Source organism: Occallatibacter savannae (genome assembly GCF_003131205.1).
GTDB lineage: Bacteria > Acidobacteriota > Terriglobia > Terriglobales > Acidobacteriaceae > Telmatobacter > Telmatobacter savannae.
On the sequence record NZ_QFFY01000008.1, the window covers coordinates 57672 to 173014 of the forward strand.

Annotated in this window: 105 protein-coding genes, 1 tRNA gene and 1 other RNA gene (1 of these 107 only partly in view); 56 read left to right on the forward strand and 51 right to left on the reverse strand. The window is 60.1% G+C overall.

Annotated features, from left to right (window positions below; all coding sequences use genetic code 11):
• The 4 genes from DHV10_RS23950 to DHV10_RS23965 all read left to right on the forward strand — a co-directional run.
• A protein-coding gene (locus tag DHV10_RS23950) for a cytochrome P450 (protein WP_239462013.1) crosses the window boundary here: on the forward strand, positions 1–450 show its final stretch. Its footprint begins 987 nt before the window's first position; only the last 450 of its 1437 coding nucleotides appear in the window; the start codon falls outside the window, past its left edge; its stop codon occupies positions 448–450.
• Positions 451–546: 96 nt separating this feature from the next.
• Positions 547–1068: a hypothetical protein gene (locus tag DHV10_RS23955; protein ID WP_109488956.1), complete on the forward strand. Its 522-nt coding sequence runs from the start codon at positions 547–549 to the stop codon at positions 1066–1068.
• Positions 1069–1246: 178 nt separating this feature from the next.
• A complete protein-coding gene (locus DHV10_RS23960) occupies positions 1247–2347 on the forward strand; it encodes a DNA polymerase III subunit (protein ID WP_109488957.1) in 1101 nt (366 codons plus the stop codon).
• A gap of 308 nt (positions 2348–2655) precedes the next feature.
• Positions 2656–3000: an RNA chaperone Hfq gene (locus DHV10_RS23965; protein ID WP_109488958.1), complete on the forward strand. Its 345-nt coding sequence runs from the start codon at positions 2656–2658 to the stop codon at positions 2998–3000.
• 109 nt (positions 3001–3109) lie between these two features.
• Here the strand turns inward: DHV10_RS23965 and DHV10_RS23970 are convergent, their stop codons facing one another.
• Positions 3110–4225: an L-threonylcarbamoyladenylate synthase gene (locus tag DHV10_RS23970; RefSeq protein ID WP_239462014.1), complete on the reverse strand. Its 1116-nt coding sequence runs from the start codon at positions 4223–4225 to the stop codon at positions 3110–3112.
• Between the two features lie 23 nt (positions 4226–4248).
• Here DHV10_RS23970 and DHV10_RS23975 point away from each other — a divergent pair, with 23 nt between their 5' ends.
• Positions 4249–4824 carry a class IV adenylate cyclase gene (locus tag DHV10_RS23975; protein ID WP_109488960.1) on the forward strand — a complete coding sequence of 192 codons (576 nt, stop codon included), beginning with the start codon at positions 4249–4251 and terminating at the stop codon, positions 4822–4824.
• Between the two features lie 15 nt (positions 4825–4839).
• Here the strand turns inward: DHV10_RS23975 and DHV10_RS23980 are convergent, their stop codons facing one another.
• Positions 4840–5220: a DUF1622 domain-containing protein gene (locus tag DHV10_RS23980; RefSeq protein ID WP_109488961.1), complete on the reverse strand. Its 381-nt coding sequence runs from the start codon at positions 5218–5220 to the stop codon at positions 4840–4842.
• Between the two features lie 360 nt (positions 5221–5580).
• Between DHV10_RS23980 and DHV10_RS23985 the strand changes: the two genes are divergently transcribed.
• Positions 5581–5802, forward strand: coding sequence for a hypothetical protein (locus tag DHV10_RS23985; RefSeq protein ID WP_109488962.1), 222 nt, complete (start codon positions 5581–5583; stop codon positions 5800–5802).
• Between the two features lie 123 nt (positions 5803–5925).
• Here DHV10_RS23985 and DHV10_RS23990 read toward each other — a convergent pair whose 3' ends face one another.
• Positions 5926–6135, reverse strand: coding sequence for a hypothetical protein (locus DHV10_RS23990; protein ID WP_109488963.1), 210 nt, complete (start codon positions 6133–6135; stop codon positions 5926–5928).
• A 376-nt stretch (positions 6136–6511) separates the two neighbouring features.
• Between DHV10_RS23990 and DHV10_RS23995 the strand changes: the two genes are divergently transcribed.
• The gene (locus DHV10_RS23995) at positions 6512–8017 is read left to right on the forward strand and encodes a CRTAC1 family protein (protein WP_204101517.1); all 1506 of its coding nucleotides are present in this window, start codon (positions 6512–6514) and stop codon (positions 8015–8017) included.
• 132 nt (positions 8018–8149) lie between these two features.
• On the opposite strand, the gene secA is transcribed toward DHV10_RS23995, so the two are convergent.
• Together secA and DHV10_RS24005 are read right to left on the reverse strand one after the other, a co-directional pair.
• Positions 8150–11182, reverse strand: a complete 3033-nt coding sequence (gene secA, locus DHV10_RS24000; protein ID WP_109488965.1) for a preprotein translocase subunit SecA — start codon at positions 11180–11182, stop codon at positions 8150–8152.
• Positions 11183–11269: 87 nt separating this feature from the next.
• Positions 11270–11668: a hypothetical protein gene (locus DHV10_RS24005; protein ID WP_109488966.1), complete on the reverse strand. Its 399-nt coding sequence runs from the start codon at positions 11666–11668 to the stop codon at positions 11270–11272.
• 130 nt (positions 11669–11798) lie between these two features.
• On the opposite strand from DHV10_RS24005, the gene DHV10_RS24010 reads away from it, so the two are divergent.
• Complete coding sequence (locus DHV10_RS24010) at positions 11799–12281, forward strand: DinB family protein (RefSeq protein ID WP_109488967.1); 483 nt, start codon at positions 11799–11801, stop codon at positions 12279–12281.
• Positions 12282–12360: 79 nt separating this feature from the next.
• On the opposite strand, the gene DHV10_RS24015 is transcribed toward DHV10_RS24010, so the two are convergent.
• The 4 genes from DHV10_RS24015 to DHV10_RS24030 all read right to left on the reverse strand — a co-directional run bounded on the left by DHV10_RS24015 (position 12361) and on the right by DHV10_RS24030 (position 16303).
• Positions 12361–13269 carry a sugar phosphate isomerase/epimerase family protein gene (locus tag DHV10_RS24015; protein ID WP_109488968.1) on the reverse strand — a complete coding sequence of 303 codons (909 nt, stop codon included), beginning with the start codon at positions 13267–13269 and terminating at the stop codon, positions 12361–12363.
• A gap of 33 nt (positions 13270–13302) precedes the next feature.
• Entirely contained in the window at positions 13303–14103 is an 801-nt protein-coding gene (locus DHV10_RS24020) for an XAC2610-related protein (protein WP_162601857.1), read from the reverse strand.
• 73 nt (positions 14104–14176) lie between these two features.
• A complete protein-coding gene (locus tag DHV10_RS24025; RefSeq protein ID WP_109488970.1) occupies positions 14177–14902 on the reverse strand; it encodes a hypothetical protein in 726 nt (241 codons plus the stop codon).
• A 150-nt stretch (positions 14903–15052) separates the two neighbouring features.
• Positions 15053–16303: an alkaline phosphatase family protein gene (locus DHV10_RS24030; RefSeq protein WP_109488971.1), complete on the reverse strand. Its 1251-nt coding sequence runs from the start codon at positions 16301–16303 to the stop codon at positions 15053–15055.
• Positions 16304–16716: 413 nt separating this feature from the next.
• On the opposite strand from DHV10_RS24030, the gene DHV10_RS24035 reads away from it, so the two are divergent.
• Complete coding sequence (locus tag DHV10_RS24035) at positions 16717–19674, forward strand: endo-1,4-beta-xylanase (protein WP_109488972.1); 2958 nt, start codon at positions 16717–16719, stop codon at positions 19672–19674.
• A gap of 127 nt (positions 19675–19801) precedes the next feature.
• Here the strand turns inward: DHV10_RS24035 and tmk are convergent, their stop codons facing one another.
• The gene (gene tmk / locus DHV10_RS24040; protein WP_109488973.1) at positions 19802–20470 is read right to left on the reverse strand and encodes a dTMP kinase; all 669 of its coding nucleotides are present in this window, start codon (positions 20468–20470) and stop codon (positions 19802–19804) included.
• Between the two features lie 217 nt (positions 20471–20687).
• On the opposite strand from tmk, the gene DHV10_RS24045 reads away from it, so the two are divergent.
• Both DHV10_RS24045 and DHV10_RS24050 read left to right on the forward strand, forming a co-directional pair.
• Positions 20688–21656, forward strand: coding sequence for a DUF3034 family protein (locus DHV10_RS24045; protein ID WP_109488974.1), 969 nt, complete (start codon positions 20688–20690; stop codon positions 21654–21656).
• 211 nt (positions 21657–21867) lie between these two features.
• Complete coding sequence (locus DHV10_RS24050) at positions 21868–22938, forward strand: YXWGXW repeat-containing protein (RefSeq protein WP_109488975.1); 1071 nt, start codon at positions 21868–21870, stop codon at positions 22936–22938.
• A 13-nt stretch (positions 22939–22951) separates the two neighbouring features.
• On the opposite strand, the gene recJ is transcribed toward DHV10_RS24050, so the two are convergent.
• Both recJ and DHV10_RS24060 read right to left on the reverse strand, forming a co-directional pair.
• A complete protein-coding gene (gene recJ / locus DHV10_RS24055; protein WP_239462015.1) occupies positions 22952–24811 on the reverse strand; it encodes a single-stranded-DNA-specific exonuclease RecJ in 1860 nt (619 codons plus the stop codon).
• A gap of 5 nt (positions 24812–24816) precedes the next feature.
• Positions 24817–25293: a hypothetical protein gene (locus DHV10_RS24060; RefSeq protein WP_109488977.1), complete on the reverse strand. Its 477-nt coding sequence runs from the start codon at positions 25291–25293 to the stop codon at positions 24817–24819.
• A 125-nt stretch (positions 25294–25418) separates the two neighbouring features.
• Here DHV10_RS24060 and DHV10_RS24065 point away from each other — a divergent pair, with 125 nt between their 5' ends.
• The 4 genes from DHV10_RS24065 to DHV10_RS24080 all read left to right on the forward strand — a co-directional run bounded on the left by DHV10_RS24065 (position 25419) and on the right by DHV10_RS24080 (position 26699).
• On the forward strand, positions 25419–25769 hold the full coding sequence (locus DHV10_RS24065) for a (2Fe-2S) ferredoxin domain-containing protein (RefSeq protein WP_109488978.1): 351 nt from the start codon (positions 25419–25421) through the stop codon (positions 25767–25769).
• 145 nt (positions 25770–25914) lie between these two features.
• Positions 25915–26193, forward strand: a complete 279-nt coding sequence (locus DHV10_RS28075) for a DUF507 family protein (protein ID WP_109488979.1) — start codon at positions 25915–25917, stop codon at positions 26191–26193.
• On the forward strand, positions 26190–26465 hold the full coding sequence (locus tag DHV10_RS28080; protein ID WP_109488980.1) for a DUF507 family protein: 276 nt from the start codon (positions 26190–26192) through the stop codon (positions 26463–26465). The genes DHV10_RS28075 and DHV10_RS28080 overlap by 4 nt, the downstream gene beginning before the upstream one ends.
• 159 nt (positions 26466–26624) lie before the next feature.
• Positions 26625–26699, forward strand: a tRNA-Glu gene (locus tag DHV10_RS24080).
• Between the two features lie 60 nt (positions 26700–26759).
• On the opposite strand, the gene DHV10_RS24085 is transcribed toward DHV10_RS24080, so the two are convergent.
• From DHV10_RS24085 to DHV10_RS24095, 3 genes are all read right to left on the reverse strand, one after another.
• Positions 26760–27272, reverse strand: coding sequence for a class I SAM-dependent methyltransferase (locus DHV10_RS24085; RefSeq protein WP_109488981.1), 513 nt, complete (start codon positions 27270–27272; stop codon positions 26760–26762).
• Positions 27273–27644: 372 nt separating this feature from the next.
• Positions 27645–28196, reverse strand: a complete 552-nt coding sequence (locus tag DHV10_RS24090) for a hypothetical protein (RefSeq protein WP_162601838.1) — start codon at positions 28194–28196, stop codon at positions 27645–27647.
• A gap of 145 nt (positions 28197–28341) precedes the next feature.
• A complete protein-coding gene (locus tag DHV10_RS24095) occupies positions 28342–30180 on the reverse strand; it encodes a lytic transglycosylase domain-containing protein (protein WP_239462016.1) in 1839 nt (612 codons plus the stop codon).
• A gap of 123 nt (positions 30181–30303) precedes the next feature.
• Here DHV10_RS24095 and lepA point away from each other — a divergent pair, with 123 nt between their 5' ends.
• Positions 30304–32115, forward strand: coding sequence for a translation elongation factor 4 (lepA, locus tag DHV10_RS24100; RefSeq protein ID WP_109488983.1), 1812 nt, complete (start codon positions 30304–30306; stop codon positions 32113–32115).
• Between the two features lie 361 nt (positions 32116–32476).
• Here lepA and DHV10_RS24105 read toward each other — a convergent pair whose 3' ends face one another.
• The 6 genes from DHV10_RS24105 to bamA form a co-directional block, all read right to left on the reverse strand.
• Positions 32477–33127, reverse strand: coding sequence for an OmpH/Skp family outer membrane protein (locus DHV10_RS24105; protein WP_109488984.1), 651 nt, complete (start codon positions 33125–33127; stop codon positions 32477–32479).
• A gap of 293 nt (positions 33128–33420) precedes the next feature.
• Entirely contained in the window at positions 33421–33768 is a 348-nt protein-coding gene (locus DHV10_RS24110; RefSeq protein ID WP_239462017.1) for a type II toxin-antitoxin system PemK/MazF family toxin, read from the reverse strand.
• The gene (locus DHV10_RS24115) at positions 33765–34013 is read right to left on the reverse strand and encodes an AbrB/MazE/SpoVT family DNA-binding domain-containing protein (protein WP_109488986.1); all 249 of its coding nucleotides are present in this window, start codon (positions 34011–34013) and stop codon (positions 33765–33767) included. Before DHV10_RS24115 ends, DHV10_RS24110 begins: the two co-directional genes overlap by 4 nt.
• A gap of 185 nt (positions 34014–34198) precedes the next feature.
• Entirely contained in the window at positions 34199–34879 is a 681-nt protein-coding gene (locus tag DHV10_RS24120; protein ID WP_162601858.1) for an OmpH/Skp family outer membrane protein, read from the reverse strand.
• Positions 34880–35117: 238 nt separating this feature from the next.
• Complete coding sequence (locus DHV10_RS24125; RefSeq protein WP_109488988.1) at positions 35118–35924, reverse strand: class I SAM-dependent methyltransferase; 807 nt, start codon at positions 35922–35924, stop codon at positions 35118–35120.
• A 144-nt stretch (positions 35925–36068) separates the two neighbouring features.
• Positions 36069–39044, reverse strand: a complete 2976-nt coding sequence (bamA, locus tag DHV10_RS24130) for an outer membrane protein assembly factor BamA (protein ID WP_239462018.1) — start codon at positions 39042–39044, stop codon at positions 36069–36071.
• Positions 39045–39464: 420 nt separating this feature from the next.
• On the opposite strand from bamA, the gene DHV10_RS24135 reads away from it, so the two are divergent.
• Genes DHV10_RS24135 through chrA form a run of 3 tightly spaced genes read left to right on the forward strand, consistent with a single transcriptional unit; the run spans position 39465 to position 41558 of the window.
• Entirely contained in the window at positions 39465–39977 is a 513-nt protein-coding gene (locus DHV10_RS24135; RefSeq protein WP_239462019.1) for a glutathione peroxidase, read from the forward strand.
• 3 nt (positions 39978–39980) lie between these two features.
• A complete protein-coding gene (locus DHV10_RS24140) occupies positions 39981–40412 on the forward strand; it encodes a DoxX family protein (protein ID WP_109488990.1) in 432 nt (143 codons plus the stop codon).
• 6 nt (positions 40413–40418) lie between these two features.
• Positions 40419–41558, forward strand: a complete 1140-nt coding sequence (gene chrA, locus DHV10_RS24145; protein WP_109488991.1) for a chromate efflux transporter — start codon at positions 40419–40421, stop codon at positions 41556–41558.
• Positions 41559–41682: 124 nt separating this feature from the next.
• On the opposite strand, the gene DHV10_RS27395 is transcribed toward chrA, so the two are convergent.
• From DHV10_RS27395 to trpD, 5 genes are all read right to left on the reverse strand, one after another.
• Positions 41683–41976 (reverse strand): hypothetical protein, encoded by a 294-nt coding sequence (locus DHV10_RS27395; protein WP_162601859.1) that lies wholly within the window; start codon positions 41974–41976, stop codon positions 41683–41685.
• A gap of 341 nt (positions 41977–42317) precedes the next feature.
• The gene (locus DHV10_RS24155; RefSeq protein WP_109488993.1) at positions 42318–42920 is read right to left on the reverse strand and encodes a hypothetical protein; all 603 of its coding nucleotides are present in this window, start codon (positions 42918–42920) and stop codon (positions 42318–42320) included.
• Positions 42921–42998: 78 nt separating this feature from the next.
• Positions 42999–43808 (reverse strand): DODA-type extradiol aromatic ring-opening family dioxygenase, encoded by an 810-nt coding sequence (locus DHV10_RS24160; protein WP_109488994.1) that lies wholly within the window; start codon positions 43806–43808, stop codon positions 42999–43001.
• A 111-nt stretch (positions 43809–43919) separates the two neighbouring features.
• Positions 43920–44630, reverse strand: a complete 711-nt coding sequence (locus tag DHV10_RS24165) for an SIMPL domain-containing protein (RefSeq protein ID WP_162601860.1) — start codon at positions 44628–44630, stop codon at positions 43920–43922.
• 62 nt (positions 44631–44692) lie between these two features.
• Complete coding sequence (gene trpD, locus DHV10_RS24170; RefSeq protein WP_239462020.1) at positions 44693–45730, reverse strand: anthranilate phosphoribosyltransferase; 1038 nt, start codon at positions 45728–45730, stop codon at positions 44693–44695.
• A gap of 110 nt (positions 45731–45840) precedes the next feature.
• Here trpD and DHV10_RS24175 point away from each other — a divergent pair, with 110 nt between their 5' ends.
• The 5 genes from DHV10_RS24175 to DHV10_RS24195 all read left to right on the forward strand — a co-directional run bounded on the left by DHV10_RS24175 (position 45841) and on the right by DHV10_RS24195 (position 50171).
• Positions 45841–46284, forward strand: a complete 444-nt coding sequence (locus tag DHV10_RS24175) for a DUF5990 family protein (RefSeq protein WP_109488997.1) — start codon at positions 45841–45843, stop codon at positions 46282–46284.
• A 173-nt stretch (positions 46285–46457) separates the two neighbouring features.
• Positions 46458–47630 (forward strand): ADP-forming succinate--CoA ligase subunit beta, encoded by a 1173-nt coding sequence (gene sucC / locus DHV10_RS24180; protein WP_109488998.1) that lies wholly within the window; start codon positions 46458–46460, stop codon positions 47628–47630.
• 71 nt (positions 47631–47701) lie between these two features.
• Complete coding sequence (locus tag DHV10_RS24185; protein WP_109488999.1) at positions 47702–48088, forward strand: four helix bundle protein; 387 nt, start codon at positions 47702–47704, stop codon at positions 48086–48088.
• A gap of 17 nt (positions 48089–48105) precedes the next feature.
• On the forward strand, positions 48106–48978 hold the full coding sequence (gene sucD / locus DHV10_RS24190) for a succinate--CoA ligase subunit alpha (RefSeq protein WP_109489000.1): 873 nt from the start codon (positions 48106–48108) through the stop codon (positions 48976–48978).
• Between the two features lie 113 nt (positions 48979–49091).
• Positions 49092–50171 carry an NAD(P)H-dependent flavin oxidoreductase gene (locus DHV10_RS24195; RefSeq protein ID WP_109489001.1) on the forward strand — a complete coding sequence of 360 codons (1080 nt, stop codon included), beginning with the start codon at positions 49092–49094 and terminating at the stop codon, positions 50169–50171.
• Positions 50172–50248: 77 nt separating this feature from the next.
• On the opposite strand, the gene DHV10_RS24200 is transcribed toward DHV10_RS24195, so the two are convergent.
• Positions 50249–52321 (reverse strand): M13 family metallopeptidase, encoded by a 2073-nt coding sequence (locus DHV10_RS24200; protein ID WP_162601861.1) that lies wholly within the window; start codon positions 52319–52321, stop codon positions 50249–50251.
• 90 nt (positions 52322–52411) lie between these two features.
• Between DHV10_RS24200 and ndk the strand changes: the two genes are divergently transcribed.
• Complete coding sequence (gene ndk / locus DHV10_RS24205) at positions 52412–52828, forward strand: nucleoside-diphosphate kinase (RefSeq protein ID WP_109489003.1); 417 nt, start codon at positions 52412–52414, stop codon at positions 52826–52828.
• A gap of 59 nt (positions 52829–52887) precedes the next feature.
• On the opposite strand, the gene DHV10_RS24210 is transcribed toward ndk, so the two are convergent.
• From DHV10_RS24210 to DHV10_RS24225, 4 genes are read right to left on the reverse strand one after another with little or no spacing between them, the layout of a single operon-like run.
• Positions 52888–53553: a YceH family protein gene (locus tag DHV10_RS24210; RefSeq protein ID WP_109489004.1), complete on the reverse strand. Its 666-nt coding sequence runs from the start codon at positions 53551–53553 to the stop codon at positions 52888–52890.
• 50 nt (positions 53554–53603) lie between these two features.
• Positions 53604–56717 carry an efflux RND transporter permease subunit gene (locus tag DHV10_RS24215; protein WP_109489005.1) on the reverse strand — a complete coding sequence of 1038 codons (3114 nt, stop codon included), beginning with the start codon at positions 56715–56717 and terminating at the stop codon, positions 53604–53606.
• Positions 56717–58018 (reverse strand): efflux RND transporter periplasmic adaptor subunit, encoded by a 1302-nt coding sequence (locus DHV10_RS24220; RefSeq protein ID WP_109489006.1) that lies wholly within the window; start codon positions 58016–58018, stop codon positions 56717–56719. Before DHV10_RS24220 ends, DHV10_RS24215 begins: the two co-directional genes overlap by 1 nt.
• Before the next feature lie 4 nt (positions 58019–58022).
• On the reverse strand, positions 58023–59345 hold the full coding sequence (locus tag DHV10_RS24225) for a TolC family protein (protein ID WP_239462021.1): 1323 nt from the start codon (positions 59343–59345) through the stop codon (positions 58023–58025).
• 177 nt (positions 59346–59522) lie between these two features.
• Between DHV10_RS24225 and DHV10_RS24230 the strand changes: the two genes are divergently transcribed.
• The 5 genes from DHV10_RS24230 to DHV10_RS24250 all read left to right on the forward strand — a co-directional run bounded on the left by DHV10_RS24230 (position 59523) and on the right by DHV10_RS24250 (position 63866).
• The gene (locus tag DHV10_RS24230; RefSeq protein WP_109489008.1) at positions 59523–60509 is read left to right on the forward strand and encodes an aldo/keto reductase; all 987 of its coding nucleotides are present in this window, start codon (positions 59523–59525) and stop codon (positions 60507–60509) included.
• A gap of 107 nt (positions 60510–60616) precedes the next feature.
• A complete protein-coding gene (locus DHV10_RS24235; RefSeq protein WP_109489009.1) occupies positions 60617–61183 on the forward strand; it encodes a Jag family protein in 567 nt (188 codons plus the stop codon).
• 38 nt (positions 61184–61221) lie between these two features.
• Complete coding sequence (locus DHV10_RS24240) at positions 61222–62316, forward strand: nucleoside hydrolase (protein WP_109489010.1); 1095 nt, start codon at positions 61222–61224, stop codon at positions 62314–62316.
• A 158-nt stretch (positions 62317–62474) separates the two neighbouring features.
• Complete coding sequence (locus tag DHV10_RS24245; protein ID WP_239462022.1) at positions 62475–63386, forward strand: hypothetical protein; 912 nt, start codon at positions 62475–62477, stop codon at positions 63384–63386.
• 84 nt (positions 63387–63470) lie between these two features.
• A complete protein-coding gene (locus DHV10_RS24250) occupies positions 63471–63866 on the forward strand; it encodes a VOC family protein (RefSeq protein ID WP_239462023.1) in 396 nt (131 codons plus the stop codon).
• A 135-nt stretch (positions 63867–64001) separates the two neighbouring features.
• On the opposite strand, the gene dnaA is transcribed toward DHV10_RS24250, so the two are convergent.
• On the reverse strand, positions 64002–65399 hold the full coding sequence (gene dnaA / locus DHV10_RS24255; protein WP_109489011.1) for a chromosomal replication initiator protein DnaA: 1398 nt from the start codon (positions 65397–65399) through the stop codon (positions 64002–64004).
• A 695-nt stretch (positions 65400–66094) separates the two neighbouring features.
• Here dnaA and rpmH point away from each other — a divergent pair.
• The 4 genes from rpmH to yidC all read left to right on the forward strand — a co-directional run bounded on the left by rpmH (position 66095) and on the right by yidC (position 69035).
• Positions 66095–66250 carry a 50S ribosomal protein L34 gene (rpmH, locus tag DHV10_RS24260; RefSeq protein WP_109489012.1) on the forward strand — a complete coding sequence of 52 codons (156 nt, stop codon included), beginning with the start codon at positions 66095–66097 and terminating at the stop codon, positions 66248–66250.
• 77 nt (positions 66251–66327) lie between these two features.
• Positions 66328–66786 (forward strand): ribonuclease P protein component, encoded by a 459-nt coding sequence (gene rnpA, locus DHV10_RS24265; protein WP_239462024.1) that lies wholly within the window; start codon positions 66328–66330, stop codon positions 66784–66786.
• Positions 66783–67073, forward strand: coding sequence for a membrane protein insertion efficiency factor YidD (yidD, locus tag DHV10_RS24270; RefSeq protein WP_204101519.1), 291 nt, complete (start codon positions 66783–66785; stop codon positions 67071–67073). The genes rnpA and yidD overlap by 4 nt, the downstream gene beginning before the upstream one ends.
• Before the next feature lie 90 nt (positions 67074–67163).
• Complete coding sequence (gene yidC / locus DHV10_RS24275) at positions 67164–69035, forward strand: membrane protein insertase YidC (protein WP_109489015.1); 1872 nt, start codon at positions 67164–67166, stop codon at positions 69033–69035.
• Positions 69036–69102: 67 nt separating this feature from the next.
• On the opposite strand, the gene DHV10_RS24280 is transcribed toward yidC, so the two are convergent.
• A complete protein-coding gene (locus DHV10_RS24280) occupies positions 69103–70023 on the reverse strand; it encodes a TIGR01777 family oxidoreductase (protein ID WP_109489016.1) in 921 nt (306 codons plus the stop codon).
• A gap of 131 nt (positions 70024–70154) precedes the next feature.
• Between DHV10_RS24280 and DHV10_RS24285 the strand changes: the two genes are divergently transcribed.
• Positions 70155–70904, forward strand: a complete 750-nt coding sequence (locus DHV10_RS24285) for a helix-turn-helix domain-containing protein (protein WP_109489017.1) — start codon at positions 70155–70157, stop codon at positions 70902–70904.
• A gap of 234 nt (positions 70905–71138) precedes the next feature.
• Positions 71139–74651 (forward strand): TonB-dependent receptor, encoded by a 3513-nt coding sequence (locus tag DHV10_RS24290; RefSeq protein WP_109489018.1) that lies wholly within the window; start codon positions 71139–71141, stop codon positions 74649–74651.
• Positions 74652–74717: 66 nt separating this feature from the next.
• Here the strand turns inward: DHV10_RS24290 and DHV10_RS24295 are convergent, their stop codons facing one another.
• Positions 74718–75437, reverse strand: a complete 720-nt coding sequence (locus DHV10_RS24295) for a hypothetical protein (protein WP_109489019.1) — start codon at positions 75435–75437, stop codon at positions 74718–74720.
• Positions 75438–75691: 254 nt separating this feature from the next.
• Here DHV10_RS24295 and DHV10_RS24300 point away from each other — a divergent pair, with 254 nt between their 5' ends.
• Positions 75692–76468 (forward strand): hypothetical protein, encoded by a 777-nt coding sequence (locus DHV10_RS24300; protein WP_239462025.1) that lies wholly within the window; start codon positions 75692–75694, stop codon positions 76466–76468.
• Between the two features lie 15 nt (positions 76469–76483).
• On the opposite strand, the gene DHV10_RS24305 is transcribed toward DHV10_RS24300, so the two are convergent.
• On the reverse strand, positions 76484–77038 hold the full coding sequence (locus DHV10_RS24305) for a 5' nucleotidase, NT5C type (protein WP_239462026.1): 555 nt from the start codon (positions 77036–77038) through the stop codon (positions 76484–76486).
• Positions 77039–77065: 27 nt separating this feature from the next.
• Positions 77066–77854 (reverse strand): zinc ribbon domain-containing protein, encoded by a 789-nt coding sequence (locus tag DHV10_RS27400; RefSeq protein ID WP_239462034.1) that lies wholly within the window; start codon positions 77852–77854, stop codon positions 77066–77068.
• A 105-nt stretch (positions 77855–77959) separates the two neighbouring features.
• Here DHV10_RS27400 and DHV10_RS24315 point away from each other — a divergent pair, with 105 nt between their 5' ends.
• The 5 genes from DHV10_RS24315 to DHV10_RS24335 all read left to right on the forward strand — a co-directional run bounded on the left by DHV10_RS24315 (position 77960) and on the right by DHV10_RS24335 (position 85552).
• Positions 77960–79615: an AsmA-like C-terminal region-containing protein gene (locus DHV10_RS24315; protein WP_162601863.1), complete on the forward strand. Its 1656-nt coding sequence runs from the start codon at positions 77960–77962 to the stop codon at positions 79613–79615.
• A 116-nt stretch (positions 79616–79731) separates the two neighbouring features.
• The gene (locus DHV10_RS24320) at positions 79732–80649 is read left to right on the forward strand and encodes an SPFH domain-containing protein (RefSeq protein ID WP_109489022.1); all 918 of its coding nucleotides are present in this window, start codon (positions 79732–79734) and stop codon (positions 80647–80649) included.
• Positions 80650–80770: 121 nt separating this feature from the next.
• Positions 80771–82534, forward strand: coding sequence for an alpha-glucosidase (locus tag DHV10_RS24325; RefSeq protein ID WP_109489023.1), 1764 nt, complete (start codon positions 80771–80773; stop codon positions 82532–82534).
• A 408-nt stretch (positions 82535–82942) separates the two neighbouring features.
• Positions 82943–84730, forward strand: a complete 1788-nt coding sequence (locus tag DHV10_RS24330) for a glycoside hydrolase family 13 protein (RefSeq protein WP_109489024.1) — start codon at positions 82943–82945, stop codon at positions 84728–84730.
• Between the two features lie 171 nt (positions 84731–84901).
• Entirely contained in the window at positions 84902–85552 is a 651-nt protein-coding gene (locus DHV10_RS24335) for a D-sedoheptulose 7-phosphate isomerase (protein WP_109489025.1), read from the forward strand.
• Here the strand turns inward: DHV10_RS24335 and DHV10_RS24340 are convergent.
• Entirely contained in the window at positions 85521–85766 is a 246-nt protein-coding gene (locus DHV10_RS24340) for a hypothetical protein (protein WP_109489026.1), read from the reverse strand. The genes DHV10_RS24335 and DHV10_RS24340 overlap by 32 nt on opposite strands.
• 482 nt (positions 85767–86248) lie before the next feature.
• Here DHV10_RS24340 and DHV10_RS27895 point away from each other — a divergent pair, with 482 nt between their 5' ends.
• From DHV10_RS27895 to DHV10_RS24365, 4 genes are all read left to right on the forward strand, one after another.
• On the forward strand, positions 86249–87643 hold the full coding sequence (locus tag DHV10_RS27895; RefSeq protein WP_239462027.1) for a PCYCGC domain-containing protein: 1395 nt from the start codon (positions 86249–86251) through the stop codon (positions 87641–87643).
• A gap of 42 nt (positions 87644–87685) precedes the next feature.
• Positions 87686–87988: a hypothetical protein gene (locus DHV10_RS24350; protein ID WP_109489027.1), complete on the forward strand. Its 303-nt coding sequence runs from the start codon at positions 87686–87688 to the stop codon at positions 87986–87988.
• Between the two features lie 100 nt (positions 87989–88088).
• Positions 88089–88442, forward strand: a transfer-messenger RNA (tmRNA) gene (ssrA, locus tag DHV10_RS24355).
• Positions 88443–89402: 960 nt separating this feature from the next.
• Positions 89403–90779 (forward strand): class I SAM-dependent methyltransferase, encoded by a 1377-nt coding sequence (locus DHV10_RS24365; protein WP_162601864.1) that lies wholly within the window; start codon positions 89403–89405, stop codon positions 90777–90779.
• A 5-nt stretch (positions 90780–90784) separates the two neighbouring features.
• Here the strand turns inward: DHV10_RS24365 and DHV10_RS24370 are convergent, their stop codons facing one another.
• Positions 90785–91429, reverse strand: coding sequence for a response regulator (locus DHV10_RS24370; RefSeq protein ID WP_109489029.1), 645 nt, complete (start codon positions 91427–91429; stop codon positions 90785–90787).
• Complete coding sequence (locus tag DHV10_RS24375; RefSeq protein WP_162601865.1) at positions 91422–95261, reverse strand: CheR family methyltransferase; 3840 nt, start codon at positions 95259–95261, stop codon at positions 91422–91424. The genes DHV10_RS24370 and DHV10_RS24375 overlap by 8 nt, the downstream gene beginning before the upstream one ends.
• Positions 95262–95368: 107 nt before the next feature.
• Here DHV10_RS24375 and DHV10_RS24380 point away from each other — a divergent pair, with 107 nt between their 5' ends.
• From DHV10_RS24380 to DHV10_RS24400, 5 genes are all read left to right on the forward strand, one after another.
• Entirely contained in the window at positions 95369–95665 is a 297-nt protein-coding gene (locus DHV10_RS24380; protein WP_109489031.1) for a hypothetical protein, read from the forward strand.
• A 45-nt stretch (positions 95666–95710) separates the two neighbouring features.
• Complete coding sequence (locus tag DHV10_RS24385) at positions 95711–96649, forward strand: chemotaxis protein CheB (RefSeq protein ID WP_109489032.1); 939 nt, start codon at positions 95711–95713, stop codon at positions 96647–96649.
• Positions 96650–96824: 175 nt separating this feature from the next.
• Entirely contained in the window at positions 96825–97049 is a 225-nt protein-coding gene (locus DHV10_RS24390; RefSeq protein WP_109489033.1) for a hypothetical protein, read from the forward strand.
• A gap of 191 nt (positions 97050–97240) precedes the next feature.
• Positions 97241–97441, forward strand: a complete 201-nt coding sequence (locus DHV10_RS24395) for a cold-shock protein (RefSeq protein WP_109489034.1) — start codon at positions 97241–97243, stop codon at positions 97439–97441.
• A 75-nt stretch (positions 97442–97516) separates the two neighbouring features.
• Positions 97517–97798, forward strand: a complete 282-nt coding sequence (locus tag DHV10_RS24400) for a hypothetical protein (RefSeq protein ID WP_109489035.1) — start codon at positions 97517–97519, stop codon at positions 97796–97798.
• A 15-nt stretch (positions 97799–97813) separates the two neighbouring features.
• Here DHV10_RS24400 and DHV10_RS24405 read toward each other — a convergent pair whose 3' ends face one another.
• The 4 genes from DHV10_RS24405 to DHV10_RS24420 all read right to left on the reverse strand — a co-directional run bounded on the left by DHV10_RS24405 (position 97814) and on the right by DHV10_RS24420 (position 103888).
• Positions 97814–99085, reverse strand: coding sequence for an HD domain-containing phosphohydrolase (locus DHV10_RS24405; protein WP_109489036.1), 1272 nt, complete (start codon positions 99083–99085; stop codon positions 97814–97816).
• 347 nt (positions 99086–99432) lie between these two features.
• Entirely contained in the window at positions 99433–100851 is a 1419-nt protein-coding gene (gene glmU, locus DHV10_RS24410) for a bifunctional UDP-N-acetylglucosamine diphosphorylase/glucosamine-1-phosphate N-acetyltransferase GlmU (RefSeq protein WP_338042637.1), read from the reverse strand.
• Positions 100848–102359, reverse strand: coding sequence for a M16 family metallopeptidase (locus DHV10_RS24415; protein WP_109489037.1), 1512 nt, complete (start codon positions 102357–102359; stop codon positions 100848–100850). The genes glmU and DHV10_RS24415 overlap by 4 nt, the downstream gene beginning before the upstream one ends.
• Positions 102356–103888: a M16 family metallopeptidase gene (locus DHV10_RS24420; RefSeq protein WP_109489115.1), complete on the reverse strand. Its 1533-nt coding sequence runs from the start codon at positions 103886–103888 to the stop codon at positions 102356–102358. The genes DHV10_RS24415 and DHV10_RS24420 overlap by 4 nt, the downstream gene beginning before the upstream one ends.
• A gap of 276 nt (positions 103889–104164) precedes the next feature.
• Here DHV10_RS24420 and DHV10_RS24425 point away from each other — a divergent pair, with 276 nt between their 5' ends.
• From DHV10_RS24425 to hslU, 3 genes are all read left to right on the forward strand, one after another.
• The gene (locus tag DHV10_RS24425; protein WP_109489038.1) at positions 104165–105442 is read left to right on the forward strand and encodes an amidohydrolase family protein; all 1278 of its coding nucleotides are present in this window, start codon (positions 104165–104167) and stop codon (positions 105440–105442) included.
• Between the two features lie 155 nt (positions 105443–105597).
• Positions 105598–106170 carry an ATP-dependent protease subunit HslV gene (gene hslV, locus DHV10_RS24430; protein ID WP_109489039.1) on the forward strand — a complete coding sequence of 191 codons (573 nt, stop codon included), beginning with the start codon at positions 105598–105600 and terminating at the stop codon, positions 106168–106170.
• Between the two features lie 8 nt (positions 106171–106178).
• Complete coding sequence (hslU, locus tag DHV10_RS24435; RefSeq protein WP_109489040.1) at positions 106179–107681, forward strand: ATP-dependent protease ATPase subunit HslU; 1503 nt, start codon at positions 106179–106181, stop codon at positions 107679–107681.
• Here hslU and DHV10_RS24440 read toward each other — a convergent pair.
• The 3 genes from DHV10_RS24440 to DHV10_RS24450 all read right to left on the reverse strand — a co-directional run bounded on the left by DHV10_RS24440 (position 107678) and on the right by DHV10_RS24450 (position 108871).
• Positions 107678–107941, reverse strand: a complete 264-nt coding sequence (locus DHV10_RS24440) for a toxin-antitoxin system HicB family antitoxin (protein WP_109489041.1) — start codon at positions 107939–107941, stop codon at positions 107678–107680. The genes hslU and DHV10_RS24440 overlap by 4 nt on opposite strands.
• Positions 107938–108360 (reverse strand): putative toxin-antitoxin system toxin component, PIN family, encoded by a 423-nt coding sequence (locus tag DHV10_RS24445; RefSeq protein WP_109489042.1) that lies wholly within the window; start codon positions 108358–108360, stop codon positions 107938–107940. The genes DHV10_RS24440 and DHV10_RS24445 overlap by 4 nt, the downstream gene beginning before the upstream one ends.
• A 157-nt stretch (positions 108361–108517) precedes the next feature.
• Positions 108518–108871, reverse strand: a complete 354-nt coding sequence (locus tag DHV10_RS24450) for a hypothetical protein (protein WP_109489043.1) — start codon at positions 108869–108871, stop codon at positions 108518–108520.
• Between the two features lie 203 nt (positions 108872–109074).
• Between DHV10_RS24450 and DHV10_RS24455 the strand changes: the two genes are divergently transcribed.
• Both DHV10_RS24455 and DHV10_RS24460 read left to right on the forward strand, forming a co-directional pair.
• Positions 109075–109734, forward strand: coding sequence for a hypothetical protein (locus DHV10_RS24455; RefSeq protein ID WP_162601866.1), 660 nt, complete (start codon positions 109075–109077; stop codon positions 109732–109734).
• A 263-nt stretch (positions 109735–109997) separates the two neighbouring features.
• A complete protein-coding gene (locus DHV10_RS24460) occupies positions 109998–110363 on the forward strand; it encodes a VOC family protein (RefSeq protein ID WP_109489045.1) in 366 nt (121 codons plus the stop codon).
• Between the two features lie 92 nt (positions 110364–110455).
• Here the strand turns inward: DHV10_RS24460 and DHV10_RS24465 are convergent, their stop codons facing one another.
• The 5 genes from DHV10_RS24465 to DHV10_RS24485 all read right to left on the reverse strand — a co-directional run bounded on the left by DHV10_RS24465 (position 110456) and on the right by DHV10_RS24485 (position 115283).
• Positions 110456–111010, reverse strand: a complete 555-nt coding sequence (locus tag DHV10_RS24465) for a hypothetical protein (protein WP_109489046.1) — start codon at positions 111008–111010, stop codon at positions 110456–110458.
• Positions 111011–111312: 302 nt separating this feature from the next.
• Complete coding sequence (locus tag DHV10_RS24470) at positions 111313–111849, reverse strand: hypothetical protein (RefSeq protein ID WP_109489047.1); 537 nt, start codon at positions 111847–111849, stop codon at positions 111313–111315.
• 241 nt (positions 111850–112090) lie between these two features.
• On the reverse strand, positions 112091–113092 hold the full coding sequence (locus DHV10_RS24475; RefSeq protein WP_109489048.1) for a transaldolase: 1002 nt from the start codon (positions 113090–113092) through the stop codon (positions 112091–112093).
• Between the two features lie 95 nt (positions 113093–113187).
• Entirely contained in the window at positions 113188–114012 is an 825-nt protein-coding gene (locus tag DHV10_RS24480; RefSeq protein ID WP_109489049.1) for a fumarylacetoacetate hydrolase family protein, read from the reverse strand.
• 179 nt (positions 114013–114191) lie between these two features.
• Entirely contained in the window at positions 114192–115283 is a 1092-nt protein-coding gene (locus DHV10_RS24485) for a fibronectin type III domain-containing protein (protein WP_162601867.1), read from the reverse strand.
• Positions 115284–115343 lie beyond the last annotated feature (60 nt).

Genomic DNA, 115343 nt, shown 5'->3' on the forward strand with positions numbered 1-115343 from the left:
CTGGAAGACATGCCGCGGCTTGAGTACACGGCGATGGTGCTGTCGGAGTCGATGCGGATGTATCCGCCGGCGTGGGCCATGGGGCGCGAGGTGCTGGAGGATGTATCGATCGGGCCTTACCGTCTGCGGAAAGGCACGATGGTGTTCTTCAGCCAGTACATTGTGCAGCGCGATCCCAGGTGGTTTCCCGAGCCGGAGCGGTTTCGTCCGGAGCGGTTCACGCCTTACGCGAAGGCGGGCAGGCCGCGGTTTGCGTATTTTCCGTTTGGCGGCGGGGGGCGGCAGTGCATCGGCGAGTCGTTTGCGTGGATGGAGGCGACGTTGACGCTGGTGACGCTGGCACAGCGGTGGCGGGTGGAGCTGGTGGAGGGGCAGAAGATAGAGTTGCAACCGAAGATTACGCTGCGGCCGAAGAATGGGGTGATGGTGAGGATGGTGGGGCGGGACTGATGATCCCCGACGAACTGCCAGGAACACGTTGCGAACTGCCGGTGTCTAATAGACTAGCCCTACTTAGCTGGCAATGCTGAATCACAGGAGCGCACGTTGCAAGAAGAGCAGACGGTGTCCTTTGAAGCAGTCGGCTTCGAGGTCCACGTTCCGTGGTTCGTAAACCTATTTCTTCTCTATCTCCTGTATGTGCTGCTTAGGACAATAGCTCAGGCGGTCTGGCTCGTCTGGGACCTTCGAAAGACTGCTCGGGCTCAGAAGCGAGAAGCCTTCATCGAATCGGATGCCGAGACTCTATGGGAGACTTGCCGTGCGCGGATTCGATCAATCAGAAACTTCTCCCACCTGACATTCCTGCTTGCGTTGCTTGTGCTCTCCTGGAATGCGACTGACGTACTAGCAGGTATCTCAACTGCTAAGGCGGCGAGTTTGCCGTCTATGGCTGAACGGCTGGCACAAGCGCTAGTACCCTTCACGATGGGTATCGTTTTTTCTTCCGGTCAGTTCTGCTGTGCGATGCTTCTGGAAAGTTTCGTTCGCCGGCGAAAGCAGTTGCTGGCACGGAAGAGCGGACAGACAATAACTGTCGATCCGAAAGCTAAGTCCTTTTGGGGCTAAGGTCCGGACTATTTTGCGCCTCCTTTCGGCACGATTGAAAGCCGTGCCCTGAGACACGAGGCCTTTTCCCCGGTGCCCAAATGCGAGGCACGAGAGGCACCCGGATCGGGAAGTTCTATGATGCGGCCCCGATCGGTGTGGTGGATTTCGCAATCGTCACGGACGGTAAACTCTAGACGTGGGATTTGAGAGCTTTCATGGCAATGCGGCGACGGTAAGGCGGCTGCGGGAGTGCGCTCGAAGCGGGCATTTTCCGCAGGGGCTGATACTGGCGGGCCCCAAGGGCGCAGGAAAGTACGCGCTGGCCCTGATGCTGGCGCAGGCCGTGAATTGCCTGGAGAATGCCGAGTCGGACGGGCTGCCGGACTTCTGCGGACACTGCGCCAACTGCACGCGGATCGCTGAGGCTCGGAACCTGGAAGAGCGCTTGGCCGAAGCCGTGGCGGCGCGGGATGACATGCGCGATGCTGACAAGCGCGAGACGCGCATCCTGATCCAGACGCATCCCGATGTGTTGATTATTCCGCCCGACCCTCCGCAGCTGATGATCAAGCTGGGGCAGGTGCGCGAGGTGATTCATGCGGCGTTCTACCGGCCTCCGGTCGAGGCGCGGCGGGCGTTCTTTATCTTCACCTGTTCGGCGTTCATGAAAGAGGCAGCGAACAGCCTCCTCAAAATCCTGGAAGAACCGCCGCGGGGTACGTCGCTGGTCTTGCTGACAGAGAATCCGCATGAGCTGCTGCCGACGATTCGCTCGCGGGCGATGCTCTATAGGCTGGGAGCGCTGCCGGCGGCGGAGATTGAGAAGCTGCTGGCGGAGCGGCGGCCGGAGCTCAAGGCCCCGCAGCGCGCTCTGGCGGCGCGCCTGGCAGAGGGTGCGGTGGGACGGGCGCTGAACCTCGATCTGGAGGCGTACCTCGCGAGCCGGAAGGATGCACTGCTGGTGCTGAAGACGACTCTGCGCGACCCCGACTACTCGGAGCTGTTTCGGGCAACGGAGACGTATCGCGGCGGGGCCGACGGGCAGGAGAAGACGATCAACCTGCTGCGGGCGCTGGGGAGTTTGCTCGAAGATCTGCTGCTGGTGGTGGCGGGAACTCCGGACCTGATTCGCAATCTCGATCTAAGGGCGGAACTGGAACGCATGGGCCAGGGGCTCACCGTCGACTGGATCGAAGCGGCATCCCGCGCCGTGGTGCAGGTGGAGCAGGGAATGCGACGCAATCTGCTGCGCTCGCTTTCGCTGGACGCGATGGCCGTGAGCCTGCCGGAGCGCTGATGCGCATTCCACTCTCGTGCGGTGAAGAAAAGCAACTTCCGCCTTGTCCCGGGCATCTTTTGGGTTAGAATCAGAGCACTTTCAGCAAAGACAGTTCAGCGAGTCTGTTTTCCCCTGCTGTGCGTTGGATTCAGGGCTCCACGGGCTAAGGAACAGTCCGGAAGAGTGTGCTTTTGATTCAAGCAAAGCTCCGGGGATGTTCTGCATCTCTCAAATCACACGTTTCCGTTTTCGGGCCATACGTTGTCGCAGGGCACAGGATTCCATCGTCGCGCACGCGCTTCCGTTGCCGAGGAGGTTGATCGCTTATGAATAGTCAGACTACTTTGCCGGGTGTCGAAGGCCAGCAGCGCCGCCCGGGTTCTTATCTCAGCCAGTATCGGCAGCAGCACTCGGTACCTACACCTTCGTTCCGGTTCACAAATCACGACGTGGAAGAAGCCGCGAGTCATCGCCAGGCGGAGCTGTTTTATCTGCAGAAGCAGATTCAATCGCAGACGCCGATGGTGATTGTGCTGGAAGACGGAGAGAAGCTGCAGGGGCAAATCGAGTGGTACGACCGCGGCGTGCTGAAGATTCGCGGACGGAATAAGGTGCTCATCTATAAGTCGGCGATCAAGTACATGTACAAGCAGGGCGAGGCGGGACAGTAAGCAGCTTCTAACTCCTAGCCTTTAGCTTCTAGCTTTTCTCGCCTATGGGATCAGCTATAGGGTTCAGTTGTCAGCCATCAGCTGTTAGCTATCAGCTTTCAGCCGTCAGCTAGATAGAGTAGGCAGCCTTGCGGAGCCGATCGCGGATGGCGTCGTTGATGCCGCCCGGTTCGGGCATAGGACACAGGATCACGTCACAACCTTGAGCGTCGAGGGCGCGCAGACCGGCGTAGAGGGTTTCCGCCAGTTCGTAGGGGACGGTCCAGCGGCCCCATGCGTAGTTCGCGGCGGCGCGGAGCGGCGCGCCAAGATCAGTGTTGGCGAGCTCTGCCGGGAGCATGACGCCCAGGCGTTCGCGCTCGTGCGGCTGCGCAGCGGCGCTGAGGCGGGCCGCCAGTTCAGAGAGAGCTCCTTCAACGAGGATCAAACAGGCGCGTGGAGCGTAGTGACGAAGGCCGACGCCCGGTGAGGGCAGAGCCTGCCTTGGTGCTGCATCGGGCAGAATGCTTTCCTTGATGGTTTTGACAGGACCAGCGACCACCCGCGCGATCTGCGGAGCGGTGACGGCTCCAGGGCGGTAGATCATCATCGGATTCTGGTTGGGATCGAGGACGGTGGACTCGACTCCGTGCTGGGTGGGGCCCGCGTCGAGAACGGCGTCGATCTTTCCATCGAGGTCTTCGAGGACGTGTTCAGCGGTGGTGGGGCTGATGTGGCCGAAGACGTTGGCGCTGGGGGCTGCGATCGGGATGCCCGCGTGGCGGATCAGCTCGAACGCAACCGGATGCGCGGGCATGCGGATGCCGACCAGCGCGCGGCCGGCGGTAACAACGTCAGGAACGGCGGAGCTGCGGGGCAGGAGCAGCGTGAGGGGTCCGGGCCAGAAACTGCGCATGAGGGCCTCGGCCGTCGACGGCGCGTTGACGACTAATTGCTCGAGCATTGAATTCCCTTCAACCGGTCCGGCGATGTGGACGATGATGGGATCCCAGGAGGGGCGCTGCTTGGCGGTGAAGATGCGTGTGACCGCTTCGGCGTCGAGGGCATTGGCGCCGAGGCCGTAGACGGTTTCGGTGGGCAAGGCAACGAGTCCACCCGCACGGAGAATCTGAGCCGCCTGGGCGATAGCTGACTTCGCTTCTTGGCTATCGAGTTGCGCGGGATCGACCTTGAGGCGGAGCGTCTTCACATTGCGATTCTCGCTGGTTTGAATGGGCCGCCGCAACACTCGTATACTCGCTGCTTGATATGTCTATCGAGACCGAGATCAAATTCAGGGTTGATGATGCAAACGGGCTGGCTGCGCGGCTGCGCGAGGCGGGATTTCGCGAGGAGACTCCGCGGACGTTTGAGAGCAACGTGCTGTTCGACACCGCGGACCGCAAGATGCGGACGCGAACGGAGATTCTGCGCATTCGCAACTACGGCGGCCGGTGGGTGATCACGCATAAGCGGCTGCCGGATGGGATCCCCGGCGAAGACGTGCACAAGCATCGGATCGAGACGGAGACGCAGGTCGGCGATGGAGAGGTGCTGGCGCAGGTCTTTCGGTCGATTGGGCTGGTGGAGGCGTTCCGGTATGAAAAGTGGCGCAGCGAGTGGTCCGATGGTCAGGGCCACTGCGTCATCGACGAGACGCCGATCGGCGTGTTTGCGGAACTTGAGGGTGAGGCCGAATGGATCGATCGAACCGCTGGGAAGCTGGGAGTCGAACGATCTCAGTACATCACCTTGAGCTACGGCCGGCTGTTTGAGCAGTGGTGCGCGGAGCACAACTGCGCGGTGAAGGATCTGACGTTTGACGCGATAGGGAACTCCCGCTGATCGCAAAACTTTCGCCTAGCCTTGCTGTTGGAGCTGATCGAGTTTCTGGCCTGGATGCTGCCTTGCTTCGCGGTCGATTTCCTGCTGCAGGAAGTAGTTGAGCGCTGTGCGGAGGCCGACGATGGCGGCGAGCTTGCCGATTTCTGTCCATGAGGGCGCGATAGCGGTGCGCAGGATATCGGCGGCAACTTCGAATTCCAGAGCCAGGGCGAGCCAACGGCCAAGGCGAAGCCGGATAGCTTCCTTCTCGTCGGGTGAGAACGACGTCGCGCGACGAAAGAACAAGGCGTACGCGCGAACAATTGCCTCTGCCGCAGCGATTCCGATGACGACCGCAGATGCAGCCTCGATGCCTGAGGCAAGATAGAGAGTCCACACCTTGACTACAGCGTCCATGTTTGAAAGGATGCGTGACGACGCTGGATAGGTTTCGTGACCTACGGAAGAAGAGGAGACTTACGAGAGCTACTTTGCCGAGTGCCGGTCTGCCTTGAAGAAGCGTCAGAGTGTCTGATCGCGGTGATTCGAGAATGGCCGCGATCGAAAGCCGCGTGATCAGAATGCGATGAGTTGCCGGCGCTATTCGCACTAACGCGTTTCCCGCGCAGGCGCTGTTGCAGCGCTGCTTCTCGCTCCGCCTCGGCCAGCAGATAGATCGTGTGCCTGATTACGTTTTGAAAAAGCATGTCCCTGATCTTGTCCCCAGACCTGTTTGATGCATGTACAAAGGAACGCGACGACGGGCAGATGTGATCTATGCCGCTATTTCTTCGGCGCGAAGCCCATGGTCAATTTACGGCCATCGTCTTCGGCCACCGTTTGGTGGACGTCTTCCACGTGCTTGCGGAAGGCTCGGCTCAGGGAAGGCTTCACGTCGAGAGGAAATGGATGATTGCAGGCAGAACAGCGCTTAATCACGCCTTGAGCGACAAGGTGCGGTGGCAGGCTAAGCCGGGCCATGGCGTCTCCAAAAAGTGATTCAGTTTGTCGGAACGCAGCGGTCGCGCTATCGGCGGTACGCTGCAGGGGGTTGCTTACAACCTAAGATGCGGGGCCCGGTGTGGACTTTAATGACGAATGTAAATTTCTTGGAGCGAGTTTTTATGCGACGGAACGAAGTCTGCTGATCTGTCGATATTTGTCGACCATTTCGAGCAGGCGAGGATCGCACTTGTGCGCCAGCTCGGCCGTGTCCAGGTCGGCGCGCGATGCGGAGTCGGCGACGGTGGCAAAGCAGCGTGAACAATAAGAGTGAAGTGTGCCGTCCTCGTTGGTGCGATGCGTGAACTCGGGATTGAACGTTTTGCCCATGGGTTCTACCTTTCGCTGATCTGGAATTCCAACGCCCTACATCTAATTTGATGCGAATCGGCGAAAGATTGATGGCTTACGGGTTTGGAATCACAAGCTTGTATCCATGCAACAAGTGCTGCGCAAAAAGTGCTCGCTTTGAGTGCGCTTGAACCTCTAGAATTCCGCCCGGTTCCCCAGACCCACCTGCAAGCATATGGACGGAGTTCGTACCTTACTCTTCGCGCTGGTTTGCGCTTTGCTCTCTGCTCGAGACGTCAACGCCTTTCAGGCGCAGGAATCAGCTTCCCCAAATTCGCCTATTCGGTTCGACCTGAAACATCTACCCTTCCGGCTTTTTTCTGACGAAAGCCCGGCGCGTAACGCCCCGGAGAGCATGGCCGGAGGTATCGCGGTCTTCGATTACAACGGGGACGGCCGCCCCGATATTTTCTTTGCCAATGGTTGTGATCTGTCTTCCATCGGAAAGAAAGATGCGAAGCATTCTGATCGCCTTTTCCGCAACAATGGCGACGGCACATTCACCGATGTGACCGAACATGCGGGGCTCGCAGGAAGAGGATTCGATGTTGGCGTGGCTGTTGGTGACTACGATAATGACGGCCATCCCGATCTCTTCATCGCTGGCGTCCACGGCAATGCGCTTTATCGCAACAACGGGGATGGAACCTTTACCGACGTCACGGCGAGTGCCGGGCTGGGCAGTGCTCTGGATCCGGAATATGGACCAAGGTGGTCAGTTGCAGCCGCGTGGGTAGATGTGAACAACGATGGTTTACTCGACCTGTTTGTCGTGAACTACCTCCAGTGGCACTACGAATCGGAATCACGCTGCGTGGTCGATGGAGCGCCCCAATACTGTCATCCTCGTTATTACAAAGGAATGCCAAACCAGCTCTTTCTGAACCAGGGCAACGGCAAATTCAAGGACGTCTCGAAGGAATGGGGAATTCGTGAAAATGTCGGAAAAGGCATGGGCGTTGGCGTGGCCGACTTCGATCTGGATGGCAAGCAGGATTTATTCGTGACCAACGACGGCGAGTTCGAATTCCTCTTTCATAATCTAGGCACAAGCTTTGAACAGATTTCCTTTCAGACCAACACCGCGGTCCCTGAAGATGGCGTGCTGATTTCCGGTATGGGGCTCGATTTTCGCGAACTAAGCGGTGATGGCTATCCCGACATTCTCTACGTCGCACTGAACAAGGAGACGTTCCCGTTTCTTGAGAACACCGGCAAAGGAACCTTCAGCGATATCACAGGGTCAAGCGGTATGACTCGCCACAGCATGAAGATGGCCGGGTTCGGAGCGGCTCTCTATGACTTCGACAACGATGGCCGCAAGGACCTGTTCGTCTCGCGCGGTCATGTCGCAGTCATACAGCCTCCGGGTGAAGCTGTCCGACAGCCGAACACAGTCTTTCGGGGCCTGCCGAATAAACAATGGCAGCCGCTCACCCAGGAAGCCGGCTTCACCGACGATACGGCCGCTCGTCACCGGGGTTGCGCTTTTGGAGACTTCAATGGTAACGGCCTGATCGACGTTGTTGTGACCTCGATGGATCAGCAGGCGGAACTCTGGATGAATCACAGCTCAAACGCGGGTCATTGGCTCGACTTCGCCTTGCACGGCGTGAAGAGCAACCGCGACGGCATTGGCGCAAGGATCAAGGTTGTGACGAAGTCCCGCACACAGTACAACCACCAAACATCCAGCGTTTGCTATGCCTCATCCAGCCTTGGCCCGGTGCATTTCGGTCTTGGACCGGAGACGTTGGCCACTGAGGTAGTGATCGTCTGGCCCAGTGGCACAGTGCAGCAGCTGCACAACGTGAAGGGGGACCAGGTGATAGCCGTCACCGAGCCACTTGAGGCACAGTGAATCGTCGCTGTCCTGCCCTCAGAGCAAATCCGTTTGGCTGAGACTGCTTGATAACGGAACCCTTGAATCGGCGGGGGCTGAGAAAAGAGCCGCTATCGCAGTAGCGGCTCCTGGTGAAGAACGGTGTGGGGTCTAGGCTTCGACGCCGTGGCACTTCTTGTATTTCTTGCCGGAGCCGCAGGGGCAGGGGTCGTTGCGGCCTACCTTGTCGCCGGTGCGGCGCTGGGTGGGCTGGCTGCCATTTCCGCCACCGGCGCGCTGGGCTGCTTCGAGCTCGCGCTGCTTCTTTTTGGCGAACTCTTTTTCGAGCTGGTCGATGGTGGTTTGCGGGGCGCGGGTGTGGATAGGAACCTCGCGCTGAGGCGGGGCTTCGCGCATGGGCTGGCCCTGGCCGAAGCCGTTTCCGTCGCTGTGTCCGGGCAGAACGTGCTGTTCGGCGCTGGCGACCGGAGGCGCGGCGGGCACTTCGCGGCGAGGCTGCGGCGGCGGAACGTTGATGGGGCGGCCATCGGGTCCGAGGATCTGCATCCGAAAGAGGAAGCGGACGGTGTCTTCCTGGAACTTCTGCATCATCGCTTCGAACATGTCGAAGGATTCTTTCTTGTAGGCGACAAGCGGATCCTGCTGCGCGTAACCGCGAAGGCCGATGCCCTCCTTCAGGTGGTCCATGGAGAGAAGGTGATCTTTCCAGAGGCCGTCGATGACGCTGAGCATGACCATGCGTTCGTGGTAGCGCATTTGCGGCGCGGAGAGGATCTCTTCTTTCTGTTCGTAGTGACGCTTGAGGCCTTCGAAGATCTGGTCGCCGAGTTCGTGGCGGGCGAGTTCCTTGGGCTCGATGCCGGCCTGGGACATGCTGAAGCCGAACTGGCTGTTGAGCTGCTCGTCCATGCCCTTGATGTTCCACTCGTCGGGATGCTTGTCTTCAGGGGCGAACTGATCGAGGATGCCGGAGAGGATTCCGCCGACGTAGTCGTCGAGGATGAGCTCGCGCTGGTCGACGCCTTCGAGAAGCTGGCGGCGAAGGCCGTAGACGGCTTCGCGCTGCTTGTTCATGACGTCGTCGTACTCGAGGAGGTGTTTGCGCGATTCGAAGTTCTGCGATTCGACGGCTTTCTGCGCGGCTTCAATCCGATTCGAAATCATCTTCGACTCGATGGGGACGCCTTCTTCCATGCCGAGCTTTTCAAGCAGGGTGCTGACCCATTGCTTGGCGAAGATTCGCATGAGGTCGTCTTCAAGCGAGAGATAGAAGCGCGATGCGCCGGGATCGCCCTGGCGGCCTGCGCGTCCGCGAAGCTGGTTGTCGATGCGGCGTGACTCGTGACGCTCAGTGCCGAGGATGAAGAGGCCGCCTTTGTTGATGACTTCGTCGTGCTCTTTTTTGGCGGCTGCTTCGTGGACAGCGAAGGTTTCGCTCCAGTCGGCGTCGGAGATTTCGAATTCCTGGCCCTGGTAGTAGAAGCGCTGGAATCCGGCGGGCGCCATGGGGTTGATTGCGCCTTCAGCGGTGCTGAGCGCGCGGGCGCGGCCCTGTCGGACAAGCTCCTGGCGGGCGAGGAATTCGGCGTTGCCGCCGAGGAGAATGTCGGTACCGCGGCCTGCCATGTTGGTGGCGATGGTGACCATGCCGACGCGTCCGGCCTGGGCGACGAATTCGGCTTCGCGCTCGTGCTGCTTGGCGTTGAGCACGACGTGGCGGATGCCTTTGCGCTGGAGGATGGCGGAGAGGCGCTCGGACTTTTCAATCGAGACGGTGCCGACGAGAACGGGCTGGCCGGTCTGGTGGAGATCGGCGATGTTGTCAGCGGCGGCCTTGAACTTTTCTTTCTCAGTGCGGTAGACGACGTCGGGGTTCTCGATGCGGAGCAGGGGCTTGTTTGTGGGGATGACGACGATTTCGAGCTTGTAGATCTTCTCGAATTCGGCGGCCTCGGTTTCGGCGGTGCCGGTCATGCCGCTGAGTTTTTTGTAGAGGCGGAAGTAGTTCTGGAAGGTGATGGTGGCAAGGGTCTGGTCTTCCTTGCGGATCTTGACGCCTTCCTTGGCTTCGATGGACTGGTGGAGCCCATCGGACCAGCGGCGGCCGGGCATGAGGCGGCCGGTGAAGGTGTCGACGATGATGACTTCTTTGCCGTCGGCGCCGTCCTTGACGACGTAGTCGACGTCCTTTTTGTAGAGTGCGTGGGCCTTGATGGCGGTTTCCACGTAGTGCTTGAGTTCCCAGTTTTCGGCACTGGCGATGTTGTCGATACCGAGCTTTTCTTCAATGGTGACCCAACCCTCGTCGGTGACGCCGATGCTGCGGTGCTTCTCGTCGACGACGTAGTCGCCGGTGAAGGTTTTACCTTCGAGCGATTCGGTCTCTTCGCCGCGCTCGAGCGAGGGGACGATTTTGCGGACGCGCTCGTATTTGTCTGTCGTCTGGTCGGTGGGTCCGGAGATGATGAGCGGAGTGCGGGCTTCGTCGATGAGGATGGAGTCGACTTCGTCGACGATGGCGAAGTAGTGGCCGCGCTGCACGCAATCCTTGATATCGAACTTCATGTTGTCGCGCAGGTAATCGAAGCCGAACTCGTTATTGGTGCCGTAGGTGATGTCGGCTCCGTAGGCGGCACGGCGCTCGTCGTCGGAGAGGTCGTGGACGATGACGCCGACGGTGAGGCCGAGGAACTCGTAAATTTTGCCCATCCATTCGGCGTCGCGCTTGGCGAGGTAGTCGTTAACGGTCACGACGTGAACGCCGTTTCCGGCGAGGGCATTGAGGTAGCAGGCGAGAGTGGCGACAAGGGTTTTGCCTTCGCCGGTCTTCATTTCGCTGATCTTGCCGTGATGAAGGACCATGCCGCCGATGAGCTGCACGTCGAAGTGGCGCATGTGCACTGCACGCCAGCCGGCTTCGCGGACTACGGCAAAGGCTTCGGGGAGGATTTCGTCGAGAGCTTCCCTCTCGGCCTTGTACTTCTCATCGGCATCGGTGATGTTGGCGACGCGGGCGGCGATGCGGGCGCGAAACTCTGCGGTCTTGCCGCGAAGCTGTTCGTCGGTGAGCTTTTCAATCTCGGGCTCGAGGGCGCCTATCTGCTGCACGATGGGCAGCAGCTTCTTAATGACCCGCTCGTTGGCGGTTCCAAAGATTTTGGTGAGAACTTTATCGTAAAACACGGAGAACTCCGATCTTGCAGTAGGTGTGTCCTGGATTGCGGCGATTGCGCGGGGAATAAAAATGCGATCGCGGCGCGGCGCTGGGAATCAGGCCAGGGCGGGAGGAGGGCGCTGGAAGAGCGCGGAAAGCAGAGGTGTTGCGGGGGCGCGGCCAAGGGGGTCCGCGGATGGGGCCGACAGGGGACGGAGCGGCGAAACCAGCCCGATAAAGAGCACGGGTAGGAATGCGATCAGCGGACCGGCCGCATTGCCTCGGAAAATGGAGCTTGCCTGCCGATGCGAACCTGAGTTCGTGAACCGCGAGGGAGCCGAGTGGGCAGCGGAGCTCTGGCTGTGGCTGCGCACCAGAAACTCGAAGACCGGGTGGGCATAGCCTCTGGAGGTCTGCCGGCCGGTCTCAGCCGTGGCGACAGAGGTGAAGGTGACGGCGGCAATCGCCAGCCACATCCAGGCTGCTCTGTTGCGGGTTCGGCGGTTCCAGGACATAGGTCTACATCTCATATTTTGCCACAAAGAGACAGTGATCAGGGATCAGTGGTCAGGGCAGGTTGCCGGCAAGGTGTGGATTTTCGGCATCTTCGCAGGATGGCCGGAATCTTAGGCTGAGGAGGAACTGATGGCGGACAGGAATGATGGGGCGCTGCGGGAGCATCTGGTGAAGCTTTTGACGGAGGCCCAGGCGCATGCGACGTTCGACGATGCGGTAAAGGGGCTGGTTCCGGCGCTTTACGGAAAGGTGCCGGCGGGAGCCGAGCACAGCCCCTGGCAACTGCTGGAGCATCTGCGGATTGCGCAGTGGGACATCGTCGAGTTCTCGCGGAGTGAGAAGCATGAGTCGCCCAAGTGGCCGGAAGGGTATTGGCCGAAGGAGAAGGCGCCGGCAGACGAGAAGGCCTGGGAGAAGAGCGTGCGCGCGTTCAAGCACGATCTGAAAGAAATGGTGGAGCTGATCCGCGACCCGAAGACCGACCTGTACGCGAAGATTCCCGGCGGGGATGGGCAGACGGTTCTGCGTGAGGCGCTATTGATCGCCGACCACAATGCGTATCACGTTGGGCAGCTGGTGATGGTGAGGAGGCTGCTGGGGGCGTGGGGGTGAGGAGAGCTTTCGGCTCTCAGCCTTCAGCTCTCAGCTTTCAGCTATGCATTGGAACTATGAGCTTACCTTTTGGAATGTCTTAGCAGGTGAGGCCGAAGGCGGTGCGGATCTTCGCGAGGAAGGCTTTGATCCTGGGGCGGGCGTCGCCGGTGCTTAGCGCTTCGAAGGGAACGTATCCCCGATAACCGTGGTTGTCGATGAGAGATTTTATGCGGGCGAGGTCTACCGGCTCGGGTTGATTGTTGCGGAAGACCTCCTCCTTGATCTGCCAGGAGACCGCGTAGGGGAGAAGTTTCTCGATCTCGGCGTAGGGTTCGCCCGACCGCAGGCTGCCGATGTCGAGGATGCTGCCGAACCACTCGGAATCGACAGCTTCGATAACGCGGATCGTTTCTGCGGCGGTCTTCAGGAAGTCGTTGTGCTGCTGAAGGCCGACGACGACTCCGTGCTCCTTGCCGAATGCGGCGCAATCTTTCAAGTCGGCGACCATCCAGTCGAGCGCCTCATCGAACGCGTGTCCCACAGGCCGCTCGGGGCCGGAGAAAACGCGGATCACGGGGGCGCCGAGTTTGCTCGCGACAACGATCCAATCCTTCACCATCTGCACATCGCGTTCGCGCGCGGACTTGTCCGCCGTGGCGAAGTTGTTGCGAACGCCGGTGCCGCTGATGCCGACGCCGTTGACGAAGGCTGTGCGCTTGAGGGCGTAGATGTAATCGTCCGTTGGAACCTTCGGATAGCCGGGGAAGTAGTAGCCCGTGGCGTCGAGCGCGTCAACGCCATTCTCTGCGCAGAAGGCGACTGCATCGGCGAGTGTCATCGTGCCAGATTGGAGCGGGCCGTTGAAGGAATAAGCGTTGAGGCCGAGCTTCAGCTTCACGCCCGGCTTTCTGGAGATCGCGTCGGAAGGAGCCAATGTGGAGCCATGAAGACCGGCCGCACCCACCACTCCAGCGGAACTTGCAAGAAATCTACGTCGATTGATCATGCGCTTTCGAGCTCTGCAGCATTCTATGCGCTCTCATCTGGATTTCTGTAGTTTTGGCGGTCTTGGCTTGGGCCGCACGGGCGCAACCGGGCAGGCGGGGAGATTGCCCATTTCATCACCCGAGCAAACCGGCTTGGAAAGCGTCAAAGCCAACTTGCCTCCGACCAACCTGCTACACGTGTATGTGTAGCCGCACTTGTCGCTCGTCTGCAAACTCCAATCTCCAAGGAGGCTCGACTCCTCGATCACTTCAAGCCTGTTCCCCGTCCAGCGGTAGGTATCGTCTTGCCAGGGGCCGCCGAACCAGCTTTCATGCGAGGTCACGGTCTTGCTTTCAGGATGTGCTTCGAGATTGGCTCCGATATCCGAAAGCTGCTTTGAGAGCGCGAAGCTTCCGCGTTTCTGATCCCACAGATAGATGCAGGAGATCCTCTTATCCAGATGCGGTATGTAGGCGATCAACAATTCCAGATCTTCGAAGCCGTCGAAGTTGAAATCGGCATGAGCAACGAGCTTTGAAAGCTCATAATCCTCCCAGACTTCTGTTATCTGCTCCAAAGGCTGCGAACAGCTTGCGAGTCTCTGGATGGGTTCCTGTCCGCCGTTCCTGTATATGGAGACGCCGGTGACCGATCCGGCCTTATCCAACTCCACAGCGAATCTGAGCGGCGCCGCGCCTGGCTGGATTGGAAAGCTAAAGACCAGCCGGGGGTCTTCCTGACTCAGAGGCTTGGGCTCCTGCTGGGGTAACGCGCTGGAAGCAGTGAGAGCCAGCGGCAAGAGGACTGCGACATATTGAGCGTTCCGGTGGAACATGGCGGCAATTGTAGGCACACCCTTTCAAAAACGTAGGTGATGGCGCGCAGGGTTGCGGACCATACGAACGAGGGCGGCGACCCCTGCGGTTCTAATCCATCTTCATGCCGGGCATGGCGTCGTGGGTCATGTTGTCGTGGCCGTCGTGATCGTCGGTAGACCAGATCTTCGCTGGGTCGGTTTCGTTGGGATAGACGTGCACCATCCAGCCAAAGATGTGCGGGTGGAAGATGCCGCCGGCGGCCTCGCACTCGTCGCGCGTGTGGATGGAGCCGAGGAGGCCGAACCTTGCGTTGGGTCCGAAGTAGGCGGCTTTCTGATCGGGGGGTGCTTTGCAGAAATTGGTGTGCTGGTGCCAGCGCGCGATGCTCAACGGGATCCGTTGGTTGATCTCGTCTTCATTGGCATCGACACGGTCGGTATACATGACGCCGACGAGCTTGTAGCCGCCGTCAGCCGTCTTGCGATAGAGCAGCGAGGTCGGATTGAGAGGATCAAAGTGTTTGTGCGCGGCTAGCCCGTTCGCCATGTTGGTGAAGTGGTAGAGCGGTTGCGGAACGTTGGGCAGGAAGATGCGGAAGCCGTCGGCCAGAGCAGCGTGGTAGTCCTCGTAGGGCCTCATGGCCTGTTTCGCTGCGGCGACGATGGCACCGGCTTTGGCGCGATCGCCGGGCTGCTCGGTGCGCAGGGAGGTCATGTACATGTGTCCGGCCATATGTGCCATGCCGGGCATGTCGGGTTCGTCCTCCGACTGTGCATGCGCCACGGGTGCGATTGCGATGGCGAGTATCGCGCAACTGAGAAGTCGAGAGTGCATGGGGACCTCCGGGGGAGTGCTGAGGGCTTGTACGTTAGGACGGAGAATGTGGTTCCAGAGTTTACGGCGACCTATTCGGGTCGAAAGGGAAGCGGGGCAGAGTGGGTTGACTCTGCGCCGCGAGTGGTGCTGGGGGAGGGAAGTTCGACCTCAGTGGAGTGAAGGGATCACTCCGGGAGCGAAGAGGTCGGAGAGGTCGTTAGCATTGGCTGCATCGCCGAGAAACGGTGAGTTACCGCCCTCGGCGCGAACGTGGAAGATCTCCTGCATGGTGCGCAGGTCGGAGGAGTGGGTGAGATCGACCTGGCTGGCGTAAGGCAGGCCAGCCTCGTTGGGATGCGCGAGGTTGGAAATGACGATCTCAGGGATGGTGTGATTGAAGTCGTCGGCGTTGTCGCCTGACTCTCCATCGGCTTCGGACTCATCCCACCAGAGAATGATGGCGCCGCCGTCTTTGTAGGCCTTTGACGCCATGATCATGGGCACGAGCTTTGCCAGCGCGTTGTCGCCGGTCTTGAGCTGCGAGGCGTCGCCGGTGAGGCCGGCGAATCCGGTGGCAAGCGCGCTGTGCTGGTCGTTGTACTGGTTGGGGGTGATCCAGTTGTAGTCTGCCACGGTGTTGTTGGCGAGGTCGACTTCGAGCTGCTGCAGCGGCGCGTAGTTCTTTGCGAAAGGATTGGCGGGAGTGCTGTCATTGCCTCCGTTGGTGTCGGTAAAGAAGACCTGCGGGTTGTGCTTGGCGGCGTAGTTGTACTGGAGCGTGTCGTTGTAGGCGTTGAGCAGGCTGTTCGCGTCGAACAAGCCGCTGTGGCTGGTGAGCGGAACGGTCCACTGACTCTGCGGCAGGGGAACGTTGGTGAGCTTGCCGTTGACGCTGGCGAGATCGATGTCCTCCTGATAGGACTTCCACGTGCGGCCCTGCTTCTGGAGAAGTGCAGACAAATGCTGAGTCGTGTTCTGCACGTTGGAAGGATAGGGATCGGCGTCGTTCGCGATGCCGAAGTTGGTGCCGGCTTCGGCCCAGATGTAGTTGGGCTCAGAGGGATGGATGTGCGGGTTGTTGCCGCTCTGCGTAGCGAGCACGTTGTGATAAGACACGGCGTACGCAGTGTGCTCGCTGATGTTCACGGGCTTGCCGTTGATCCACGCCACGGCTGTTCCATTGATAAGGCTATTCGTGAAGGGATTGGCGGGGTTCTGGTAGATCGGCTGAATTTTGCCAGGCACCTGCGCCGGCTGGGTGAAGTTGTGGTTCTCCATGGCGATGACGAAAACGTGCTTGATCTGACGGCTGTCGCGATCGCCCTGGTCGTCGTCGTTCTGAGCGACGGCACTGGCGGATGCGAGCGCAGCAATCATGGCGAGCCCTGCGACAGGGCGGAGTCGAGCGATATTCAGCATTCGGGTTCCTCGAGGAGTGGGGAAATTGCGAGGAGCGGGCGAGAATTCTGTCGCGGGTCTTTTCGCGGCAGATCCCGGCCTTCAACTCTCCGCTTCGGAGATTCGTAGCAGGGAAATGTTGCGGTCAGATGAGCACAGCGTTAAACAGGAGAGATCATTCCAGATTGTGGTGGATCGAAGAATCGTAGCCGCAGATTCGCGCGAACTAAAGGAGTTTGCCGGTCACAAATGTTCATGCGAAATAGATTCTTGACAGCTCTGAAAAGGCGTGACTATACTCGGCGCCGTGTTTGAGTAAATCGCATTACTGAGGCCAGTGATCGGTTTCACTCTTCCCCAAGCACGATCCTCCGCGGCGCAAGAGCGCGGAGCCTTCTGGGTCGACACGAAGAAGAAAAGAGGAGAACCGCCCCATGCTTCGTCTACGCGACGTCATCAGGAAATCCCTGCGTCAAAATCAGATTGCAGTTCGGCTCTGTGCGGTTCTTGCCTGCGCGATGTTCTGCGCGGCGCCTCTTTCCGCACAGGTGGTTGCGACGTATGACTTTGAAGACGGGACGGCGCAAGGGTGGAGTTCGTTCAATGGGGCGACGACTCCGGCGGCAACGACGGCGCAGGCGTACTCCGGCACGCATAGTTTGCTCACGACGACGGGCTCGGGCGGACAAGGCGGGCCCTCGATCGATGTGGGCACCGTAGTTCAGGCGGGCGCGAAATACACGATCACGGGCTACGTGAAGCTGACCACCGGAGAGACTGCGACGAATGCGAATCTCACCATCCGGCGGAGTGATGCCAGCTGCTCGGGTGGAACCTGCTACGACACGATCGGCGCCTATCAGACTCCCGTGAATGATTCGGGGTGGGTGGCGATCGGCGGATCGTATACGGCGACGACGACAGAGACGGGATTGACAATGTATGCGCAGCTGGTGGGCGCGACGACGGCGCAGTCGTTTTACCTGGATGATGTGGTGATTACGCAGACGGCTCCGCCGCCGGGTGGAACGACGGTCGCGAAGTACACATGGTCGGATGGAGGGCTGGATGGGTGGTTCCCGTTCGGGTCGGCGACGCTGACGAACGCGATGCCTCCAGTGCAGGATCCGGCAGGAAACACGACCGCTCTGCTGACTACGAACAGAACGGCGAGCTACATGGGGCCCGCGCTGAATCTGCTGAACCTGAATCTGTCGGCCGGCGCAACGTACCAGGTGACGGCGTACGTTCTGCTTGCGGCGGCAGACAGTTCGAATCCGACGGTGACGCTGTCGACGAAGACGGCGGACTGCGCGACGAGCGGAGCGTATGCGAATCTCGCGACCTCGGGTGCGCTGTCGTCGACAACATGGACGAAGGTGCAGGGCACGTTCAGCTTCAGCAATCTGCCGGGGCCCCCGACGTCATTGACGCTGTATGCGCAATCGAGCAGCGCAACGGACTCGTTCTACATCAGCAACGTGACGATCAGTGAAGTGGCTCCGCCGCCGCCCGATCCGAGCCAGCAGGACAACAGCGGCATCAGCAGCACGTTTGAAGATAGCGGGCTGGATGGATGGGGTTCGCGGTCGGGACAGTCGACGGTAACGAACGTGAGCGGCGTTGCGCACAGCGGAAACAACAGCCTGCTGACGACGGGACGCATCGCGAACTGGGATGGGCCGCAGATCAGCGTGAGCAACAAGATGTATCCGGGCTCGGTGTACAACGTGAGCGGCTGGGTGCGGCTGCAGCCGACGGACGGATCGAATCACGTGATCAACGTGAGCCTGCAGACAACGCTGAATGGAAATACGAGCTATCCGGGGGTGAGCGGATATCCGGGCATCACGGTTCCGGCCGATGGCGCTTGGCACCAAATCAGCGTGATGGGCTATAACATGTCGAGCGCGTACGATCAGGGCGCAGCGAACCTGTATTTCCAGACGGTGCCGTCATCGGGAGATGACCTCGTGTCGTTCTACATCGACGATTTCCAGGTGTCGTATGTGAACCCGCCGCAGATCCAGAAAGACATTCCGTCGATCTACCAGACGCTGTCGCAGTTCTTCCCCATCGGCGCTGCGGTAGATATGACGGACATCTCGGGGCCGCATGCGCAGCTGCTGACGATGCACTACAACAGCATCACTTCAGGCAATGACATGAAGTGGAGCTCGGTGGAGAGCACAAAAGGTAGCTTCAACTATGCGAATGCCGATGCACAGGTAGGGTTGGCGCAGTGCGCGGGTATGCGCGTGCGCGGACACAACCTGGTGTGGGCGAATGGATCGCAGGTTCCGGCGTACGCTGCCGGAGACGGCACGAACTCACCGGCGAACCAGGCGCTCGTGATCGACAACATTCGCGAGCACATTCAGAATGAAGTGCAGCATTTCGGCAGCAAAGTCTATGCATGGGATGTGGTGAACGAGCCGCTCGATCCGAACCAGACAGATTGCCTGGTGCACGGGCCGTTCTACAAAGTGCTGGGCGCGAGCTACCTGGATGTGGCACTGAAAGCGGCGCGCGACTTCGCTCCGGCAGGGACGAAGCTGTTCATCAACGATTACTCGACGACGGATGCGAACCGGCTTGCCTGCCTGGTGCAGGTGGCCGGCGATCTGAAGGCGAAGGGCCTGCTCGACGGCGTCGGTCACGAGATGCACAACGCGATCAACTACCCGTCGGTTCCGGCGATGGTGAATGCGATCGAGACGGTCGCGAATCAGGTGCCGGGGATCGACCAGCAGGTTACCGAACTCGACGTCAGCGTCTACAACGCGGGCGACACGAAGTCGAATTACGGCAGCAATGTGTCGCCGGCGGTGCTCGCCGAACAAGGCTGGCTCTACAAAGCGTACTTCGATGCGTTCCGCGAGCTGAAGGACAAGCTGAGCTCGGTGACGATGTGGGGCATGGCGGATGACGATACTTGGCTCGACAGTTTCCCGGTTACGCGCACGGATTATCCGCTGCCCTTTGACATGGGTCTGCAGGCCAAGCCGGCGTACTGGGGCATCGTGGATCCGTCGAAGCTGCCGGGATATGGGTTGAAGTTCGCCGCTACGCAGAAGGCGGGCACGGCGAATACGCGAACGATCACCGTGACGGCAACGAACGGGAACGTGGGGCCGGCGTATGCAACCACACTGAATGGATTCACGCTTACGCAAACGTCGGGGCCCGCGTGCACGCCGAAGATCATCTCCGGCAGCACTCCATCTCTGCTGGGAGACATCGCAACGGGCGGAACAGCGAGTGCGTCGTTCACGGTGAGCATCGTGGGATGCAATCCGCTGGCGCAGTTCAAGCTCAGCGTGCCATGGAGTTCGGCGGTCTACGATACGGGAACGTTCACGACCAACCTGAACTTCAATCGAGCACAGTGACGCAAAAGAAAAGCGTCCTTACCCTTTCCGCGAAAGGCGAGGGAAGGATGGGGCACCAGGGTTCCGGCTTATGGTTACCTTGCATTGTGGCTTCCCACATCTCAGAAGCGAGATGTGGGCAGCCCAATCAGGCTGCGCCGTGCAGTGCGACGAGGCGCTCGGAGACGGCCTCGACAATCTGTTCGTGCACTTCGTCGATGCTGAGATTGCCTTCGATGACGACCACGCGGCCAGGATCGCGCCGGGCGATCTCGCGGTACTTCTCCCAGACGCGGCGGAAGAACTCACCCTGTTCCTGCTCGAAGCGGTTTTCATCCTGGCCGGTTTTCGCGGCGTGTTTCTCGTTGCGTCGGCGGGCGCGTGCGAGGCTCGCTTCCAGCGACGGAAGCAGAAGCAAGGTCAGGTCGGGCTGAAGATCGCCGCAGATGAGGCGATGCAGCTCGAGTACGCGCTCTGATCCAAGCTGACGGCCTCCACCCTGATATGCCTCGGTGGAGTCGGTGAAGCGATCGCAAAGGACGATACGTCCCGCAGCGAGCGCGGGCTCGATGATCTCGGCGATGGCCTGCGCGCGGTCTGCGAACATCAGGGCCATCTCGGTCATCGAGGCGAGCGGCGCGGAGCCGGAGTCAAGCAGCAGGGCGCGGATGCGATCACCGGTCGCGGTGCCTCCCGGCTGCCGCGTGACGACCGTCTGGAGATTGCGCTTATCCATCCAGGCGGCAAGGCGCTTGATCTGCGTTGTCTTTCCGGAGCCGTCGAGGCCCTCCAGCGTAATGAACAGTCCGCGCGGCATGGGGTGAGTCTAGGTTGTGACCCCGAACAACTGCAAGGACTTAGCGCCGGTGGTTCGCTCGTGTGCTTAGTAACCGTGACCACGGTGCTTCGGCTGTGTTACAACAATTCGATTTTAGAAATAGGCGAGACGAAGTGGTTTTCCCCGGGGGTCGGCGTGCCGCTAACCACGCTGACACGTTTCGACCGTAAAAGTCACTACTGCATTGGAGTACCTGATGTTCAAGCTTTCTGCACTGAAGCTGTTCACTGCTGCTGTAGCTCTCGCGGTCGCGCTCTCGGGCGCCGCACGCATTCACGCGCAAAACCTGACGCTGGAAGGCCAGACGGGGGGCTTTATCACTCCCACGGCATATGTAGTTCTCAGCGAGAAGGGACACACGTGGTCGCATCCGGCGATCGGGTATCACTTCGTGAATGCATCGAACGTGATCGGGTACGTGCACACGTTTTCGATCGAAGAGGGCATCGCGAACCGGGTGGAGTTTGGCTACACGCGGAGCGTGCATGCAAAGGGAAATAGCCCGGCATTCAGCAAGCTTTGGGACTTCTCCGGAATGAATGTCTTCAACGGCAAGGTTGTCGCGATCAAAGACGGGCAGTTCGGTGCGTGGACTCCGGGAATCGGCGCCGGCTTCGTCGTGCGGACAAACGACAAATTCGTCAGCGGCTACCTGAACCAGTTTGTGACCGGCTCGCAGAAGTCCTACACGAATGGCGACATCTATGTTGCCGCGACGAAGACCTGGCTTCATCCTCCGATTCCGTTCTTGCTGAATCTCGGATGGAAGGCGACGAATGCGTCGATCTACGGGCTCGGTGGACAGTCGACGCGCCTGAGCGGACGCTTGTTCGGCGGGCTCGGCATCCCGCTGCCGCTGGGGCACAATCTTGCGGCTGTTCCGGCTGTTGGGTTCACCCAGGAGCCACCGCAGGTGGTGAATCTTGGCGTGGTTCTGTTTCCTCCGGGGAGCAAAGCGCACATACCTACGACGATGGACTACGCTGTCCGCGTGACGCAGAAGGAGAATCCTCACTTTGCGTTCGATATCGGAGTGGGACATGTGGCGGGCGTAATCGGAAGAACGGCCGTTGCGACCGGAGTACCCAATCCGCCATTCATTGTGGTCCCGATCGATCTGAAAGCGAATGCGGTGGTGGGAACCGGATTGAGCTTCCGTTATTGACGTTCTAGGTTTGATGGTTTCCTTGCCGAGGGCATGCGTTAAGTCGTGTGCCCTCTGCTGTCTGGCCTGAAGTCCAAAACTAAAGTGACTGAGAAGGCTGCAACTTTCCCTTCTACTCAGGGTCTGAGCCTGCATAGTCTGAATAGTGCGGCGCCGTCCCCCGGCGGCTTAAGAGTCCGAAAAAAGACTAGATATTTCGAGGAGGGTTCCCATGCAATTACTCCGAAAAACGCGCTGGATGCTTCTGGCGTTTTTGTTATCTGTTGTTCCCGCTTCCTCTTTTGCGGGCGTTCTGATCAGCGTGAATATCGCACCGCCAATACTGCCTGTATACGAGCAGCCGCCTTGCCCTGAGCCGGGCTGGATGTGGACGCCGGGTTACTGGGCGTACGGTCCCGAGGGCTACTACTGGGTGCCGGGCGCATGGGTGCCTGCTCCTTATGAAGGCGCGCTTTGGACTCCGCCGTTCTGGGGCTGGTCGGGCGGCCTGTATGTCTTTCACCCCGGCTATTGGGGTCCGCATGTCGGCTACTACGGCGGCATCAACTACGGGTTCGGCTACATGGGCGTGGGCTTCGTCGGCGGGTATTGGCACGGTCGCGACTTCCTCTACAACACCGCCGTGGTGCACGTCGACAATGTCCACATCCGCAACGTGTATGTCGACCGCACCATTGTCGAGCGCAACACAATCGTGAATGAACGCCGTGTTTCGTTCAATGGCGGGCACGACGGAATCCGGTACGAACCCCGTCCGGAAGAGCGCCGCGCCATGAGCGAGCGCCACATGGGCGAGACGCCGATGCAGATGCACCACATGGAAGCGGCGCGCAGCGATCGCAACTTCTATGCGCGCAACAATGGCGGCCGTCCGCAGATGATGGCGGCCGAGCGGCCCATGGGCTTTCATGGGAACGACGGCGGCAACCGTCCGCAAAGCTTCCAGAACAACCGCGGACCGCAGGCGAGACCCGATTTCCAGCGCGGACAGCAGCCTGGCCGCAATCAGCAGTTCGATCAGCAGCCGCGTGGCAACGATCGGGGTGCGTTCGCGAATCAGGGCCGGCAGCAAGCGCCGCAACAGCGTGGATTTGAGCAACGGCCTCAGCCGCAGCAGCGTGGATTCGAGCAGCGGCCTTCACAGCCGCAGCAGCGAGGATTTGAACAGCAGCCGCGCGGCAACGCGCAGCCGCGGTTTGAATCGCGTCCCGGCCCGGCGCCCCAGGAGCATGGTGGCGGCGGAGGCGGACGTCCGCAGCACGAAGATCACCCGCACCACTAAACATGGATTTGCTTTACGGAAGGCTCACGGTTTCGCCGTGGGCCTTTCTGTTTGAGATGAGAGCGGAGGGCTGATAGCTGAGAGCTGACTGCTCAAGTCCGGCGCGACGAATGCCGGCCAGTTCGACTTCGAGGCCGCCGAAATCGGGATGGAGATTCTCGCGAATCCGATAGGCAACATCGACCCGCGCGCCCTGGCCCAGTTCCAGTTCGCATTGCTTATCGGCCATCTGCCAGCCGATCGCGCGCGTCGCGCCGGTTCCGTCATGCGCGAGCTCGAGACGAAGGTGGCGCTCCTTCATGATGCGCGGGGCGGACGTTAGCTGGGCATTGCGCGCCATGAAGATGGGCTCGGGATTGCCGTGTCCGAGCGGCTCGAGCTTGCGCAGCCATCCGGCGAGAACGGCCGTGACCTGGTCGAGAGGAAGCTCAGCGTGGATGTGCAGATCGCGTTCGGGCTCGCGATGGGCCAGGCGCTCTGCGGCGCACTCGGCGAGGCGGCGCTTGAGCTCTGGCAGAGACTCTGCCGGAAGTGCGAAGCCTACGGCAAAGGCGTGGCCGCCAAAACGCGTGAAGAGATCGGAGCAGGTTTCGATTGCGGAGAGCAGGTGAAACTGATCGACGGAACGGCCTGAGCCGTGTGCGATGTCATCTTCCACGCTGATGACAAGGGCGGGCTTTGCAGTTCGTTCGACGACGCGCGAGGCAAGAATGCCGATGACGCCGCGGTGCCAGCCGTCCCCGTCGACTACGACCAGGCGCGAGGCAGCAAATTCAGGGTCGGTCGCAAGCCGTTCTTCGATGGCCGCCAGGGCGCGAGCTTCCGTCTCGCGACGGTCGCGGTTAAGCCGGTCGAGCTTGTTGGCGAGTTCTGTGGCTCGGGCCTGATCGCGCGTGCAGAAGAGCTCGATGATGTCGGAGGCGACGTCCATGCGTCCGGCGGCGTTGATGCGCGGCGCGAGTCGGAAGGCAATGTCGAACCCGGTGAGAGGCTTCGATGCGGGATCGAGCTGAGCTGCGGCAAAAAGCGCGCGCAGGCCCGCGCCAACAGGACGGCGCAGCTCGCGAAGTCCGAGCGCCGCTATGACGCGGTTCTCGCCTTTCAGCGGGACAGCGTCGGCGATGGTGGCGATGGCCGCGATCTTCAGGAAGCTGGGCAGAAGCTTGTCGCGGGTCCGCGTCGCATCGTGGCGCTCGAGCAGCGCCTGTGCAAGCTTGAGCGCGATGGCGGCACCGCAAAGCGACTTCTCCGGATAACGGCAGCCATGCTGGTTGGGATTGAGGATGGCGAGCGCGGCGGGAAGGGCATCATCGCTGCGCGAAAGGTGATGGTCGGTGATGATGAGATCGAGGCCTAGGTCGCGTGCAGCCTCTGCTTCGTTGAAGGCGCGCATGCCGGTATCGACGGTGACGACGAGGCGAACGCCGTCTGCGTACGCGGACTGAAGCACGGCAGTCTGAAGGCCGTAGCCTTCACGAATGCGATGTGGGACGTGGAAGCGCACGCTGCCGCCGAGCATCTCGATCGCGGTCTTCAGCAGGACGACAGCGGTGGTTCCGTCAACGTCGTAGTCGCCATAGAGCAGGATGGGCTCTTTGCGCGCGATTGCAGCCTCGATGCGCTCGACTGCGGGCTGCATGCCGCGCATCTGGAGCGGATCGTTGAGGTGCGCGACTTCGGGATTGAGAAAGGCGAAGGCCTCGGCTGATTGGGTAATGCCGCGCGCCACGAGAAGTTCGGCGAGCACCAGCGGAATCCTCGCCGAGGATGCCAGTTGTTCAGCTTCTGCGGGATGGGGTTCAGCCAGGATCCAGCGTTGACGGGGAGCGCTGAGGGTTGCGGGCGAGTTCTGCATTGCGCCGGCGGCGCTCACCTTGCTTACTCGTCCTCTTCGTCGTGTTCGGTATCGTCGATGACGATGTCGTGAAAGCTGTCGACATCTTCGAGCAGCGACTGGAAGCGTTCGTACCACTCCGTGGTGGTTTCATGCAGGATCACAATCCCCTGGTGGATGAAGCCAAGCTGAATGTAGCCCACCATTCCTGCGTACTTGCGGAGCCACTGCGCTTCGACAAGCTCTGTAGCTTCTTCGTCGGGGAAGTTCATCTCGCCTGCTTCTTCCACGAGGCGGTCGAGTTCTTCGCGCTCGAGGCGCATCTCGCTGAACGTGACGAACGGCGCGCCCACGCGCTTCGCCATCTCGACGAAGTCTTTCCACGAGTCGGGATTGTCTGCGCCCTCCCACACGATGGAGGGGATGTCTTCGGTGACGTAGCCCGGAAGACGGACGAGCCCGTGGCCCTCAATGAAAGCCACCATATCGTCCTTGAGCGACAGTAGATTGTCCGTACCCATAGTCAAGCAACCATTCTCTCAGATGGGGCCCTGCCGCAAGCGGCGGGATGTGGAAAGTTCCTCCGCGGCTGGCGCTGGGGCGATGCAGCGAAGCGGGCCTGTAAGCTGGACACTGGAGGTCAAGTTTGCCAGTTTTCAAACATCACGTTTTTGTTTGCCATAATGTCCGTCCCGAAGGGGCGCCGCGGCCCTCGTGCACTGCAGATGGCAAGAGCGAACTGCACACGCAGCTTCAGCAGATCTCGAAGGCGGCGGGCCTGGGGAATACGGTCCGCATCAACAAGTCCGGCTGCCTCGATCAGTGCGAGCACGGCCCGACGGTCGTTGTCTATCCCGAGGCGGTCTGGTACGGACATGTAAAGCCGGAAGACGCCGCGGAGATTGTGCAGGAGCACCTGATCAACGGCCGCCCCGTGGAACGGCTCCGGCTCGCAGATGAGTGCATCAATACGAAGACTTGCCCGCATCGGGCGTAGAAGTTGGCAGTTCTTAGTTCGTAGTTCACGGTTGTTTGGCCTAGGCGCAGTGGATGGACCGTGAACTATGAAATACGAACTGGAACCTGTGAACTGCCGCAATATACACCTGCGGGGCCGATGCGTTATCTTTATTACTTAGCCCATGATCTTCTCTCGCGAATACATTGGGTATCTCGCCCGCCGCACGGTCAAGCATCTCATCGACGCCAAAATGATCACCACCAGTGATTTGAAGGCCACGGAGGCGCGCGTGACCGACGGCCTCACCGACGAGCTTTCGCTCGAAGACCGCATCAACGAAGAGGTGCGGGTCATCCTCGAAGCCTACTCCGAAGAGATGCGCAAGTCCGGCGCGCAATACCAGGAGATGTTCAAGAAGGTGAAGACCGAGCTTGCGAAGAAGTACAAGGCGGTGCTATGAGGATCAGCCGCGACAAGCTCAACAAGCTTGCTCACACCGTTGCCGATACTCTGGCCGATATCAACGAAGTTGGCTTCATGGAGGATCGCAATACCATCCGGCAGGAGGCTCGGAAGGCGCTCGAGAATCTGCTGATGGAAGAGGCGCGCATCGACACCGCCGCGCGCCAGAAGATTGCCTCACAGCGCAAGATCATCCTCGAAGGCTCGCAGGAGTGGGAGATCCTCTACCGCAAGTACTACAACGAGGAAGTGCGGAAACTGGGCATCTAACCCCCTCCAATCGAAATTCGCAAACAGGTATCCAGGCACGTTTGCAGGCGTTTGGCGAGTCGAGAGCCGGAGGCGTTAAACCAGGCCCTCAGGTTTTGCATCCAGTTGATTGTTTGATAGATTAAGAGAGCGGCCCAAGCGGCTGCCCCCTCCAGGTGTGGCGCTATCGTCTAGGGGTTAGGACGTGAGATTCTCAATCTTAAAACCCGGGTTCGATTCCCGGTAGCGCTACCAAAAAAGATCTGAAAAAGCCCGCGAGTGTGCGGGCCTTTTCTTTCCGGTGAGAACTTAAGTCTATCGATTCTCGCTCAACGGTCCAAACACCATGATCCGGCCGGGGGAGGCCATCGACGGGATGCGATCGATTTCTGCGATGAACTCTGAAACAAGAAGTTTCCGACCCGAGAATGCATCTGCGTAGAACTCCGGGAACCTGTCGTGCGTGTGTTGCTCATCCTTCTGCGGGTTTGCTGCGTTGAGCGTAGCCTCGCACAAAATCAGGAGCGACTTTGGCTTCGCTACTCGCTTGATCTCCTCCAGCGCCTTACCGATAAGAGCATTCGGTACATGCTGAAGGACGGTCCAGGTGATCACGGCGTCAAAGGTGCTTTCAGGGAAGGGAAGCTCCGTTGCGCTGGCCGATGAGAACGACACCTGGGGATAGAACCGGGTAGCTTCGGCAAGAGCCCACTGATTGATATCTACTGCCGTGTGTTGCAGGAAATGCTCCGCGATGTAAGGTGACAGCCGACCAAAGCCACAGCCGACTTCTAGCGATCGGCCGGGCTCGACTCCGAGTCCTGCCATCAATCCCAGGCAGGCCCGTAGGTGCCTCAGCTCATAGTAGGTCGGAACATGAGTTCAGCCGGATTGTCGGCTGCAGCGAAGCCCTGCGGTTTGAAGGTGATGAACTCCCCCTGTCGAATCACGCTACCGCCAGGGTGGAAAACCCTACGAACTGCACGATCTAACAGGGAACCGCGGGAAGAAGCCATGATGATACCTCCGTTTTCACCCTAATCATATAAGACAGGTTGGTCGCGCTCTCAACACATGTCACCTACATGGAAGGGGTCAGATCAAAAGCTATTGCCTGTCTCGCCTCAAACCTTCGAGACGCAAAAAAGCCCGGCGGGATGCCGGGCTTTTTTGCTTGCCTTGGGTACTGCTACAAGAAAACTACTTCTTCTTAGCGGTCTTCTTGGTTGCCTTTTTTGCTGCGGTCTTCTTGGCTGCCTTCTTTGCAGGAGCCTTCTTTGCTGCCTTCTTTGCTGCTTTCTTAACGGCCAATTTTTTTCCTCTTGTATTGGTTTTACCAGCGCGCTTCGCTGCGGATTTCTTCGCAGCCTTTCCGCCTTTGGCGCCAGCGGTTTTCTTGGCGGACTTCTTAGCGGCCTTGTTGGCAGGAGCCTTCTTCGCTGCTTTTTTCGCAGGAGCTTTCTTCGCTGCCTTCTTGGCCGGAGCTTTCTTCGCGGCAGCCTTCTTCGCGGGAGCCTTGGCTGCTTTCTTGGCGGGGGCCTTTTTCGGGGCCGGCGCGGAGTCTGGAATAATCTCAGCGATAATCACGCCCTCTTCCACCTCGATCTCGTCATCGTCGTCTGAGGAGGTGATTACATTCGAGCTGTCGAGGTCGTCGTCTTCTTCCATTTCATCGTGATCGGCGTTCAACTCAGCGGGCTCCAATTCGGAATCACCGTCATTCATTGCGTACATCTTGATCACTTCGTCCATCCGATTGCCTCCAGCGGTCTACCGCTGCCCACATTGGGTATGCATCTTTGCGTTGCTGCGAATTAGCTCCGCATGCGGAGCAATTCTAACAACACATTGCACGAAATACTATCAAAGAAACGCGAAGGGAATTCCGTTACCAACGTTATTTTTGCGCACGCGTGGATGTTTTGGGATGAGTGGAGCGCTTCGTCGATGTGCTCTTGTGCGTTGTCTTCGACGAAGAGGACTTCGCAGCGTGGCTCGACGTTCGGGAGGAGGGGGTCTTCGCGTGCGAGCCACGGCGGGTGCGGGTGGCGCTGGCGCGGACTACGGTGGGTTCGGCCACATGAAGGCGCCGGCCTGCATCAACGCGAATGCCGGAAGCTGGAAGCTTGTTCCAGCGGCGAAGCTGGGAGAGCGAGATGCCGAATCGGTCGGCGATAGAGACCAGGGTGTCGCCGCGTCGGGTCGTGTAGTAAACCGTATGCGACGATGGGACGGCCCGAGCCGGAACCGGAACCACCAGGGCTTCTACCCCGTCGAGCTTTGAGGTCGTGTCGAGCTGATTGGCATCCGCCAGAGCTGAAACCGATACGCTGTACGTTCGCGCAACCGAGGCAAGCGTGTCGTCTGGCGTGACCTTGTGATAGCGCCACGAGTCGCGCTTGCTGACGGGAATGGCTGCGATCTTCTCCTGGAAGAGGGCGGCGGTGCCGGCAGGCAGGTGCAGGTCGAACTCAGTATCGGGCGGAGTGACCATGCGCAGCAGACTTGGATTCAGCGCGATCAGCTCGTCTATGGGCGCACCCACGATGTCGGAGACGAGGCGCAGATCCGCGGAGTAGTTGATGGTCACCGTATCGGTCAGCACAGGCGGATCGAGCGTGATGTCGTCAAAGCCGTACTGGGTAGGATGATTGGCGATGATGATGGCAGCGAGGATTTCCGGAACGTAGTTCTTGGTCTCGCCGGGCAGGTTGTTGCGCTTGTAGAGCTCCCAAAAATCGGCATAGCCGGTCTTCTGCACGGCACGCTGTACATTGCCGGTACCCCAGTCGTATCCGGCCATCGAGAGATACCAGTCGCCGAGCTGCTCGTAGATGTACTTCATGTAGCGGGCGTAGGCGCGGGTCGATTTTTCGGGGTCGAAGCGCTCGTCGACGTAGATATTGCGCGTGAGCCCGTAGCTGCCGTAAGGCATGAACTGCCACATACCGCCGGCGCGCGACTTGCGGTTTACGGCGCGGGGCTGGAATCCGGACTCGGCCACAGCCAGATAGATGAGGTCATGGGGCACGCCCTCTTCGCTCATCACCCGCTCGATCATCTGGCGGTAGCGGCCGGCGCGCTGAAAGGCGTGGAGCAGCGTATTGTGGCCCTTGGTCGTGTTCGCGAAGAAGTTGATGTAGGCGGCGACGTAGTCGTTGACGACGAGCGGAAGATCGGACTTGGTGGTGGCGAGATCGGCGTTCGCCTTGGCCACGATGTTGGGATCGACAACGAAGGTGACTTCCTCGGCAGCTTCGGCCGGGGTGTCTTCGGTCTTGGGAGTGAAGCCGTTGCCCTGGCGCAGCGCTTCCATCTCGAGCCCGTTGATCTGGTCCACGATCCGGTCGAATTCGTCCTGAAGCTCGGGCGTGGACTTGATGTCGAGGCCGCTGGTCAGCATCAGGTCGACCGCATGGTCGAAGTCGCGGCGCGCCGCAGGAAGATCACCTTTTTTGTAGTCGGCCTGGCCGGCAGCATATGCCGCATCCACTTGCTGGATGAGGTTCCTGATGCGCTGCTGCTGAGCGGGCGATTGCGGCGGCGAGACCGGAGCCGCTTGCGGTTGCATTGCCTGAGCTTGAGCCGGCTGCGTCGCAACAGCGGGAGCAAGTGCCTGACGAGGGGGAGTAGCAGCCTTCGAAGGAGCCTGAGACGGGCCGCATCCCGACGCCGAGAGTACCAGCGCAAGGGCTGGAATCGACCAAGCCAGGCTACCGGAACGAATCGAAATCATGCGTATCAACTGACGCTGTGACAACACTACCCCAAAGCGCGGAAGGCACTATGCCGATGATAAGCTAAGCCATGGAGATATCGCTCATTTCCTAGTGTTGCCCGCAGTGATAACCCCTCTCTAATGGACGTAAAATACCTTCGAAATTTCGCAATTATCGCCCATATCGACCATGGGAAGTCGACCCTCAGCGACCGCCTGCTGGAGCTCACCGGCGCGGTGGCGCAGCGCGAGATGCAGGCCCAGATCCTCGACGCAATGGATCTGGAGCGGGAGCGCGGCATTACCATCAAGGCCCACGCCGTACGCATGATGTACAAGGCGCGCGACGGGCAGACCTATCAGCTCAACTTGATCGATACGCCGGGTCACGTTGATTTCAGCTATGAGGTCTCGCGCTCTTTGGCTTCGTGCGAAGGCGCGCTGCTGGTCGTGGACGCGAGCCAGGGCGTCGAAGCTCAGACCCTGGCGAATGCTTATCTGGCCATCAACCACGGCCTCGAAATCATTCCTGTAATTAACAAAATCGACCTGCCGTCGGCGGACATTGTGCGTACGCAGGAGGCGATCGAGATGGCCGTGGGCCTGGATGCGACCGACGCCATCCCGGTCAGCGCAAAGACCGGGCAGGGCGTGGACGATGTGCTGGAGGCGATCGTCAAGCGGCTGCCGCCGCCGACAGGTGATCCCGATGCACCTCTGCAGGCTCTGATTTTCGACTCGTGGTTCGAGGCTTATCGCGGCGTCATCGTGCTGGTGCGCGTGATGCAGGGAACGATGCGCAAGGGGCAGCGCATTCGGCTGATGTCGAACGGCAAGGCGTTTGAAGTCGATTCGATGGGCGTGCTGATGCCGAAGCCCGTGGAGATTGGCGAGTTGTCCGCAGGCGAGGTCGGCTTCTTCGCCGCCACCATCAAAACGGTGAGCGACACGCGCATCGGCGACACGGTGACGGAAGAGGAGCGGCCCGCGTCCGCGCCATTGCCGGGCTTCGAAGACATCAAGCCGATGGTCTTCGCCGGTCTATACACCGTCGATTCGCACGAGCATACGCTGCTGCGCGATGCCCTGGAAAAGCTCCGGCTGAACGACTCCTCGTTCTTCTTCGAGCCGGAGAGCTCGGCGGCGCTGGGCTTCGGATTCCGTTGCGGCTTCCTCGGCCTGCTGCACATGGAGATCATCCAGGAGCGGCTGGAGCGCGAGTACGAGCTGGACCTGATCACGACGGCTCCGGGTGTCCGCTACCACGTCACCCTGACCGACGGGACGGTGCTCGAGGTAGATAATCCTTCGCGCTGGCCTGATCCAACCAACATCGAGGAGATCCGCGAGCCGGTGATCCAGGCGAAGATCCTGACCAACGAGGAGTACGTCGGCGGAATGTTCAAGCTGGTGGAAGAGAAGCGCGGCAAGCAGATCAACTTCGAATACGTAACGCCCACGCGTGTTCTGCTGACTTACGAACTGCCTCTGAACGAAATCGTCCTCGACTTCTACGACCGGCTGAAGTCGGTATCGCGCGGCTATGCCTCGCTCGACTACTCGCTTGCCGGCGAGTGGGTATCGCCCATGGTCAAGCTGGATATGCTGGTCTCGGGCGAGCCTGTGGACGCACTCTCGATCATCGTGCATAAGGACCACGCATACGAACGGGGCAGGGCGCTGGTGTCGAAGATGCGGGAGCTGATTCCACGCCAGCAGTTCGAGGTCGCCATCCAGGCAGCGATCGGGTCGAAGGTGGTCGCCCGCGAGACCGTCAGCGCGCTACGGAAGAACGTTCTCGCCAAGTGCTACGGCGGCGACATCAGCCGCAAACGCAAGCTCCTGGAGAAGCAAAAAGAGGGCAAGAAGCGCATGAAACGCATCGGCAAGGTGGACATTCCCCAGGAGGCGTTTCTGGCGGTTCTGCGCGTGGGCGAGGATCAGCAGAAGTAACCTGATTCCGGTGACTTGCCTCACATCCTGTTCATTAAGCGTTCACAGCAAATTGTGGAAAGCTGCCTTTGGGCGGGCTGGCCGGGGAGGAGCAGCGGCGGGTGCGCGCGGACCCGCCTCAGGCTGCGCTTCTCCTAGATAAATAAGGGGCTTCCAGCCGCTAGCAGACGAGGTGCCGATTGGCAAGAGGTAAAAGGACCGCGAAATGGCAGAGCCTCCAGCGCGTTTTTCACAGAAATTTCCACAAGGCTCCGGAGGTGCTCTCCGCGCCTTTTCTCAATTGGGAAGATGGCTGAAATCAAGGCAGATCCAGAAGGAAAGGGGCCCTCGCGATGAGGGCCCTTTCGCAATAACTTCAGGACTACTGGGCCGGAGGCTTGCTGCCTGCGGGCCTCGGTGCTGAAGGCACCGTGGAAGGAGCGCCGGCGGCGGGTGCCGGGGGTGCCGGAACGCCCGACTTCGTATTGTAGGCGTCGATCACTTGCTTGGTGATGTTGGTGGAGTCGCTTGCGAACAGAACGGGGTTCTGCTGCTGGGCGATGTCGAGCACCAGCGTGTAGCCGTGCTGCTTGGCATAGTCGTTCAGAACGTCGTAGACCTTCTGCGCGAGCGCGCCGTACAGCTCATTCATTTCGTTCTGGAAGTCGTTTTGTGCGTCTTCCGCGCTGCGCTCGAGCTGCTTCTTTTTGTCGTCGATGGTCTTGGCGCGCGCGGCACGCTCGGCGTCGCTCAGCTTGTCGCCCTGCGCCTGCAGGTCCTTGGTCAGCTTATCGATCTCATCGCTGAGGGATTTGAGCTGGGTCTGCTTCGGGGTGTACTTCTTCTGCAGATCGGCGAATGCGCGCTGTCCCTCATTGGTCTGCGCGACGGCCGGCTGGAAAGCGATAATCGCGATTTTTGCAGGACCGGCAGCAGCCGTTGTAGTGGTGGCAGCGGGAGTGGACGTTTGAGCGGCGGCATGCAGGGCAAGGCCCGAGGCCAGCGTAAGAACGAGTGCAACAGAGTGCTTCATTCGACTTGAAAGCTCCTTAGAAGTTCCTGGAACGGTCGGCGCATACGGACTGGAGACCACACCGGGACACGCGCGCTCCCCCCTGAAAACCTCACGACGATTTCTCTCGACGGCTGTTAGACGTAAGCCAGAACGAGAAAAGGAGCGGACGGAGACGTCAGCAGGAACTAGAAGGATTATAGGGGTGAGGATGGAGAGGGTCAATAAAGGCAGGGAACAGGAATCAGGGAACAGGGATCAGCATTTCCGGGCGGCCGTTTTCTCGCTCGGTCGGGTCATGTGAGGACGCATATTTACGCATGGGGAATTGCCAGCAGGACCGCGATGTAACGGCGGACCGTCGCGAGCATTCCAGGCGCAGCTTTGGAGTGGAACTGGGCGCGCCGACCGATCCAGTCGAGACTCTTCAGTTGATCCACAAGGATCGCTCCAGCCACGTTGCCGACATCGACGGGAAGGGCGAACGGATAAGGCTTCCTTTTGCTCGTCAAGGGGCAAACAACGGCCAGGCCGCTCGCATGGTTGTACCGCTTGTCGGTGACGACCAGGGCTGGACGCCTCTTTGCCTGTTCGCGCCCAATCTGCGGATCGAAATCTAAAAAGACGATGTCTCCCGCATCCGGCACATAGCCCGCCGTCACCACTCAACGGCCTCTTTGCTGGTTTCCGCCCCTGCCGAGATTTCGGAATAGCGATTCTCGGGCGTGATCTGGGAGACGAGCTGCGCGAGCGTAGGCGTCTTGCCGACTTTTTGCAGGAGAATCGAGTGCTGATCGGCGATCTCCAGTTCCAGAGCGTCTCCCGCGTTCATATTTGCCTCTTCGGCAATGGTCTTTGGGATCCGAACCGCAAGGCTGTTTCCCCACTTTAGAACCTGTGCGCGCATGCTCTTCTCCTGTAGATACATTGTATCATCAAAATTAGGAACCAGCTGAGCAGTGAAAGGTCATCTCGTCAGAATGGTGGACTGGGCTGGGGATAGGAACCTGGATTGCCCGAGCAATAGAAACCGCTGGAACGCAAAAAAGCCTCGCGCTGGGCGAGGCCTTTTGCAAGTACGCGGATTTCGGCTTAGTGTGCTGCAGGTGCCTTGTGTGTCGTTGAGGGACGGGGCGTCGTTCCCTGCGGGACCGGGGCCGAGGGAGCAGAGGCTCCGGCCGGACGCTCGGGTGCTGGGATTCCCGACTTCGTGTTGTAGGCGTCGATCACGGCCTTGGTGATATCGGTGGATTGGCTGGCGTACAGAACCACCGGGACCTGCTGGTTGCCGCCATCAAGAACCAGCGTGTAGCCGTGCTCCTTGGCGTAAGAATCGACCGTTTCAGCGACTTTGCCGGCGACTGTAGCGAAGGTCTGCTGCATGTCCTGCTGGAAGTCGCCCTGTGCATCCTCTCCGGTGCGCTTCAGCTCTTTCTGCTTGTCGTCGAGCTGCTTGGCTTTGGTGGCGCGCTGGGCATCGGAAAGGGTTGCGGACTGCGCCTGCAGTTCCTTCTGGAGTGAAGCGATTTCCGTATTAAGGGTCTGAATCTGCTGGCGCTTGGGATCGAACTTCTTCTGCAGATCGGCATAGCGGCGCTGAAAATCGTTGGTTTGCGCAACCGCCTGCTGGAAGACGATGACTGCGATCTTGGTCGGTCCGGCGGGCGCAGAAGCGGCGGGTGTGGCGGCGTCGGCTGCTGCAGAGGTCTGTGCGGATGCATTGAGCGCGAGGCAGGAAGCCAGCGCGGCTATGGTAGCGATGGTGCGTTTCATCGAGATCAGATACTCCTTGAGATTCCTGTAAGGCTGTCGCAAAGACAGGCCTGTGCCTCCTGAGCTACCTCTATTCGTCTTTGTTTGGGGGCTCTACGGTATGAGGCAGAGGGCAAAAAGACGCGGCGGAGACGCCAGCAGGAACTAGCAAAGATTATATGGATGGCACGGGACAGGGGACAAGGGGACCAGGGAAGAAGGGGGGACGCGGTGACAAGGGGACAGGGGGGCAACGCCTTCACGGATTGAGGCTCTTGGTCCAGTCCTTAATAGACGGCAGATCCCGGGGGACGCGGGAGCGGGCGAGTTTGAACTGCATCTTCCGGATCCCGCTCAGAGGCTGATCGCTGGCCACAAAAGGCAGGAGCATTGAGGCAACTTCGTCGAGGGCGCGGTGAAGGTGACGGAACGAGAAGCTGTCCTCGGGCCGAAACTGCGACCACGCGATGGAATTGACGAAGCCGGCGGCTCCGAAGCGATCGGATCGCAGCATCTCTTCGACGAACACGCGGATGGGTCCCGGGAACTCGTGCAGAGCATCATGCAGGGCCACAAAGCCGCCGGGGACGACATGCGGCATGAAGCCGTCGAAGTCAGCCTTGGCCCCGGGGTAGCTGTGATCGCCATCGATCCAGAGCATGCGGATGGGGCGGTTCCAGCTTTTCGCCACATCTCTAGAGAACGCGCGGTGCGCTTCGATGTAGGGCGTTACTCCGGCGGCTTCGATGTTTTTCAGGAACTCGTCGTACGAGGTGGCCCCGGGATCGGTGCGGTGTTCTGCCAGCTCGGCGTTATTGAAGTTGTGCGGATCGATGGCCACGATGGGGCCGAAACCGTAGTGCTCCGCGAGCTTGCCCAGCATTACGGCTGATTTGCCCTTGAAGCTGCCGATCTCGACGATCAACCCTTCGCGCGGAGCACAGGCCGCCATCATTCCCAGGAAGCGCGCTTCGCTCTCCAGCAGGAAGCCGGGCACATCCTTGGCAGCCTTCCACGCCTCATCGAGGGCGGCCTGAAGTCCGGGTGGCACAAGAACCGGGATCACCTGTCGTTCACCTTCTCGTGTGGGGCTGATTCGCCGCACCCATCAATGTACATGCTCCAGGTGCCCGGTCCGCCGGCAAGTCGATGGCGGAAACAGGAAAGGCTGCCCGTGGGCAGCCTTTCGGTGCAGTTCATGATTCGCTTTCTAGAACGTGCTTGAGACGCTCAGGCGGAAGGTCTTTCTCGGTTCGCGGAAGAGGTTCTGCGCGCCGAAGCCCTGGATCGCCTGCTGCCAGGTGTAGTCGCCCGCGCCGCCCGGCGGGAAAAGGTCGCGGGTGATCAGCTCTGCGGAGCAGCTCTGCACCTTCGATCCCAGCCTGACGTCGTTGCAGTAGGGGCGTTCGTACAGGCGAAGCGGGTTGTAGGCGTAGTAGATGCGGATAGGGGCATTCAGGATCGGCATGATGATCGAGAACTCGCCACCCACCGACATGCGCGGAACGGTGTTGGTGCCGGCGATCGGCCGGATGTTGCGCTGGAAGCCGACCTCCGATCCCGGGATGCCGCCCTGGCAGGAGCCGTTGTTGAAGACCGGGCAGCCGTAGAGCGGGGCGGTGATCGATGCGAATCCTTCGGGGCTCTGCTTGAGCTGGCCGCGGTTGGTCACAACGTCCATACCGAAGTCGTCGAAGACCGAGAACATGGCCGAGCCGACGATCGGGATGCGGTACTCGAGGTTCGAAGTGAACGTGGTGTCGCCGCCGATGGAGGCAACGCCGTATACGGGAATCGGCACCTGGATGCACTGCTGCAGCTGCGGATTGTTCGGATCGCGCGGTACGCAGGAGCCGTCGGGGTTCGAAAGCTGCACGGTCTGCCGCGTCGGCACGTAGCCGTAGGGAGTCGCGCTGCGCACGTCGAAGCCGCGCAGCTCGTTTTCGCCGCCGGCGTAGAAGCGCTGCTGCGGAGGAGCCACGGCGCCGCCGAAGCCCTGGATGTAACCAAGCTGCATGCGCGTCGCAAGGATGTTGCGACCATTCGCCGAGGGCAGCAGGCCGTGCATCGAGCGGTAGCTCTTGTACGCCACAAAGGGCGAGAAGTAGCGAACGTTGCCCCACAGTCCGGCGAGCTGGAAGGCGGCCGTGTACTCATGACCGCTGCGTGGCCGAACCGGGTTGTTGACCGTGTTGAGGCTGTACGAGAGCGAAAGCTGGCTGGTGATAATGCCGTTGAGCGCGTTCGCTCCCTGGATGCCGCCGCGGAAGCTGATCGTCTGGAAGAAGGTCTGCGAGGCGGTGCTGAAGGCAGTGATGTTCGCCTTCGTCCAGTTATAGGTTGCGCCGATGCGCTGGAACGAGTGCCGCCGCAGCGGGTAGCTTAGCGAGAAGTTGAACCCGGTGGAAGCCTGGTTATAGTTCTGCACCAGGGACTGTTGCGCCGCGCTCAGGTTTGCAGCGATGCCGCTGTTCGTCTCGTAGTTCTTCGCTGCGTTGAAGTCGGACTTGTTATTGAAGATCTGGAATCCGATGTTGAGCGGCCGATTGCGGAAGTAGGGCTCGGTGAAGCCGAACAGGAACTGCCGGCTGACGTTGCCGAGGTTGCCCTGCACGCTGAGCGTCTCGCCCAGACCGAGGAAGTTGTTGGTCTGGTAGTTCACGCCGAGGAAGGCGCCCGATAGGCCGCTGACGCCGCCGTTGAGGCCGATGGAGTTCTTGCCCTTCTCCTTCAGCTTGAGCAGCAGGTCGACGGTGCCGGCTTCCGTATTCTGGTGCGCCTCAGAGTCCTGATCCACCTTCAGCGGTTCGAAGTACTCGAGCTGATTCAGGCGCTGAAGACTGTACTCCCAGAGCTGCGAATTGTAGACCGCGCCTTCGTCGAGGAGGAGTTCGCGGCGGATAACGCGATCGCGCGTGATGGTGTTGCCCTGGAACTCGATCCGCGAAACGTAGAACTGCTTGCCCTCGTCGATGTCGATCTGGAAAGAGACCGTGTGCTTCTGGTCGTCGTAGACGGGCTTGGGCACGGCGCCAAAGTTGATGTAGCCCAGGCCGCCATACGCCTTCTTCAGGTTGTCGAGGCCCTTGCCGATCAGGGTGGAGTTGAACCAGTCCCCATCCTTGATATTGAACTGTGCGCGCAGGGCCTTGGTGTTGTTCAGGTGCGTATTGCCCGTGAAGGTGATGGAGCCGAGCCGGTAGCGCTCGCCCTCTTCCACCGGCATCAGAATATCGATGCGTTTGCCGTGATTGGGCCGGAAGGTAAACCAGTTGAGGCCGCCCTGATCGCGGATCTGCGTGCGCGGCGTCTCCACTGCGGCGTTCGCGTAGCCCTTGTCGCGATACGCAAATCGCACGCGCTCGGTATCGATGTCCAGCTTCGAAGCGTCGAAGGTGCGGGCGAACAGGTTCTCGAGAATGAGCGAGTGCGGGATGCCGATCGGCCGCAGCTCCTTCATCGAGTTGCGCAGATACCGGTTGCTGAGGTGCTGGTTGCCGACGAACTTGATCTGGCCAACCTTGACGACCGGACCTTCCTTGATGCTGAAGTTCACCTGCACCGAGGCGGGCGGAATGGTCTTCACGTCCGTCTTGATGGTCGCGAACTGGTGGCCGTGCTCTGCGAGCAGTTCCCTCAGCACCGTCTCAGCGCGCTTGATCTTGGTGGGGTCGTACTGGCCCTCGACCGACAGGCCGACCTTTTCCTTCTTGAAGCGGTCGAGAATGTCGGAGTTCGAAACCGAGCTGTTGCCCTTGTAGTTGATTTCGCGGATGGTGGGGCGCTCGCGGACGAAGACGTCCAGGATGATGCCCTTTTCGGTATCTTCCCGCTCGATGCGCAGGTCTTCGAAGTAGCCGGTATTCCAGAGCGAGTTGAAGTCGCGCTCGATGGAGATGGGGTCGTAGCCCTCGCCCTCGTGCGAGAACATGCGGGCCTTGATGGTCTCCTTGGGAATGCGGCGGTTGCCGATGACGCGGATGGACTGGATGGTCTGGCTGTTTTGCGCGATTGCGACGACACCGGAGAGGACAAGAAAAAGGATGGCGCTGAAACGGAAAATGAGGCGCGAAATCCCCGATTTGCGAGAAATGGAGTCGTGCGAGTTCTTCACCGGGCTGGAGTCCTGCGGCGAGCACAAGTTCTGGTGCGGTCCAAGGTAAGGCTTCACGGGAAGAATATGCACACCCTCACTGCTTAAGTTCTGTTACAGCCTCTAGGAAAGATTGATTTTACCATCTTGACGACGGTCTCTTCAGAGCCCGCGCGCCCTCACCGAAACAGCAGATGAAGGGCCCGGTCCGAAGGGCCAAAGCCTTCCCCACAACTTGCGTTTGCGCCTGCGCGCAACTCAGGACACCGGGCACTCTGCGACCGAAAATGACGGGGAGGATTCGAGACTCCTCCAGCAGCAAAACTCGCCGACAAAATGCCGCTCCATTGGGTCCTCAATCAGTCTACCGGACTGAAATGGGTCGGCGAGTTCGCCCCCTTTTGAACGACGGGACGCGAATGCTGATGACCTGAAATGCGTGAAAGCACCCTGCTTAGACGCAGCACAGGGCAACATGACATCCTCAGAGTCAGATCCGTTGAGGAGAAAATGGTGGAAACCGCAAATTCGGTTTTCGATTTCGAAGCCGAGACCCTCGAAGGGCAGCCAAAAAACCTCGCCGACTATCGCGGAAGCGTGCTGCTCATCGTCAATACCGCCAGCCAGTGCGGGTTCACCCCGCAGTACGCGGGCCTGGAAAAACTCTACCGCTCGTATAAGGACCGCGGCCTGGTCGTGCTCGGCTTTCCCTGCAACCAGTTCGGCGCGCAGGAGCCCGGCAACGCAGCCGCCATCGGCGCCTTCTGCGAGAAGAACTACGGCGTCAGCTTCCCGATGTTCGCGAAGATCGACGTGAACGGGGACAATGCCCATCCTCTGTATCGGTATTTGAAAAAGGAGAAGAAGGGGCTGCTCGGGCCTCTCGGTGGCGGCGCCATCAAGTGGAATTTCACCAAGTTCCTCGCCGGCCGCGACGGACGCGTGGTCGCCCGTTATGCCCCGAGCACAAAGCCCGAGAGCCTGACCAGCGACATCGAAAAGCTTCTCCGCGAAAGTCAGGGATGACCGATGCGCAAGAGCCTGCCCATGATCCTGATTCGCGTCATTGTGGGCGTGGTGTTTATCACCGAAGGGATTCTCAAGTTCGCCCGCCCCGCTGAACTGGGCGCCGGGCGCTTCGCGCACATCGGCCTGCCGTGGCCTCACCTGCTGGCTCCGCTGGTGGGCTCGGTCGAGATCGCCGCGGGCGCAGCGCTCATTCTCGGCTTCTTTGCCGGAGACGCCGCGCTGCTGCTGCTCGTCGTGATCCTCACCGCGATCGCGACCACCAAGATACCCATCCTGCTCGGGCATCATTTAGGGCCGTTCGGTGCGCCGAAGCTCGACCAGTACGGGGTGCTCAGCTTCATCCACGAAGCGCGCACGGACCTCGCCATGCTGTTCGGATTGATCGCAATTCTCCTCGACAGCGGCATGCGCTTCAGTCTGCGTGGCCGGTGACGCTGCATGAACCCGACGAAGGCGGAACCCGAGAGGCCTCGAGCCGCGGAGATCTTCGCCTTCTTTCTCCAACTCGGATTAACTGCTTTTGGCGGACCCGCTGCGCATATCGCTCTCATGGAGCAGGGATCGGTGAGCCGGGGATGGCTGAAACGCGAGGAGTTTCTGGACCTCGTCGGTGGGTGCAATCTGCTGCCGGGTCCGAGTTCGACCCAGGTGGCCATGGCGCTGGGTTACCGGCGCGGCGGCGTGCCGGGGCTGGTGATTGCGGGTGCCTGCTTCATTGTGCCTGCTTCTCTAACCACGCTGGCTTTGGCCTGGGCGTATGTGCGCTACGGACGCATGCCGCAGATGGCCGGGTTCCTCTATGGAACCAAGCCGGTCATCGTCGCAATTGTGGCCCAAGCTTTGTGGCGGCTGGGTCAGTCGGCGGTGAAGCGATGGACGCTTGCAGCGCTGGGCATTGCCTGCCTGGCGGGCGCATTTGCCGGAGTTCCGCCACTCGCGATCCTGCTCGCAGCCGGAGCCGTCGCGATCGCGCCGCAGATGAGTCGTTCGGAGAACAGAAGCGCGCTGATGGGCTTCAGCATGCCGGCCATTGGCGCAGGCGGAGCGAGCGCGGCGGGGCTTGGTTCCATTGCGCTGGTGTTTCTGAAGCTTGGTGTTGTGGTCTTCGGTTCGGGATATGTGCTGCTGGCATTCTTGAAGGCGGATCTTGTAGACCGGCTGCACTGGATCAGCATCCAGCAACTCCTCGATGCGGTCACAGCAGGGCAGATGACGCCTGGGCCGGTGTTCGCAACCTCAACCTTTATCGGATATCTCGTGCATGGTTGGACCGGCGCTGTGGTGGCCACTGTGGCGGTGTTCTTGCCGTCGTTCTTCCTCGCAGGTATGGTGGCCGCGCTCGCCGGACGCATTCGGCGATCGAAGATGGCCGGCGCGTTCATCGATGGGGTGAATGTGGCGGCGGTCGCATTAATGGCGCAGGTCGCGCTCGTGCTGGGGCGGGCAAGCCTTGTCGACCGGCCCACCTGGGTTATTGGTGTCGCGAGCGCGGTGCTCCTGTTGTGGAAGCGCGTGAATGCGACCTGGCTGATTCTGGGCGGTGCTTTGGCAGGGATACTGTTGCGGGCTGCGCATTGAATCAAGACAGTCGAAATCGCGAATCACCTCAACTCAGAAGGACCGAAGAATCGGGCCAGCCCCCTAGGGGCGACAGAACCGGAGTGGCGCCATAACTTAACGAGCGCATCAATCCCGATGCCAGTCATTCATCCGGAAACCAGTGTCCCTGTATGTCAGGCCCGCGCAAGTCATCGTGCAGCGCGAATCCTTTGAACACGTCCTGGCGATTTGCGGGGCTGTCTTCAATCAGGTCACAGCGTTGCATGGAGAGTGAGCCGTGCTCCCGGTCTTGTTCCACTGGAAACACGATGAACCTCTTACCCGGCGTTAGCAGAATTGGCAAGTCATAAGAAGAATCCCCATACACGAGGGGATGGACGGATGCGAGAACTACTGAGCCGATGGGCCACGCCGAGCCGCCTCTGATCTGATCCATTATCCGAACTTTTGAGATTTCGTGAAGCAGCCCGAACTCATGCGATTCATAGGGAGAGTCATTGCCCATCTCAACCGGCTCTGAAACGCCCTCAACAATCAGCGCAGTATCGGCATCTCTTCCTAACACCCACGGAGGCATGTTGCAAAATTCCGGAGCACGGGGCGGCGATGGAAGCTGGCGATTCGCTAGATCGGTGTACCCGTAAAGGTGCCATCCAGCCGCGATAGGGAGAAGCTCTCCGAGGCTCCGACATTGTCGGAATCTGGTTAGGCAGGAAAGATTGAAGGTCGTCAGAGTTTCAATCTCTGATTGTGGTGCAGTCGCTGCGTAGGTGACTTCTACGGCCATGCAGATTTCACATCCGCTGGGGCTGCCTTCTTTGAAGTTCGGATGGTCCAGAAGTTGCTCGTCTTGACCCAAACTCGCTCGGAATTTGCAACGGCAGGGCGTCGTAAACTCCCGCGGCTTTTGATCGAAACGATGAGCGCATAACCGTCCGAATCCGCCCCGAAGTGATCGACCACTGAAGTCATCAGGCTAAAGCTCGTTCTGAGTATTTTGTCGTTTTGTACGAGGAACTGGGCATTTATGACTGTGGCCCGACCGCCAAACAAGGTATAGACCCGGTAACCTCCGTGTCTTACTAGCCAATTGAAACTCTTATAGCTTGCGTCACGCAGCACGATCTCATAGCGGCACTCTGTCTTGCTGCAGGTCCCGTCGTAGTGCGCCTCTGCACCCCAGCGATCCATAAGTCTCTGCGCGTCGGCCCAGGTGCTCTGATGAAGATGAATTCCGTGCATGTCAGCCATCAGTTGTTGCGCACGGTACCGCAGGATCCACATTTGTGCTTGAACTAGCGCAAACAGGCCAATTGCCGACACGAGTGCGGACGTTGCGACGATTCTGGCGAGACACGCGATCGACGTTCTGGCGTGCATGTAGACTTAGACACCGGCGGCGAAGGGATTGATCCGCACTGACCCTGACCCCAGCCGAGTTCGCCGATCACCTCAGCTTCAGCCGTCGAAGCGGTAGGCGCTGATCTGGGCGCCCATCGGTTCGTCGGTGAAGACACGCTTGCCGGCCGCATCCCCGCCGGCTCCGGAGACGACCATCAGCGGGATCAGGTGCTCCTCGCGTGGATGCGCGTATGTTGCGAATGGAGCGCTGCGCCACTTTTCGAGAAGAGCATTGCGCTGTTTTGCATTCGACTCGACGGCTGCCGTAAGCCATTCATCGAATGCACGAGCGCGTTCGGCGGTCTGCGGCTGGAAGTAGCCGCGCAGGTTATGAAAGCTCATGCCGCTGCCCACAATGAGCACACCTTCGTCGCGCAACGGCGCGAGAGCGCGTCCGGCGGCGATGTGCAGCGCGGGATCGAGCGACTGATCGAGCGAAAGTGTGACAACCGGGATCTGCGCTTCAGGAAAGGCGACCTTCAATGGCACAAAGACGCCGTGATCGTAGCCGCGCCTGGTGTCGGTGGCCGAGGGCAGCCCTGCGGACTGGAGCAACGCGCTCACGTGTGCGGCGAGTGCCGGATCGCCCGGCGCAGGCCAGGTGAGCTGGTACGTATGCGCGGGGAAGCCGGAGTAGTCGAAGATGAGTTCCGGTTTCGCCGCTGCGCCGGCGGTGAGGGCCGGCTCCTCCCAGTGCCCGCTGATCACGACCATCGCCTTCGGCCGCTCAGGCAGCGTGGCCGCTATCGACTCAAGGAACCGCTGCGTCGGCTGCCAGGTATCCGCCGGACCCCATGTCCAGTCCATGAAGAAGCATGGTCCTCCTCCGTGTGGAAGGAAAATGGCGGGCTGGCGGTTGCTGGACATTGTAGGCGCCCCCTGTAACCGGTCTCTGCCGACCGGCAGCTTATATGTTCAAACAACTAATAGATGATCCGAAGCGCCAGGTTGATTCAGAAAACAGAATGGGCTGCGTTCCTACTCGATCGCAAAGACGGCGTAAACAGTCGCCTCGCGGCTTACCTGGTGCGGCTCGATGGCGAGGGGCTCGGGTGCTGCGTTTGCCGCCTTCATGGCCTTCATTGGCATCGGCCTCGGGAAAGACGGCGCGGACATCTGGTTGCTGACGTAGATCAGAGCGCCGAGGCGGACGCCCATGCCTTTCGCGAGCACTTCGGCGTTGGCGCGAGCGCGGGCAGCAGCTTTGTCGAGCGCCTGAGCTTCGAGCGCCTTCTCGTCCTTGACGGTCCACTCGATCTGGCCGCTCGAAGTGGCTCCGGCGTTCACGGCGGCATCGAGAATCTCGGCGGCGCGTTCGGGCGCTACCTTCACGGTCCAGTCCTGGTGCAGCGTGTACTTGCGCAGTTTGGTGGTCCAGTCGCGATCGAGGTATTGCGACTCGCTGCGGATCGCGCTCTCAGCCACTCCCGCCTGCTTGAGCGCGGAGATGATCGCATTGGAAGCGCGCGTTCCCTCGGCATAGGCGCCCTTCGCGTCCTGCGGCTGAGTGACAAAGCCGATGTGCAGAATCGCCTGGTCGGGCTCCACGGAGACGTTGTCCGTCGCACTCACGGTAAGCGTGCGGTTGCTGCTGTCGACTTTGAGCTCGGGCTGCGTTTGCTGCTGAGCACCGGCGGAGAGGGCCGCGCCGAGTACCGCGGAAGTAAGGGCTGCGAAGGGGAGTTTCATCTCTTGCTCCTTGAATCGAACCACGCAAATCTTCTGCGCTCTAGTGAAGGAACGCGCGAGCGCTACTTTCTTGCATGCTTCTCTCCGAATTGACGAAGTTTGGCCAGCGTTGCGGCCGCCTGTCCGGAATCGATGGCTTCGGCGCCCATCTCCACACCTTCCTTCAGGCCTTCAGCGATACCCGCCGCAACCAGCGTAGCCGCGGCGTTGAGCAACACGATGTCACGCCGCGCGCCTTTGATGCCGGTGAGCACGTCGTAGAGCAGCGCCTTGTTCGTCTCGATGTCGCCGCCGGTAAAGTCCTCGAGTTTGGCGCGAGGCAGCCCGGCCATCTCGGGCGTGATGCGTGCGGCTTTCAGATGCGGCTCGGTTTCGCCTTCGACTTCGATGATGCGAGCCACCACCGACTCGCCCGTAGTGGTCAGCTCGTCGATGCCGTCGGTCCCGTGGACCACAAAAGCCCGTCTCGATCCGAGCGCCTGCAGGGCACGGCCGACAAGAAGAACCCGGCTGGGCGCAAGCACTCCCACCACCTGAATCCGTGCGTGCGCCGGATTCGTCAGCGGTCCACAGAGATTAAAGATGGTGCGGAACCCGAGCGCGCGACGCAGCGGGTTCATGGCCTTCATTGCCGGGTGGTAGAGCGGCGCAAAGAGAAAGACAAAGCCCGTCTCGCGCAGGCACTCGACTGCAAGTTCAGGCGAAAGGTCGATGGGCACGCCGAGCGCTTCTAGCACGTCGGCGGCTCCGCACCGCGACGTGACAGCGCGGTTGCCATGCTTTGCCACCTTGGCTCCGGTCGCCGCCGCCACCAGCGCTGCTCCGCACGAAATATTGAAGGTGAGCGGTCCGCCACCGCCCGTGCCAACGCAGTCCACCAGTTCGGCGCGCTCTTCGTCAGTGAGGGGAACGGGGACGCACTGCTCGCGCATCACGTCGACGAAGCCGGCGAGTTCGGCGGCCTGCTCGCCACGCGTGGCCAGAACCGTGAGCAGCGCCGCGGTCTCGACGTCGGGCACCTGACCGGAGAGGATCTGGCGCAGCACGTCCCGCGCCTCATCGCGCGTGAGCTGTGCGCCGTCTTCTGCGAGCGGTCTCAACAAGGTTTTCAGGGAGTCCATATCTTTGATTATGGTAACCGTGTGAGGTTGAGCGTAGTGAAAAGGCAGCTCCAGGTCAGGAGTGATATCACGGTAGAAGGAGCGAGTTTATGGAACGTGAGCTGACGTTTCGGGTCGTGCTGGAGAAACCGCCTGCTGGCGTGGACTTTGCGTTGCAGAAAGGAAAGGGCAGTCAATACGAAATCGTGCAGAAGCAGCGATCGAAAGGCAACGATCTGCGATTTGAGTTCACAGCGCGAGCTGTATTGGACGGAGAGGGCGATGCACCGAATCTGCTTGGCCAGTTTGTACAAGGGCAGCCAGAATCGCGCTTCGTCTACATCGGTATCGGAAGATTCGCGGGGCAGACCGGAACGGAATGGAGCCGGCGACTGAAGGTTCCACTGAGCGGAGTCAGTGCGGAGATGGTCAATGAAGTGGGGCGCAGGCCCAACACAATACTCGAAACGCATGTTCCGGGGACGGGAAAAGATGGCGGGCCGAACTGCGCTACGGTGAAGCCGTTTGCAGGTTGGAAGCTTGTCACGCGCTGAATCTCGCGGTTCGCTGGCTCTGATGCCGCCTGTCGACCGGTTCGCTCGTTTGCGAGCCCATCGTGCAGCAAGATAGTATTTTCTTACCGCTGGCACGATCGTGCTGACGTCGTTTGTCGCTGTCCTGTACCAATTCCCTGAAACATCAGCAGACCCGGGCGGACCCAACCAACATGAAAATTCACGAGTATCAGGCAAAAGAGATCCTGGCGAAGTATGGCGTGGCTGTGCCCAAGGGCGAAATGGCCAATACGCCTGAAGAAGCGGCCGCTGAGGCGCGCAAACTTTTCGCCGAGGGCGCGAGCGGCGTAGTGGTCAAGGCGCAGATTCACGCCGGTGGACGCGGCAAGGGCGGCGGCGTAAAAGTGGCCCGCAGCCGCGAAGAAGCCGAAGAGCATGTGAAGAACATCCTCGGCATGCAACTCGTTACGCATCAGACCGGCCCGCAGGGACAGAAGGTGCAGCGTTTGCTGATTGAAGAGACGGCCGCGATCGATCGCGAGCTGTATCTCGGCATTGTGCTCGATCGCGCGACGGGCAAGCTCGTCTTCATGGCATCGCAGGCAGGCGGCATGGAGATCGAAGAGGTCGCCGCAAAGAGGCCCGAGGCCATCTATAAGGAAGCGATTGACCCCGCGGTTGGGTTCGGAGCATGGCAGGCACGCAAGCTGGCGTTCGCGCTTGGCCTCAAGCCGACGCAGATCAACCAGGCGGTTGCATTTTTCCAGAGCCTCTACAAGGCATTCATCGATACCGATGCGTCACTGGTGGAGATCAATCCGTTCATCACCACCAAGGACGACAAGCTCTTCGCGCTCGACGCCAAAATCAACTTCGACGATAACGCCCTGTTCCGGCATCCCGACATCAAGGCACTGCGCGACGTGGCCGAAGAAGATCCGCTCGAAGTGGAAGCGAGCAAGTACGCGCTGAACTACATCAAGCTCGACGGCACCATCGCCTGCATGGTCAACGGCGCTGGACTTGCCATGGCGACGATGGACATTATTCAGTACGCCGGCGGCTCGCCTGCAAACTTCCTCGATGTGGGCGGCGGCGCGACACAGGAGCAGATCGAGCACGCATTCGAGATCCTGCTGTCCGACGCAAACGTCAAAGCAATCTTCATCAATATTTTTGGCGGCATTCTGCGTGTCGATCGGCTCGCGACAGGCGTTGTGGCCGCGGCGAAGAAGCTTAACGTAAAGGTCCCGATCGTGCTGCGGCTCGAAGGCACGAACGTGGAAGAGGGCCGCAAGATCCTCAAGGATTCAGGCCTGAACTTCCAGGTAGGCGCAACGATGAAGGAAGCTGCTGAGTTGGTAGTGAAGGCAGCCAAAAGCTAGGAGCTTTCAGCCTTCAGCTTTCAGCTTTCAGCTCCCCGGATATCGGAGGTCGAGAATGGCAAGAGATCAAGATGCCTCAAGATGCACAGGATTTGAAAGTTTGGCAACGCGCAATCGACCTCACTGTTTGTATTTACCAGTTGACTAAGCACTTTCCGAAAGAAGAGACGTATGGGCTGGTATCACAACTACGTCGCGCCAGTGTATCCGTGGCGAGCAACATCGCCGAAGGGCGAGGACGGCTAAATGCAGCCGAGTTCAGGCAGTTTCTTGGCATTGCGTTAGGTTCTACTTTCGAGGTTAAGACTCAACTCATCGTCGCCAGGAGACTAGATATGGGTTCTTCGGCGGCGATCGACGAGGCAGCCGCACTTGGTGAAGAAGTTTCCAAGATGCTTACTTCGTTTATTCAAAAACTTAGCTCGAAGGCAACGTCCAAGCTGAGAGCTGAAAGCTGATAGCTAGGAGCTTTAAGATGTCGGTTCTGGTAGACAACAATACGCGGCTCATCGTGCAGGGCATCACTGGTAAAGAAGGCACGTTCCACGCGCTCGGATGCGCGGAGTACGGCACCAAAGTGGTCGGCGGAGTGACACCCGGCAAAGGCGGAACTAAACACGAGGGCTGGCCGGTGTTCAGCACAGTTGCCGATGCAGTGAAAGAGACCGGCGCAAACGCCACCATGATCTTTGTGCCGCCGCCGTTTGCGGCAGACGCAATTCTCGAGGCCGAGGACGCGGGCATTCCGCTCATCGTCTGCATCACAGAAGGCATCCCCACACTCGATATGGTCAAGGTCTGGGCGAAGCTGAAGTGGTCGAAGTCTCGCCTCATCGGACCGAACTGCCCGGGTGTCATTTCGCCGGGCAAGGCCAAGATCGGCATCATGCCGGGGCGCATTCACAAGGAAGGGAACGTCGGAATCGTTTCGCGATCGGGCACGCTGACTTACGAAGCCGTGCATCAGCTCACGCAACGCGGCATCGGGCAGTCGACCGCAATCGGCATCGGTGGCGATCCCATCATCGGGACGACGCACATCGACGCGTTGCGCCTGCTGAATGATGATCCAGACACCGAAGCAATCATCATGATCGGCGAGATCGGCGGCACCAATGAAGAGGCTGCAGCTGCGTTCGTCAAGCAGAACGTAAAGAAGCCGGTGGTCGGATTCATCGCCGGTCAGACGGCTCCTCCAGGACGCCGCATGGGCCACGCGGGCGCCATCATCTCTGGCGGAGAAGGCACCGCCGAGGGCAAGATGAAGGCGATGCGCGAGGCGGGCATTCACGTAGTTGTTTCTCCAGCTGAGATCGGGGAGACGCTGGCGAAAGTGATTGGGAAGTGAAGCAGCTTTTAGCTGTTAGCTTCTAGCTTTTAGCTGAAACCAGAGGCTCACCGCGAGGTGGGCCTTCTTGCTTGCGGAAGATAGCAAATGGTTCACCGCGGAGGATCCTGAAAATGAAGAGCGCCATTGCAAGTGCAGAGAACTTTGCATCTCGCCTGGGCATTCGTTTGCCCGTGCTGCTCGCTCCCATGGCAGGCGCGTGCCCTGTGTCTCTTTCCGCGGCGGTGGCGAGTGCGGGCGGAATGGGTGCGTGCGGCGCGCTGCTGATGAAGCCGGAGGAGATCGCCGCGTGGTGTGCGGAGTTCCGCGTGCAGAGCGAGGGCGAGTTTCAGATCAATCTCTGGATCCCCGGGCCGGAGCCGAAACGGGATGCGGAACTGGAACGACGTCAGCGGGAGTATCTGGCGCAGTGGGGACCGGAGGTGCCGGAAAGCGCGGCGGAAGGCGTGTTGCCCGACTTCGACGCGCAGTGCCGGGCGATCCTGGATGCCAGGCCAAAGGCGATTTCGTCGATCATGGGGCTGTATGCGCCTAACTTTGTACAGGAAATGAAGGCGCGTGGAATCTTGTGGTTCGCAACAGCAACCACCGTTGGAGAAGCGAAAGCGGCACAAGCAGCTGGAGCCGACGCCATCATCGCGCAGGGTGCTGAGGCCGGCGGCCATCGTGGCACCTTCAACGCGGACGAAGCTGTGCAGCGAATGGTCGGCCTCTTCGCATTGCTTCCGCAGATTGTCGACGCAGTCTCTGTTCCCGTGATCGCGACAGGCGGCATTGCAGACGCTCGTGGCGTAGCTGCCGCTCTGGTTCTGGGCGCAAGCGCGGTGATGATCGGCTCCGCGTTCTTGCGCTGCCCGGAAGCCAAGATCAATCCCGCATGGGCCGATGCGCTCGCCAATACCGGAGCAGACGAAACCATGATTACCGCTGCGTTCACCGGGCGGCCGGGCCGTGGCGTTGCGAACGCGTATGTGCGCGCATCCGCGGCACCGGACGCGCCCCCGCCCGCACCTTACCCGATCCAGCGAGGATTGACGCGCGCCATGCGTGACGCTGCTGCGAAAGAAGGCAAAGCTGATCGCATGCAGATGTGGGCGGGACAGGCAATGATGCTGGCGCGCGCGAAGCCAGCAGGAGAGACCACTGCGAAGATCTGGCAAGAGGCCGTAGAGATGCTCTCGCCCGCGAGGTGAGACTTCGCGGTTTGAGAAATTTAAACCGGCACTTTAAATTTCTCAAACTCACAAAGTCTCATCGCATCCGGTCGGTGTCACCACACCCGGCACGCCTTTACGCTCACCATCTTGTCTCCGGCCTTGCAATTAAAGCTCTTTGCGAACTCAGGCAGATCCTGCAGAACAGAGTTCGTTCGATATTCATCGGGCGAGTGCGGGTCGGTCTGAGCCTGGCTGCGAAGCTGCTCGGGCCGCGTCTGCGTGCACCACTGCTGCGCGTAGGCGATCCAGAAGCGCTGTTCGGGCGTATAGCCGTCGATCTTCGCATTCATGTCGAGGTGCGCTGTCTGGGCTTTGTCCTGCCACGCAAGCCACGCCAGCCATAGGCCGCCGAGGTCCGCGAGATTTTCGCCCAGCGTGAGCTTGCCATTCAGATGCACGCCAGGAACGGCTTCGATCGCATCGTACTGGTCGACCATGCACTGCGCCTTCTGCTTGAACTTGGCCTCGTCGTCCTTGGTCCACCAGTCCTTAAGGTTGCCGTCCTTGTCGAACTGCCGACCTTCGTCGTCGAAGCCGTGGGTGAGCTCGTGGCCGATGGTGGACCCCATATCCCCATAGTTGGCGGCATCGTCTTCCTTGCCGCTGTAGAAGGGCGGCTGGAAATATCCGGCGGGGAAGTTGACGTTGTTCTGCTGCGGGTCGTAGTAGGCATTCACCGTCGGCGGCGACATACCCCATTCCGTTTTATCAACCGGCTTGCCGATCTTCGCAAGCTCGCGGTTGAAGTTGAACTGGCGCACTCGCTCCAGGTTCCCGAGCGCGTCGCCGCGCACGATGACCAGCTTTGAGTAGTCCCGCCACTTGTCCGGGTAGCCGATCTTGTTCATCACTGTCTTCAGCTTCTCTTTGGCCTGCTGCTTGGTGGCCGGGCTCATCCAATCGAGCGAGTCGATGTCCTTGCTCATTGCCTGCTCGATCGCGAGGGTCATCTCCAGAGCCTGCTGTTTTTCCTCCGGCGGAAAGTACTTCGCTACGTAGACCTGCCCGAGAGCCTCGCCCATCTCGCGATCGACCCGGCTGGTACAGCGTTTCCAGCGCTCCTGCTGCTTCTCGGCCCCGTTGAGGATATGCGCGTAGAAGTTCCAGGTCTCTGTCTCGAACGCCTGGGGCATGCTGGTCCCGGCATAGGAGTGCAGCAAATGCCAGCGCAGGTAAGTGCGAATCTGGTCGACCGGAGTTGTCGCAACCAGATCATTGAACTCGGCCATGAACTTCGGCTCGGTCTCGTTGGCTTTGCCGGATGCAGGTGCGTGCGCCGCTTCGTCGTAGTCGGCAAGCTTGAAGTGCGTCAACGTTCCAGACAACGCGGCGACATCCGTGGGATGGTTCAGGTTGTGCGGATCGCGCTGCTCGGTAACGGTGAGCGATGCCTTCGCCAGACGCGTTTCGATCGCCATCACCGTTTCAGCATCCTTCGCGGCCTGTTCTTCCGGCTCTCCGGCGAGCACGAACATCTTGCGAACGTGCTCGACATACTGCTTGCGCTGTTCGGCCGATTTCGCATCGGTGCGGAAATAGTAATCGCGTTCGGGCAGACCGAGGCCACCCGCGTTATAGAAAGAGATGACCTGATTTGCGTCCCCGTAGTCCTGGTTGGCGCTGAAGTCAAAAAAAGCATCCACGCCGATCGTGTGCAGGTGCGCGAGCAACACGGGCAACTCGTCAGGCCGGGTGAGCGCGGCGATCCGATCGAGTTCGGGCTTGATCGGCGTAAGACCCAGCTTGTCGACCGCGGCAGTGTCCATGCAGCTGGCGTACTCGTCTCCGATCTTCTGCTCGTTTGCGGTGCGGTTCGAGTCCGGCTTCGACGCCTGCTCGAGTATCTGCCTGAGGTGCAGCCGATTCAGTTCGAAAAGCTCGGTGAAGCGTCCGTAAGAAGCCTGATCAGCCGGCAGCGGATTGCGCTTGAACCAGTTGTTGCAGCTGAATCGGTAGAAGTTTTCACATGGGCTCACAGACGTGTCGACCAGCGAGGTATCGAAAACCCGAAGCTCATGCCTGGTTTGCTCTGATTCGATGTGCGTCTGGCTGATTGCAGGTGTTGCGGCGAGAACAGCAAGGAGTGCGAGACCCAGAGAGGGAGATGCTGCGGAAAACCGATGCATGGCGAAACTGTAGCAGATGCGATCCCATGTCCGGCCAGCGCGGCAAGTACAATATTGGATGGGATAAAACCAATACTGAGGAGTCATTGAGTGGCGCAGCGCACTTTCAGCATCATCAAGCCTGACGCGGTGAAGAACGGTCACGCGGCGGCGGTTTTGGCCGATATCGAAAAGGCCGGATTCAAGATCGTCACCATTCGCAAGCAGTCGATCTCAAAAGAACAGGCGCAGGGCTTCTACTACGTGCACAAGGAGCGGCCGTTCTTTGGCGAGCTTTGCAATTTCATGTCGTCGGGGCCGATCTTCCTCATGGTCCTGGAAAAAGAGAATGCGATTGCCGATCTGCGCAAGCTGATGGGCGCAACCAATCCGGCCAGCGCGGAAGAGGGCACCATCCGTAAGAAGTATGCGAAGTCGATCGGAGAAAATGCCATCCACGGATCGGACGCCGAGGAGACGGCGAGCTTCGAAATCGGCTACTGGTTCGCGGGATACGAGCTGATCTGAAGACAGTTCTCAGTTGTCAGTCTTCAGCTGTCAGTCGTCAGCTGGTTCCTTGAGCCGATTCAACCAAAGAGGCTCTCAACTTTTTCGCGCAGGGCTGCGACTTCGCGTTGCAGCTCTGCGACATTCGACTCGAGCTGCGCGATGCGCTCTTGGTAGCTCGATGCCGTTGACTGAGGCTCTTCTGCCGCTGACTCCCCGTCGGCAGCGATCGAAGACTCCACCGGACCCGAGAGCAAATGGGCATAGCGGGATTCGCGTGCCCCGGGCTGGCGCGCCAGCAGCGTGACCAGCGGTGGCTCGCGTTCCATCAACTTCTGCAGCCCGTTCGTCACATCGCTGATCTCGGTAAACTCGTGCAGGCGTTCGGTGCGGCCGCGAAGCTCGCCGGGCGTCTGCGGCCCACGTAATAGCAGAACGCAGATCAACGCAGTCTCGGCCCGGCTGAAGTTGAACGCTTCGCCGAGCCAGTGTTCGTATTTCATCACGCGGCCGTCTGCCGATCGAGCACGGCCCGCAAGCTGCTTCGCTTCCAACCCATGCAGAGCCTGCCGAAGATCATCCTCATCGAGATTCATGATCGGCTCGCGATTCGAGCGTTGATTGCATGCATTCATCAGCGCATTCAACGAGAGCGGATAGTAGTCCGGCGTGGTGATCTCTTTTTCAATCAGAGACCCGAGGACGCGGGCTTCGGCCTGGGTAAGCTTCACGGGCTCGGTAAGCATAGCTTCATTGTGACAGAACAGAGATCAGAGAACACCGGTCAGGTCGAGCATCAAACGAGTTCTGCTTGAGCCTTTCGGTTTTTCGTCAGAAGGAAGTAGACGATCGGGGTAACGACGAGGCTAAGCACCATGGAGATCGTGAGTCCGCCGATCACGGCGATTGCCAGCGGCTGCAGCATCTGCGACCCCGCCCCTATCGCGAAAGCCAGCGGGAGCATGCCGCAGACCGCGGCGATGGCCGTCATCACGATGGGGCGAAGCCGGCGCTGCGCTGCATGAATCATCGCCTCAGCGGCAGAGAGGCCTTCAGCGCGGAACTTCTCGTCCGCATCGAGAAGCAGGATTCCGTTCTTCGCTACGATTCCGATGACCATGATGATGCCCATGAACGACGCGACATTGAACGTGGTGTGCGTGATCAGCAGCGCCAGAATCACGCCCGAGATCGAAAGAACGGATGACGTCAGAATCGCAATCGGGGCAGGGAAGTTTCGAAACTCTGCAAGCAGCACGCCAAACACCAGCGCGAGGGCCAGCATCAGGACCTTCAGCAGATCGTGGAATGACTTCTGCTGTTCTTCGTAGGTACCGCCGTAGGTGACCCGCACGGACGCGGGGAGGTGCAACCCGTCGACGGTCTCCCGAACGTTCTTCATCGCACTGCCAAGGTCCGAGCCCTCCAGACGGCCGGTGACCGCGACCATGCGCTGAAGGTTTTCCCGGCGAATTTCATTTTGTGGCGGAATCTGCTGAATGGCTGCCAACGAACCGAGGCTGGCGGTATGCCCCGATGCACTGTTGAAGACTGTGTTCTGGATGGCATCCAGGGATGCCCGGTGTTCGTCGCTCAGCCGCACGCGAATGGTGTAGGGACGGCCGTTCGCGATCAGCGGATCGTTTGTGGGAAGACCATCAAGAATTGAAGTTGCGTCTTCAGCGACCTCGGTGGGTGTGAAGCCAAGCCGTGCGGCGACAGTCGGGTCTACCTGGAAGCTGGTTGCAGGGCCGCTGATCGTGTCCTCGATGCCGTTTTTCACGTCGACTACGCCCGGGATCTTCTCGATTGCACTACCGACGCGCGGACCGAGTTGCGTGAGGAGCGCCTCGTCTTCAGCGAAGATTTTGATCTGAATAGGTTCGGGTGCGTTTGAGAGATCCCCGATCATGTCCTGCAGCACCTGGGGGAAGTCGACGTCCAGTTCGGGTTCGGTTCTTTTGATCTCACTTCGCACGTCGTCGATGATCTCGTCGATGCCGCGGCTGCGTTTGGACTTGAGCTTCACCGTAAAGTCGCCTGTATTGGCCTCAGTGACAGCAGCAAGCCCCATCTGCAGGCCGGTGCGGCGCGATGTGCTTTCGACCTCAGGCTGCTCGCGCAGTATGCGTTCGACATGCTGGAGAACGCGGTTGGTCTCGGTCAGCGAACTCCCTGCGGGCATGATGTAGTCGAGGATGAAGCCGCCTTCATCCATCTCCGGCAGCAGGTCGGAGCCGAGAAAGCGATAACCAACGTAGGTTCCAATCACCAGCAAAAGGCAGGCGAGGCCCAGCCAGATCGGCTTTGCCAGCGCCCAATCGAGCACGCGCTTATGGGCGCTCAACACGCCGGAGAGCAGGCGCCCTGCTGTGTGATCCTTGCTTTCGGCATTTTCTCCACGACGATCCCGCAGAATGACCAGGCTCAGGCCCGGGGTCCACGTCAATGCAAGCATGAGCGAGGTCAGCAGGGCCGCTGCCATGGTGATCGCCAGCGCGCGGAAGAAGGTGCCTGTTACTCCGCTGACGGAGATGAGCGGCAGGAAGACTACGACCGGCGTGATCGTGGATCCGATAAGCGGGACGGTGATCTCGCTCAGAGCTTTGCGTACGGCGCTGGCGCGGGGCTCCCCGTTATCGCGATGCATCACGATGTTCTCGACAACCACGATCGCGTCATCAATCACGAGGCCGATGGCAGCGGCTAGGCCGCCGAGCGTCATCAGGTTGAAGCTTTGTCCGATGGCCCAGAGGACGAGGATTGTCACCGCAACGGTGACCGGGATGACCATCCCCGCAACGAGGGAAGAACTCCAGTCGCGGAGAAACAGGAACAGGATGATGCAGGCGAGAATTAGCCCGATGAAGATCGCGTCGCGCACGCTGGCGATGCTGTCGCGCACCAGTTGCGACTGATCGTAGAAGGGCTCAAGCTTTACGCCGGGAGGCAGCTTCTGCCGAAGCTGAGCGATCTCGGCGTCTACCGCATTGGCTACCGCGACTGTGTTCGACGCCGGCTGCCGGGCGATCGTGATAAGGACAGCGGGCTTTCCATTCGATGTAACCGTCGTGTAGACCGGCAACGTTGAAAGCTCCACGCTCGCAACATCGGCCACGTGCACCGGGGCTCCTGCTGGAGTCGTCTTCACTACAAGCTGCCGCAGTTGCTCTTCGTCGTGCACCTGCGCGCCGACCAGGCCCAGGATCAGCTGGTGATTCGCTTCATAGAGACCCGGCGAATCGATGATGTTCGAGGCCTGGATAGCGTTGACCAGATCGGTCACCGTAACACCATCGGCCGCGAGTAACTGCAGGTTCGGCGTTACGTGATACTCCGGCGTTTGCCCGCCCTGCACGATCACCGTGCTCACGCCTTCCACGCGATTCAACGGCGGCTTCAGCTCGTAGGTGGCGAGTTCCCAGAGACGGGTCTGCGGGACGGTGTCGGAGGTGAGGCTGTAACCCAGGATCGGGAACGTCGCGAAGGTGAGCCGATTCGTCGTGATGCGCGCGGTTGCAGGAAGATCCTTTGCGACTTTGCTCAGCGCAGCGTCGGTGAGCTGAAGCTCACGATACATATCGACGTTCCAGTCGAAGAAGAGACTCACCTCGGCTGATCCGCGACTGGTGGTGGAGCGAACCGTCGTCAAGCCGGGAACCGAGTTCACCGCATTCTCAATCGGCCGCGTGATGGTCACTTCCATCTGCTCAACCGGCATCACGCCGTTATCAATGCCGATCACAACGCGCGGGAAATTTGTCTCCGGGAAGACAGAGATCGGCACCTGCAGCGCCGCGTAGATTCCCGCAATCGTGAGCACAGCCGCGAAGAAAAAGATGGGTCGCGTGAAGCGCGTCAGCCAGAAGGAGTCGTTTGGCGCTACCGGTGTCTGGGTGGCGATCGACATCAGTCCTTGTCGCCTCCCTTATCGGCCCCGGGCTTGTCCTCGTCTTCGTCGGGCTTGCCGACCTTGACCTTTGTGCCCTTATCGAGACCGTAGGAGCCGCTCGTGATGACCATGTCGGCTGTAGTCACGCCCTGCGTGACCTGGATGTCGTCTCCGTCCTGAATGCCGGTCTGCACAGGCTTCTTCTGCGCGGTACCGTCCGAACCGACGACCATGACAGACTTTGCTCCATCATCCCCGGTGAGGATTGCGGAGACCGGAACCTTCAGCGCGTTCTCAACGGTGTGCCCTGTGATGGAGACCTTAACCGGCGTGCCGACCTTCAGCGCTCCCTTTTTGTTGTCGGTCTTAAGCCAGATTTCGATGGTCGTGCTGCCGGCGTCGAGCGCAGGGCTGATCAGCGCCACTTTTGCCGGAACGGGATCGGCGATGCCGGGCACCGCGATCGTCGCGTCATCGCCGAGCTTCATCTGTTGCGCGAGGCTCTGCGCGATGTGGGTTTTTGCGAGCAGAGACGAGGTGTCCATCACCGTAATCACCGGTGCGCCGCCGGCTGGAGTCTCTCCGGCATAGAGCGGCCGATCCGTCACGACGCCGTTGATCGGGCTGCGGATCTCGGTGAAGCTCACCTGCGCTGCGGCCGCCTTGTACTTGCCCTCCGCGGATGTCAGGTTGCCCTGCGCCGTTTTGAGTTCGGCATCGCGATTTACGTTTTGCATCGACTCGAGATGTTTCGACGCCGTCTCGTATGCGGCCTGCGCCTGCACCAGCGCGGCCTGCGCCGTATCCAGATCGCGGCCGGGAATGGCGCCCTGCGCGAAAAGCTGTTTGCGGTTGTTGACGATGCTGGTGTTCAGATCGAGATTGGCCTTTGCCTGCGCGAGGTCGAGTTGCGCCTTCTGTACATCTTCAGGAACCTGCGCCTTTGTGGCAGTCGCATAGGCGGCCTGCGCGGCCTCGTACGCGCCCTTGTTGTCCTGCGCGCCGCCAACCAGGTCAGCGTTCTCAAGCACCGCGAGCAGTTGGCCCTCTTTCACCTTCGCGCCGCGCTGCACGTAGAACTTCTTGACGGGTGCGGCAATCTTGGGCTGAATGGCGGCCTGCGCAAGCGGCGCCAGAATCGCGTCTGCCGTGATGTGCTCGGAGATCGCACCCTGCTCCGGATGTTCGGCCTGCACCGTAACCTCAGGCGCGGGTGTCTCTTCCTTCTTGCATCCTGAAAAAGCGAGTACGGCAGAGAGCGCCGCAGCAAGCAGCGTGCAATTCACGATGAGACGGCGGTTGAAGGGCTTTTCGTTCATGAGCTCACATCGTTCCGGTCAGAGTTTGCAACTGTGCAAGGGCCGTTTCAAAGCGGACGCGTCCGTCTTCGCGTGCGTTCTGCGCGCTGATGTACGCCGCTTGCGCATCGACAACTTCAAGAACTGTGGCCTCGCCGCCGGTGTAGCGAAGCTTGGTGAGGCGGAGGCTCTCAGCGGCAATGGCCACACTTTCATCGAGAGACGCGAGCTGGGCCCGCGCGGCCTGCGCTTCGGCATAGGACTCATCCAGTTGCGCGATGGTGCGTCGCTGCGTTGCGGTCAGCGCGATCTTTGCCGCGTCGCGTTTAATCTCGCTCTGCTTCACCTTGTGCTCGGTGGCAAGCCAGTCCCATACGGGAAGGTTCACCGTGACTGCGGCAGAGTAGCCCAGATTGTGCGTGCGAATGCCCTCTGGCGTGAGAGGACCGCGAGCCGCAAACTCGTTCGCGTCGATTCCGTAGGTGTAATTCAAGCCGATGGTGGGCAGATAAGCAGCCTGGGCCGTCAGCACATCGGCACTGCTGGCGTTCAGCGTCGCCAATGCACTCTTCAATTCGGCGTTGTTTTTCGAAGCAAGTCCGTTCACCTCTTCCCGGCTTGCGAGCGCGGCGGGGGCGTCGGAAATACTGATGTTGTACGGCGTGCGCGGATCGGAAAAGAGAAGAACGCCGAGCTCGAGCCGCGCCTTCTCTGCATTCAATTTCGCGTCAGAGAGCTCGCGGTCGCGCTGCTGCTGCTGAAGCTGTGCCTTGATCGTATCTGCGTGCGCTGCTTCGCGAGCCTGTTCGCGCTGGCTGGTCAGTTTTGTGAAGTCTGCAGCTTCTGTGGCCGCCTGCTGCGCGATCGACAGCTTGTGATCGGCGGAGGCAACTCCGTAATATAAGCCAGTCACCGTCTCTACCAGACCGCGCCGTGCGATCTCAAGCTCCGCCTTCGCCACAGCATCCGCGGCGTTCGCTGTGCGCAGCGCAGCGATTGGTCCCAGTCCAATGCTCTCTTCAACCACACCCTGGGCCACGTACTCCCGCGGTCTCGCGTCGGCGGAGACGAATTTGGGGTTGGTATTCACGACGCCTTCGCCGCCTACTTCGCGCAGACCATTCGGCTGGACATAGAGGCCCTGGCCGTTGAACCGCGCTGAGGGCAGCAGCCCTGCCCGTGCGATCGATTTGTCGAGGCCGGCTACGCGCGCGCTCGCCACGGAGTTGGCATAGTTCGGCTCGCTGGCCTGCGCGCGCTTGATCGCCTCCTGCAACGTGATAACAACCGGAGATACGGCCGCCGTTGGTGTCGGCTGTTGATCCGCCTGTACCGTTGTCTGCGACATTGCCGCCGTACTCATTGCCAGTCCTAGAGCCAGACCGGCCGGCAGAAGCGACGACAATACACGTCCCTTGGTCACGCAAAACAGCATATCGGTTAAAGCTTAATTTCTCCTGAGTCTTGGATGTAACCGGGGTGAGTTAAGTTCAGCACCAGAGCGGCGCGCTTAAGATGTTCCTGCATGGAAATGACGAGTGTTGCAGGCGTTGAAGTATCAAGGATAGGCCTCGGAACATGGGCTATAGGCGGAACGGAGTGGGGTGCGGTATCGGACGAAGCAGCCATTGCGACCATTCTGAGCGCAGTTGAACGTGGCGTTAATCTCATCGACACAGCGCCCATCTACGGCCGCGGCAGGGCAGAAGAACTGATCGGCAAGGCTATGCAGCAGCATGGCCGGCGCGAGGCGTTTTACATTGCAGCCAAGGCCGGTCTCGACTGGAACAGCAGGGGCGTCTTCGCCAATTCGACGCCGGAACGGCTGCGGCGCGAACTGGAAGACAGCCTGCGCCGCCTGGGGACCAACTACATTGACCTCTACCAGGTACATTGGCCCGATACGCTGATCCCTGTCGAAGAGGTCGCGGGCGTCCTCGCCGAGTTCGTCGCTGCTGGAAAAGTGCGCGCGCTGGGCGTGAGCAATTTCAATTTGCCCCAGATGGAGGCGTTCCGGCGCGTGACGCCGCTCGCTTCCGATCAGCCTCCCTACAACATCTTCGAGCGCGAGATCGATGCCGAGATCCTGCCGTGGTGCGCGGCAAACAACATCGCGGTGCTGACGTATAGTTCGCTCTGCCGGAGCCTGCTGGGCGGGCGTGTGCATCGCGGCATCAGATTCGAGCCCGGAGACATTCGCGCGGTAGATCCCAAGTTTCAGGAGCCGCGTTTTAGCCAGTACATGACAGCGGTGGAGCGGCTCACCGAGTTTGCTCGCGAGCGATTTGGGAAGTCGCTCATCGAACTGGCGGCCCGGTGGGTGCTGGACAGGCCGGGTGTTTCCGTTGCGCTGTGGGGCGCCAAAAGGCCGGATCAGCTGGACGCAATCTCAGGCGTTATGGGCTGGAAGCTCGATGCGGATTCGATGGCGGAGATCGATCGGATCGTGGCCGAGTCAGTCAAAGACCCTATCGGCCCCGAGTATCTGACCCCGCTGGTCCGCACTGAGTAGGTCGACGCCTGCGGTGAATCGCTTCCTGCGCCTTTGAATTTGAGAGACTCTGAATCAATCACAATGCGGAGGCACAACCCCGCCCCTCTCTGCGATACTGTTCCGTTATGCCCATCGACGACCTGCAGCAGGCTGCCCAGAAAATCGCCAATTTCATCGGTTCCCTCAACAAGCTCGGCGGAATGCGTTTGAAGTATCGCATCACCGCGGGAGACGGAGCGCACGACCCGCAGGGGCTCGAAGCGCGGGTGATCTATGTTGAGCTGGGCGGTCCCGACACGCAGTTGCTGACGCAGCATAACGGAGAGCTTCTCCGCGCGCTCGAAACGATTGCGGCGCAGATGCTGCGCCTCGAGCAGCGCGAGCACGACCTCGTCAGCTTCGATGCCGGCAACTTCAAGGCCCTGCGGGCGCAGGAGCTGCGCATGTCTGCCGAGATGGCCGCCGAAAAGGTGCGCAAATCGGGCGTGCCGTATGCGTTCCCTCCGCAGAACAGCCGCGAGCGCCGTCTGCTGCACATGGCTTTCAAAGACCTGCAGGGTGTTGAGACGGCAAGTTCCGGCGAGGGACAGGATCGATTCCTGGTCGTGTATCCCGAGGGCAAAACGCACCTGCCCGTCGCGCCTCCCATGAGGCCGCGCGGATTCGGGCGCGATCGCGGACCGCGGCGATAGTGCATCCGCCCGCAGGCGGTATGCCACAATAGCCAGCAATGAAGACTGCAATTTGTGTGCTGATGGCATCCGTAGCACTCGTGTGCTCTGCGCAGAAGCGGCTCGTGCTGATCGATCAGGACGGTTCCGGCCCGGGTGGGTCGAACCAGATGGCGATCCTCTCTCTGCTGCAGGCCCCGGAGGTCGAAGTCCTCGGCATCACGATGGTGACCGGAAATGCCTGGCGCGACGAAGAGACCCTGCACACTCTGCGCATGCTCGAGCTCACTGGCCACACGCGCGTTCCTGTAGCGAAAGGAGCGGTCTTTCCGCTGGTGCGCACGCAGCGCGAGACGCAGCTCACTGCAGCGCTCGATGGCAAGGTGACCTGGCTGGGCGCATGGGGCGCCGGCCCGACCACCCTCGTCGAAAAAGACGGCAAAGTCACTCCGTTCACTCCCGACAAAACCGATGCGCACGGCCCCTACGATATTCCGCCACTGCCCGAAGGCATGCCGAAGCTCGCCGCAATCGAAGAGGACGCGGCGCACTTTCTCGTGCGGCAGGTTCGCGCGCATCCGCACGAGGTGACGATTTACGCAGCCGGGCCGCTGACCAACATCGCTCTCGCAATCTCCGTCGACCCGGAATTTGCGTCGCTCACCAAGGGCATCGTTCTCATGGGTGGCAGCCTCAATCCGCAGACAGACGACCCGGAGTTTGCCACCAATCCGCGTCACGAATTCAATTTCTGGTTCGACCCCGAGGCGGCGCACATCGTGCTTCGTGCCGCGTGGCCCCGCATCGACGTGACAACTGTGGACGTCTCTATCAAGGCCCCGTTCACCGAGCAGATGCTGCAGCACATCGCCAGGTCCAACTCCCCCACGTCAAAATACGTCGCGGCATGGAGCGAGAATCGCTACTACATGTGGGACGAGTTCGCTGCGTGCGCTTGGCTCGATCCGACATTGGTCACGAAGGAAAAGCTCCTCTATATGGACGTCGATCTGAGTCGAGGCCCGACCTATGGAGACACGCTCACGTGGGACGAGAAGCTCAAGCCGCAGACCGGAGTCCGCCTCGTGCACGCCCAGCTCGATCTCGACTTGCCGCGATTCCAGAAAATGTTTGTCGATTTGATGTCGCGCTAACCTCCGGTTTTTGCAGAAGTTCAGATCTGAACGTCTCTTCGGTACCGTTGCGCAATTGCGCCGTCTTCTCTTCTACTAGTTTCAAGTAAATAGATATTCAAAGCTGCACTCCCTGATTGCCTTGGGCTCCGCAACCTTTCGATCGAAAGAGGACACGAATGTTTTCAAAAGACTTTTTGCGCCGCGGAAAGACGCCGATGCTGGCGCTTGGCTTCGCCGTCATGCTCACCGCATGCCAATCGAAGATGGACAAGGCCATCGACCAGGCCAAGCAGCAGGCGGCCTCCACCGGCCAGCCCCAGCAGGTCGTCGCTGTAGACAAGACGGGAACCACCACCACGGCCGTGGTCCAGCCACCGGCAAAGGGCCAGAGCGCGGGAGCGGTCGCGACGACCACCACGCCTCCGCCTCCGGGCGGTCCGGTACCTCCGCCGCAAGATCCGAAGGTGATGCCGCTCGGCGGCGATCCAAACCAGGCGCAGGCAGATGAGCAGGGCGCCGGTCCTGCCGCAGGCCCTTCCGCAGCAGGCAGAACATCCCCGAGCGGTCCCGTCAAAATCACCATCCAGGCCGGAACCAATCTCGCAGTCCGTGTCGACCAGCACATCAGCGTGAAGACAAACCGCGCAGGCGATACGTTCACCGGCGAAGTCGTCGATCCCGTGCTCGATCCCAGCGGCGTTGCCGTAGTGCCCAAGGGAACGCGGGTGAGCGGCGTGGTTGACGCATCGCACGCACGCGGGCGTGTGAAGGGCGCCTCGGTGCTGGAACTGCGCCTGACCACAATGACGTTGAACGGCAGGGAACTCCAACTCCGGACGGCGGACCTCACGCAGACGAAGAAGGGCAAGGGTAAGCGCTCGGCGGCCATGATTGGCGGCGGCGCCGGACTCGGCATGCTGATCGGCGGACTGGCCGGCGGTGGAAAGGGCATGCTGATCGGCGGCCTCGCCGGCGGAGGCGCGGGCACCGCAGGCGCTGCGATGACCGGAAACCGCGACCTCGAGATTCCGGCGGAGTCGATCGTGCACTTCAAGCTCGCGCAGGACCTTGTCGTCCAGGGAGCCTAGACCCGCAGGCGAACTCGGCTGTTCATCAACAATTCTCTTGCCTCTGCGCGTACCGCGCATGAAGAATGCGGGCGGAGGCAGGAGATGGCAGAATCTATTCTTGGTGGGAGTGACCTAATCGCCTTCGCTCCCACCACCGATCCCGCAAAAGCGCGTGCGTTTTACGAAGGCATTCTTGGTCTGCGACTTGTCGCAGACCATGCGCCATTCGCGCTGGAGTTTGACGCGAATGGGACGATGCTGCGCGTGACGACAGTGCATGAGTTGAAGCCGCAGCCTTTCACGATCCTCGGCTGGCGAGTTTCCGACGTCGAAGCCACGATCGACAGACTGGTTGCCGCAGGCGTGGCGTTCGAACGCTACCCCGGCATGAACGATTCCGATCCGCATGGCATCTGGAACTCCCCCAGCGGCGCCCGCATCGCCTGGTTCAAAGACCTCGACGGAAACGTGCTGAGCCTGACCGAGTTTGCAACTTAGGAATCACTTATCCTTCCCGGCACTCAGCCTGCAATCCGAGATCAATTCTCAGTGATACCTTTGAGCACTGGGTGAACATGAAAAGGCCGCGCATCGCGCGGCCTCTCTGATCACTAACCACTGACCACTTACCCCTTATCCGTTGAGCATCTCCTGCAGCTTGTTCAACGTCCTGTGCAGGTCCTTGTCTGTCCGGCGCTGCTCGTCAATCTTGCCGATCGAGTGCATCACGGTGGTGTGGTGCTTGTTGCCGAACTGGCGTCCAATTTCCGGCAGGCTGGCTTCGGTCATCTGCTTGGCCAGGTACATGGCGATCTGTCGGGGCACGACAACGTTGCGCGAATTGTTCTTCTGCTTCAGGTCGGCGACCTTCATGCCGAACTGCTCGGCCACGGCGCGCTGGATCGACTCAATCGTGATCTTGCGCACCTGCATGTCGATGTACTGCTTCAAGCACTGCTGCGTGGTGGCCAGCGTGATCTCGGTGTGGTTCAGATTGCACCATGCGACGAGCCGCGTCATGGCGCCTTCGAGTTCGCGCACGTTGGTGCGAACGTTTGACGCGATGAAGAGCGCGACGTCCGTCGGAAGCTGAACCTGCTCGCTCTCCGCCTTCTTCTGCAGAATCGCAACCTTGGTCTCGAGATCGGGCGGCTGAATGTCTGCGATCAATCCCCACTCAAAGCGCGACCGGAGCCGGTCTTCGATCTCGGCCAGTTCCTTTGGCGGACGGTCCGAAGCGATGACGATCTGCTTCATGCTTTCGTGCAGGGCATTGAACGTATGGAAGAACTCTTCCTGCGTGCGCTCTTTCTGCGCGATGAACTGGATGTCGTCAATGAGCAGAACGTCGACGGTGCGGAAGCGATCGCGGAAGCTGGTCATGCGATCGTTGCGCAGCGAGGTGATCATCTCATTTGTAAATTTTTCCGCGGAGACGTAGCAGATGCTCGCCGAAGGCGTCCTGCGTTTCACCTCGTGGCCGATGGCGTGCATCAGGTGGGTCTTGCCCATTCCCACGCCGCCATACAGGAAGAGCGGATTGTAGGCGCGCGAAGGCCGCTCAGCGACAGCGAGTGAAGCTGCGCGTGCAAACTGATTGCCATTGCCGATGACGAAGGCGTCGAACGTGTAACGCGGATTCAGCTGTGCAGCTGTCGACCAGTCGAAGCGCGTCTGCTCGGGTGAGCGCGACGCGGGCGCGATAGGAGAGTGCGCGGGAAGGGGGCCGAACCCGCCATCCTTGCGCGGAGGCGGAGCGGTGGGATCTTCTTCCGCAGTGACGAACTGCACGTCGTCAAATTCAAGCGACTGCGAATCGATCGCTTCCTGAATCAGGTCGCTGTATTTATCCCCGATGTGCTGGAACTCTTTGGAAGGAACGCGGACAAAAAGAATACGTCCATTGGCGTGGCTGAAACGCGTCGGCTTTAGCCAGGTCTCGAACGACTGGCGAATTACTTTCTTCTCGAGTGCAGCGAGAATCTGCAGCCATGGATTAAGAGCCGAAGCCGGCGAAATAGCGAATGACATCGAGCGGATCCTTATCGGCGCCACCTGTCTACTGCCGTGTGACTTCAAACCGGACGGTTGAGGCAATGGCTCACGCTGCGGATGGCTGTGAATCCATGCCGCGTGCGACTGCTGAGAATTACCTATGGCCGTTGAACTGTCTCGCTAGAAACACTGCGGGACACGGGTTGAAATTCACTCCGTGGGACGCTCGGAAACTTTCTTGAACGGTCCCGATGGTAGCACATCTGGGGGGTGTTGCAATCACTCTTTCACATAAGTTTTCGGAGTGCTGTGAGACTTGCACCAAGCACGGTGAAACACGTCACAGACGAACGGAAATTCGCGCGCTGAGTCGAAAATTTCATCGCTGATTTCTGTCGTCGATCTGAAAACTTTGGATGCTGCCGACCGCGCGCGTGGTCGTACTTGTTTCGTCGGATTCGCGACGTACCTTGTCGCAAGTTTCGTCGACTTTCAACTTGCGTAGATCGATTCGCGAGATCTAAGTCGCCCTGTGCGAAGAAACAATTGCCATCATGCCGATTCACCCCAGCGGACTTCGTTCAGTTCGGGTCGGACCAGGGCAACTTGCGTACGCGCAATCCGCCATTACCGCCGGATTCGGCTCCCACTGGATTCAAAGCCCAACCTTCGATATACTTAGTACTTGCCGTCGAGGCCAAGATTTTAGACAGGAAACGGAGCGCAATTCCATGCCCAAGCGCACATTTCAACCCAACCGGCGTAGCCGCTCAAAGACCCACGGGTTCCGCTCGCGGATGAAGACCAAGTCGGGAGCCGCCGTGCTGAGCCGTCGCCGTGCCATCGGACGCAAGCGCGTCGCAGTCAGCGCCGGTTATCGCGACTAGGTTTCCCCGCCGTTCTGTTTCGGCTGGAGCAGCAAGAACAGCACGATACTTCCGGCCGGAATCCCTCCCGCATTGCCATGAACGCACCTTCCCAGGCTGAGCCGCGCACCGCAACCTCTGCTGTGCAGCAGCCCGGTCGTGCGTCTATGTCCGCGAATCGCCTCCGCAAGCACGCCGACTACCAGCGCGCTTACGAGGCAAGCCGAAAACGCCGTTCCGCATCGATGAGCTGGTTCCTCGCGCCTCAGGCGGAGCCGTCCGCTCCCCGCGTGGGTCTCACTGCCGGCAAAGTGCTCGGCAAAGCGCACGAACGCAACCGGATCAAGCGCCGGATGCGCGAAGTTCTGCGCAAGCACCTCGACCTGCTTCCCGTCGGATGCGACCTGATCTTTCATCCTCAGCGCATCGTGCTCACCCTGGAATTTACGAAACTGGAAGCCGAGGTTGTGCGTATTCTTCAGCAGGCCAATGCCGAACGCGCTCGCGCCACCACAACCGCAGCTCAGACGCTTGCCCAGGCCGAGCCTGTCCGATGACACGCATTCTCCTGGCTCTGCTCGCGTTCTATCGACGCTGGATCTCCCCGGCGCTCCACGCCTCGGGCGGAGGCGGCGGATGCCGTTTTGTGCCCACCTGCTCGGAGTACGCAACCATCGCCATCGCCACGCATGGCCCGCTCAAGGGCAGCGCCCTTGCCATCTGGCGTCTGCTCCGATGCCACCCATTCTGTCGCGGCGGGCTGGATCCGGTACCGCCCATCTCGAAACAAACGAAATCAAACGGCAGCACGGCCGAACATCTGCCGCACAAGCCTTTACCATAGAACGAGAGGCGAGCCTCACCATCCCGGACAGCGATCTCGCACCGGGAAATTGCGAACGGCGCGCCACTCCTCAACGACAGGAAAAATTCTTTGCCCGAAATTCGCAATCCTAACCTCGACTCTCAGGGGCCCGGCGGAGGCAGCGCGCCAGGTGGCGACTCCCGCAGCATGATCCTCCTGATGGGTCTTGTGCTCGTCGGCGTGATGGCATTCCAGTGGTTCAAGAAGCCCGAGGCTGCTTCTCCTGCGCAGAACCAGCAGGTCCAGCAAGCGCAGCAGTCCCAGCAGACAGCAGCCAGCGCGTCCGCATCGGGCGCTTCAGGAACGACGCCCGCAAATCAGGATGCGCCTGCTACCGCATCGCAGGTTGGCGCTGCCTCTGAAACCACCACCACCATCGAGAACGAAAAGTTCCGCATCACCTTTACGAACAAGGGCGCCCAGGTCCAGCACTGGATTCTGAAGGGCTTCACCGATTCCACCGGCAAGCCGCTCGACATGGTGCAGGAGCAGGCCGCGGCACGCTTTGGTCTTCCGCTCTCGCTCTACACCTACGACAGCGGTTTGACCGCTCAGCTGAATACGGCGCTCTATCAGCCTTCTACGACAGGGCAGGTTCTGGCGCCCAATTCTGTCAGCTTCCACTACGCATCCGGCGGCCTGGATGTTGTTAAGACCTTCAGCTTCAACACCACGTACGTCGTCAGCGCACACGTCGAGGTCAAGCGAAATGGCCAGCCGGTCCGTGCCTTGGTGGCATGGCCCGCCGGCCTCGGCGACATGGAAGAGTTCCTCGCCGCAGCGGGTAAGCGCACCACCTTCGCCACGCATACCGATTCGCAATTTGCCTGGTCCATTGACGGTAAGCAGGACACCCAGGCGGTAAGAAAGGTTAGCGGCAACGCCACGATCGATCAGCCCTACGAGTACGCCGCGCTGATGGACCTCTACTTCGCGGCCGCATTCCTGCCCGACGTGCCGCAGCGCACCACGCTCGTCACGTTTCACAACTCCATAGATCTGCCCAGCGATCTTTCCGACCCGAACAGCGCCAAGAAGCCGGCCGACGTAATCGGCCTCGCCCTGGGCGATCAGAGCGGCGACACCAACGTTCGCATCTATGCCGGGCCGAAGGAAACCGACATCCTCAACTCCGTCCACGCCATGGGCTCCGAAGGACATCCGACCGGAGAGTCGCTCGGCTCGCTGATCCAGTACGGCTGGTGGGGAGTGATCGCCAAGCCTCTCTACGTCGCGCTCCGTTGGCTGCGCAATCTGCTCGGTCCGGGAGCCAACAACTGGGGCTGGGCCATCATCATCGTCACCGTCATCTTCAACGTGATCCTGCTGCCCACCCGCATCTGGTCGATGAAATCGTCGCTCAAAATGATGCGGATTCAGCCGCGGCTCGACGCGGTGAAGAAGAAATACAACAACCTCAAGATTAACGACCCCAAGCGCGCCGAGATGCAGAACGAGCAGATGCAGATCATGCGCGAAGAGGGCGTCAATATGTACGGCGGCTGCCTTCCGCTCCTGCTGCAGATGCCGCTCTTCTTCGCTTATTACCGCGTGCTGCTCAACGCCGTGGAACTGCGGCAGGCGCACTGGTTCTGGCTGCACGATCTCTCCATGCCCGACCCGCTGCACATCCTGCCCATCCTGATTATCGGAACCATGTTTCTGGTGCAGTTCATCACCCCCGCACCCGGCATGGACCCGACTCAGCGGCGCATGATGGCCATCATGATGCCGGCCATCATGGGCTTCACGCTGTGGCACTTCGCATCAGGTCTTGCGCTTTACTGGATCACCGGCAACATCATCAGCCTCATCATGCAGGTGTCGATCAACAAGTCAAAGCTCGGGCAGGAGATGCATGATCTGGCCGTGAAGCGCGCAGCTAAAAAGAAAGGTAGCGTGACGGCTTCGACCGGCCGGGTCATTCAAGGCCGCCGCTAGCTCTTCTTCAGAACCAAATCACTTGGTGCGCCGCGCTTGTCGCGCCGAAGCCTCCGGCGTAGGCGGATCACTTCTTTAGCGCCGCACCGAGCGCCTGATCCAGATTCGGCTCGGAAAAGTGAAATCCTGCGTTGCGTAACTTGGTCGGCTCTACGCGCGCGCTGGCAAGGAGCGCTTCCTCCGCCATCTGCCCGAAGAGCAGCTTCATGGCAACTGGCGGCACAAAAAGAAAAGCCGGCCTGTGCAACTGCCGTCCCAGCGCGCGGGTGAACTCGGCATTCGTAACTGGATTCGGCGCTGTCACATTCACCGGGCCTGCGAGTTCGGGGTGATCCAGCGCGAACAGCACCGCCGCAACCACATCTTTCAGCCCCACCCAGCTCATCCACTGCCGGCCATTGCCGATGCGTGCGCCGAGCCCGAGCTTGAAGGGCGGCAGCATCTGCTTAAGCGCGCCCTCTCCCGGTCCGAGCACGACGCCAAAGCGCAAATGCACCACTCGGATACCCGCCTGCTCCGCGGGTTCGGCTGCCGCTTCCCACTGCCGGCAGAGGCTCGCGAGGAAACCATCCCCCGCTCGTGACGCCTCGTCGAGCACTTCGTCTCCCCGATCTCCGTAAATGCCGATCGCCGACGCCGTGACGAGAGTGGCCGGGTGCTGTTTCAGCCCAGCCAGAGCCGTTGCAAGGCGCCGTGTCGAGTCGACCCGGCTCGCGATCATCTCCCGCTTATAGTTATCGGTCCAGCGATGCGCGCTGACATTGGCTCCAGAGAGGTGGACGGCCGCTCTCGCACCCTCCAGAGGGCCGGGATTCGGGATGGCCGGATCGGAGTTCGGATCCCACTGAAGCTCTCCTTCAGCCGTCTTGTTCCGTCTGACCAGTTGCAGGGTCGGAATTCCGTTCGCGTCCAGCGCCCGCCGGACCGCGCTGCCCAGCATGCCCGAAGCGCCGCTGAGGATCACGCGTGAGGTGGCTCTTAAATCCATATTTGCAGAATCTTCGTTCTTCCCTTGAACAGGAAATTTGACCAGATTGATTAATACCAGATGAGTTTAGTAGGATAGGAACAGGTTTTGATCGGGGCAAAACAGCTCCGACCAGCCTTGGAGGGCGGAAAATGACCGAGGCGGCAGCTCGAATAGAAGAAACGCAGAAGTCGCAAGTTGATACCGAGACTACGGAAAAGTTCATCGCTGAAAAACACATCGGCGAACGGATCAAACGCTTGCGGCTGAAAAAATCGATGGGGCTCGTCGAACTCGGAAAGCATACCGGCCTTTCCGCAAGTTTCCTGTCGCAACTTGAAACGGGGCGCGTTGTGCCGACGCTCCGCAACCTGGCGCGAATCGCGATGGTCTTCTCGAAGGACCTTTCCTACTTCTTCGAGACGGAACCGCAATCGATGTTTCGCGTCCATCGACGCAAGGATCGGGTTCGCCTGCCGCAGACCGGTGTGGACGAACCGACGTACTTCTTCGAGAGCCTGGGCTACATGGTTCCCGATCGCAGTATGGACCCCTACTTCGCGCAATTCATTCCCCTGGAAAAATCGAAAGAGGCGCGCGCCCACATGCATCCGGGTTACGAGTTCCTCTACGTCCTGGATGGCGAACTCGATCTGCATCACGGAGAGCATCACTGCACCCTCGCTGCGGGAGATGCGGTCTACTTCGACTCGAGCACCCCGCACTCCTATATCTGTGCGAGCAAGAAGCCTGCCGATGCGCTGATTGTCACGATGCATCAGGCGCCCGCGGCTCAGCCCGTAACCCTGCTTCGCTCTGGCACCACGGCCGGTGCTTCGGTTCTGCAGAGAACAGTGGCCGGTCGCACCGTGCTCGGGCCGGCGGGTCGGGAAGGGAACTAAACAAGCGAGATTTGCACACTCCAATGGGCTGGCCTGGCGAACGAGAAAAGACCAGGGCCAGCCCAATCTCTTTTCTAAGTGCCACAACCGAAAGCACCTGCTCCTGTCGCACCCGCCGCCCCTCCCCTCCCGGTTCTATCCGTCGGATTCACAAAATCTTCTTCCCGGTTGTGCTCAGGCTCACAGAACCTTTCCTGCTTTGTGATTTCCCCTTGTCGCAGGAGTGCCTGATCCATGTCTGCTCAATTGATTTCGAGATTCAAGTGGCTCGCGGTGTGCCTGTTTTGTTTCGCTTTGTTCTCCGTTGTTGCGGCAGCGCAGAGCACGACGCAGGGCGCCATTGCGGGTACGGTTGTAGATGCCAGCGGCGCGGTAGTTCCCGGCGCCGCGGTCACGATGCACAACGACGCAACGAGCGCTGAATTCAAAGTCGTTGCCGATGCAAGCGGCTACTTCAAAGCGCCGCTCGTGCCTCCGGGCACGTACACGGTCATCATCAGCGCCAGCGGATTCGGCAACTACGAGGCGAAGCTCGTTCCGGTCACGGTCGGCTCATTGACGGAACTGCACCCTGAACTGAAAGCCGGCGGCGCACAGGAATCCGTCGAAGTGACCGGTGTCGCTCCTGTGATTCAGTTTGAATCCCCTGAAGTCTCCTCCACCCTGACCACGCAGGAGATCGTGAACCTGCCGCTGAACGGCGGGCGCTGGTCAAATCTCGCACTCCTCACTCCCGGAGCAGCCTCTGACTCGAACGGATTCGGGCTCATCTCCTTCCGCGGCATCAGCCCCATTCTCAACAATATTGAGATCGATGGCGCCGACAACAACCAGGCCTTCTTCTCAGAGGAGCGCGGGCGCACCCGCGCCGGCTACTCGACCTCGCAGATCGCCATCGCAGAGTTCCAGGTGAACACCGGCGTCTATTCGGCTGAGTATGGCCGGTCTGCCGGAGGCGTTCTGAACGCAGTCACGAAGAGCGGATCGAATCAACTGCACGGTCAGGCGTACTTCTACGATCGCGATAACGCGTGGGGCGCGCTGAATCCATTCACGACCATTACGCGCGTTTCGCTCCCATCTGGTGGCGGCACGCCGACCTTCCCGAACAGCCCCTACCGCCCCATCGACTGGCGCAAGCGCTGGGGCTTCGGCGCAGGTGGCAAGCTGATTGAGAACCGCCTTTTCTGGTTCTACGCCTACGACCAGTTCAAGCGGAACTTCCCCGGCCTTGCAAAGCCATCCAGTCCGTCAGCATTCTTCAACTACTGGGCCGACCTGAGCCTGCCCTCTGGCGCCGCCTGCGCAACCTCTAGCGCCACCAAGAGTGGTGTAACCACAGTCAGCGCGAAGTACAGCGGATCCGGTTCTCCGGGCAATGCCGAAGCGTGCGCCCTCGCCTACCGCCTCTACGGAGCGGGAGACGCCTCCCACTACGCGAGTGCAGCGGCAAAATTCGATCAACTTCTCTTTGGCAAAGCTGTCTCGAGCGTTACGGGATTGACGACCCCTGGTCTTCTCGACGACCTCGGGCCAACTCCCCGCACCGGCGACGAGGTGCTCAACACGCCGAAGATCGACTGGCAGGTTTCTCCCACACAGCATGTCAGCGCTCTCTTGCATCGCTTGCGCTGGGACTCGCCCGGCGGTGTGCAGACGCAGGCTTCGAACAACTACGCCATCGACACCTTCGGTACCGATTATGTCAAGCTCGACTACGGCCTGGTGAAGCTCGACAGCATGTTCTCGAGCAATTTCAGCAATGAACTTCGCGTGCAGTATGGCCGCGAACTCAACTGGGAAGGCCAGCAGCCTTACAGCGACTTCACGAAGACCTACCTGACCAACTCGACCGGCACTCCGATCCAGCTCAGCCTCTACGGCGGGTCGAGCAACAACGGCTTCACAGCCGGCTCGCCCTACTACTCATTCCGTACCGCGTATCCCGAAGAAAAGAAGACCCAGGTGGGTGACACGGCAATCTGGACTCACAAGGGACACACCATCAAGTTCGGACTCGACGTACTGCGCAACGAAGACACGATCAACAATCTCTATCAAAGCAACGGTGTCTACACCTACCAGTACTTCTCCAACTTCTTCGCCGACATCCTGAACCCGTCCGGTACCTGCGACAGCGGCTACACCGAGACCGGCCTCTCCACGAACGGAACGAAGTACCCCTGCTACTACGGCTTCACGCAGGGCTTCGGCACGCCGAAGTTCAGCCTCACCACCGTGGACTACGGCTTCTTCGTGCAGGATGACTGGAAGCTCACCCCGCACCTGACGCTCAACCTCGGCGTCCGTTACGATAACGAGCAGGTTCCTGCTCCGTTCCAGTCACTGATCAGCACCTCCCTGCTCAACATTGCAGTGAACGGCAGCGGGCCCTTCCCCGATGCAGACGCGCAGATCACAAACCAGCCTGTCGACAACAATAACATCGGACCGCGCGTTGGCCTATCGTGGGATCCCCTCGGAACCGGCAAGACGGTGATCCACGCCGGCTACGGTCTCTACTACGGACGCATGCCGAACGGCATCATCCTGAACACGTACGAAGCCGCCGGCAGTCCCAATGGCCAGTACACCATTCCTTCCGTCTACGGATCGACCCCCAGCAGCACCGTTCCGGTCTTCCCGCAGATCATCGGCGCGGGTAAGTTCGCGACGCCCAGCCTCGATTTCTTCGCGAAGAACTTCCAGAATCCCGAGGTGGAGGAGTTCGATCTCTCCGTGCAGCAGGAACTCTTGAAGAAGACGTTTTTCTCCGTCAGCTATATGGGCTCGATGGGTCGCAAGCTGCCCAACTTCGTCAACATCAACCTCGACCCGGCCTCCACCTACCAGACCACGCTCACCGTTCTTGAGAACCCCAAGTATCCCGGCACAGGCTGCGGTCCGCTCGCATGCGGCACCAGCATCGCGTCGACCGTGTACTCCAAGGCCTACAGGAACACGCGCTACGGCTATGTCACCGAGGTGATGAGCAACGTCAACTCCAGCTACAACGGCATGATCGCCGAGGTGCAGAACCGCAGCTTCAAATACGCGCAGTTCGACGCCAACTACACCTGGTCGCACGCGCTCGACTTCAACCAGAACCAGAGCACATCTCCGACGACGAACAACTGGTACGACCCCATCGCCAACCCGCGCGCAAACTACGGCAACTCCAACTTCAACGTTCCCAATCGGCTCGTGATCTGGGGCATGCTGCAGTATCCCGGCAACTCGCACAACTGGGCGCGTTTCATCTCCGATGGATGGCACCTCAATCCCGTGTACCAGTGGCAGAACGGCCTGCCCTACTCCGCGGGCGTGAGCGGGACCCAGCCCTCCCTGGGAACCGCAAACAATCAAAAGGCTGCCGGTTCGGGCATGAATGGATCGGGCAGCTCAGGCTATCTGCTTCAGCTTGGCCGCAATACGTTCAAGTACCCGAACACCACCGTGCTCGACTGCCGCCTGCAGAAGGACCTGCGCATCAACGAGAAGTACACCATCGAGCTGCTCGGCGAGATGTTCAACGTGCTCAACCACCAGAACGTGACCGGCGTGAGCGCAACGGCGTACTCCATCAACACCACCGCTACGTCCACCACGCCAGCCAACACGCTGGTGTACCAGCCCGCGCAAGGCGCTGGCGTCAACGCCTTCGGCTTCGGAACGGTGAACAACGCCGATTCCAATTTCGTCTACAGCCAGCGACAGATCCAATTGGGAGTGAAGCTGGACTTCTGACAACTCTTCTCACCGCCAGAAACACAAATGCGGCAGCTTCGGCTGCCGCATTCCTTTTCAGCAGCGCTACTGCGGCTTGGTCGGCGTTGACGTCGTTCCAGCGGTAGGCTTCGTCGTCCCATTCGCATTCGTCGTGGAAGCAGCAGGTTTCGCGGCGCGCTTCTTTTTGGCCGTCGTGGCCGGGGCAGGGCATTTCGGCGCGGGCGGTGGTGTTGCTGCTGCTCTCAACGATGCATCCTGCTTCTGCACCGTGTTTCTGAGATCGACGACCTGCTTCTCCTGCATATCGGCAGTCTGCTGGATCTGGTTGTCGAGAACGACGCGTGCCTTCTCGAGATCCGAAAGTGCCTGCTGCAGTTGGCTGACGTTGTCGCCGGTCCCGACCACGCGAGACGCTTCCACGACATGCACCATCACGTCGTAGAGAGCATCCACATTACGCGACAGCGGCAACACCTTCGTCAGCGTTCCCGGAGCAGAATCCGCATCCTTCAGCAGCCCCGGCAGCGTACCTTGCAGATCGCGCTGGATTGCATCGATGTTGGTCCCGGCTTCGTCGCGCACGGAACCGCGCTTCCACTTATCCAGCTTCACGTTGCCGACCGTGATCCTAACCTCGTCAAGCGAGCGCTGCAGAATATCGGAAGGCGCAGACGGCGTGAAATAGTTCGCGCCGGAATTTGCGCTTCCATTGTTCGCTGCACTGGGCGCAGTGCTCTGGGCGCTGCACCACATCGCTGCAGAAGCCAAGAGGGCAGCGACAACGAAAGGTTTCGGGATGCTCATGGGGGGATTCGCCTTCCTTTAAGAACAGCACAACAGGACCCGGGGTGCGTTTTAGCTTAAGTCCGTACCGGACAAGTATCGCCAATGGCACGGGTCTGCAACAAGTTGAATGACGTGGCCGCTTGCAATGGGTCAGGCTTAGGCGGCTTATCGAAGATTGTCTCCGGGCAACGGACAGGAACGTCCACCCATCTACAAACGAAGTGCTTACGTACTTGTTATTCCGTGCCGGAAAAGAACTTCGATGCCGGGCAGTGCTCGCGGCGTTGGTTTGCGCGCTGCTGGCCTTCCCCCTGGCAGCCCGATCCGAGCAGCTGCGCGTCCGCCACCCTGAAGGCACGCTTCACGGGTTCCTCTCCATCACTACCGACCAGGGCCAGGTGCTCGCTGCCGGCGACCTCATCGAGATTGTCCGTGGCGATCGGGTTACCTCGCGGCTGACATTTCATTTCAAAGACGGTTCTCTCGACGACGAAACGACGGTGTTCACCCAGAAGGGCGTCTTCCGGCTCATCTCCGACCACCACATCCAGCGCGGACCCTACTTCCCCACGCAACTCGATATGAGCGTAGACGTGCCCAAGGGAACCGTGGTGACGAAGTGGAAAGAAAAAGACGGCAACGAGCACGAGTCCACTGACCACATGAAGCTGCCCCCCGACCTCTACAACGGTCTGGTCACGCCCATCGTCAAGAACCTCAATCCGGATGCACCCGAAACCAAAGTCTCCATGGTCGTTTCCACACCCAAACCCCGCGTCGTCACGCTCCTGATGCGGCCGCTCGGTCCGGCGCCGTTCTCCCTCGCAGGAGTCGCACGCAAAGGCCTTCAGTACGAGATCAAGATCGAACTCGGAGGCGTCGTGGGGCTCATCGCGCCCGTAGTCGGCAAAGCGCCCCCAAACATTTACATGTGGATTGAAGGTGGCGAAGTCCCGATCTTCTTGAAGGAAACCGGCCCGCTCTTCGAAGGTGGCGCAAACCTCACCATCAACCTCATCGGCCCCGGCTGGCCCGAAGGCAAACGCTAGTTTCGGCTCCGCACGTCAGCCTGAAACACCTGCGAAATACTCCGCAATCTCCTGCCAGTCGTTCACCCGCACAAACCCTGTCGCGCCGTGATTGTGCGGTGCGGTATACAGCAGCCCCTGGCCCTGGAATCGCATCAGGTTCCGCGGCATGTCGTCGATCAGGTAATCAGCCAGCAGAATGCTTTTGTCGCCGCAGAACACATAATGCGTCGGCGGAATGAACGAGAAGTGCCGCTGCAGCCAGCGATACTTCGGGCCCAGCGAGTTGGGCACCGCCATCGCCTGTGTTGCGATGAAGATCTCGAATCGCGACGAGAGCTGTTTTAGCACCTGTTGCGCGCCAGGCATCAGCGGCAGGTCTTCAAAGAAATCCTCCGCATCCAGAAAGGCCCGCAGTTCCTGCTGCCGGTCCTGCGGAGTCACCTCCCACAGCCCCTTGCCCGACAGGTCTTCAAGTGTCACTTCCTCTTCGAATGCCTGGTTGTATCGCCGCAGGTGCTCGGCCAGCGTATCGGCCATCACCTCGTCCATGTCCACGCAGATGCGCTTCAACTTGCTTTCAGCTCCCATAGCGATTGGATCCGGCAGGCGTACGGATCACGCACCAGCCTGTCGCGGCTTGCGGATCGCTCTTCCCGTATCGGCCACCGCCGGATCAGGCTGAGCCGGCTTGGCGGCGGGCGCCATCTCTGGATCCCAATAGAGCAGCCTGCCGCAGCTGTCGCAATTGAGCAGCTGGCCTTCACGCAGTTGATTCCACACCTGCGGCCGCACGCCCATGCGGCAACCCATGCACTGCTGGTTCTCCGCGCGCGCAATCCCCGAACCCCGCTGTGCCGCGATCCGGTCGAAGCGCGCGAGCAGATCCGGCTCGATCAGCTTGCGCAGCTGCTCCCGTTCCACCGCGAGTGCCGCCTGCTGTTCGGCAATTTCCTTCTGCTGACCCGCGACGTACTCGCGCGTTTTGTCCAGCGTCCCTGCGAGTTCTTCCACCTGTTTCCGGGCTGAGGCCAGTGCCGCCTCCTGCGCCTCCGTCCGCTCCAGGCTCGCGAACTCCTCGTTCTCAAGCCGTTCAATCTCGGAACTCGCAAAGTGCAGCTCGTGCTCGATCGCCGCAGCCTGGGCCGTCGTGGTCACTGAATCCTGTTGCGCCTCGTAGCGCGTAGCCTTCTGCCGATGCTGCTCAACCTCGCGGTCCAGCTTGTTCCGCAGCGATTCTTCCCGGTTCAGCGCATCCGATGCGGCAGCCGACTGCTTCTGCATCGCCTCCAGAGCCGATTGCGCCTCGGCGATCCGTGCCGGAAGCGTTCTCGCCTGTTGGATCAGCCGGCCGCGCTCCGTTTCCACGGACTGCAGCTTCACCAGGTTCTCAATCTGCTCTTGCATGGCTGCCAAGCAGTTTATTGCATCGGCCGCGAAAGCAGAAATTCCCGCCAGATAGCTGCCCGCAGGCATCCAAGTAGAAGGATGCGGCAACGGGGGGATGCAGTCATGCCTGAGCGCAGAGCGCGGTGGCCCTACTGGGTCGGCGGAAGCGTACTCGCGTTTCTCGCTACCGTGGCCATCGTCGTCGACATCCTGGCTCATCGCGCCGAGCCCTTCGTCCGCCAGCAGGTCATCCAGGCGCTCTCCGAGCGATTCCACGCGCACGTAGAACTCGACAGCTTCCACCTGGCCCTGGGCAACACCCTCCGCGGCGAGTGGGGCGTTTGGGGAGAAGGCAAAGGCCTCCGCATCTGGCCCCCGGCCGAGGTCAAAGGCGTGGAGGTCCCCATTCCGCAGCCGCCCGTCGCGCCTCTCGTCCGCCTCGACGAGTTCCACTTCCACGCCCCCTTGCACTACAAATCCGGTCAGCCCATCCACATCACCATGGTTCGACTCAAGGGTCTGGACATCCATTTCCCGCCGCGCTCCCACATGCGCAGAGCCAGCGAACCCAAGCCCGACGACGACTCCAGCACCCCCAGCGTCAGTCTGGTGATTGATGCTCTCGATTGCACCGACGTCAAATTCACCCACGAGTCCGACAACCCCAACAAGGTCCCTCTCGAATTCGTGATCAGCAAATTCAAAGCCAAGGGCGTTCACTCCGGCTCGCCCGTCAACTTCGAAGCCGTCGTCCAGAACCCCAAGCCGCCCGGCGAGATTCACACCACCGGCGCGTTCGGCCCCTGGATGGTCGATGATCCCGGCAATAGCCCTATCCGCGGCGACTATACCTTCAAGCACGCTGATCTCTCCGTATTCAACGGCATCGCCGGGACGCTGGATTCGAAGGGCCACTACATCGGCACGCTTCGCAACATGCAGGTCGATGGTGCAACCGACACTCCCGATTTCCAGCTCGAGCGCTTCGGCCACACCATGGTCCTGCACACCGACTTCGACGCCCGCGTCGATGGCACCACCGGCGACACGTGGCTCAAGTCCGTGAACGCCACGATGGATAGCTCGCACTTCACCACCAATGGACAGATCGTGCGAGTGCTCAAGCCTGGAGACGATGGCCGCATGCACAGCATCGGTCACGACATCGCGCTCAACGTCAACGTGGACCGCGCCCACATCGAAGATTTTCTGCGCCTCGCGACCGACTCCCCCGTGCCCATCCTCGCCGGCGGAGTGCAGGTGCAGGCGCAGCTCCACATCCCTCCCGGCAAGCAGTCCGTCATCGATCGAATGACCCTGAAGGGCAACTTTCAGTTGAACGACGCGCTGTTCACCAGCCTTACGGTGCAGAAGAAGATTCGGGAACTCAGCTTGCGCGGCCAGGGCAAGCCCCAGGAACTCAAGTCGGCTGAAGACGAGAAGATCAAGTCGCAGGTGCAGGGCGATTTCGACCTGCGCGGCGGCGTGCTCACCATCCCCAGGGTCACGTACACCGTGCCCGGCGCAGATATTCATCTGCACGGCACCTACCGCACCAAAGGGCAGACACTCGACTTCACCGGCACTGCCAAGATGCAGGCGTCGATTTCCAAGATGGTCGGCGGCTGGAAAGGCTTCCTGCTCAAGCCTGCCGATCGCTTTTTCCGCAAGAACGGCTCCGGTGCCGAAATCCCCATCTACATTGCCGGTACTCGCGACGATCCGCACTTCGGCTACAACGGTGGCGGCGGCACCCATCCCGAGCGGCCCGACCGGTAAATAGCCCGAACGTTGCAGCGCTTCCGCGTGCCCGAGCGCCTTATGTTCACGTCTGCTCGCGCGAAAGCTGGGTATAATCTCCGCAACATCCAGTTATCAGATTTGCGGAGGCTTCTATGGACATAGTCGCCCTTGTCCTGTTGATTGCTATCGGCTTCATCGCGCTCATCACCATTCTGGGCAGCTTCTTCACCGTGAGCACCTCGCAGGTGGCCGTCATCACGCGCTTCGGCAAGTTTCTGCGCGTGGCCGAAGCGGGGCTCAACTGGAAAACTCCCTATATCGATCGCGTGGCCGGCCTCGTCAGCCTCCGCGTCAACCAGATCGCGCTCACCATGGAGACAAAGACCAAGGACAACGTCTTCGTCACCATCCCGATCTCGGTGCAGAATCGCGTGCGCCCCGAGCGGGTCTACGACGCCTTCTACAAGCTGTCCGACCCCGTCGCACAGATCAAGTCCTACGTCGAGCAGGTCATCCTCGGCCACGTCCCAAGCATGACCCTCGATGAAGTCTTCGCATCGCAGTCCAGCATTGCGGCCGCCGTGAAGCAGGAACTCGATTCCGACATGGCCGCCTTCGGATACGAGATTGTGAACGTGCTGGTCACCGACATCGTTCCCGACGCAAAGGTAAAGTCGGCGATGAACGATATCAACGCCGCACAGCGCGAGCAGGTAGCAGCACAGGCTCGCGGCGAAGCCGACAAGATCCTGGTCGTCAAGAAGGCCGAAGCCGAGGCGGAAAGCAAAGCGCTTCAGGGGCAGGGAATCGCCAACCAGCGCCGGGCCATCGTCGAAGGCCTGCAGACCTCCATCGAGCAATTCCAGAAAGCGGTCGACGGAGCCACTCCGCGCGACGTCATGCAACTCGTGCTGGTCACGCAGTACTTCGACACGCTGAAGGCCATCGGCGAGAACGACAAGACCAACACGCTGTTCGTCGCGCACTCGCCCGCCGCCGTAAAGGAAGTCTCAGACCAGATCCTCGACTCGATGCTCATGGCCCAGAGCGCCAGCGTGATGTCGCGATAGCGGAAAGCCGCCCTCTAAATCCGTCATGCCTTCCAGCCGTGCGCTGTGATACTTTGGCCTGTTCACGCCGCAGCCGCATTGACGAGTTGCGGAACCAGAACCCGCGCACGAGGGACCTGCAATGTACTGGACCAAATCTGCCGTAATCGCCGCCGCAATCCTCGCCTTCACAGCCACCGCGCCTTCCACCTCCATCGCCGCCGCGCAATCTACGTCGACAACCATAGCTCAGGCCATCAAGGACCAGCCCACCGGCCCCGAGTGGTGGCGGCACGCGGTCATCTACGAGCTCTACCCGCGCAGCTTTCAGGACTCGAACAACGACGGGGTCGGCGACCTGAAAGGCATTACCTCGCGCCTCGATTACCTCCACGACCTCGGCATCGACGCCATCTGGATCACGCCCATGTATCCCTCGCCCGGCATCGATTACGGCTACGACATCTCCAACTATGTCGCCATCGATCCGCTCTACGGCTCCATGCAGGACTTCGACAACCTCGTTGCCGAGGCGAAGAAGCGCGATATTCGCATCATCATGGACTACGTCATCAACCATACGTCCGACAAGCACGAGTGGTTCATCGAGTCCCGCTCCTCGCGCGACAATCCCAAGCGCAATTGGTACGTGTGGCACGACGGCAAGGGCCAGACTGCAACGGACAAAGGCCAGCCACCCAACAACTGGCAATCATGGTTCGGCCACTCGGCCTGGCAGTGGGACGAGAAGACCCGTCAGTACTACTACCACTACTTCTACGTCGAGCAGCCTGACCTGAACTGGCGCAACCCCGAAGTCCACAAGGCCATGGACGGGGTGCTCGATTTCTGGATGCAGCGCGGTGTCGCCGGCTTCCGCATCGATGCTGTCTCGCGTCTCTTTGAAGACCCGCAGATGCGCGACGATCCATATCTTCCCGGCCACAATGCCTACGGCGATCGCAACATCCAGCACAAGTACACCGACGATCTTCCCCAGGTACATGACGTGTTGAAAGAAGTGCGCAAGGTCGTCGACAAATACCCCGGCAATCCTGTCCTCGTCACCGAAGCCGACGAGCCCAACGTGCAGGCGCTCACCAAAATGTACGGCAACGCCGACGAAGTCCAGTTGCCCATGGACTTCCAGATCGCCGACGTCAACGAGCTCTCCGCGCCGCGATTCAGGGAGCTTTTCCATCAGATAGAGAACAACTCCGCCCACGGCCAGCCTGAGTTCTTCTTCTCCAACCACGACCAGCGCCGTCAGTGGGACCGCTATGGCGATGGCGAACACAACGACCAGATCGCCAAACTCATGGCCGTCCTCGAACTCACCGCGCGCGGTACGCCGCAGATGTACTACGGCGAAGAGCTCGGCATGCGCACCACCGATCCCGCGCGCGTGGAAGATGTACACGATCCCATCGGCAAGCTCGGCTGGCCCAAGGAGAAGGGCCGCGACGGCGAGCGCACACCGATGCAGTGGGACGCAACGCCCCAGGCCGGCTTCACAACCGTGCAGAAACCCTGGCTCCCCATCCCGCCAACGTCGACAAAGTACAACGTCGAAACCGAGAGCAAAGATCCCGACTCCATCTACAACGCCTACAAGCGTCTTCTCTCGCTGCGCAAGACGGAGCCGGCCCTCCGCGACGGCGCCCAGATCGGCATCAACAACGACGATAAGGATGTCTTCGCCTTCGTCCGCACCACCGGCGACGCCAGCATCGTCGTGGCCCTCAACATGAGCGGCAAGCCGCAGAAGATCGCGCTTGACTGGAAGAGCATCGGCGTGACCGGAACCAAACTCGCGCCGCTCTACTCCTCGCCGAAGTTCAGCACCGACTCCGGCGACCGCCTCGAACTACCCCCATTCGCCGCCCTCGTAGCCAAGATCGAATAACTCCCTAACCCGCATCCCGGGTGCCCCATCCAAGCTCTGCTTGGGTGGGGAACGATAAATTCAACCCTCCACAATCCCGGGTGCCCCATAGCCCGCCCTGAGCCTGTCGAAGGGTCTCCCGCTGTTGGAGACATGGGAAGCCACAAACTTCCCAGGCCACAATAGCCGGGTGCCCCATCCAAGCTCTGCTTGGGTGGGGAACGAGAAATTCAACCCTCCGCAATCCTGAGAACATGGGGACCACAATCTCTCCCGCACCCCCTCCCCGCAGCCGCACTTTCAACTCCCGCCGACCCCTCCTGCTGTGGTAGTTTGGCCTGTTCACACCGTTGCCATTTCCACGAGCACGGAAACGGGGCTCGTCGACCGCTGTTTTCTCGCGCTGCCCCAGGAACATAAGGAGACGCAATGCACTGGACCGGAAGTCTTGCAATCATCGCCGCAGCCGCAATCACGCTTGGAACGGGAACCCTGAAAGCTGCCGCCCAGGAATCCTCCAGCGCCGCAAGCGAAAAGAACTGGTGGCGCAACGCAGTGTTTTACGAGATCTACCCCCGCAGCTTTGGCGACGCCAATAACGACGGCATCGGCGATCTCAAAGGCATCACCGCTCACCTCGACTACCTCAAGGACCTCGGCGTCGACGCCATCTGGCTCACGCCCATCTACCCCTCGCCGCAGGTCGACTTCGGCTATGACATCGCGGATTACATGGCGATCGACCCGCAGTGCGGCACCATGGCCGATTTCGACCGCCTCATGGCCGAAGCCAACAAGCGCCACATCCGCGTGCTCATGGACATGGTCATGAACCACTCCTCCGACAAGCACAAGTGGTTCCTGCAGTCGCGCTCATCCAAAACGAATCCCTACCGTGACTGGTACGTCTGGCACGACGGCAAAGGCGAAACCGCAACCGACAAAGGCCAGCCCCCCAATAACTGGCAGTCCGTCTTCGGCGGCTCCGCATGGGAGTGGGACGACAAAACGCGGCAGTACTACTACCACAAGTTCTATACGCAGCAGCCGGACCTGAACTGGAACAATCCCAAGGTCCGCCAGGCCTTCAAAGACATCATCGCCTTCTGGCTCAAGAAGGGCGTGGCCGGCTTCCGCTTCGACGCCATCACCACCCTGTTCGAAGACCCAAACCTCGCCGACGAAGGCGTAGTCAAAGATAAAAACGGCAACCCCGAAATGCGCAACGGCGAGCCGGTTCTCGAGAATGTGAAAACCGACAATCTCCCCGGCGTCCATGATGTCATGGCCGAGATGCGCGCCGAATCCGACAAGTTCTCTACCGACAAGTATCCCGGCACGCGCGTCTTCATCGGCGAAACGTACCTGCCCAACATCGCCGAGCTCCTCAAGCAGTACGGAACGCCGGAGAAGCCGGAGTTCCACCTTCCCATGGACACGCAGCTTCTGCTGGTGAACAAGATGGACGCGACCGCATTCCGCGCCAAGCTCGAAGATGCCGAGAGCGAACTGGGCAGCAACGTCCCGCTCTTTGTATTCGACAACCACGACAACCCGCGCATCGACGCCCGCTACGGCGACGGCGTCCACGACACCGACATTCAGCGCGTCATCTCCACCGTTCTCTTCGCCAGCAAGGGCGCCGCGCTCTTCTACCAGGGCGACGAAATCGGCATGAAGACCACTCCGCCGGCCCACAAGGAAGATGTAAAGGATCCCGTGGGCCTGCGCTTCTGGCCGGAGTACAAAGGCCGCGATGGCGAACGCACACCGATGCAGTGGACCCCCGGGCCCAACGCTGGTTTCGACAGCCCCACCGCCAAGCCATGGCTCCCCGTTCCCGGCAACAACTCCACCATCAACGTGCAATCAGAGAAGGCCGACCCCAAGTCGCTCTACTCCTGGTATCACTCCCTCATCGAGTTGAAGAAAAACAATGCCGCCTTCGCCCAGGGAGCCGATACCATGCTCGATCGCAACAACAAGAATGTCCTGAGCTGGAAGCGGCAGTCCCCGGGTGTACCGCCGGTCATCATCTGCGCCAACTTCACCGCAGAGCCGCAATCGGTCGATCTCGTCAGCCAGGGCATTCCCGAGGGCGCCATCACCACGCTGCTCAAAACGCCCGGTGGCTCCGACCCCTCCACGCTGAAGCACGTCAACCTCGGGCCGTTCGGCGTCTACATCGGCCAGCTTCAGTTCATGATCAGCCACTAAGTCGATTTTGTTCTCGCCTCGGCGGTGGCTCTGCTTATCGGAGCCGCCGCCTGCTTTTCGCTCCTCTCCGGCCTGGCTCGACAGTGCCTGCGGAGCCGCACTAATATGCTGAAACGTCCTCTTCAGCAGGGCGACCGATTTTCGAGATCAAGTTCGTCAGGAACAAACAAAATGGCAGAATCGACTCCCGAACGCGCAAGAATTTTTCAGGCTGCTCTCGCCGACCATCTTCAAATCGTCAAGGCTCTCAACGACCAGCAACGCGTGCTCGACCAGATCGCGTCCGAGATGGTCCTCGCCGTCCGCATGGGCGGCAAGATCCTCTGGTGCGGCAACGGCGGCAGCGCCGCTGACGCGCAGCACCTCAATGGCCAGCTTGTCGTTCGATTCCGCCACGACCGCGCCGGCATCCCCTCCATTGCGCTCTCCACGGATACGTCGATCCTTACCGCAGCCAGCAACAACTACGGCTACGAGCACATTTTCCAACGCCAGGTGGAGACTCTGGCCCGCAAGGGCGACGTCGTCGTCGCGGTGTCAACGTCCGGCAACAGCCGCAACGTATTTCTGGCCCTTGAAGCCGCTCGCAAAATCGGAGCCGTCACCGTCGCCTTCACCGGCAAGGGCGGAGGCCTGATCGCGAAAGCCGCCGACTTCCTGTTCGAGGTCCCTTCGAACGACACGCCCCGCATCCAGGAGGCGCACATCCTGGCCGGCCACATCCTGTGCGAGATCCTCGAACTGGAACTTACCCAGACTGCTGCCGTTCCTGGCCAGAACGGAGCCGGACTTAGAAGTCCTCTTCCGTCTCGTTCTCTGTGAGATTTGGGAGAGAATCCGGAAAATCATTGCCCGCATCCTGAAGCCGCGAGAGCGTTTTCCGGTAGAACCAGGCCGCAGCCAGACCCCCCACAACCGCGGAGGCGGCAGCAATCGCCCCAACCCGGAGCCAGCCCTGGGGAGCAGTACCGGGCGTTGCCGCGCCCGCGGTGGACGCGTCCGGCTCCGAACTGGATGATTTCAAGGTGTTTGGCATCAAGCGGCCTGATCCCAGCAATTTTCATTCTAGCTGCAACCTGAGGCAACCAAAGGCTCGGCTTACGTGTCCAACTGGTCAGTACGGCCAGCGTCCCGCATGGCGAGAAAATATCGATTTTTGTATTTGCTCAAAACGGAATCTATAGTATCGTGTAGATATTCCGGTGATGGAGAGTGGTCCTCCTGATCACGCCAAAGCTGGAAGTAGTTTGCGTCACTGGCCTCCCGGCACGAACAGCAAAACGTTCGTGCCGTCTTTTTTGCTCTGAACCCGCCCTTACCCCGTTCCGCCGCGTCCTCCTTTTCCGTTGCAGCCAGTTTCTCCCGCCGACGGCGACTCGTTCCCACCCTGCGTCCTGCTGCGGGAAAAATCCGTCCAAACCAAAACCGCCTAGGTTGGGTAAGCGGGCCCGGCCTTCCCAGCCGACTGGCCGCTCTTTTCCAAGTCGCTCAGACGAGCGCAATCCACAACGGAGACCAATGCGCTTAGTCCTCTCAGCCCACGTCGCGACCCGAGTTGGCCTGATCGCGCTGGCACTTCTACCAGGTTCTCTGTGCGCCCAGCAAAAGAGCCCCGCGACAAATACCTCCGCTGCAGAGACGCTGCCCTCCGCTCCCCAGCCCATCATCGAAGCCGCGGATTCCGATTACCCGATTTCGAACCCGCGGCTCCCGAGTACTGAATCTGGCCTCCTTCCGCAGCAGACGTCTCCCCAGCAGCCCGACGAGAAAACCCGCCGCGACCTCGCCGAAGAGCAGCTCAAGGCTCAGGAGAAGCAGCGGGTCATGGGCGTGATGGCCACCTTCAACACAACCACCAACAAGAACGCCGTTCCTCTTGCGCCGGCGCAGAAATTCAAGCTCTTCTTCAAAAGCGCCACCGATCCCTGGCCGTTTCTCCTGGCCGGCTCGGTAGCAGGCATAGGCCAGGCCACCGACAGCTATCCGGAGTGGGGCCAGGGCGCGCAGGGTTACGCCAAGCGCTTTGGCGCTGCCTATTCTGACGCCTTCATCGGCAATTTCTTCGGCAATGCAGTTCTGCCCACTCTTCTGCATGAGGATCCGCGCTACTTCCAGAAGGGAACCGGCTCCCCCGCAAAGCGCTTCCTCTGGGCCGCGAGCAGCACCTTCTGGTGCAAGCGCGATAAGGGCACCTGGGGTCCGAACTACGCCAACGTCGGCGGAAACCTCATCGGGGCGGCCATCGCCCGCGCCTACTATCCCGCGACCGAGCGCGACTTCGCCGACGTCATGACCGATGGCCTCACCGTATCCGTCGAAGGCATCGTTGGCGCCGAGCTCATCGAGTTCTGGCCGGACATCGTGCGCCATCACAAGAAGAAGGCCGCTCAGCGCACCCAGCAACAATCAGCGGATTCCGTCTGCAGCCCGCAAGAGTCTAAAATGTCCGGGAGAGCACCTGCGCACATGATCCTGAAAAGCAAACTGTTCCTCGGCCTCGCCGTCTCCGCGCTCACCGCTGCCAGCTACGCCCAGTGGTCAAACCCGGCGAATGAAGTCCCGGCGTACCATGCCGCCGCTCCGCTGAAAGTTTCAGCGCTGCCGCCGATCCTCGCAGGAGCCAAGCTCACCGGAGAGCACTTCCAGTACCCCTGGCAGGTCCACGTCTACCAGCAAGCCGCCAAGGTCGGCAACGTGCTCTACCAGCTCCCTTGCAACTGCCGCTGCGACCGCGCCCTCGGCCACACCAGCCTCCGCAGCTGCTACGAGGGCTATCACGGCACCGAGTGCTCCACCTGCGCGCAAGAGGCCTTTTACGCCTACGCCATGACCAAGGCCGGCAAGACCCCCGCCGAGATCCGCGCCGGCATCTCCCAGCACGCCTACGAGCAAATCAACCTCGAACAGCAGTAAAGCGCCTGCGCATCTTCATCGCGATTCGCATCTGAACGATGAGTGACAACGAGCGCGCTCAGAACTTATTCAGCTCCCTGGCAAGGCGAACTCATCCTCGCCTGCCGCAAATGCCAGAAGAAGCTTAGCGCCCACAAGCATCTCCACCCGCTCGCAAAGCTGAAAAAGCTCGTCAAGCGTCACAACAGAGAACATCCAGACCGCCCGCTGCACGTCATCAACGTCCCCTGCATGGACCTCTGCCCCAAAGACGGAGTCACCGTCTGCCGCCCCGCTCGAGATCCCGATCTGCTTTCAATTCTGCGCAATACCGAAGACCTCCGGCTGCTTGCCCAATCCCGGTAAACCCGACCGGAACTGCAGTAGAATGGACAATGCAGCACGAGCCAGCCGGCCGGCTCGCACCGAACTGCGCTTCTGCAACATCAAATGAAGTGCAGCAATTGGGGGCGTCACGGTTTCGACGGGATCGATTGCGGCATGGGAGGCATGTCGGGGTGTGGGCACCCGTAATCGCCTGCAAGAACAAAGTTGCCAACGACAATCTGGCACTTGCTGCTTAATTAACTAAGCAGCCGTCTCTCGCGGCTTCGCCTATGGGCTGCGAATCAGACGTCATTCAGTAGGCTGGTGGCTGCGGCTCGGTCCGTGTTGCAGCCATAAGATCATCGGACTAGCTTCCGGCGCATCTTGTCCGTTCTGAGCGCCTGAGGCGAAAACATGCGGAACTGGACTGAGCATGGATTCTCCCGGCTGACAGCGATTTCGGACGCGGGTTCAACTCCCGCCGCCTCCACCAACTTTCGCCCAAAGGGCGAAAGTTGTCCCGCAGAGGCCTCGGCGAAGGCGTACAGCAGCTTCCAATCAGTGCGTTTCCCTAGTGCTTTCAACCACGTTACGGTGGATCCTGCTCTGGAATGCAGACTAGATTAAGTACGTCTATCTCCTTCAAAGCCTCGACCGCCAACATCACTACACGGCATCACCGAAGACCTCGTCTCTCTCGCCTCTCAAAGCACAACACCGGCGAAGTGAAGCACACTTCACTATTCCGCCTTGGCGGGTCCGGACCTACATAGCTTTCGCCGATGAGAATCGTGCTACCGCCTTCGAAACATATCTGAAATCGGGCTCCGGGCCGGGCCTTCGCTAAGAGACACGCTTTTGAAGAATCATTGTCAGTCGCAGTTCAGCCGGCGTTTGACCCTGCTCGACAAAGCTGCAAAGACCGGTCGAATCACAAGCCATCCTCTCTTTGCCTATGCAATAATCCCGCAGTGCCCATCGACATCTACGCTGCTGCAATGGCGGCTGACCGATTCCCCGGTTCCGAACGAGTCGTCTCTTTGCTCGGGTCCGCTTTCTTTTTCTGGATGGCAGTGAGGGGCGTGAAAAAGGGCGAGGTCGAACTCGGATTGGCTACTTTCAGTAGGCGACGTCATGGGTCAATCCTCTTGTGGTTCGGGATCTTGATGAATGTTGCAATTGGCATAATGTGCCTCCTGGGTTCTGTCTTCGGGCGTGACATCTGGAGATAACTCCATGGAACTCTTGTGTACCTCTCACGTACTTGAAAGCCGCGTTCCTTGCCCTTGAGCGTTTCTCGCGTCGTCAAAAATCAACAACTTTCTTAGACCAGTGTGGCTAGATAATCCGGGGTGGACCAGAAGCTGGCTTTAAACCTCACATCAGCTCGATGAGGTCCCTCCCCTATACTGGCCCTAATTCAAATCTCTGATCTGCGGGTTGAACCATGAACGTGAAGCGTCCACCCCGTCTGGCGGCGGTGAGCCTGTTGTTGCTCGTCCTCCCGGCCCTTGCGCAGCAGCCTGCCCCCGAATTCATGCCGCTTGAAGCTGCGGAACCCACCCTGCAGGCGTTTGCCGGTTCACTGCCCCCAGAGCTCCAAACCAACGTTGCCGGCTGGTCCGACTGGGTCAAGGCTCAGGATGTTTCGATCCGCGAGCGCCTGGTCAAAGGAGAAGACGACACCCTGACCAACCTGTTGCGCTGGGGAGTCACCTTCACCGACGAGTACCAGATCAACCGCGAATACCTCGCCAAATACGGAACCAGCACGCTGGTCAACGCCTTTGCCGACAAGCGAGCCAACGACCTCGTCCGCGCGCTCGCGGCTCCGGGCTCCAGCCAGGGTATGCAGCAGATGCGGGCATTCCTCCTTAAGCAGGGCTACTCGTTCCGTACCCCCAGAGAGCGAGCGCGCGTCAAGCAGCATCTGCTCGACAACCTCGCTCGCATGCGCGATGAGTTCGCGCAGTTCCGCGAGAAACTCAAGACAGCCGACAGTGCGGAGGAAGGCAATCTGTACGCCGAGCGGGGTATCTCGCTCGATTCAAATCTCTGGCCCGACTACGCGCTCGACCGCAGCCTCTCCGAACTCCTCGACGCCGGACTGTTGAAGCGCGGAAGCATTCGCAAAATTGCGGTCGTCGGTCCCGGACTTGATTTCGCGAACAAGGACTTCGGGAACGATTTCTATCCGCCTCAGTCCTTCCAGAGTTTCGCCATTCTGGACTCGCTGGCACGCCTCGGCCTGACCGATCTCGCCAACTTCGAGCTCTACACGCTGGACATCAGCCCGAGCGTGAACATCCACATCGCCGCAACTCAGAAGACCGCGACGGCCGGCAAGCCCTATGTCGTGCAGTTGCCCTGGAACAGTTCGGTCCCGTTCAGTCCGGAGTACTTCGCAGCGTTCCAGCCGTGGTGGCAGCAACTGGGCAGCCGTATCGGAGCCGCCGTGAAGCCGGTGCAGGTCCCGGGCAAAGTGGCAGATGACGTCCAAATTCGCGCCGTGAGCATCCGCCCGGAGATCGCGCGCCGTGTCACCCCGATCGACATGAATGTCGTGTTCCAGCGCTTGCCGTTGAAAGATGAGCAGCGTTTCGACCTGATCATCGGGACCAACATCTTTATCTACTACGGACCCTTTGAGCAGTCGCTTGCGCGCGCCAATCTGGGCGCGATGTTAAAGCCAGGCGGCATTGTGCTCAGCAATGACATGCTATCCGGCAAAGTGCCTTCCCGCCTTGTCGAAGCTCATCGAACAGACATTGTGGTCAGGTCGAACCCTCAGATTGTCGAGCACGTATTCTGCTATCGACGGGAGCCATAGCGTCGTCAGCTATTCACAATCCCCTGCGACACCGCGAACCGCGTCAGCTCCGCGATGCTCCGCAGGCCCAATTCATCCATCAGGCTATTGCGGTGAAACTCCACCGTTTTCGGCGAGATTCCCAGCGAAGCCGAAATCTGTTTCGTTGACTTGCCCTCCGCAACCAGCTGCAGCACCTCGCGTTGCCGTGGAGTCAACTTGGTTCCAAACATCTCAGCCGGATTCTGCTTCGGATGGAGGCTCGACAGACGCGCAGCCTCAGCGCCAGCGTGCGGAGTCACATAGAACCGGTCCTCCAGCGCCATCTTGATCGCCGAAATCAGTTCATTGGTGGCGGATTGTTTTGCCACGTACGCCTTTGCCCCAGCCGCGAACGCCGCATGCAGATACGCGGGCGCGAGCTGCTGCGTCACGAACACAATCTTCACCGACGGCAGCATCTTCACGAGGCGATGTGCCGTTTCAATTCCGTTCAACTCCGGCATGCCCACGTCGAGCACCACCACATCGGGCTTCAGCTGCTGAGCCTGCTCCAGCAGAGCGCGCCCATTCGGAGCAGTGCCAACCACTTCAAACTCCGTTGACAGCAGGCGAGCAAGCCCCTCCAGCATCAGGGTATGGTCGTCCGCAATCATCACACTCTTATTCATGCAGATTCGCAGGGACGTCCACCGTAACAGTCGTGCCCTCTCCGAGTTTCGAAGCCACTTTCAGCACTCCGCCCGCAAGCCGAGCGCGCTCCTGCATCGAAATCAGCCCGAGACCGCGAGCTTCCGTATCCATCTCCTGATCGAAGCCGATTCCGAAGTCCATCACCTTAAGTTGCAGACGATCGTCTTCGCCCGCCAGAACCACCTTCACATGCGTCTTCCCGGCGTGCTTTGCCACGTTGCGAAGAGCTTCCTGCGCGATCCTGTATAAAGCAGTCGCGGCTACTTGAGACCAGCTCTCCGGCAGGTTCTGCGTCACGTAGGTCGCCGGCATGTTTTCCCGCTCGCCAAATTCGCTTACCAGTGCCTTCAGCGCGGCCGAAAGACCCAGATCATTCAAAATCGCCGGGTGCAGGCGATGCGAGATCTGCCGCACATCGGTATTGATCGCCTGTATCTGGCCCTGAGCGTTCTCGATCTTGGCTCGATTCTCCTTCGTGGCATCCTCCACGCGGATATCGTGCAGCAGCATCTCAAGCAGGCTCAGGCGCTGGCTGATGTCGTCGTGCAGTTCCCGCGCAACATGCTGCCTTTCTTCTTCCTGAACGCTGAACAGATGAGCGGTGAGCCCGCGCAGCTCTTCCTGCGTGCGGTTGAGCTTGCGCGCCGCAACTTCGATTTCGCCTTCCAACGCCTGTTTCTGCCGCGAGATCAACTGCTCGGCTTCGCGCCGCAGAGTGATGTCTTCCATCATCAGCAGTAGAACGCGGCTTCCGTCCGTCGAGAGAGAGCGTCCTTTGATCAGCAGGCTCTTCGGCTGCCCGGTCGTCGACTCGTGCTCAAACTCCATGGTCGATCCCATCGTCGAGTTCATGAGCTGATCGAGTTTCTCTGTAACCCGATCGAGTCCCCACAGCAGTCCCACAAGATCAGGGAAGGAACGGCCCTCAAGCTCCTTGCCGGGAAGCTGCGTGAGCTGCCGAAAGGCTGTGTTGTGCGTGCGGATCGTGCAGTCCCGGTTCAGAACGACGATCGGCACCGGAACGCTTTCGACCAGGGAACTGGCGAAGTCGCGCGCGTCGACCAGGTGCTGCTGGCTTCTGCGCAGCTGATCGATGTCGAGCAGGACTACCACCAGGCCTTCAATCTTGTTGTCAGAGGTGCGGTAGGGGCGTACGCGGAGCAGGTACCAGCGGCCTTCGCGGTCCTGCACCTCAAGCTCGCGGGTTCCCAGCGTCTCCAGAACATCGTGCAAAATCGGCTCAATGTTCTCAAGACTTAACTGCAGTCGAATCTCGCTGATCGATCGCCCGATGTCTGTCGAACGTACGCTGAGCAGCTTCTGCATCGGAGGCGTGAATTGCCGTATATGCAGATCGCTGGTGAGCATCAGCAGTGGGATGTTGACGCTATTCAGCAGGTTGGTTAAATCGTTGCCCGTCTGCGTCAGCACGTTGTTGCGCTGCTGCAGCTCATCGTTCACAGTCTGCAGCTCTTCGTTCGCGCTCTGCAGCTCTTCCTTCGTCGTTTCGAGTTCTTCGTTGGTGCTTTGCAACTCCTCGTTCGCCGACTGGATCTCCTCGTTTGCCGAGACGAGTTCCTGGTTCCGCGCGTCCCGCTCTTCCACCAGCGATTGCAGATGGAAGCGCGTGGACGTCAGATCCTGCCTCAGCTGCGCAATCAGCCGGTCTTTCTCATCCGGAGCAAGCTGAAGATGCGCAGGCTGTTCGCTCGTCTTGAACGCTTCGCCTTTCGCAAGCGTCTGGAACAGAATCAGAAAGCTGCGCGGCCGCGAAGAGGCGCTCGTAATCGGCAGCACGTCAATCTGGATCTGCTGCTCGCCTGTCTGCTCGTCGACAAGTGTCGCCACCGTAGTAGCTGGAATGTTTTCGTGAATCGAGCGCTGCAGGGCATTTCGAACATCGGTAATCAACCCTTCCCGCAGCACGCGAAGAAGGCTCCACGTCACTGCTCCCGGGGTGATGTCCAGAAACAGCGAAGTCTGCCCGCGCGATTGAAGCACGTTCATGCGATCGTCGACAATCAGCCCCGGCGGCCCGAAGCGCGCCAGCACAATGCGGTCGGCAGCGCGCTGCAGCTCCAGCTCTGGCCACACGTTGTTCTCCGTCTCCGCGAGGGCGTTTCTTGAAACGCCGACGGTCTGCGCGATCGCATAGTGACGAGGCGGCTCGAAGTGGTAGGGCAGGTTGTTGCCCGTCTTCATGTAAATCTTGTGCTTGCGGTCTACCGTGTTGAAGACCTCTCCGTAATCACGCAGCCCTTCCGACATGCCCAGCAGCATGTAGCCGCCGGGCTCCAGCGCATAGTGGAAGGTGAGCATCACCTGCCTCTGCAGCGCCTGGTTGAAATAGATCATCACGTTGCGGCAGGCCAGAATGTCGATATGCGAAAACGGCGGATCGTTCGCCAGGTTCTGTCGCGCAAAGATGCAGGTGTCCCGAACGCGCTTTGAAACCTGGTATCCGCGATCCACCTTCACGAAATACCGGCGCAGCCGCTCCGGCGTCACTTCGCCGGCCACCGTCTCCGGGTACACTGCGATGCGCGCCGTCTCGACAGACTCTTCGCTCGCGTCCGTCCCAAAAATTTGAACAGGGGTGTCGAGGCTGTTCTGCGATAGAAACTCCAGCACCGTGATCGCCAGCGAGTACGTTTCTTCACCCGTGGAGCAGCCGGCGCACCAGATGCGGATCGGCCTTTCCGCGGCGCGGTCCTGCATCAACGTCGGCAGCACATTGGCGCGGATCGAGTCCCAGAAACCAGGATCGCGGAAGAACCGCGTCACATTGATCAGGACATCTTCCTGCAGCGTCCGCAGCTCGTCCGTTCTTACCTGCAGGAAACGCAGATACTGCGAAAGATGATCCATGCGAAGCAGCAGCATGCGCCTCGCGATGCGCCGCCGGATCGTCTCCGGTTTGTATTGCCGCAGATCGAGCCCGGAAAGCCCGCGCAGGAGCTGAAGGATCTTCTGATATGACTGTTCATCGTCCGGAGATACGGCGCCGTCGTCGAGCGAGCGCACCTCGGGCCGCGCAAACTGGTGCGCCAGCCGCGCCAGCTCAATCGCAATTTCACCCGGAGGGATGATCAGGTCCACGTGATCCGCCGCTATGGAACTCCTGGGCATCCCGGCCTGCATCGCTGAGTCCGGGGTTTGGACCAGCGCGATACCGCCCTCGCCCTTGATGGCTTTCAGTCCAAGCGCGCCATCCGAATCTGCTCCCGAAAGCACCACTCCGATGGCATGGTTCTTTTGATCGGCGGCCAGGGAATAGAAGAACCTGTCGATCGTTTTGTGGATGCGCTCGCGCTCCGGTGGCGGTTCCACGCTGAAATGCCCCTCACGCAGCGTCACCTCCTGGTTCGGCAGCAGGATGTAGAGATGGTTCGGCTCGGGCCGCACGCCATTCTCTACCGGAGACACTGGCATCTTTGTCTCGCGCTCCAGAATCTCCGACAAGAAGCTCTTCTGATCTGGCGCTAGATGCGTCACCAGAACGAACGACATCCCGGTGTTCGCGTCAAGATTTTCAAGTATCTCTTTGAATGCCTGCAAACCACCGGCCGAGGCGCCGAATCCGACGACAGGGTAGGGAAGAGATGGAGACTGGTTCTCTTCAGAAACAGCCTCAATGGCCAGCGCCGGCAAAGAGGGAGTCGAAGTTCCGCCGGTGGAATCGGACGATCCGTTCCCCCCATCCGCAGTCAGTTGGGCTGAGATCGCATCCCGATCTTCGGCCTCATTCCGGGTGCTAGAGCCTTGCTCGTCGCGCTCAGTATCCTCGGGATTGATTGCATCACTATTCATGTGCATTCCAGTCAGAACATAAGCATAATACTTTCGAACTCGCGCAGCGCGACTCAAACAAGCCTCACAGTCGCCGTGTGCATCCAAGGTCAGATTCGGAGGTTTGCATGTGCGCAGACCAGCACCAGAAAAATGCCGAACTCATCGACCAGACCAACACCATCGGGATTGAGTTCCTGCGCACCGACATCGAAGCAGCCCTCACGTTCATCCAGGTTGCGGAGACCAGCAGTTCGCCGGAAAACCGCGTTCGCAACTACGGCAACGCCCTCGAAGGCTATCGCACAGTGCTCCACTTCCTGCCCAGGGTTCTGCCTAGTCCTGATGAACTTGCAGATATGCAAGCAAAGCTCGAGCAGATTAAGACCAAGCTCCAGCAAGCCGGATTTCCTGCAGGCGATTAGCTTTGATTTGACAGTGAATCAGCCACGCCTTGCATCCAACTCCGGATGCCTGCACGCGACATCATCGTCATAGGCGGTTCCGCCGGCGGGTTTGACGCCATTCGACGATTAGCAGCAGGGTTTCCCGCCGACCTTCCCGCCGCCGTCTTTGTCACCATCCATGTGACAGGTAAGAGTGACGGCATCTTGCCCGCGATCATCACCAGTGCCGGCCCCCTTGTGGCGGTACATCCCACAGATGGTGAGCCAATCAAGCCTGGAAAGATCTTTGTCGCTCCGCCCGACTACCACCTCGTCATCCGCCAGGGCCACGTTCATCTCGGTCACGGACCGCGTGAGAACATGCAGCGCCCCTGCATCAACGCCATGTTCCGTTCCGCCGCAAGTTCTTACGGAGAGCGGGTTGCCGGAGTGCTGTTGAGTGGCCTTCTCGATGACGGTGCTGCGGGCCTCTGGGAGATCCAGCAGCACCACGGCACCACCGTCGTGCAGGAACCGGAAGAAGCCACATTTCGTTCTATGCCAGACAGCGCGATTCGCGGCCTGAATGTCCAATACATTGTGCGCCTCTCGGAGATGGCGCCTCTGCTTACGAGACTTGCGATGACACACGAGACAAACCCTTTCCAGCAGCCAACATCGACGTCTTCAGAAGAAGGAACCACCCAGACGTGTCCCGAGTGTGGAGGTGTAATGACTGCCACCCGCATGGGCGACCTCATCGAGTTCCGCTGCCACGTCGGCCATCGCTTCGGGCTCCGCACCCTGCTGGAGCAGAAATCGAAAAACATCGAGCGCCTCCTGGAAATGGCGCTGGCCCAGTCAGAGGAACTCAGCCGGGCAGTGAGAAGCGCGATCGATCATCCGGATGGCGAAGACCGGCAGGATCTCAAACAGGAACTGCATCGCAGAGCGCACGAACAGGAGGTTCTCCGAAGCCTCTCGGCAACCCCCCACGATCCGGCCCAGACTGAAGCTGGCTAACGCCAACGTCGCAACGAGAGTATGCTCTAAAAGGGCGCGCCTCATTTTCAGCGTTCCCTATGCTCCCTACCCGGGCCCTTAACGCCAGTCAGCGTTTCACTGCTGGCAGCTGCCGGTTAACCAGCCGGACCATGGCTACCGTTGCAAACGCTCCACAACTGGAATCGAGGGAAACATGCGTTCCGATTTGGTCTACGCAGCGGGTCTGCAGGTGCACAATCGCTTTCTTCTGGCTTCGGCGGTCATGCGTGCAGTTCGCAAAATGCACATCGATGCCACTCGCACAGAAGACACCATCAACCGGGTGTTCTCTGAGGTGTCCAAAAGCGGCGAGCTCGTCCACAAGCTGCCCGAGGTCACGCCCCCGCCAACCATTGACACCCTGCTGATTGTTCCCTGAGCGAAAGCCGCGTGCATCTTGTTCAGATTGCATGCCGCGGCTTTCAGCATCGTGAACTCCCGGTACCGGTGATATACTAGAGTAGATCGAAGAATCCGATCTGGTCTTCTTGCTTGTTCCGCTACGCCGCTACACGCAATCAATTCCAAATTGTGTTCGGCGGTACACCAACCTTCAAGGAACAAGTACAAATGGAACAGGGAACAGTTAAGTGGTTTAACGACGCGAAGGGCTTCGGCTTTCTGAGCCGCCCCAATGGCGAAGATGTGTTTGTGCACTTCTCCGCAATTCAGTCGAATGGCTTCCGCAGCCTTCAGGAAGGTCAGCCCGTTACCTTCGACGTCGTCAAGGGACCCAAAGGCTGGCAGGCAGAGAACGTTCGCCCTGCCTAAGCTGTAGATAACAATCAGTTCGATCGGGGCGGTCGTCGGACCGCCCCTTTTCATTTCCCCAAGGAGCCTTCCCCCATGAAGAAATCTGCTGTCGCGCCTCGTGATAAGTACTTCCTCAAATCCCTCCACCAGGAAATCGATCTCTACGACCGCAAACTCGCCGACCTGCGCAAATTCGGCCAATTCGACTCGGTCGAGGATCGCAAGCAGGCCGAGCACACCTTCATGACAAAGAGAGCGTCCCTTGAGAAGACCGCCCGGGAACTCTCCGCCTCCGGCGTCGAATACAACGAGCAGGACTTGCCCCGCTCATTCCGCGAGCAGCCGGAACAAGGGTTGTCGCAGCGCGCTTCGTAAAGCTAAATCCAGGATTTATGCGGGGCTCTGCCCAGGCGTTTCGGGACTCTGTTTCGGCGGATTCAGCGGGTGCTGAAGATCGAACGTCGAAAACCGATGGTTCTGGCCTGTAATCTCCGACCGCAGTTCAAGCCATAGCTCGTTGGGAATCTTGAGATAGACCTCCACAACGGCAGGGTCGAACTGCGTCCCCGAACACCGGATAATTTCTTCGCGCGCCGCATCGAACGTCCGCGCCTGCCGATAAGGCCGGTCGCTGGTGATCGCGTCCAGCGTGTCGGCCACGCAGAAAATCCGCGCGCCGATCGGAATCGAAGATCCCTTCAGCGCGCTCGGATAGCCGCTGCCGTCGTAGTGCTCCTGGTGCGTGAAGACGATCTCCGCCGCCTCCGCCAGGAACGGTATCTTGCGCAGCATCTGGTATCCGCGCGCGCAGTGCTCGCGCATGATGGCCTGTTCCTCGGGCGTCAGCTTGCCCGGCTTGCGCAGAATGTAATCCGGAATCGCCATCTTGCCGATGTCGTGCAGAAAGGCCCCACGCGCAATCACCTTGATCTCCGCCGGAGAGATGCCCATGGCCCGCGCCAGAGCGATCGTGTAAGCGGTTACACGCTTGGAGTGGCCTTCAGTCTCCGAATCCTTCAAATCCAGCGCGTCGCCCAGCGCCTCCAGAGTTACGTCGTACGAGTGCTCCAGGTCTTCCATCGCCTGGCGCAGCATCTCGGTACGCGCCCTGACCACCTGCTCCAGATTCTGCTGGTACGTCCGGCTCTCCTGCAGCGCCTGTCGATGCTCCAGCGCTCTCTGCACTGTCGCCATCAGGTGCTCGCGCTCAAAAGGCTTCAGAACATAGTCGTAAGCGCCGCGGCGCATCGAGTCGATCGCCACGCTGATGTCGTGAATTGCCGTCACCATGATCACCGGCAGGTTCGGGTTCTCGGCATGAATCTGCTCCAGCAGCGCCAGGCCGTTCCCCTCCTGCATCACGATGTCGGTCAGAATCAGCTCGAAGGATTCTTTCTCGATGGCGTCCATGGCCTCGCGGCCACCCGATGCCAGAATTACCTCGTAGCCCTGGCGCTCCAGGGTCGCTGCGATCATCGAGCGGACGTGTGCCTCATCGTCTACAACCAGAATGCGGGCTGCTGTCCGTGCGTTCCTCTTCGTCCGCGACTCCGTGCTCGTTACAATCGCCGGCTGGGAGGCATCATGCGCCTTTGGCGTCAACCCTTTGTCCTTCCCGGCTTCCCGCCAGTGCTCGGTCCAACGGCGGCGAGGCAATCTCATTATAGGCACGTGCAGTCTCTCAAATAGATGAAAACGGCTCTCTTATGCTTCAGAGAACTTCATCGTCCCAGAGGCCCACGCGGTTGAGATGCTCCGGCCTTGCAACCCGCTGGCAACGAAGATTGAGGAACATAGCGGGAGTTTTGCTGTATCAATCCGGAACAAGCGCAGAGCGCAGCCCTGAGAACGTATCAAGAACTTACGCTTACCCCGACAGTGGCGCAAGTCCTTGTTAGCAAAGTACCAAAGTACTAAAGTGGTATTCCTTTACAGCGAAATATGTACTGGTCTGAAACACTGCGCCGCTCTTCTCGCCTGCAGCGCAATCGATTCCGCTCTTCCCAACCTCAATCCTTCTTCTCGCGCTGCGCCCGGCGGGCCTCCACCCAGCCTTCTTTAGTCGTCTGCCTGGCCCGTCCCACCGCCAGCGCGCCCGAGGGCACATCGCGCGTGATGCACGACCCCGCTCCGACATAGGCTCCATCTCCGATCGCTACCGGCGCCACCAGCGTCGAGTCGCTCCCCACAAACGCACCCTGCCCGATCCGGGTCTGGTGCTTGTTCACCCCGTCATAGTTGCAGGTGATCACCCCGGCTCCGATATTCGACCCCGCGCCGATCTCCGCATCCCCCAGATACGTCAGGTGGTTCGCCTTCGCTCCCTTGCCGAGCTTGGCCTTCTTCGTTTCGACGAAGTTGCCCACGTGCGCGTCCTGCCCGATCTCGCTTCCGGGCCGCAGGTGCGCAAAAGGTCCAATCCTCGCGCCATCGGCAACCGTGCTCTCGCCCAGAACGCAGCCTTGCCGCACCAGCACGTCGTTCCCCAGCGTGCAGTTCTCAATCACGCTGTACGACCGGATACGCCCGTCCGTGCCGATCTTCGTGTTCCCCAGCAGCTGCACAAACGGCTCGATCACCGTGTCAGCCTCAACCTTCACGTCCTTGTCGATCACGCAAGTCTCCGGCCTGAAAATCGTCACCCCTGCCGCCATCAGCCGGTTCGCGACCGCCATTCTCATCCGCGCGTCGATGGCCATCAGCTCCGCAATCGTGTTCCCGCCCTGCACCTCCTCGGGATCACCGACCTCGAGCGCCACCACCTTCTCGCCGCCTGCCTTCAGGTGAGCCGCCATATCCGTCAGATAGAGCTCTCCATGCGGATTGTCGGTCGAGAGCCTGCCGATGTGCGCCAGCAGCGGCTTCGTCTGGAACGCGTAGATACCGGAGTTGATCTCGCCTATCTGCTGCTGATCGGGCTTGAGCGCCTTCTGCTCCACGATCGCATCCACTTCGGGCCGATCCGGTGCGTGCCGAATCACCCGGCCGTAGCCGGTAGGGTCCGCCGGCCTCGCCGTCAGAATGCTCATCGCCGCGCCCTGCGCCAGATGCATCGTCATCAGATGCTGCAGCGTCGTCGCGCTGATCAGCGGCACATCGCCCGAGAGCACGAGAATGTGGTCGTACTTCGCGATCGCTTCCCGCGCGCACTGGATCGCATGTCCCGTTCCGCGCTGCTCTTTCTGGTCGACAAACTGCACACCGGTGTCCGCCACAGCTTTGCGAACCCGATCCGCCTCATGCCCCACAACAACGTAGATGTCCGCTCCGTCAGCTAGTTCAGATGAGGTCGCAATCACGTGGCTCAGCAGCGCCTTGCCGCCCACCTCATGCAGCACCTTCGGCCTTCGCGTTCTGAGCCGCGTTCCCTTGCCGGCCGCCATGATCACTACTGCGAGTTTTGTATCCGGCTGCTTGTCCCTGCTCACTGCTCTTTCTCCGCACCACCACCGCCGCCACCCGAAGTGCCCGGAATGGTGATGTCGATGTCATGCACCGGTCCCATCTTCAGCGTGTCGAGCCCCGGGTTGATCTCAGACTTGTTGCCGACCACAAGCACCGCGTACTTGTCGGGATGAATGTACTTCTTCGCAGCCGCGTTCAGATCGGCCACCGTCACCTTCTCCAGCGCAGCCTTATAGGTCTCCAGATAATCCGGCGGATAGCCATAGAACTCGAGCCGCACGCGCTCCGCAAGCACCTTGGCTTTCGTGTCGTAGCGGAAGAGGAACGAATTCAGAATGTTGTCCTTGGCACGCTTCAGTTCGTCTTCTGTGAACGGCTGGCTGACGAGGCTGGTCATCACATCGAAGGAGCGCTGGATAGCTTCCACGGTCTTGTCGCTGCGCGGCATCACCGTTGCGTCAAAGGTTCCCGGGTGATCCCACGCAAACGAAAGCCCGCCGCCCACTGCGTAAGCGAGTCCGTACCGCGTCCGAACCGTCTGGAAGAGCCGGCTTGAAAATCCGCCTCCAAAGACATCGTTCATCATCGCGACGCTGGGCACATCCGGATTGTGCCGGTCCAGTCCCACGCCCACAATCTGCACGTTGGACTGGTTCACGTCCTCCTTGTTCACGAAGTACACGCCCGGCGTTGGTCCTGCGACTTTGTACTGATTCGGAGGATTCGGCTTCGCAGTCGGCAGCTTCTCAAACGTCGCTCGCAGCTTGGCCTCCATCGCGGCGGAGTCGAAATCGCCGCTGACCGCAACAATGAGCTTTCCGCCGAGGCTGCGATCGTGCCACGCCTGCAGATCGGCTACCGTCACCTTCGAAATGGTCGACAGTTCCGGCTGCCGTGCGTAGGGGCTGTCCGCGCCGTAGACGAGCTTCATCGCCTCCCGGCCCGCGATCTGTCCCTCATCGTCGTTGCGCCGAACAATCCCCGTCGCATCCTGCTGCTGCGCGAGACGCAGCTTCTGCTGGTCGAACTTGGGATGAAACAGCAGATCCATCGCCAGGTCGTACACCTGGTCCTTATCGGCTTTCAGCGATTCCCACGAGAGAGCCGTCGAATCCAGGTCGCCGCCCGTTTCAATGTGAGCGGCCTTCGCCTCGAGCAGGTCGTCCATGGCATCGCCATTCAGCTTTTCCGTGCCGCTGGTGCGCCACGTCTGCCCGTAAAGATCCACCAATCCGCACTTGGCCGCATCCTCGTCGCGCGATCCGCCCGGAATCAGCACCGACCCCGACACGAACGGCAGTTCATGATCTTCCTGCAGAAACAGCACAATGCCGTTCTTCAGCGCGACACGCTTGGGCTGCTGCGGCTTGAACTGATGCAGCTGAGGGATCGGAATCTTCTCCCACGGCTTGTTCTCCTGCGCACACACCCGCGGCATCACAGACAAAGCCAGAGCCCCACCCAGAAGGACGCAGGCGAACCGCGAAAACCACTGACCACTGAACACTGACAACTGATCACTGCTTTTCACTTCTGTCCTCCCTCGTTCTTTGCCGGAGCTGCCTGGCCGGCCGCAGCGGACGCAGTCGCCGCAGTATCGATCTCCGCTACCGTGCGATTCGAAGCGATAAACGTCTGGTTTGCGACACGGCGAATATCGGCCTTCGTCACCTTGTCCACGCGATCCAGCTGCCGGAACAGTTCTCGCCAGTCGCCATAGCGGGTCTGGTACTCTGCTAGCGCGTTTGCCAGGCCCTGGTTGTTCGCCAGCCCGCGCAAAAGATCGGCGCGCGCACGCGTCTTATACATCGCAAGCTCTCCGTCTGTCACATCGGTCGTCTTCAGCCGGTCGATCTCCTTATGGATCGCCGTCGCCATCTGGTCCGGAGTCTTCCCCGGCACTGGAACCGCATAAAACGCAAACAGACCCGGATACTTGTCTCCGGGAAACGGGCTGAATCCCTCCGCATCCGCCGCAATCTGCTGATCGCGCACCAGGCTGCGATAGAGCCTTGCCACGCGCCCGTTCGACATGATGTCTTGAATCGCGTCGAACACCGCATCGTCGGGATCGCGATAGTTCGGGCGGTGATAGCCCTCAACGTAGAAGGGCTGCGTCTGCTCACGGATTACAACCCTCTTCTCCGCGAACTGCTTCGGCTCCACCGTCGTCATCTCCAGCGGCTTCGGACCGCCCGGAACCTTGCCGAAGTACTTCTCCAGAACCGGCATCGCCTCTGACGCCTTCACATCGCCCACGACCGACACCACGATGTTCGACCCCACGTAGTACTTCTTGTGGAACGCCATCGCTTCAGTTGCCGTGATCTGGCTCAGCTCGCTCGGCCAGCCCACTCCACTGCGGCCGTAGTTGTGCGCCACAAACGCGGTCGCCAGTAATTGCTCGATGAGCCTTCCTTCCGGATTCGAATCCGTGCGCATATGCCGCTCTTCTTCCACAACCGAGCGTTCCTTATAGAACTCGCGCGGAACCGTATCCACGAGGCGGCTGCTCTCGAGCCACGCCCACAACTCCAGGCGGTTCTCCGGCATCGACCAGAAGTACGTGGTCTCATCCAGACCCGTCTGCGCATTCAGCCCATGTGCGCCATTGCGTTCCGCTACCTCAGTGAACTGGTTGGGCACGACGAACTTCAGCGCTGCCTTCTGCGCGTCGTCGAAAGACTTCTTCAGTTCCGCGACTTTCTGCGCGTTGGCGCCCGCCGGATTCCGCAGCTCCGCTTCGAGAGCATTGTTCGCAGCTTCAACCTTGTCCAGGGCGACTTTTTCGGCGGCATAGTCCGTTGTTCCGATCTGGCTCGTCCCTTTGAACGCCAGGTGCTCGAACATATGCGCCAGACCGCTCTCGCCCGACGGGTCATCCACGTCGCCCGCATCGATAAAGGTCGAGTAGCTGAACACCGGCGCTTCCGGTCGCTCGCAGATCAGGATGGTGAGGCCGTTGGGCAGAACCTTCGTGGTGATGCGCTGCTCAAAGCTCTTCATGTCCTGCGAATACCCCGCGCAGGAGAAAAACGCGGCCGCAAAGATCGCTGCCATCGCAGGCAGCCTCCCCGGCAAGTTTCTCTGCATCATTGCTCCTCCGGGCACGAACAGGTCCCGCTCGTCCCTGCTTCAAAGCTATTTGCTGGCCTTGGGGGCGTCAAACCCGCTGTGACGGAATCGCACATTCCTGTGCCCCGTCACGCCGAAGCCTCTGGCGCAGCCGGACTTGTCACGCCGAAGCCTCTGGCGAAGGCGGATGAGCGTGAATCCCATCCCTCACGGAACCCCTGAACTCCCTTTGCGTATCATTCCTGAACAGGTAAGCCAAGCATGCGTCGCTGGACATTCCGCGTTCTATCTCTCCTCGTCATCCTCATCGCAATCGCCTTCGCCGCAATCTGGACCATCCAGATCCACCCGCGCCACGGCTCCCACCCGCCGCTCAAGCTCGCCAAAGGCACGCTCGCCATCGAGCACGCCCGCATCTACGTCTCCCCCAATGACCCGCCCATCGACGACGGAACCGTTCTGGTTCGCGACGGCCTCATCGCCGCTGTCGGCACGTCCGTCCAGATTCCATCAGACGCAGTCCGCATTCCCTGCGATCACTGCATCGTCACCGCCGGCTTCTGGAACGGTCATGTCCACCTCACCGAGCCCAAGTGGTCCATGGCCAACTGGAAATCGGCGGCCACGCTCAACCCGCAGCTCGCCGACATGTTCCTGAGCCGAGGCTTCACCACGGTCATCGACCTCGGCTCAAATCCCGCCGACACCTTCTCCACCCGACGCCGCATCGAGAAGGGCGAACTCACCGGTCCTTATATCTACAGTGCGGGAACCGGCCTCTACCCGCCGCACGGCATCCCGTTCTACCTCAAAGAAACCCTCCCGCGCTGGATCCTGGCCCTGATGCCGCAGCCGGAGACTCCCGACGAAGCGACAAACATCGTGCGCCGCAACCTCGGCTCGGGCGCCGACGTCACCAAGCTCTTCACCGGCTCATGGGTCGAGCGAGGCCATGTTCTCCCCATGCCGGTCGAGATCGCCCGCGCAGCCGTCACCGAATCGCACCTGAACGGCAAGCTCGTCTTCGCGCACCCCTCGAACCTGGCCGGAACAAAGGTCGCCATTGACAGCGGTGTCGACATCCTCGCCCACGCGGCAGACGACACCCGCGGCGTCGACGCTCAACTGCTCCAATCGGCCATCAGCAAAAACATGGCCATGATCCCCACGCTCAAGATGTTCACCACCACCGTCACGAGCGACCCGCATTACATGGACCCCATGCGCGCTGAGGTCGGCCAATTTCATCAACTTGGCGGCACCCTCATCTTCGGAACCGACGTGGGCTACATGAACGACTACTCGACGGAAACCGAATTCGTCGAACTCGGCAAAAGCAATCTCGACTTCAAAACCGTCCTCGCCATGCTCACCGTTAATCCCGCATCGCGCATGGGCGTCTCTGACGCGAAGGGCACCGTGACTCCCGGCAAACTCGCCGACCTCACCATCCTCTCCGCCGACCCCGCCACCGACCTCACCAACTTCTCGCGTGTCCAGTCCGTCATCCGCTCCGGCCAGCTCATCTGGCATCGATAACCTCACGCCTGCTGTGCCCCCTTCATCACGCCGAAGCCTCCGGCGAAGGGGGTTGAGCGGGATCGTCGGAGCCTCTGCCCCATGCCCTATACTTAACCAGTACGTTCCTCAAGGCTTCCGGCTTGCCGGAAGTCTTGTTTTCTGAGGGTTTGGCTTTGAGTACGAGCAAGCATTCCGCATCCGCCGACCGCCGCCGCATCCGCTCCACAACCGTAATCTGCGTGCGCCGCAACGGCCTCGTCGTCATGGCCGCCGACGGTCAGGTCACTATGCAGGACCACGTTCTCAAGCACTCGGCCAAAAAAATCCGCCGCCTCTATCAGGAGAAGATCCTCGCCGGCTTCGCCGGATCAACTGCCGACGCTTTCAACCTCTTCACGCGCTTCGAAGCCAAGCTCGAGCAATACGCCGGCAACCTCAACCGCGCCGCCGTCGAACTCGCGAAAGACTGGCGCACCGACAAGATGCTGCGCAATCTCGAGGCCCTGCTCGTGGTCGCCGACAAAGGCCAGACCTTCCTGATCTCCGGCTCCGGCGACGTCATCGACCCCGACGAGTCCATCGCCGCCATCGGCTCCGGCGGAAGCTACGCCACCGCCGCCGCCCGCGCTCTCATGGAAAACACGGAGCTCGGCGCGCGCGAGATCGCCGAAAGGGCAATGAAGATCGCCGCCGACATCTGCATCTACACCAACGATCGCATCACGTACGAAGAACTGAAGGGCTAACTCCTGTCATGGCCATCTATCTTCCCGCATCCGCCGAAGAACAGGATCTCTCGCTCGACGAGTTGACTCCCCGCGAGATTGTCGCCGAGCTCGACAAGCACGTCGTCGGCCAGCGTCCCGCCAAGCGTGCCGTCGCCATCGCCCTGCGCAACCGCCAGCGCCGCCAGAAACTCCCGCCCGACATCGCCGACGACATCATGCCGAAGAACATCATCATGATCGGCCCCACCGGTGTCGGCAAAACAGAGATTGCGCGCAGGCTCGCCAAGCTCACCAACTCGCCCTTCCTCAAAGTCGAAGCTTCCAAGTTCACTGAAGTCGGCTACGTGGGCCGCGACGTCGAATCCATCATCCGCGACCTCGTCGAGATCTCCATCGACATGGTCCGCGAAGAGCGCCTCGAAGAGGTCGAAGACAAGGCCGAGATGAACGCCGAAGAACGTCTTCTCGATCTGCTCCTTCCTCCGCCTCCGCAGACGCCCGGCAACCCCGACAATCAGCTCTCGCTGCCCGGCTCCGACGGCTATCAACGTTCGCGCGAGAAATTGCGCCAGCAGTTCCGCGAAGGCAAACTCGACGACCGCACCGTAGAGCTCGACGTCCGCGAACGCAACACCCCCCAGTTCGGCATCATCTCCAACCAGAACCTCGAAGACATGGAGATGAACCTCAAGGACATGCTGCCCAACATCTTTGGCGGCAGCTCCAAGAAGCGCAAAATGAAGGTGGGCGATGCCTTCGACTACCTTGTCCAGGAAGAAGAAGGCCGCCTCATCGACATGGAATCCGTGAACCGCGCAGCCGTCGAGCGCGTCGAATCCAGCGGCATCGTCTTTCTCGACGAAATCGACAAGATCGCCGGCCGCGAAGGCGGGCACGGCCCCGACGTCTCGCGCGAAGGCGTGCAGCGCGACATCCTCCCCATCGTCGAAGGCACCACGGTCAACACGCGCTACGGCATGGTCCGCACAGACCACATCCTCTTCATCGCCGCCGGCGCATTCCACGTCTCCAAGCCGAGCGACCTCATCCCTGAACTCCAGGGCCGCTTCCCGATCCGCGTGGAACTGAAGTCCCTCACCGTCGACGACTTCCTGCGCATCCTCACCGAACCCAAATCATCGCTGACCAAGCAGTATTCAGCGCTTCTCGAAACAGAAGGCGTCCGCCTCGAATTTCAGAACGAAGCTCTGCGTGAGATGGCCGAGTTCGCGTTCCGCGTCAACGAGACTACCGAGAACATCGGCGCGCGCCGCCTCCACACCATCATGGAGCGCGTACTCGAAGATGTCAGCTTCCTCGCTCCCGACATTGCGCGCCAGTCCGGCGATGCCGCCAAGGCCGCCGAACTCACAAAAGACGGCGCCAACGAGGCCAGCGCTCCTCTGCCCTATGCCGAGCGCATGACAGCTTCAGGGCCGGAAAAAGTCTTCACCATCACGCCGGATTACGTGAAGCAGATGGTCGCCACCATCGTCCGCGACAACGACCTCAGCCGCTACATTCTCTAGCGCCCTTTACCTAGCAGCCGGTCTTCAGGCTGCGGAGTTTCTCCCCCTTTGCGGTTGAGGATGCGACGAAATGCTTTGCGATCTGCTCGGTTGCGACGTTCGAGGAAGAATTCTTCCGTTTGCATTGCGGCAACCTTCTCTGCCGCAGCCACAACCAGAAACTGGTTCAAACTGGAGCCGTCCCGTTCGCTGATCTTCTCGAGTGCGGCCTTAAGTGAAACAGGCAGCCGTAAGGGGAATGTAGCTACTCTGGTAGTCATGCTCTCAACCTCCTAAGCGCCTCTCCTGGGCGCAATACTTCGATTCCAAACATCGGCTTGGCCGGCCCAAAGTCTCTCTCATTGAAAGTGACAATTGCTTCTGCCTGTCCGTTCACCGCTGTCTCTAGCACCAACTCGTCTCCCGGATCTCGAAGCTGAGGACGCCATCGGAAGAAAGAAATAACGGGCTCCGCAAGGCTGATTAGACCATCAATGAAGGTGTCCGTGTCTTCTTTGCTTAGTCCCGCCGCTAACCGGTGCTCAGCCAGCATGCAGATCGCCTCATACTCAAGCGCAAGTGCCACGCTCAAGACGAGAGTCGCATCGCCGGCATCCAGGCACCGCAGCAATTCTGCAGATGCACCTTTGGGGCTGCGCATCGCCGCTACGACCACGTCTGTATCTAGGACTAGTCTCACGCCCAGTGATGATATCACATCATATGCGATATCATAGTGTCACCTAACTGGTCCGGCCACCAGGAGGGGTATAGAAAATCGCTCGAACTTACCTGGCCAGATTCAGTGCAAGCACCAGATGAAACGTCATGCTTGCGCCCGCACGCAAATTCGTCTTCTAGTTGAACGGAACCGGCTCCGTCGTGATGCGATACATTCTGCCGTTCACAAACACCGAGTTCAACTCCAACTCTCCCGAGGTCTGCGTCTCCTTGTTCACCAGTACGCCTGCGGACGCATTCGCCGGAATCACCGTGACCCCGCCCACCTGAACAGGGTCCTTGATCGATGCCGTGAACCCCGCTCCATTCGCAGCAGATTTCGCGTTGACCGCCTCATCCAGCTTCACCGTGAGCGAAGTCATGATCGGAACCGTGATGCCGCCTCTCGGGTTCGCGCCTTCAACCCAGGTTGCAGCCGCAACCACCAACCCGATAGCAAACGCACAGCAGGTTTTGCGAAATCGCATCATGAAAGCACCTCGAGATGATCTGTTTGTAGCTCTACTCATGCCATCATCCGAGCGACCCGATTGGCAATTTCTTTCCTTCCGGGCTCGCAGTCTTTGGTACCTCGGCAGCACGGACTATCGGTGTACTGAGCCACTTCGACCCGCGGGTGATGGACAGGCGAAATGCGCTTGACGCATTCAGGCTCGTACCTCAATATCGCTGCATGCAAACGCTTGATCTTTCAGGTGAAAGCAAGAAGTCCGACGGGCGGATTAAGAGCCTCCTCTGGCCCACGGTCGACAATGCCTGGGATGTGGACTATCTGGGCCAGCAAGGGTTCTGGATTTGTCTAATCATCGCGCTTTTGAGTGCCGCGTTACTGCTCGTCATCGCGTTCGAGATCGCAACGCCCGAAGCACGAAACCGCGTTTTGCTCCTCGCCGGCTTGACCTTCTTCGTCTACGTTGTCGGTGGCATGGGTGTACGGGAAACAAGCTGGCCCGCAGCTCTCTCAGTGTTTGTCTTGTACGCCGTCAATCAACTTGGTTCCGGAAGACCGCCGGGCGTGATCCCAATCATCATTGGAGGCGTCCTTCTCTCCAACGTTCGAGCCACTTTCCTCGCCTCCAGGTGGAAGCCACCAGCGGAGGGTGAGGATAGGCCGATGCGCTTCAATGAAACCCTCCGGGACAAGCTGGTGGATCAACTTCCTCCTCGACTCTGGCCCATTCTTCGGATCCCATTCTTCATCGCTTCAATTGTGATGCTGGTCTTCATCCTCTATTTCGCTGCCATCAGGCCTGCGGTACCTGCTGTGTCCGATGACGATAATGTGACTCCGTCCACAACCCTCACGGTCGACCCGCCATCAGACAGCCACTGAGATCAGCAGGATTTCTACCTCGCAGTCCCTGAACTCACACCGATTGCCTTTGCGTCCTGAGTCTGCTACGTTTCCTTTGTACCTCGGCAGCCCGCGACCTTCGATGAACCAGCGGGCTCTACCTGCACTCTCCCGCTCTTGAGGGAATGCGGATGGAGGCGTATCAGAGCACCTGGGAACGGTGTGCCTGCGCCTCAGTTGAGCATCACCTTCTCGCTACGACACGCATCCCAACGCATAGACGCCATTCAGGAGAGACACGCATGAGCGAACCCGCACAGCACCACGCCATCAATTACATCGAGTTCACCACCACCGACATCGCCAAAACCAAGGCCTTCTACGAGCGCGCCTTCAGCTGGAACTTCCAGGACTACGGTCCCGACTACGTCAGCTTCGACCGCGATCACGCAGGCATCGACGGCGGCTTCCGCAAAGGCGAGCCCACACAGTCGCAGCCCGATTCAGCTCCCCTCATCGTCCTCTACTCAAGCGATCTCAAAGCCACGCAGGACGCAATCATCGCCGCTGGCGGCTCCATCGTCGTCCCCACCTTCGACTTCCCCGGCGGCAAGCGCTTCCACTTTTCCGACGGCCAGGGCAACACCCTCGCCGTCTGGTCCGAGTAGAAAGACCTCGGTTCCAAAAACGAGTGCCCCGATGGCCATCAGACCTCGGGGCACTCTAACTGAGAACTGAAAACTGACAACTGAAAACTGCTCTAATTCACTTCCGGCCCCGGCAGCGCCTTCCTCTTCCTCAACTCCTCGCGCACCAGCGACAGCCCCAGAATGCACCGCTCAAATCCATCCGACAATCGCGCAAACAGCGGAGCCTCCTTCTCGTACTCGAACATGTTGAACTGGCTCACGATGAAGTAGCTCTCCTTGCCGGCCTGGATCAGCTCCGACAAGCTGGGATGCATCCCCTTCCGCCGCGCGCCCGGAACATTCGCCTCCGGATACATACCGCCGACAAATAGCGCATAGTCGCCGATGTACTTGCGCATTGCCCGCTCCGCATCGAACGAAGTCGCAAACCCGTTTACCGGATCTGCCGCCAGAATCATTGCCTCCAACTCCTCGATCGGATGGCCTTTCTCGTCACGCACCTGGTAGAGCTTGTCTGTCTGCGAGAACTCGCACAGAAGATGAGCTACGTAGCCGGTCACGTCGGGATCGTGCAGCCCCAGCTTGCCTTCATAACTGTTGCGTACAACCTGTTGGAAGAATGGCTCAAGAGGATGGCTCTGATTCGGATGACTCTGGTTCTGCATAGGGACCTCCCGCAATGCACTCGCGCACAATCGCCACTAGCTTCAGCAGTGGCCGGTCTCCGCGTCGTGCGGCTGGGGTCCAGCCACCACCCGATTTACAGTTTGTTGACACAGAATGTAGCGAAAGTGTTGCTCTTTTTGGAAGAGGGAACAGCAACTTAGTTGGCAGAGTGGATAGGTAAGTGCAAACAGTCAGGCCGCAAATCGTTCACCCCAGAGGCAATTGCGCATCGCCCCTGGGGTACGAACCACCAGCCCTGCTCTAAAAACTGCTTATAAATGCTCGTGCTTTATGAATATGCCTAATGTACCGGTGCTGGTGGATTTATCGTTCGCCACAGATCCCTGCGGGCTATGGCTAGACCGAGAATGCAATGTTCGAAAACGGAAGCAAGCTGGCCGTACAGCGCAGCCTCCTTCTCGTACTCGAACACGTTGAACTGGCTGACAATGTGGTAGCTCTCCTTGCCAACCTTAATCAGCTCGGAAAGCGTCGGACGCCCGGAATGCGCATTCGGATCGGGCTCGATTGCCTCAGGGCACATGCCCGCAAGAAACAGCGTGTAGTCGCCGATGTATTTCCGAACCGTTCTTTCCGCGATGAACGAACGCGCCGTGCCGTGGATCGGGTCAGACGCCTTCACCATATCGTCCAGCTTTTCGATGGGACGGTTCTTCGCGTCACGAAGACGGAACAAGCTTCCAGGCTCTGAGAAGTCGCAAAGCATCTTCGCTACGTACCCGGTGATCTCCGGCCCGAGCCCCAAGCGGCCTTCGTAGCTGTTTCTCACTGCCTGCGCGAAAAACGGTTCGAGCGGATGGCTTTGCTGCACCTGCATAGAGGGTCCCCGGGCAAAGCGAAGTCAGACAGAGAGTAGCCGGAGTGCAACGTGCGCAGTCCGGAACCGTGCCCGGCTATCGCTGGATTTGCTTGCTTGGAAAGTAACTTTAGACGAATTGTAGCACTGGGGATGTGAGCAAAATCACTTTACCAACCCGCACAGGAACACAGGTAACTAAGGCTTTACCTGACCAAAAAGGGCAGCCCGAAGGCTGCCCTCTGAACAAACCATGCCCAACCTAGACAGCCGCTGGCGCGCGCGATTCCATATCCGCCAGCCGCTTGGCCAGCAGCTTTTCCAGGTTCTCCAGCGCGCTCGCGAAGCCATCGATGCCTTCTTTCAGCTTGTCGCTCGCCATGCGATCTTCCGCGTGCATCTTCTTGAAGGTCGCCTTGTCCACCACGATCCGCTGGATGTCCATCGACTTCGCCTTCTCCGGATCCAGCTTGCGCGGCAGCTCGCCTTCCGTCTTGTCCAGCTCAGCCAGCAGCTGCGGCGAAATGGTCAGCAAGTCGCAGCCCGCCAGTTCCTTGATCTCGCCGATGTTGCGGAAGCTCGCGCCCATCACCTGCGTCTTGTAGCCGAACTTCTTGTAGTAGTTGTAGATCTTGGTCACCGACTGCACTCCCGGATCATCCGCGCCCTGGTAGTCCTTGCCGGTGTCCTTCTTGTACCAGTCCAGAATGCGGCCCACGAACGGCGACACCAGCGTCACGCCAGCCTCGGCAGCAGCAATCGCCTGGTGAATTCCGAACAGCAGGGTCAGGTTGCAGTGGATGCCTTCCTTCTCCAACACCTCTGCTGCCTTGATGCCTTCCCAAGTCGAGGCAATCTTGATCAGCACGTGATCGCGCCCCACCTTCGCCTTGTCATACTGCGCGATGATGCTGCGCGCCATGGCGATCGTGCCCTCGGTGTCATACGAGAGCCGCGCGTCGACTTCGGTCGAGACACGTCCCGGCACAATCGCCAGGATCTTCTTTCCGAACGCAACCGCAAGATTCTGGAACGCGAGGTTTGCCACGTCCTTGTCGGCCGCGCCGTCGCCCAACTCCTTCTTCGCTTCCATGATCACGCCGTCAACAATCGGCTGATATTGCGGCATCCCCGCCGCCGTCGTAATCAGCGAAGGATTGGTCGTCGCGTCCGTCGGACGGAACCGCTCCATGGATTCGATGTCGCCGGTGTCAGCCACCACGGTGGTGTACGTACGCAATTGCTCGAGCAAACTTTGGCTCATTTTTCCTCCTGGGGAAGGGGCCCCCAGCGCAGTCCGCGCCCGGCTCCAGTCTAACCCTTAATTTTGATTCCTGCGTGAAGGCGAGGTTGCATCTTCTAGGGTTGCTTCGGGGCTGCCGCAAAGCTGTTCGATAGCGTGCCAAGTCCAGCAATCGCAACTTCAACCGTGTCGCCCGCCTTCACCGGACCCACCCCCGCCGGCGTCCCCGTCAGCAGCAGATCTCCCGGCTCAAGCGTAATCGCCGCCGTAATGTAGCTGAGCAGCACCGGAATCGAAAAGATGAAATCCAGCGTCGATCCATGCTGCTTCACCTCGCCATTCTGCCGCGTCTCCACCGTGAACCCCTTCTCTGCATCCACCTCATCGCTCACCACCGGCCCCACCGGACAGAACGTGTCAAACCCCTTAGCCCGCGTCCACTGCCCATCCTTCTTCTGCAGGTCCCGCGCCGTCACATCATTGGCGATTGTGTATCCGCGAATGTAGCTCTTCCAGTCCGCATCCGCCGCCAGCTTCGTTGCCCGCCTTCCAATCACCATTGCCAGCTCGCCTTCAAAGTCCACCCGCTCCGACTGCGGCGGCATCATCACCACGCCCTTATGCCCCAGCAGAGAAGACGGCGGCTTGAAGAAGAGCAGCGGCTCTGCGGGAACCTCGTTCCCCAACTCCTTCGCATGATCCCGGTAGTTGCGCCCGACACACACAATCTTCGATGGCGTGACCGGCGCCAGCAGCTCAGCCTCGCTCAACGCCATAGGCTCAAAATCCAGAACCGTCGGCATCGTCCTCTGATGATGAACGTGGAAGCCGAAATCCTCCTCCGGTGCATGCGCCAGATCCACAATCCACGGCTCTCCCGCGCGGTCCTCTACCTTTCCATACAGCACTTCGCCTTCAAATCGAAACCTGCAGTACCTCATCGTCACCTCACAACCAACCACAACGCGAATTCGTATTTCTCGCGAGAACCCGCTAACTTGCCAACTTGCTACGGCGCGTAGCGCCGCTAACTCGCTAAAAGAGTAAGAAAGAGTCACTCATCCATCGGAGGTCTACGCACCGCCAAATCGACCAGACACAAAGATCGTCACGCGAGAGATCAAGGCTGCGGTACAGTCTCTCGCGCCTCCGCCGACTTCGCGCTCTCATGCCCACCCTTGTCCACCGCGCTCACCGCGTACTGATACGTGCTCCCCGCCTTCACCTGCGCATCGTGAAATGCCGGCTCCACAATCGGCGCTGCCGCAGACACCCGCTGCCATCCGCCGCCCTCCTCGCGCCGATACACAACGTAACCCGCCACGTCGGAGTCCGTTACCGGCTGCCAGCTCAGGTCGATTGCCGGCGTCGCGCCGTTCTCCCCGGCAGTCGACACCGCAACCAGCCCACCCGGCACTGACGGCGGAAAAACATCCTTCACCTCAACCTGCACGGCCGGAGAAAACGCCCCATCTAACTCCAGCGTTTTGCCTCCAACATCTACCCGCGCCACGCGCTGTGCACGATACGCATACTGCTCATCGAATCGCACAGTCTTATCGATCGCATGGCCCTGCTCCGCGCCTGGCTCAACTATCAGATCCTGCTGCTCTGCTTCAGGAGTCGGCGCAAGCGGCCCGCGTTGTTCGGCCTTCTGAGCAGGCGTCAGCAGCTTTCGCTCCAGCCGGACTGCCGTGTTCTCGCCATCGGGCGTCCAACTCAGCACGACACCCTGCTTGCGAACCTCCGCCTTCAATCCATCAATGGGCGCCGGCGCAGCGCCCGCCAGAATCGTGGCGGCATTCGACAATCCAGCCGAGCGCCCGTTCCTGTTTCTCAACTCCACAAAGTAGCTCACCGGCCTCGCCGTGCTCGCTCTCAACTCCGCCGGCAGCGTGTCCGTGTACACACCCGCTGCCCCCGCCTCCGTCATCTGGTCCGGCCCCGCTGCCTCGCACGCACCAGCATCGTTCTCTCGTCTGCAGATGCGAACCGCCACCTCGCCTTTGATCGTGGTGCGGTCCGTATTCCTCTTCGGCATCGTCCAGGTCAGCGTCACCTGGTCGCCGGCCCGCGTAGCAGCGAGATCCCCAACCGGATCCGGCAGGTTCAGCGATGGAGGCTGCGGCGCTCCGGGCGTACCGCATCCCGGCAAGCAGAGCAGCAACCCCACTGCCATCGCCGCCCGCCCCGTTCGCGCCAGCAAATCCATGCTTGTAAGTCTAATGGAACCAGTCAGAGTGCCCGCTTATGCACCGTTTTCTGCGCACAA

Bases quoted from the DNA above. Each gene is read 5' to 3' on its own strand.
- DHV10_RS24160 (WP_109488994.1), bottom strand. From the start codon at position 43,808: ATGTCCAGCAACCGCCAGCCCGCCATTTTCCTTCCACACGGAGGAGGA.
- DHV10_RS24315 (WP_162601863.1), top strand. From the start codon at position 77,960: ATGCCTGAGCGCAGAGCGCGGTGGCCCTACTGGGTCGGCGGAAGCGTA.
- sucC (WP_109488998.1), top strand. From the start codon at position 46,458: ATGAAAATTCACGAGTATCAGGCAAAAGAGATCCTGGCGAAGTATGGC.
- DHV10_RS24050 (WP_109488975.1), top strand. From the start codon at position 21,868: ATGCAATTACTCCGAAAAACGCGCTGGATGCTTCTGGCGTTTTTGTTA.
- rpmH (WP_109489012.1), top strand. From the start codon at position 66,095: ATGCCCAAGCGCACATTTCAACCCAACCGGCGTAGCCGCTCAAAGACC.
- DHV10_RS24455 (WP_162601866.1), top strand. From the start codon at position 109,075: ATGCAAACGCTTGATCTTTCAGGTGAAAGCAAGAAGTCCGACGGGCGG.
- DHV10_RS24240 (WP_109489010.1), top strand. From the start codon at position 61,222: ATGAAGACTGCAATTTGTGTGCTGATGGCATCCGTAGCACTCGTGTGC.
- DHV10_RS27400 (WP_239462034.1), bottom strand. From the start codon at position 77,854: ATGCAAGAGCAGATTGAGAACCTGGTGAAGCTGCAGTCCGTGGAAACG.
- DHV10_RS24295 (WP_109489019.1), bottom strand. From the start codon at position 75,437: ATGAGCATCCCGAAACCTTTCGTTGTCGCTGCCCTCTTGGCTTCTGCA.
- DHV10_RS23980 (WP_109488961.1), bottom strand. From the start codon at position 5,220: ATGGACGCTGTAGTCAAGGTGTGGACTCTCTATCTTGCCTCAGGCATC.
- DHV10_RS24005 (WP_109488966.1), bottom strand. From the start codon at position 11,668: ATGTCCTGGAACCGCCGAACCCGCAACAGAGCAGCCTGGATGTGGCTG.
- DHV10_RS23975 (WP_109488960.1), top strand. From the start codon at position 4,249: ATGTCTATCGAGACCGAGATCAAATTCAGGGTTGATGATGCAAACGGG.
- DHV10_RS24425 (WP_109489038.1), top strand. From the start codon at position 104,165: ATGCGTCGCTGGACATTCCGCGTTCTATCTCTCCTCGTCATCCTCATC.
- DHV10_RS24220 (WP_109489006.1), bottom strand. From the start codon at position 58,018: ATGAACGAAAAGCCCTTCAACCGCCGTCTCATCGTGAATTGCACGCTG.
- DHV10_RS23985 (WP_109488962.1), top strand. From the start codon at position 5,581: ATGCCGCTATTTCTTCGGCGCGAAGCCCATGGTCAATTTACGGCCATC.
- DHV10_RS24370 (WP_109489029.1), bottom strand. From the start codon at position 91,429: ATGAATAAGAGTGTGATGATTGCGGACGACCATACCCTGATGCTGGAG.
- DHV10_RS24085 (WP_109488981.1), bottom strand. From the start codon at position 27,272: ATGGCAGGACTCGGAGTCGAGCCCGGCCGATCGCTAGAAGTCGGCTGT.
- DHV10_RS24465 (WP_109489046.1), bottom strand. From the start codon at position 111,010: ATGCAGAACCAGAGTCATCCGAATCAGAGCCATCCTCTTGAGCCATTC.
- DHV10_RS28075 (WP_109488979.1), top strand. From the start codon at position 25,915: ATGATCTTCTCTCGCGAATACATTGGGTATCTCGCCCGCCGCACGGTC.
- DHV10_RS24175 (WP_109488997.1), top strand. From the start codon at position 45,841: ATGGAACGTGAGCTGACGTTTCGGGTCGTGCTGGAGAAACCGCCTGCT.
- DHV10_RS24280 (WP_109489016.1), bottom strand. From the start codon at position 70,023: ATGGATTTAAGAGCCACCTCACGCGTGATCCTCAGCGGCGCTTCGGGC.
- DHV10_RS24245 (WP_239462022.1), top strand. From the start codon at position 62,475: ATGTTTTCAAAAGACTTTTTGCGCCGCGGAAAGACGCCGATGCTGGCG.
- DHV10_RS24250 (WP_239462023.1), top strand. From the start codon at position 63,471: ATGGCAGAATCTATTCTTGGTGGGAGTGACCTAATCGCCTTCGCTCCC.
- DHV10_RS24120 (WP_162601858.1), bottom strand. From the start codon at position 34,879: ATGAAACGCACCATCGCTACCATAGCCGCGCTGGCTTCCTGCCTCGCG.
- DHV10_RS27895 (WP_239462027.1), top strand. From the start codon at position 86,249: ATGCGCTTAGTCCTCTCAGCCCACGTCGCGACCCGAGTTGGCCTGATC.
- DHV10_RS24155 (WP_109488993.1), bottom strand. From the start codon at position 42,920: ATGCACGCCAGAACGTCGATCGCGTGTCTCGCCAGAATCGTCGCAACG.
- DHV10_RS24485 (WP_162601867.1), bottom strand. From the start codon at position 115,283: ATGGATTTGCTGGCGCGAACGGGGCGGGCGGCGATGGCAGTGGGGTTG.
- DHV10_RS23965 (WP_109488958.1), top strand. From the start codon at position 2,656: ATGAATAGTCAGACTACTTTGCCGGGTGTCGAAGGCCAGCAGCGCCGC.
- DHV10_RS27395 (WP_162601859.1), bottom strand. From the start codon at position 41,976: ATGGATCAGATCAGAGGCGGCTCGGCGTGGCCCATCGGCTCAGTAGTT.
- dnaA (WP_109489011.1), bottom strand. From the start codon at position 65,399: ATGTCATTCGCTATTTCGCCGGCTTCGGCTCTTAATCCATGGCTGCAG.
- DHV10_RS24010 (WP_109488967.1), top strand. From the start codon at position 11,799: ATGGCGGACAGGAATGATGGGGCGCTGCGGGAGCATCTGGTGAAGCTT.
- DHV10_RS24340 (WP_109489026.1), bottom strand. From the start codon at position 85,766: ATGCCAAACACCTTGAAATCATCCAGTTCGGAGCCGGACGCGTCCACC.
- DHV10_RS24140 (WP_109488990.1), top strand. From the start codon at position 39,981: ATGCGCAAGAGCCTGCCCATGATCCTGATTCGCGTCATTGTGGGCGTG.
- DHV10_RS24380 (WP_109489031.1), top strand. From the start codon at position 95,369: ATGTGCGCAGACCAGCACCAGAAAAATGCCGAACTCATCGACCAGACC.
- DHV10_RS24115 (WP_109488986.1), bottom strand. From the start codon at position 34,013: ATGCGCGCACAGGTTCTAAAGTGGGGAAACAGCCTTGCGGTTCGGATC.
- DHV10_RS24215 (WP_109489005.1), bottom strand. From the start codon at position 56,717: ATGTCGATCGCCACCCAGACACCGGTAGCGCCAAACGACTCCTTCTGG.
- DHV10_RS24165 (WP_162601860.1), bottom strand. From the start codon at position 44,630: ATGAAACTCCCCTTCGCAGCCCTTACTTCCGCGGTACTCGGCGCGGCC.
- rnpA (WP_239462024.1), top strand. From the start codon at position 66,328: ATGAACGCACCTTCCCAGGCTGAGCCGCGCACCGCAACCTCTGCTGTG.
- DHV10_RS24090 (WP_162601838.1), bottom strand. From the start codon at position 28,196: ATGGACGAAGTGATCAAGATGTACGCAATGAATGACGGTGATTCCGAA.
- DHV10_RS24325 (WP_109489023.1), top strand. From the start codon at position 80,771: ATGTACTGGACCAAATCTGCCGTAATCGCCGCCGCAATCCTCGCCTTC.
- DHV10_RS24305 (WP_239462026.1), bottom strand. From the start codon at position 77,038: ATGGGAGCTGAAAGCAAGTTGAAGCGCATCTGCGTGGACATGGACGAG.
- DHV10_RS24480 (WP_109489049.1), bottom strand. From the start codon at position 114,012: ATGAGGTACTGCAGGTTTCGATTTGAAGGCGAAGTGCTGTATGGAAAG.
- DHV10_RS24460 (WP_109489045.1), top strand. From the start codon at position 109,998: ATGAGCGAACCCGCACAGCACCACGCCATCAATTACATCGAGTTCACC.
- DHV10_RS24030 (WP_109488971.1), bottom strand. From the start codon at position 16,303: ATGCTGAATATCGCTCGACTCCGCCCTGTCGCAGGGCTCGCCATGATT.
- DHV10_RS24195 (WP_109489001.1), top strand. From the start codon at position 49,092: ATGAAGAGCGCCATTGCAAGTGCAGAGAACTTTGCATCTCGCCTGGGC.
- DHV10_RS24385 (WP_109489032.1), top strand. From the start codon at position 95,711: ATGCCTGCACGCGACATCATCGTCATAGGCGGTTCCGCCGGCGGGTTT.
- DHV10_RS24475 (WP_109489048.1), bottom strand. From the start codon at position 113,092: ATGAGCCAAAGTTTGCTCGAGCAATTGCGTACGTACACCACCGTGGTG.
- DHV10_RS24185 (WP_109488999.1), top strand. From the start codon at position 47,702: ATGCCTCAAGATGCACAGGATTTGAAAGTTTGGCAACGCGCAATCGAC.
- chrA (WP_109488991.1), top strand. From the start codon at position 40,419: ATGAACCCGACGAAGGCGGAACCCGAGAGGCCTCGAGCCGCGGAGATC.
- DHV10_RS24285 (WP_109489017.1), top strand. From the start codon at position 70,155: ATGACCGAGGCGGCAGCTCGAATAGAAGAAACGCAGAAGTCGCAAGTT.
- DHV10_RS24200 (WP_162601861.1), bottom strand. From the start codon at position 52,321: ATGCATCGGTTTTCCGCAGCATCTCCCTCTCTGGGTCTCGCACTCCTT.
- DHV10_RS24210 (WP_109489004.1), bottom strand. From the start codon at position 53,553: ATGCTTACCGAGCCCGTGAAGCTTACCCAGGCCGAAGCCCGCGTCCTC.
- DHV10_RS24335 (WP_109489025.1), top strand. From the start codon at position 84,902: ATGGCAGAATCGACTCCCGAACGCGCAAGAATTTTTCAGGCTGCTCTC.
- DHV10_RS24420 (WP_109489115.1), bottom strand. From the start codon at position 103,888: ATGGCAGCGATCTTTGCGGCCGCGTTTTTCTCCTGCGCGGGGTATTCG.
- yidD (WP_204101519.1), top strand. From the start codon at position 66,783: ATGACACGCATTCTCCTGGCTCTGCTCGCGTTCTATCGACGCTGGATC.
- DHV10_RS24400 (WP_109489035.1), top strand. From the start codon at position 97,517: ATGAAGAAATCTGCTGTCGCGCCTCGTGATAAGTACTTCCTCAAATCC.
- DHV10_RS24060 (WP_109488977.1), bottom strand. From the start codon at position 25,293: ATGGGTACGGACAATCTACTGTCGCTCAAGGACGATATGGTGGCTTTC.
- DHV10_RS23990 (WP_109488963.1), bottom strand. From the start codon at position 6,135: ATGGGCAAAACGTTCAATCCCGAGTTCACGCATCGCACCAACGAGGAC.
- DHV10_RS24390 (WP_109489033.1), top strand. From the start codon at position 96,825: ATGCGTTCCGATTTGGTCTACGCAGCGGGTCTGCAGGTGCACAATCGC.
- DHV10_RS24095 (WP_239462016.1), bottom strand. From the start codon at position 30,180: ATGATTTCGATTCGTTCCGGTAGCCTGGCTTGGTCGATTCCAGCCCTT.
- lepA (WP_109488983.1), top strand. From the start codon at position 30,304: ATGGACGTAAAATACCTTCGAAATTTCGCAATTATCGCCCATATCGAC.
- DHV10_RS24035 (WP_109488972.1), top strand. From the start codon at position 16,717: ATGCTTCGTCTACGCGACGTCATCAGGAAATCCCTGCGTCAAAATCAG.
- DHV10_RS24225 (WP_239462021.1), bottom strand. From the start codon at position 59,345: ATGTCGCAGACAACGGTACAGGCGGATCAACAGCCGACACCAACGGCG.
- DHV10_RS24290 (WP_109489018.1), top strand. From the start codon at position 71,139: ATGTCTGCTCAATTGATTTCGAGATTCAAGTGGCTCGCGGTGTGCCTG.
- DHV10_RS28080 (WP_109488980.1), top strand. From the start codon at position 26,190: ATGAGGATCAGCCGCGACAAGCTCAACAAGCTTGCTCACACCGTTGCC.
- DHV10_RS24045 (WP_109488974.1), top strand. From the start codon at position 20,688: ATGTTCAAGCTTTCTGCACTGAAGCTGTTCACTGCTGCTGTAGCTCTC.
- DHV10_RS24230 (WP_109489008.1), top strand. From the start codon at position 59,523: ATGGAAATGACGAGTGTTGCAGGCGTTGAAGTATCAAGGATAGGCCTC.
- hslU (WP_109489040.1), top strand. From the start codon at position 106,179: ATGGCCATCTATCTTCCCGCATCCGCCGAAGAACAGGATCTCTCGCTC.
- DHV10_RS24375 (WP_162601865.1), bottom strand. From the start codon at position 95,261: ATGAATAGTGATGCAATCAATCCCGAGGATACTGAGCGCGACGAGCAA.
- sucD (WP_109489000.1), top strand. From the start codon at position 48,106: ATGTCGGTTCTGGTAGACAACAATACGCGGCTCATCGTGCAGGGCATC.
- DHV10_RS24105 (WP_109488984.1), bottom strand. From the start codon at position 33,127: ATGAAGCACTCTGTTGCACTCGTTCTTACGCTGGCCTCGGGCCTTGCC.
- DHV10_RS24470 (WP_109489047.1), bottom strand. From the start codon at position 111,849: ATGCAGGTGCAGCAAAGCCATCCGCTCGAACCGTTTTTCGCGCAGGCA.
- DHV10_RS24235 (WP_109489009.1), top strand. From the start codon at position 60,617: ATGCCCATCGACGACCTGCAGCAGGCTGCCCAGAAAATCGCCAATTTC.
- DHV10_RS24440 (WP_109489041.1), bottom strand. From the start codon at position 107,941: ATGACTACCAGAGTAGCTACATTCCCCTTACGGCTGCCTGTTTCACTT.
- DHV10_RS23995 (WP_204101517.1), top strand. From the start codon at position 6,512: ATGGCCGGAGGTATCGCGGTCTTCGATTACAACGGGGACGGCCGCCCC.
- DHV10_RS24320 (WP_109489022.1), top strand. From the start codon at position 79,732: ATGGACATAGTCGCCCTTGTCCTGTTGATTGCTATCGGCTTCATCGCG.
- DHV10_RS24015 (WP_109488968.1), bottom strand. From the start codon at position 13,269: ATGATCAATCGACGTAGATTTCTTGCAAGTTCCGCTGGAGTGGTGGGT.
- DHV10_RS24450 (WP_109489043.1), bottom strand. From the start codon at position 108,871: ATGATGCGATTTCGCAAAACCTGCTGTGCGTTTGCTATCGGGTTGGTG.
- tmk (WP_109488973.1), bottom strand. From the start codon at position 20,470: ATGCCGCGCGGACTGTTCATTACGCTGGAGGGCCTCGACGGCTCCGGA.
- DHV10_RS24025 (WP_109488970.1), bottom strand. From the start codon at position 14,902: ATGCACTCTCGACTTCTCAGTTGCGCGATACTCGCCATCGCAATCGCA.
- DHV10_RS24405 (WP_109489036.1), bottom strand. From the start codon at position 99,085: ATGAGATTGCCTCGCCGCCGTTGGACCGAGCACTGGCGGGAAGCCGGG.
- DHV10_RS24330 (WP_109489024.1), top strand. From the start codon at position 82,943: ATGCACTGGACCGGAAGTCTTGCAATCATCGCCGCAGCCGCAATCACG.
- DHV10_RS24395 (WP_109489034.1), top strand. From the start codon at position 97,241: ATGGAACAGGGAACAGTTAAGTGGTTTAACGACGCGAAGGGCTTCGGC.